Here is a 115,343-nt window from a genome sequence, read left to right as displayed (position 1 = left end):
AATCCAAATGATTCCCAATTGGTTGATAAAACAAAAATGTGTGTATCTTGAAGAATTTGTTCTACATCAGAACGAGCACCCAAAAACTTAACCTGTTTTTCCAAACCTAAGTTTTGGGCTAAAAATTCTACTTGCGATCGCGTAGAACCATCACCAACAAAAAGTAACTCAAAAGGTTTATCAATACCAGCTAGCGCCTTCAAAAGCAGGATTTGGTCTTTTTGCGGTGAAAAGCGAGCTACCATTACAATTTTCACTACATCTGTTTTGCCAGGCTGGGCACGATAAACAGTATCAGGAAGACCATAGTAAATTTTAACGAGTTTTTCTTGTGCAGTGATACTGTAGCGAATAGCTAAGGAAATGTCATACTCAGATACAGTGATAATCTTCTGACACCAATAAGAAGCTATTTTTTCACTGGGAACTCCTAAAAGCTTCCAGTACCAGGGAAGTTCAGCAGCAAAAGACCAACCATGATCTGTGAAAATTGCAGGAATACCAGCCCAGTATGCAGCAAGTCGTCCTAATATACCAGCTTTTGACGAGTGGACATGAACTAAGTTCGGTTGATACTGATTGATTAGACTCAGAATATCTCTTAATGCTTGGATATCTTGGAATAAGTTAACGGCTCGTACCAAATTTGGTAAAACTTTTACTGTGACTCCTAAGTTCCGTACTGATTCTGTGAGAAAGTCTTCTTCACCTGTAGCTAATATAATCTCAAATTTGTCTCGGAAACCTCGAACTAATTCTAAAACATACGTTTGAGCGCCACCATGAACGGCACGAGTTATTATATACAAAATTTTCATTCTGCTTAATTCCCCCAAGTTTTTATTAATGTTTATTTACAACCAAATCAAAATTGGTAATCATTTTGAGTATTGTGGGTTTTAAAATGACTCAGTGAAATCCTTATTAATTAACTATTGTTCTGTTGTTAATTTTACATATTGATAAAATTCCAATCTACGTTTTTGAAGCAAATCCTCTTTATATTCTTTTGACGTTTTCAAATTCCGAATTGACATTTGCTGCCGACGATTTGGGCTTTTTACTACTTCCTGAATTTTGTTTGCTAATTCAATTATATTACCTGGTTGTACTAAATCTTCAGGTGAGAGTAATTCAGGGATACCACCGACATCAGAACCAATGCAAGGTAACGCCCGTGCCATAGCTTCAATTACCGCTCTAGGTAAACTTTCTTGACGAGAAGGAAGGACAAATATATCAGCTTTATCTAACTGTTCTAAGACTGCCTTACCTCCTGGTAATTGACCACGGAAAAATATTCTATCTGGGATACCAAGTTTTAAAGCTTGGGCTTCTAATTCTGGTCTGTATTTGCCATCTCCAACAATTATTAATTCAAGATTTAATCCTTTTTGGAGGCATAAAGCAACTGCATCAATTAGAACGTCAACGGCCTTACAAGGATGATCCATCGATGCTACAGTAATTATGATGAATTTATCTAAATTTAAATTAGATATACGAGGAGAAGAAACAAAAGCTGTATCAGATAATTCAACATCAGAATAATAAGTAGCAAAAGTTTTTTCACCAACAGGATATCGATGTTGCAAAGCTTCTTTAGTAACATATGAAACTCCAGAAGCTTGAAGACATTGATTTTTTAATCGATGTGTAAACAACCAGCGAAAGAAAGGACGTAAAGGATGATTAACAGAACCAGGAGCAAAAAAATTGTAGGGGTCTGATATAACTTCTAAACTATAAGGATGATTAGTATTACGTAACCAATAGTAAACACAATTAGCAACATTTGATGGAACTCTTAAGATAACAGCATCTGTCAAATTAATAGCACTTCTAATAGTTTGTTGAATCTGTAATGCTTTTAATAAGTACTGCACTGGTCCAACATAATATGGCACAGCTATCACAGAAATATTTTCACCATCTACACGTTGCCACTTTGATGGTACTGAGGAAACTGGGTACACCCGCGCCACAATACGCACACTATCAAAAACTTCTAAGTAACGCGCAAAAAAGCCGTATCCAGAATTTGTTGGTGTCCAAACAGCACCATCAGGTGTACCAACAAAGCGATAGTCACTTGAGACAACAACGTTCATTAATAGCCTCCTAACTCAAACTGTAAACATGAACATCTAGAGGTTTAATTAAGCCGGTAAGCTCGTTACCTTTAATAACCAAACCTGAAGCACGATTTGCAAATATAGATTTTGCTTGACTTAGATTTGCAGGAACTTTAATTGCAACCTCTGTCGTCTCAGTATGGGAAGTGTTAATAATAATAGCTAAAACTTGGTTTTGATTTATCCAAATTCCAGCCAATATATTTTTAAATTCCTCATCAATCTGATTTAAATTTCCATTCAGTAATATTGGGCTAATAATCTTAATTTCAGGAACCAAAGATTTCAAACCGTTCCATAATTCTTGGTGCTCTGGCAAATACCAATTTTCATAACGGTAGCTAAAGTAAATAATCCCTTTAACACCACCTAGCAAAGCTTGATAGGTCATATTGCGAACTTCCCTAAATGTTGGTTCTCGCTGGGGATTGCCAATACTATCAGGCTCATTCCATTTAAAAGTTTGTAGATTAGCTATAGTTGGAGCAGCATTATATATTTTTGATGTATTAACAATATTTTTCATGTCATAAAAAGTGGAATCCAAATATCTATCAGAAATAGGATAACTTTGAAATCCTATTAAATCAGAAGTATGTAAATAACGCTTAATTACTTCTGGCTTCAAAGAAAACATACTAATGTATGTTAAGTAATTTGAATTTATTTTTTTTACTTTATTACGCCTGTTTGATATGACATCGGGAGTGTATCTTGAATTAGCATCATCAGCAATATTCCAACCAAGTAGAGCAGATTTAGTTTTGAATGCATCCATCACCTCAGGATCAGCAGGTCCCTCTAAAATGACATAAATTCCTAACTTTTGAGCTTTATCTAGCATGATTCTATCATTATCTGGCTGCTCACTATTAGATGTATGAATTATATTAAACCCTGCATTAGCCATATCAGTTAAAGCATTTATTTTAAACTGACTTTGAAGATTTTTGGGAATATTATAATCAACATAATAAAAACCAAATGGGAAAAAGGGTTTGCTGTTTGCTAAAATATTATTACCACTAGGTATGTATGCGGTTTTTCCCATATAAGTATTGCTTTGAACAAAGTAAAAACATAAAACCAGAATAAATATATTATTGACAATAATTAATAAAAATTTTTTATTTTTGATACTTCTCATAAATTTACCTAATAAAAAGAATTTAATACTCATCTCTTTTTAAATAATTGTTTTGATGTCTTTACGAAGTGCTATGGCAACAGAACACAAATAAAAACCAACAAAACTTCCCATTGCCGGAACTGGATAAAATATTTCTTGTGTAAATGAGGTAACAAGTAAGGCTATTGTTACCCAAAAAATAGGTTTTATATGTAATTCATTTTTGTACAAGAAATAAATTATTTTATAAAATAAAATACTAAAAATTAACAAACCTATAATACCATTTTCTAAAATTATATGAAGAAAAAGTAGATGAGCACTGCCACCATCTACACCGTTATCCCATGCTGAACCAAAACCTGTACCAACTATCCATCGCAAAGGCTCTTGATTTAAAAATTTGATTTTTTCTTCCCAAATACTATCCCTACCGCTCAAGTTTTCGGCGTTACTTGCATCTAATAAAGTTGTTTGTCGATCTAATACTGACCCTTCAACTGATACCAAATTCACGGAATCTAAATTTGATAAACCTACTAAAGTAAAAATACCAAATAATAACCCAATTAAGCTAATAGCTATTATTGTATAATTTGTATTTTTTAGCATATATATTAATAAAAAAATTAGCATTCCTAAAAACCCAGTACGTGACTCAGTAATAAAACAAGCAATTAGAGAGACAAATAACAACGAAAAGTCAAATATCACCTGTTTACCAAGTCCTAAATGTATTCTTAAAGCCGCAATCATTGTTACATGAGCTGCTACACAACCGTGGTTATAACTAATAGTTCCCCAACCTATGCCGCCGATTTTTCCTAGCCGTGCATACTCGCTCCATGCACCAGCTATATCCTTACCTTGAGGTAAATGTGCTGTCAGCGCTCCTAAAGGGAGGATAGCAGTGAAGGTCAATATAATTGACAAGCAAACAAATATTAAGACAAAATTAGCAATTTGCCGCAAAATATTGATTCTCTTAGGGGTTAAAGGAACTTGTGCTGTTACTCCAAAGACACATAGGAATTCAACTAAGCGATAAATTTGATAAATACCAAGTCTGATACCATTAGCATCTGGATCTATCAAATTGCTAAAATATATCAGATATGACATGATGCAGCATAGTAGTACAAATATCAGCGTTACACAAATTTTTTTATTTGCACTGGATGCTACTAAGAATTTTTTATGTCGATAGCTTAGTAAAAATGTTAAAACAAGCAGAACTGTTGCAAAATCGGAAAGAGTGAGCCATGCTGCCCAAGAACCAATAGCTAAAATGGGAATTGTAAAACTTTGAGATAGCAAGTATAAGCATAAGGCGATAAATTGCCATTGAGTATTTTTTACCAATGAGGTTGATATAACTGCAACATTGTTCGATGGTTGAATACTCTTTTTATTGAGATTTGAATATTTATTTAAGTGTTGCACAATAAACTATTGATAATGCTGATTTTGACTAGCCGATTATATACTGTTACTATTTAATGATTAGACAAACTTTTAGTATAAAGATTTTGTAATTTTTGAACACTTGTGTAAATATTAAAGGGACTTTGCTTGACCAAATCCAAAGATTCTTTTGAAGTAATTTGTGCCTTTGCATGGCTAGTGCTGAGGATTATCTCAGCCCACCAATCCGCAGACTGGGACAAAGAGACTTTCTGCATTAAAATCTTGACTATGTTTGCCTCCTCAGTAATTGTGTCAGAAAAAACACAAGTAAGTCCTGCTGCTTGTGCTTCCAGTAATACTAAAGGTAAGCCTTCATGTAGTGATGGTAGAAGAAACACATCCATTACATTTTTCATGAGCCGCGGCACATCTGAACGTAACCCTGCAAAAATAATTTGCTGACTTAATCCTAATTGCTGTACTTTTTTCTCCATAGTAGAACGTAGAAAGCCATCTCCAATTAGCAAAAAGTATGCTTTGGGTTGGCGTTTGATAACCTCAACTGCAATGTCAATGAGAAAATCGTGGTTTTTTTGCGGATCGAATCTACCAACATGACCAATTACCAAAGTATCTGTTGGGATACCAAACTGTGATCGTATTGTAGTAGGAGTGCTTTCAAAGTTAAAGACGCAAAGATCGATTCCGTAATAGAGCAACTGCCAGCGAGAATCTTTTTTCCAGTCTGAGCCATAAAGTGCAGCAGCAGCAGCACTCGAACAGGCTAATCCCGCAGTTGCATATTTTTTTATCGAATATTTTGTTAAACCCAAGTATAAACGCCGAATTAATCCTGCTTTTGCGTCGATTGCTGAAGTATCGTTGTGACTGTGGGCAATGCGGATTGGAACGCCAACTTGTTCGGCTAATCGTAAAACATAGCCACTATAATTGTGAATATGACTGTGAACAATATCGTAAGGTCCATATTGACGGTAAAGTTGCTTAAAGTTACTAGCGTACAGCAATGGTTTAGATGGATGCAGGCAGGGAATAATTTTGCTGCCAAAAGCTAGTATCTCATCATCATATGCACTTTGTTTTGTTGTTTCAACTAAAAAATCCATTTGGAAACGTTGGCGATCACTGTTTCGCAAAATGTGCATTAACCACGTTTCAATTCCCCCTCGATCCATGCAACCAACAACATGGAGGATTTTCTTAACAATCATTTAATTTTCACCTAATTATCTTTTTATTACAAGCACTCAAGCTTTAACAACCACTTTTTTGATTGCCAGATTAACGCTGGGTAATAAAGTTGCTCCAAAAACTAATTTAACACTCTTAAATATGAATTTTGCCATTGTTTTTACTATTCGCCATTTCTCAGATGATGAAGCATACCACAAATCAATTCTGTCATTCATTTCTGATTTTTGAGGTTGTAATATCACTGGAATATCCTGATTATTTTGAGGTATGTTATTAATAATTTCCTTTTCTGTAGTACCTCGAATACCTTGACGTAAAAGTAATTCCCAAGAATCTCCTTTTCCTACACGCTTGGAAAAAATACGTGCAAAAATTAGTGTCATTTTGTCTGAAAAGTAATTTATAAACGGTAAGCCAGTTGTATGTAACTCAATGGGAAAGTATCGATAAGGAGTTTCATTGATAAACAAAATTCCACCAGGTTTCAGTAATGACCAAAGTTGTGGAATGATAGTTTTTCGCTCATTAGGAAGTAGATGTTCGTAGACAGCATTTAAAATCACAAAATTAAAGTTTCCCAATTTTTGAGGGAGTTCTGAAGCATTAGGAGATAATAAAAAAGTGACATTGTTAAAACCATAGTGCATTCGTCTGGCTTCAGCAATTTTCAGAAATTCTTGACAGAGTTCTATCCCTATTATTTGAGTTTGCGGGAAAAATTTTGCCAAGTTCATTGTTGAAGATCCACAACCACAGCCAAAATCTAAAATTGTATGATTTACTATACTCTGTTGATCAACGTATCCTAAAACCAGTTTTTTCAATGGTTCACCTACATATTCTAAGTCTTCGTCACGAGCAATTTCATCACATAAATAACTCGCTCCTTTGACACTCAATATCAATTTGATTAAATCTAATGAATAAGATGTTTCAATGCATTGGCGCGAGATAAAAACAGCAGGAGATAAAGGATTGATGGATACACGATTTTTACCATTGGGTAGTACATCAACTTTAATCTCAGTATTAGTATCATTCCAAATCATTGTCATTATCTCCACTCCCAGAATTTAATTTTTTTGGACATAACCGAGTATATTGAGACTGCCGCTATTTTTTAAAACCAACGGCACAAATGTTATAAGTGAAAGTTTTTTCTGCGGAGTTTTGACCGCAAATCCGAAAAACAATTTTGTGAAGAAATCCCTCTAATGCGAGTCGAATACGGCCACTTAAATGACCAGCGCGGATGGGTATGGTTTGACAATTCTGCAATTCTGCAATTTCCAGCAGTTGGAGAAGTGACAAACTTGTGAAAGCACGTTCATGTGTAAGATCTATATACCGTGAATATCCACCAGTCAAGTTAGCTGCATTAGGTACTCGGCAAACAAAAAAACCGCCAGGTAGTAAAGCTTGCTGAATTGCTTCTAGCAATTCCAGACAGGCATCCAAAGTAGGGAGATGTTCCAACACATCCATACAGAAAATTCCAGAGAAAGAATTGGAATTTGTTCTTAAGAATTGTAACCCATCTTCACAAGTAATATCAGTATCAGGAAGGTAATTTTGGGCGAGCTTAACCTGTGAGATAGAGCTATCAACACCTACTGGGATTACGTTTCCATACTTAGATAACCAATACAGTAAGTATCCAGTGCCACAGCCCAAATCTAAAATTTTACTTCCTTGAGGGAGTATAGCAATCAAACTACCATACTGTAAATCCATACGCTTTAACTCTTTAATTCCAGCAAGAATATGTGGATCAAGACTGACGTTGAGACGAGCATAATGTTCTGCATATTGTTCGATTGCCAATTCACGAAGTTGACTCATAATGTATCCTTTGATTTATTGTGTTTTTATTAAGATAAAAATTGGTGTTAAACAGCCTGCGGTACTAGTAATACACAAAGTCCAGACAGCACCAACTAAACCAAAATTTGGAATGAGCAGCCATGATATTCCAGTGGTAAGTAGTGTCAGCAGCAAGTAAGGGATAGTAAAACGCTTAAATGCTCTAGTTGCAGTAATTCCACAATTTAAGCAGCTTCCTATATATCCAATCCCGGCTGCAACCATAACCCCAACAAACAGGTTGGAGTACTGAGCATATTCGGGTCTATATAAAATAGTAAGAATCTCTCGACCAGCAACCAAAGCCAACAGCACACCTACAGCACCAAGTATCACTCCCACACCAATAAGTTTGAGCAGCAAACTTTGAAATAGAGAGCGATTTCCTGATCCGTAATATTTTGCCAGTCGAGGAGTTGCTGATTGTCCCAATGCCATTACAACGGTCATTCCTACTACTTGCAAATAAGCGATCGCTGCAAAAATCCCCAACTCCCTTTCTCCCAAGTATCGTTCAATAAAATAACGGGGAATATTAGTATTCAACGAAATTAGCATCATCACAAAACCCAGTGGTAACGTCAGCCAGAGCAATTCTTTGAGAATTTTGATGTCAAACCTTTGCCAGGGCGATCGCATTTTCCAGGATTCACCAACTAGAGTCAGACAAGCTTGTAAGTTATTGATGCCAAGCAATTGGCTGCTGATGGGAAGGTCATAAATTATCAAGATCAATAGCCAAACGAGTGCCAAACTGACTGCTCCCCAAATAACACTTTTTGTCAGAAAAACTCCACTTCCTAAAGCAATCAGCGACAGCAAACCTTTAAAGATCATGGACTTAGCAATCCTATCCATGCGCTCACGCTGCTGCAATAAGCCATAAAAAACATCACTAATAGATTCAATACCCTTCGCTAGTCCGATCACCAAAATTACTAGCGCTGTTTCACCACTATAACCCCCGGCAAAAGTTAGCCCAACAATGACTGCAACAGCTAGTACAATTGTTATCAGTCTTAACGCTAGGTAGTCTCCAAAAGAGTATTGCTGTTTAGCATCCGTGGCTTGAACTGCACGTAAATTGAGATTTGAAAATAAGATTATTGGTGCGGTAACTGCTAACCCTAATGTAAACCGTCCTACCATCTCTGGGGTTCCTAGTTTGGCAAGCACTACTAACATTCCCCACTGACAACCTGCATAAACTATATTTCCCACAAATGTCCAAGAAAAGTTGCGGCGTAGACTGAGTGGTTGAGAATTTTGTAGAGACTTGAGTTTCATAATTCAGCGCTTATATTGCTGTCTGAAGAAGATTTGAAAATAGAAATTTTGTGGAGTTTATGCTCTTTATCTAGCCTCTTTCCTCCGTAATATTTATCAGCATAACAGTTACTATAGTAAGTACCAGATGTAGCTCCATTGATTACCATTCCCACTACATGTTGAGTAGACTGCTCTAGCAATGTTTTTGTAGCATTAGCTACAGTCCTTTGAAAACCATTAACCCGTACAACTAGTAATATCCCATCAACTAGCTTACTCAGGATCAATGCATCAGCAAATAAATTTAAGCATGGAGTATCAATAATTACAAAATCATAGCTTTTAGCAGCCTCTCTAATTAATAAAGCCATAGGTTGCGAGTCAAGCAATGGTGCTGGGTTAGGCGAAGTTGTTCCACTAGTTAAGACATGCAAGTTAAATAGTACTTCTTGGACAGTGTGGGAAAACTCTGCTTGACCCATCAAAACGTTACTCAGTCCGATGGAGTTGGTTAATTTCCAGATTTCTTGTTGGCACGAGTGACGCATATCTGCATCCACTAACAGCACTCGCCGTCCCATGCGTGCCTTAGCGATCGCCAGGTTAGCTGCAACAAACGATCTCCCCTCGCCTGGAGTTGAACTGACGACGGTAATCACTTTCAGCGGTTGATTGAAGGCGGTAAAATCCAAAGTTGTTTGCAGCATTTCAAAGGCTGAACTTGCTGCTGAGTGGGGGTTATCTCTGACAGGTAATGGCGCGAAATACTCCTCACTATCTCTCCTCGTTTTTTGACCCAAGTCAGGAATTGTACTTAGCAAAGGATAGCCAAACAAGTCCTTAGCTTGCTCAACAGTCTTTAGGGATTTATCCAAAGCTTCCAATAACAAAGCTGTTCCCACTCCCAGCATTATTCCTAACAATCCACCAACTGCTAACTTTAGGTAAATGCGCGGAGAAATATCTTTGTTGGGAAGTAAAGCAACAGATACCACTCTTGCATTACCAACATTTTGATTTACCACCTCAACTTCTTGCAGTCGCTTTAAGAGTTCTTCATAGGTTAATCGCGCCACTTGCAACTGTCGCTCTAGCTGTTGTTGTTTTTCTTGCAGTTGGGGTAACACACTCAACCGTTTTTGAGAGATTGCATATGCATTCTTCAAGACTATGACTCGATTAGCTAATGCTAAACGTTCTACATTCGACTGCACTAACTGGGCAGTTAGGTTCTGTTTGAGTTCTCCCACCTGTAAATTCTGCTCTGATACAGATTGCTTTGTATCTAGATTTTGAGAAATTCGCATCCCTAACTGCTTTTTTAGAGCTGCTCGTTTGGCCGTCAAATTAGCAATTATTGGATGTTGATTGGTATAACGAGTCTGTGCCACTGCTAACTCGTCCTGCACCTGCTGGTATTCTGTTAGCACCTGTTGTACACCTTTTGATTGACTTAAGTTGCCTATATCTACAGCTTGCTGCGAATTTAATTTCAATTCACGTTGCAGCAGTTCTAAACGAGTTTCAACATCTACTAAATTTGCCTGGGTTTGGGTAATCTGGTCTGCTAACTTACTGAGTTTTTCTACTCCTGTTGCTGCTTCTTGCTCCAAGGCAACTACCTTGTTGTCTTCTTTAAATCGGCGTATAGCTGCCTCTGCTCTTACTACCCTGCCCTCAACTTCTGGCAACTGCTTTCTCAAAAATTTCTTTGCTGCCGTCGCCTCCGCTTGGTTAGTGCGAATATTGTTCTCTAGGTATAATCGCATCAGCGAATTCACAACGGCTGCGGCTTCTTTTGGATCACTACTGTTGTAATAAATGGCCAAAATATCTGTACCCCGAACACTCTTAACTTTGAGTTTTTTGAGAAACTCATCTATTTCCAGAGGTTTACCTCGTTGATCTGTCAGATTTAAGTTGGCAATAGTTTTTTCAACTATGGGGTTAGAGCGAATTATCTCTGCTTCTGTATCCAGTGGGTTGCTCAGTTGAGTTACGCCGTTTAACTCTCCAACTTGTTCTACAAGACTTGTCAGCGAAGAAACGCGATCAGTTTTATTGAAAAGTAACTTGCCTTCTGCTTCATAAATTGGTTTTTGTTTGAAGGTAATTAATGTTGACAGTCCGAATACACAACTAGTTACACCCATTATTACTAGCCAACGCCTTTTCAGAATTAGCAAGTACTGTTGCAAATCAAAGGAGTTTTGGTCTTCTTGGTTAGATGGCCCTGACATATGTCACAAAATTGGTCTCAAATATTTAAAGAATGTCCTAAATAAGTCTACTTTATAACCGTACACATTCCACGCCAGTTGCTTCTCCTGTGGTCGCCGCTGCGCGAACAAATCGGCAGAGCCGCCCAACGCACTGGCTCCCTTTTTTCATGCTAACGCAGTGGGTTGACTTCCCCATTTTTTGACGAACTTGATCAGGTAAAGTATGATTCATTTGCTCCCATATACCTCGTTTTTGCCATTTGCGATAGTAGCTGTAAACAGTTGAATTAGGAGGAAAGTCTTGCTCGTTGCATATCCCACTGACAACCTGTTTTCAAGTGGTAGTAACCCAAGTTGCGGGTTATCAAGTACAAACTTACTGTTGAATGCGATCGTGCACTTCAAAGTGGTGGTGGCACGACACGCCACCACCACTTTGACTGGAGCAAAATATAAGCGAATTTTCTCACCGGAGGGGATTTTATTGTTTAAGTGGTCGCGAGCGATCACACGAGCATGTTCCATCGAAAGTTGGTTTTCTTGTTCTGTCATGACGACTCGAATTAAAATGATCGCGAGGATTATTTCTTTTACTTTCTCATGCTTTATTTATCTTCTTTGGAATAATAAAAACTGGGATGTTTCCCGTATCTCACTAGGTAGGGAACCGCTATACATACTTCTCATATATCAGTTGTTCGTGGATGTCCACCGTATTTAACGGGTGGAATCAAAGGAGCTGAAATTGCCCATTCTGAGTCACTAAGTCTGTAGAATAAGGCTTTTCTCTCATTGCTTTCTGTGTAAATATACTGAAAAAATAGTATTTTATCGTTGCCTTTTTATCTGATGACTCTTCTTGAGATTTACTTTATAAATAGCCTCATATAACTTACAACTTCACGAAACTTTATAAATAAAGTTTTGACAATCATTTATTATGTGTGTGTTCTAAAAAAATTGTTTTAACGACATACAGTTCATGTAACAATGATTTGAAAATTAAGAAATATAGGAATCCTATAGGACTTACGCACTGTACAAACGAATCATCCTGTGTATTCACGAAAATAGGTCGTTTTAGCCTTTTACAAACCATCCTTTGTTAATTGCGATCGCAAAAAGGCAGTTGAAAAATCTAGCTAAAAACCTTGAAAAGCATACCTGCCATTTAGGCTTTTCTGTCAATGCGTAAGTCCTATAGGACTCAGATTTTATTTCTGAACAAAATTTCAGATAAAACTCTGATAAAACGGACTTTTCAGTCTCAGTATATTTTCAGAAATCAAATCGGATTCCTATATCCTATTGGATTTTTGAAAAAATCAGAAAACCTCTGCGTCCCTTCTTTATTGTTCCCTATTTCCTGTTACCTCCTAACATAAATAGTGTTAATCAAATCCTCTCTATTCGTTGTGCTTATCTCAAGGTTTAGTTGCTATTTGAGATTGGCTGCTACATCATTTAGTCGGGGATTCTTATTGGGAAACTCGTAGAAATTAAAGTATCTGAATAGTAAGAAAACATGAGCCTCACGAGTTATATCAGTTCCTCGGCAAATACCAAGTTGCCGGGTACAATGCATAAAAATCCCCATCTAACCATATTACTTTTTTTAGGGGATATACTTGGCTTATTCATTTGTCTAGAAATTGCCCTTTGGTTGCGTTTAGGTCAACCACTAAATAAGTTTGATCCCCTTATCTATAGTTTTGTCCTATTGGTTCTACTAGGACTTTACTTGGCAGACGCTTATCATCTAGACACGCAACTTGCAGGCTTGCGGACACCATCTCGGATTTTGATTAGCAATATAGGCGTTAGTATCCTGACTTCAACACTGATTTACCTATCTGGTGCTTGGAGGAATCATATTCTTGTGGGGCGGGGTATTCTACTACCAAGCATAGCAATGTTCACAATCTGGGCAATAATTTCACGGCTATTGGCGGTAACATGGGTGCGATCGCGTACCCAGCAAAGTCGTCTGTTGATGCTGGGTACAGGGGAAAGTGCAATTAAATTTGCAAAACATCTGCTAGAACAAAATTTATTAGGGAAGCTGGTTGTACTAGCTGAAACAAGTCAAGATACTACTGATTTAATAGATGCAAATATCAATCTAAATTGTGTAGGCTGCCTAAACAGCTTGCATACTTGGAGTTTAGAATCTTGGTCAGCGGTAATAGTCGCAACCCAAATTGAGTTTTCTAAACCACAGATGCAGGGGTTGATGCAAATGCGGCTGCGAGGTATACCAATTTATTCGCTGCCAGATTTTTATGAAACCTTGTGGTACAAACTCCCCTCATCTTTGCTACAGGATAAGTGGTTGGCTTTTAGCGCTGGTTTCCACTTAATGCCTGGCTACTTGAATATGAAGCTGAAGCGCTTTGCAGACTTGATTTTTGCTGGAATATTACTTGTGCCTCTGTCTCCACTTATGCTACTCGTAGCTTTTGTAATTAAGTTAGATAGTCCGGGTCCAGTGTTCTACAGTCAGTTACGAAGTGGATTGTACGGCAAGGAATTTAGAGTTTACAAATTCCGTTCCATGTATCAAGATGCAGAAAAGCGGGGTGCACAGTGGGCAAACAAACATGACCCCCGTGTCACCAGAGTAGGACGCTGGCTACGCCTGTTGCGAATTGACGAACTACCACAGATTTGGAATGTGCTATGTGGCGAGATGAGTTTGATAGGTCCACGTCCGGAACGACCGGAATTTGATGTCAAGCTCAAAGAAGTGATCCCTTATTATGAAGTGCGTTATCTGGTCAAACCGGGAATTACTGGTTGGGCGCAAGTAATGTATCCCTACGGAGCATCTGTTGAAGATGCTTACGAAAAGCTAGCTTACGACCTTTACTACATCAAGAATTATTCCTTGTGGTTAGATTTAGCGATCGCCTTCAAAACCATTCGAGTTGTTTTGTTGGGTAAAGGTAGATGAAAAACACAGTTTTAGTGACTGGCGGTGCAGGCTATATTGGCTCTCATGTAGTACGTCAGTTGGGGTTAGCTGGCTACGATGTCGTAGTGTATGATAATTGTTCTACAGGTTCACCAACCTCTGTACTACATGGCAAACTGATTGTCGGTGATTTAGCAGATAGCGAGCATCTTTATCAAGTTTTTAGTAAGCATGAATTTATTGCAGTACTGCACTTTGCGGCCAGTCTAATTGTCCCGGAATCAGTTGCCTATCCCCTTGACTACTACGCTAATAATACCCGCAATACTCTGAATCTACTGCGTTGCTGTAGTGTTATGGGTGTCAATCAACTCATTTTTTCCAGTACAGCAGCAGTCTACGGAGAAACAGACGAAAACCCAGTTACGGAGTCTACCCCAACAAACCCTATTAACCCTTACGGGCGCTCAAAGTTAATGAGCGAATGGTTAATTCGAGATTATGGTGTCTCGTCTTCCTTACGCTATGTAATTCTACGTTATTTTAATGTGGGAGGTGCCGACTCTAGTGGATGCTTAGGGCAAATATCACCAAATGCAACTCATCTCATCAAGACTGCCTGTGATACAGCACTCAAGCGCAAGCCAGAAGTGCGAATTTATGGCACTGATTTTCCCACACCAGATGGAACTGGAATTCGTGACTATATTCATGTTGAGGATCTGGCAACTGCTCACTTAGATGCTTTATCTTATCTGGAGAAAGGAGGAGAAAGCCTAGTTTTAAACTGCGGTTATGGGCAAGGGTACAGCGTGCGGCAAGTTATTGAAAGAGTCAAGGCTATTTCTGGGGTAGATTTTCCTGTTATTTCTGCACCACGACGTGTAGGTGACCCTGCTTGTGTTGTGGCTTGTGCAAATAAAATCTGCAAGGTGCTGGGCTGGCAAGCAAAACACGATAAATTAGACGAGATTATCTACACAACGCTTGCCTGGGAAATGCAACGGGATGGTTTGATGTCAGGGCTATTTCATTCTCAGAAGTACCGATAGATGATAAAGTAGGACTTACGCATCAAGTACAAAATGTAGGGGTAATTCATGAATTACCCCTACGCTAAATCAAGGCTTTCACTGCATTTTTGCATAAGTCCTGTAAAGTTTGGGATTGACCATTTTGATAGACTTTTTTCATGCCTGAAGTTGCCATCCTTGAAGCTTTTGCATAGTTACCCGACCGTCGTTCTAGTAGTGGTGAATGGTAATAAATGAGTGGCGACGCTGCGAAAAGCCGCAATTCGCACATGACCACCGTGTAAACCTTTATGCAGATTTGCTTCATGTTCCATCATCTCTAGATGCTGCATAGCCTGACGAGCATGATACAAGATGCGCTCTCCAGCGGGTATCAGCACAGCACCGTGACGACCTCTGGCAAATAAAGGCACACCTAATTCTTCTTCTAAGATAGCGATCGCATGACTAATCGCAGGCTGGGAAAGCTGCAATTCTAAGGCTGCCTCACTAAAGTTACCACGATCTGCTACTGCAACTATGGCTCGGAGTTAGGAGAATTTCATAGTCAATTGACAAGAACAAAGTTATACATATCCTGACTTTATTGTGCTAAAAAGCTTGTATTAAAGATTTTTCATATCTATAAATCATATTTATGGAACCTATGCAAGCCATGATTTGATTCCTAACTGAGATGTTGCTACTGTTTTATTTACTGAGCAACTTTCAGAAATAATTTTATGAACAATGACATTAGGTGTCTACCAACAGAAGATACAAGAATAAATTCTAGTCCGTTATTCCAGAAAAAATTCAACTTAAACTTATCTAAATCTCTACGTAGGATCTGGGAAAGTTTTGTCAAAAAACTTTTAGCAGATCCTAACGAATTACAAGTTTGGCAAAAGATTGACCGCTACGGTAATATCTATTGGCAAGCTTACGATCCTGCAACTGGAAAATCTTTTTCTTCAGGTACCCAAACTGATATGTGTATGTGGATTGAACAGCTTTATAGGTATTAAAAATATGACGCAACTCACTTTAGTAATTGGAAATAAGAATTATTCATCTTGGTCACTCCGTCCTTGGCTAGTGATGAAACAATTTGGTTTGGAATTCAATGAAATTCGGATTCCTCTCTACAACAATCTAGATTATTCCTCCAAAATTCGGCAATACTCTCCATCAGGAAAAGTACCTGTGTTATTGCACGATACACAAACGGTGTGGGATTCTCTAGCTATTTGTGAATATCTAGCTGAAACGTTTCTAACTCTGCAATGGTGGCCAGAGGATGAGGCTGCAAGGGCATTCGCTCGTTCCATCAGTGCGGAAATGCACTCAGGTTTTCAAAATCTGCGTCAGAATATGCCGATGAACTGCCGTACTAAATATCCTGGTAAAGGTTTAACATCGGTTGTACAACAAGACATAGACCGCATCACCAGTATCTGGCAAGAATCACGCCAAAAATTTGGGGCTGGAGGCAATTTTTTGTTTGGTAATTTTACAATTGCCGATGGATTCTTCGCTCCAGTTGTCTTGCGGTTTGTAGCCTATGATGTGCAGTTAGATCCTGTTTATAGAGATTATGTAGAGGCAATTTTGGCGCTTCCAGCAATGCAAGAGTGGATAAAGTCAGCACAGAGTGAGACCGAAATTATCTCTCAATACGAGTTTTAGGGAAAGGGCAAATAAGAACATGAACGGCAGGAATATTTCAATTCGAGATGCAAACCAAAGGGATATTCCTACCATTATGGAATTGATTCATTTGAAAGCTGAATTTGATGGTTGTCCTGAATCTGTAGAAGCAACTCCTCAAAAGCTAGAAATTGATTTATTTGGAGAAAAGCCCCTTGCCTTTGTTCTTCTGGCTGAAGTTGATGGGGATATTATTGGGTTAGTAACCTATCACTTTATCTATTCAACTTTTTTAGCAAAACCTGTAATTTGGCTTGATGATTTATATGTCAAAGCTGAATATCGAAGCCACAAAGTTGGTCAGGCGCTGATGCTACGTTTGGGTAAGATTAGGCAGGAAAAAGGTTGTAGTAGAATCGATTGGACTGTAGCTGTATCTAACGAGCGTGGAATCAAGTTCTATGAAAGAATAGGTGCGAAGATCATCAACAAAGTAAAATTATGCCGCTTAGATAGTCAGGCATTAAGTAAGTAAAATTTAAGTAGGGGAAACAGAAGTAGCTGAGGCTTCCTTAGCTCATAATTGCCGTTGTGTTACAGCTTTGTTCCTTGGGTTAATGCAAAGATTAGTATAAATAGTGCCTTCAGAGTCGTAAATAATTTATAATCTGCCACACAGAAGTTGATATATATAAATGTCTTCTTAGGCAAAAGTTAAACAATTATAACTATTAATAGTATTTAGACAAAATTAGTTTATAAATATGTATCTTTCCCAACAAAAAATATTACTTTATCTAGCATTTTTTCTGATTATCATATATAATATTAGCATAATAATATAAATAAAAATACTTAAAAAATTTATTTAATGAGTAATAATTATATCTATTTATTAGTAAGACACTGAAGACTAATAGAGATAAACTAGATAAAATAGAAATTAAAAACTTAGTAACCACAAAATAATAAACATTGACGAAATGAATTGCTGATAATTGTCATAACAACTTAAACACTTTTTTATAGTCAACTTAAAGCAGAATACATAGATGCGGATAATTGGACATATCAACTACAAAAGGTACTACCCATGAGTTCCCGCGCACTGCTGTTAGTAAATCGTCATGCCCGCCAAGGACAAAAGGGTCTGTCGCAAGCGATTCAATATCTGAAGACACTCGGCTTTGATTTAATTGAGGAGTCTACAGAAGACCCCAAACATCTTGCTGAAGTCATATTTCGCTATCAGGATCAAGTTGACTTGGTAATCATTGGTGGAGGAGATGGGACTCTCAATGCCGCAGTCGATGCTTTAGTTGATACTCAGTTGCCTTTGGGAATCTTGCCTCTGGGAACTGCTAACGACCTAGCGAGAACTTTGGAAATCCCAAATTCCCTCAGCGAAGCTTGCAAAATTATTGCCTATGGAAATTTACACCGCATCGACTTGGGTTGGGTGAACGGTAAGCACTTTTTTAACGTTGCCAGTCTGGGATTGAGTGTAAAAATTACCCAGCGACTTACCAAACAAGTCAAACGTCGTTGGGGAATATTTGCTTATGCCGCCACTGCATTGCAAGTGATTTGGGAAGCTAGACCTTTTACTGCGGAGATTGTGATTAAGGATGAATCAATTCGCGTGAAAACAGTGCAAATTGCTGTGGGTAACGGCCGCTATTATGGGGGTGGTATGGCAGTGGCTCACGATGCCACAATAGATGACCAAAGGCTAGATCTCTATAGTTTGGAGATTAGACATTGGTTACACATTATACCAATATTTCCGGCAATGCGAGAAGGGCGACATATACATTGGCCGAGTGTACGCTCTCTTCAAGGTCAAGAAATAGAGGTGTATACTCGCAAACCGCGCCCTATCAATACAGATGGTGAAATCACTACCTACACACCTGCTCATTTCCGCGTTATACCTAAAGCTATAGCTGTTTTAGTACCCCAGTAAATTAAGAGTTAGGAGTTAGGAGTTATTCTCTTCCATCTCCCTCATTTCTGACATCTCCCCTACTAAAAATGTGGGAACTCGCATCAACTCACGCCAAATGCATCTGAGATTTTCTCAAGATATAAAGTCCCTGTTGCAACGCCTAGCTGAACAACCGCTGACTCTAGGTGATATTTTGGCAGAAACCTCAGAACGAGGATTCTGCTTGGTAATTACATTATTAATTTTGCCCTTTTTATTTCCTATGCCACCAGGATTAACTGGCCCTTTTGGTGGTGCTTGTTTACTTTTGTCAGTGCAAATGGTTTTAGGGAGGCGATCGCCTTGGCTGCCGAAAAGAATCGCTAACTACAAATTTCCTCGTCCCTTCGCCCAGTTACTTTTGCAAAATTTGGGACGTCTTACCAAAGTTTTACAGAAAATCGCCCGTCCACGATTGGCAAAAATAGCCCATAATCCTTTGATTTGGCGAATTAATGGGCTTTGTATCTCTTTATTAACAGTATTACTAATATTACCAATTCCGTTTACAAATCCCATCCCCACTATAGGTATTTTACTTTTGACTGTTGCCACTATTGAATCTGACGGTTTATTAATTTGCATCAGCTACGCCATTACTGTTCTGATTACCTTATTGTTTGGATTTCTTGGTTATGCAGTATGGTTAGCTCCTAGTTTGCTGCCATCTATATTTAAATAATAAAAGCCCTCAGCCTAAAGCTGAGGGCTGTAATTTATTAAGGTGCATCTACCATTTCTTAATCCGCTTTATTGATTGCCATATCCGGGCATATTTAACTTGTGTACAAAGTTATTTTTTTCACGCGTTAAAAATATTACCAATAAAAAAGCCTTCAACTAAAAGCTGAGGACTATGGTTTAATTAAGGTGCATCTACCATTTATCAATCCGCTTTATTGATTGCCATATCTGGGAAAATTAGACTTCTAAGCAAATTTATTTTATTTCTAAATTAAAAAATGTCAGTAATAAAAAAAGTCCTCAACTAAAAGTTGAGGGCTGTGATTTAATTAAGGTGCATCTACTATTTATATATCCGCCTTAGTTATTGCTGCATCAGGAAGAATTCAAAAAAAAACGGATGGCTGTGGAATTGATTTCGTTTAGCTACAAAAGTAGTACTAGTCTCAACGAGGATAACCTGGGGTTTTTGACTAGGTAATCATTGATCAACTTCACAATAATTTTACAAATATCCGGAATTTCCCCTAGATACACAAAGTTTCTGTTAATATCTCTGATAGGATATCCGCAATAGTACGAATTTAGTTTATTAGTTGGGTATATGACTATGAAAGTTAGATGCACCCAACTTGATGAAGCGATCGCAATTTCTATTAGCCCTTGGTAGTCTTAGTATTGTCGGAGGAGGCTTTTTTCTGAGAACAACTTTTAGTAGTACTAGCGAACCTAAAATAATAACTGATACATCACGTTACAAAGAAATTCGTAATCAACTATGGTCTAATAATGACCAAGTAAAACATTTTCCTAATGAGATTCCCATTGATGCCAAAGACGTTCGCATTGCTTACTCTTCCGAATTTTTGCAAGGAAATAGTTTTTTTCAAATTAGGCTGAAACAGCCACCAAAAGAGATAGAAAAATTACTTTCACAATACAGAAGTAGTGCAAAACACAAATATATGGGTGGTAACACAAACGACCACATAAACCAGCCTAACGGTGTGCCGACAACTTTTTTCTACACCAGTGACTTTCCTACGGAATCTTTTCCAGCTACTTATGAAATATTAGTATTAAATACAGATGACAAAGGTAGACCTGGCTTCAAATGGAATCATGGAGATAGCTACGGCGTCGCAATTAATAGTTCAGCTTCAGAAATTATCTATTGGTCTGAAAAATGGTAATTAGCAATTCAAATTCATTTTGAATTGTCATGAGAAAAATTATTATTTAGGACATTCTACTTTAGAAAAAAGAGGCGAAGGAGTGATAATTATGCTTTAAGAAAACTCCATAACAAGAATGATCCAATGCAATACTGCTCGGTTAAGCTTCTTTTGGGCATTATAGACAACGATATTTCAAGGGTTTCAGCCTACTTTCTTTGCTTTCTGGGAAAGTTACGTATCTTTTTCGGATTAAGACGTATAATAAGCAACAAAAGGTAGATACTTTTGTTATACAGGAACTCATCTCACTGGTACAGTTAATAGTGTTGTGTTCAATTCACGATAATTTAAGCAACAGAGGTGTGCAAAATGAAAAATTTAGTAAAGAGTCTCTTTGATGAACGAACCAAATCGACTATTAGATCATCTGAACTATATCAAACTTTCCACAATAAAATGCATTCAAGTAAGCTAGCTGTTGCAGGCAAAAGGCTTGATATTTGTGCCAATGAAATTGCTATCTATCTGCTTCAGTCTGGTAAAGAAAAATATGTGTTGCGTGATAAAGTTTGTCTTGAAATTGGAAGTGGATGGTTATTGACTCATTCCTTAGTATTTTACCTTCTCGGAGCAAAAAAGGTTTATGCAACCGATGTTTACCCGTTATTACAACCCGAAAATATTTTGAAAGCCGTCTGTAAGTCTGTAGATTGGAGTATTTTAGATAGTCTATCTACATTTGAAGATCGTGAGATTATCAGCTTACGTTTAAAGAAACTGCTTTCATTAAGAAATTTCTCCGTAGAAGTCTTAAAAGACTTGGGTATAGAATACGTTGCTCCTATTGATTTATCTCAAAAATTACCTACTAAAGAAAAAATAGATTTCATTTTCTCTAAATCTGTGTTAGAGCATGTGCCAGTTGATGATGTTGTGCCACTTTTAGAAAATCTTGTAAGTGGCCTCTCTGAAGATGGGTTTATGTTCCATCTCATTCATTTAGTGGATCACAAAAATTTAAATGAAAGACCATTTGATTTCTTTGTTTATCCACAGGAAGCCTACTCGAAAGACTTACAATCAAGGTGGGGAAATCGAATTCGACGAAGCCAATGGAAGCAGATATTTTCTAACCTCAAGCATTTAGACTCTAAATTTGTATTTGAGTGGTCATGCAAAGACGGAGAATTACCAGGAAAAATCGATTCGTCTATTCAATATACAGATGAAGAAGATTTAAGAATCTCCCATATCGGCGTAGTTGGAGAATTCACTTCGCTTCCGAAAGTCAAGTCTTAGCGAAGCAGAAGTTTTGAGTGGAGAAAGCCTCCACTCAGACTTCAGTACTAAATGCTGCTTTTACCCTTTTGGGCATATCACTTTGGGTAGTTAAAACTTATAGCCAGCATAGCTAATATTTTAATGGTGCTTACAAACTATCTTAATATGTAGAATGCCAACTGCTTTAATTACTGGTGCGTCTAGTGGTATTGGTAAAGCTTTTGCCCACGAACTAGCTGCACGCAAGACAAATCTTGTACTCGTTGCTCGTTCTGAAGAGAAACTAGGTCAATTAGCTAAACAACTACAAGAACAACACAAAATTCAAGTAGACGTTATAGTCAAAGACCTGACAGAACCTAATGCAGCTGCTGCTGTATTTGATACCACTAAAGTAAAGGGATTAACCATAGACATATTAATTAATAATGCTGGTTTTGGTTATTATGGGGACTTTGCTGAAGGAGATGGAGAAAGACAAGTCAAAATCGTACAATTAAACATTTTGGCATTGGTGGATTTAACCCATAAATTTCTACCCTTGATGCGGCAACGTCGTTCTGGAAGTATTATTAACGTATCTTCTATTACCGCATTTCAACCAATACCATACCTTTCTGTTTATGCTGCCAGTAAAGCTTTTATTCTCAGCTTTAGTGAAGCACTATGGGCAGAAAATCGTCAATATGGTGTCCGTATTTTAGTCACTTGTCCAGGGCCAATAGAAACAAACTTTTTTGCAGAAGCTAATTTTCCTCCAGCGCTGGCAAGTACTACAGATAAAGTGTATTCTTCCGAAAAAGTTGTCTGGGAATGTTTAGACGCTTTGGAAAAAGGCTATCCAACTGTTATTAGTTCTGATACTACTACTCAAATTAGAAGCAAATTATCTCGACTTGTACCGCGCAAACTTCTGTTGAATATGTTAGCAAAACACTTTAAATCCTAAGTATATAGTTGGCAGTTAGGAGTAGAGACGCGATCAATCGCGTCTGTACAGGAGTTTGGAGTTAAAAAAACTGGTGTATTTAAAACTCCAAACTTTTCACTCCTCACTTATTACATATATCTTGTTAATTGAACTCGGTAACGGTCTTTTTTTGTAACGGCGATTTCCCCAATTTCTAAACGTCCTTTAGAGCGAATAGCGATTAAGTCGCCTGATTTGACTTGAGAACTAGCTTGGGTAACTTCCTTCCAATTGACGCGGACATCACCAGCATCAATGAAATCAACCATTTTGCTGCGGGACATGCCAAAACCAGCAGATGCGATCGCATCTAATCGCAAAGAAGCCTCCACAGTAGTTAATTCTTTTTTCTTGGGTTCCCGAACCTTTAATTCAGTTACCTCAATCCGCTGAGTTTTCACAGGAACTGATCGCACCTGTTTAAGATTCATTTCCAAAAATTCCACCAACTCTGGTGCAACAATCGCCTGCGCCCCTCGTTCTCCCAAGACAATTATGTCTCCCGTCTTTTCACGGACAATTCCCGTTCCCAACATTGCGCCTAAAAAGTCGCGGTGAGAGGCGGTATCAAACAGGAAATTACCAGCAATTTCAACGGCGACAAGGCTGACTTGAGATTGATCTAAGGGAAGTTCTGAACGAGCGATCGCTATTCTTTGGCGTTCAGCTTGCGGATATCCACCCCACGCCGCCAATTGCACTTCTGTTAATCGGTTAAACACCCGTTGAATTTCCGCCAACTCTGGGGGGGATAGAAAATCTGTCAAAACCACTTCCCAAGTTTTGATGGCTTGCTCTGCTTGGTCAATTACACGAGCTACACTATCTCGATTTTCTACACCTTTTAAAAGTTCTTCTCGTGGCAACATTCTTAAAAATTATCAGTTATAAGCTAGGAGCTAGGAGGTATGAGTTAGGAGTTTGGAGTTAGGAGTTGAAAATTAAGCTGCTAGTAGGTAAGGGTAAATGAGGCAAACCATATTAATTAATATAAATCTTTTTGATCACAACGGCTTGCGCCACCTCCAAAGAACAGGGAAGCAACTCAAGTCGCTGTGTCGTGATGTGTAAACTATGATTCATTACGCGCTATTTGTGTCAGCATAACCTTGGATATTTTCTGGATCAAACTGACGTAATATTCGAGTTGCTTGCCGAGTGAGAGTTTCAGAACCTTGAACAGCAACTAAGTATTTACCCGCATCTAAGCGGTTACGATAAGGTAATGCATCACCACTACCTACGAGTAAACCGACTCCGCCACCCACTAAAACACCACCCATAGCACCACTAGCAGCACCCAGCAGTCCACCAATGATGTGATTGCCAACTTCACCTGCCCAGGCAAAAGTATCTAAACCAGTGATTAGGCTGAATGTAAAACCTGCAAAAAAGCCAAATGGTATCAGCCAGGTTGCCATCAGTTGCGCTTGCTTTTTGGCTTGGTCTTTGGGGTCAATTAAGCCAAACTCGTCAGCCGTTTTATACCCCCTCCCCAAAATAGTACTGTTTATGCCTTCTTTTTCTAAAGCTAAGTAAGCAGCTTCGGCTTGAATGCGGTCTGGTAATACGGCAACAAGGTAATTCATTGATTTTACAATTTGTTTAATAGAGTTTTGCCTTAATTAACAGCGTATCAGTCCTGGTCGAATCAATCTTGCATTGGGTAGGAGTACAGACGCGATTAATCGCGTCTGTACAGGAGTTAGGAGTCTTACTCCCCAACGCTAGTAGGGGAGCCAGTGCGTTGCGGGGGTTTCCGACGCTCGGTCGCCCTACAGCCCTACGGGCATCCTACGGCGGGCGTCTCCCCTTGGGAGAAGAACTCGCTCTAAGCGTTCGTGTAGCGTCTTGTAGAGAAGCCATGCCGTTGGCGCAGCCCAAGGTAGAGAAGGCTTTACGCTGCGCTATCCGTTATAGCAACTGGCGTAAGGGGTTGGGGGTTAGGTCTGTATTGAACTCAACTGCAAACCGTGATTGCACAAGTTAAATATACATGGGCTGATCACTTTAGCGAATCTAGTGGTTCACAAAAATTGTTCACGCCTTGCTTGAGGACATATATCAAAACTGGTGTTGCCAAAATCTTAGGAAACGTCGGCGTTGCTTTTAGATTTTCCATCATCTTCTGAAGTGAAGTATTAAGCAAATCTTCCCGATATTCTTGTTCGCAAATGACCACACGCCATTTTCTAGCCAAGGCATCTAACCACTCGGAATTTGCTCTTTCTGGTTGTTGTCCGGCTCGGATAGCTAGCGTCATCGCCGCATCTTCTAAATCTCCATCACAGTCTTCAATCAAATCCAGCGCTTCCATATCGCTCTTATCATCTGCCAATTGAGAGCGAAACTGTGCAATTTCTTGAGATGTTACTTTAGTCATGAGTCTTTGACAAGGCGAGCGATGCCTACGGCGGTAAACTACGAACACTCAGTTATGTTATATCATTTCACAAAATTCCTGTTATAAATACGTTTTTGGGAGCGCTTTCAGAATTCAAAATCCGTCTTGAACAGTTCACTTAAGGATTAAGCTGTGCCATATTTAATTTGTATATAGAGGGCGCTCATGTTGTCCATCACACAAGACTGATATTTAATTAGGTTTGCAATTTAGATGACTTTCAGCTTATCAGTGGAAATTTTAGGCGTGTAGAGATGCGTTAGCACAGCGGGACGTTAGCACAGGGGGCGTACTCCTACGGAGAAGCAAGCTAGCAAGAGCGTCTCGTAGAGAAGCCCAGTCCAATTTCGCGTCTTTTTTAACTAAAAGCCTCATTTTTCAATGAGGCTTTTAGAATTTTTAATTGGGAGAGAAGTCAACAGTACTAGCGTAATGCTCTGAGGGTAACAGACCGTTGTAACTGAGCTAAAGCGCGGTTGTAATCCAAAATTGCTGTGACTCGATTACCTTCAGCTCTAGTGAGGTCGTTTTCAGAGTTAATGACATCAGTTTGAGTACCTACACCAGCTTGGAATCGCAAACGCGCTAAACGTAGAGCTTCCCTAGCTTGTTCTAAAGCGGTATTAGAGGTTTGAACATTTTCTAAATTAGCTTGCTGGGTAGAATAGGCTTGTTCTACTTGAAGGCGAATTTGGTTGCGCTGTTCAGCAAATTGAGTTTCTGCGATCGCAATATCAGCTTTTGACTGATCTGCCCTTGCTCTTGCTGCTCCTCCATCATACAAATTTAGGGTTGCCTGAACTCCCAATGAATAACCATCAGTAACGCTGACATTATCATTGAACTGATCTAGCAGGTTGTAGCCGGCGACCAAACTAACTTGAGGACCCAGCTCCGCAAGGGACTGCCTACGCTGTTGCTCATAAATATTGCGTTGTGCCAAATTCTGTTGCAGTTCCGGACGATTTTGATAAGCCAGCACAATACTTTGTTCTAGCGTTGGGTTCCAAAGACCAGCTAACTGTACAGGATCAGCGGCACTGATATTTATCGCCTGCGGTAAACTTATCCGAGTTGCTAATTGACGACGGGAAATTGTCTGCTGGGATCTAGCATTAGTCAAATCTTGTTGGGAATTTGCTAAATTCACCTGCGATCGCAACACATCGAACCGCGTACCAACCCCAGCTCGCTCTAAAGCTTCTGCATCACGCAAACTAGCCTCAGAGTTCTGCACAGCCGACTGGGCAATGCGTACTTGTTCATCAGCTTGTTGCAGATTATAGTAGTCTGTGGCAACATTCAGACGGATTGTCTCAAACTGAGTTTCTACAGCCAACTCATAGTAACGTACTTGTTCTTCAGCCGCTCTGATGTTAGCTTGCACTCTCCCAGAGGTGTAGAGGTTATATGAAAGTTGTGCTTGACCAGTAAAAGATGTACTGGGTCGATCTACCTTAGCGACGAACGGATCTTGAGCGCTTAATTTGTCCTGAAGCTGACCATTAGGAGACTGACTACGAGTAATATCCGTGCTAATTCCCAGAGTGGGCAATAAACCAGCTTGCGCCTCGCGTAGAACCGCTCGATAGCGTTCTAACTGCAATAAGGACACCTGTAGATCGCGATTGTTACGCCGTGCTAACTCCAGAGCCTGTGCTAAAGTAATCGGCTGATTTCCCTGAAATCTCACTTCCTCTGGTTTGGTGGGAAATTGCAAGGGATTTGAGTTAGGAATCAGGTTATCGGGAATTTGCACCGCCCCTGACGGCGCAGGAGTTACGGTTCCTGGTACAGTGGGAGGTGGTACTGAACCCCCTGGTGCAGGAATTACGGTTGTCGGCACAATCGGAGTTAGCGTCGAATCTGTGGGAATTGGAGTATTACTCTGAGCCACGCGGCCAATAGTACTTTTTTCTAGGCAGGCGCTTGAGGCCAGTAGCAAATTAGTCAAGGAGTCAGTCTTACTTTTTCTCAACTCCTGTGGACACCTCTGCGCTGACAGCAATTTTGCTGCTCCTACACCTGTGGCTGAAGTTTGTAAAAATGTTTGCAACTTAGTAACAGTATTTATCTTTTGAACCACTGGCTGCTGTGCAGAAGACAGGGACAAAATTTCTTTTTGAACAGAAGAGGATTTTGAAGTGTAGTTGGGAACTACTATCCTCTTTAATTTTTGCCCATAGGCGCTTGTATTACTCTGTTTTTGATTATTTTGAGTAGAACGGCTGACATCAAGCTGTTGGGAAGGATTAGAGCTAGATATCAAACTGAAAAATCTACCTTCATCTTTCTTAAGTACTTGTTTTATTGGCACAACAGTATTTCCAGCCGTAAACACTGGAATACTGTTATTACTTAAAGGCTTCACACTAAGTTTAGTAAAACCAAAAGCAGGTACTAAGGTTGGAACACTAACATCTGCACTATTAGGCAGTTGCGTATTCATGGTGTCCACAATCAAGTCTTGACCAGAAGTAGAAGTCAAAACACTAGGAGAAGAGGTCACCTGTACCCCAGTTTCTTTCACAGTACCAGCCAAAATAGGCTGAGTTGTTAAGACCGCTGCCGTCACACCAGGTAAGAAGCTATAAAATAATTGCTGTCCTTTCACCGCATCCCCTCACACGAAAATCAATCTAGCGGCAGAAAACCTTTCTTCACCACAGAATATAGCACGATACTAAACTTAGGAAAGAATATACTACGATACTAAATTTAGGGTTCGGAACTCTGTTTGTCTTCAAAACGTCTAACAATGCGAGAAAGTTCCGCCTTTTCATCGATACTAACGCGAGTAGGTGCACCGCTGACAATTCGTTCGTAGTTCCGGAAAGAATCTTTAATATCGGGACCGTCAGCAGTGATATTATACTCGCGAATGCCCTTATCATGCCAAGACCCGCGCATTTTGAATACGTTAATTGCTCGTGACATTTCTCCACGAATTTCTACGTACTGCAACATCAAAATTGTATCGGTAATCGTGGAAATATGGGAGTCAGTAATCGAATGTGATCCCATAAATTGGTCGGTTGTGTTGGTAAAAAAACCAGTAATTTCTTCTTGTTTAGCATAACCCGTCACACCAATTACAAACTGCCGAAATGCATTATTGGTTACTCCTCTAGCTAATGCTGATAGGGAGTCAATGGCGATGCGGGCTGGTTTGAAGACAGCAATTTCTGATTTAATAATTTGTAAGTGGTCTTCTAAACCAGTTGATTCCGGATAGGTACAGATTATTTTGAGTAAACCTTGATCCTCTAATTCTTCAAAATCAATTCCCCAAGAGGAAGCATTGCGAGATAGTTGGGCGCGTGATTCTTCATAAGCAAATAATATTGCCTGTTCTCCATTCAGGCAGCCATCTTGAATAAACTTACTGACTAACAAGGTTTTGCCAGTACCTGTGGCTCCTGTTGCCAAAATAATTGAATCTTTAAAGAAACCACCACCGCACATTTCATCTAAGGTTTTGACACCAGAAGATACCCTGATATTAGAAGACCGTTGAGTCAAGCGCATTGCTCCCAGTGGGAAGATGTTAACACCTTCATTAGTAATCGTGAAGGGATATTCGCCTTTCATATGAGTTGTGCCGCGCAACTTGAGAATTTCAATTGTGCGACGGCGGCGTTCTCCTTCTAAAGCGTTGCGAACAATTACTACATTATCGGAAACAAATTCTTCCACTCCGAAAGAGGCAACAGGACCATATTCTTCACTACGTTCAGTAGTAATTATAGTGGTAACATTCAGGAGTTTGAGACGTGCTACTAGGCGAAAAATCTCGCGCCGCACTACTCCCATTGCTTCATACTGTTGAAATACCGCTGTTATTGAGTCGATAGAAACTCGTCTAGCTTTGTATTTGCGAATGGCATATTGCAGGCGCTCAATGAGTGCAGAAAGGTCAAAATTACCAACGATATCTTGACCTTCAGGATCAGGAGATGCATCGAGAATAAATAACTTGCCTTCCTCGATTAGGCGTGGTAAATTCCACCCAAAAATATCGGCATTTTTAATAATATCACTGGGTGATTCTTCAAAGGTAACAAATACTCCTGCTTCATCAAAGTAGGTAATACCGTTATAGAGAAACTGAAGAGATAATAAAGTTTTGCCTGTGCCGGATGTGCCGCTGATTAAGGTAGTTCTACCAACAGGTAAACCACCATGACTAATATCGTCAAACCCTTCGATCATCGTGCGAATTTTTTCTATACCCCTATTTATTGGTGGTTTCTTTGGTTTTACTTGCTCGTTTTCACTCATTGCTAGATAACAAATTAGTATAAAACCCAGTTTTTTTATTACTAAATGGACTTATTTATTTGATTAGAATTTTATTCTTCAAAATCCTGTTCACTCAGTTCTTCATAAAGCAAATCTAATCCAATTAATACTCTTTCTCTATCTGAAAGATCCCCGATAATTTTGCGAACGGGTGGAGGCAAAATTTTAGATAATGTCGGCGTCGCCAATATTTTATCTTCTTCTGCCAGTTGTGGGCTTTTCATTACATCGATCACTTTTAAAGCATAAACACCTTCAAACTCCTGTTCTAAAATATTTTTGAGTGTTTTTAATGCCCGGACTGAATTAGGCGTATTCCCTGCTACGTAAAGCTTGAGAACGTAGGTTTTTCTGGCTCTGTTCATATACTTAAAAGCTAGTCATGATCATAGAAAGATAATATTTGTTTGCACATTGGGAGTCACTAAAACCAGTAGCTTCTACCAAGTCGAACATCGATACATCTAATTTATTTAGAAATCGAACTCCTATAGATTTCGCACAGGTGAGCCAGGATATCTATTAACGTCAGGCGGTAATCAAGTAACGTTTCATTGCTCCTTCCTTCTAATTTTAGCTGGTTAGAAAATTCTTCAATTACATCCATGTGAATTTCGATGATTTGGGGCACAGGAATATTAGCATAAAATATAGTATTGATAAATTTATCAATTTTGTCTTTGAGTGTTTTGTCTGTGGTAAAATAATTTATAAGAATTCGGCTGTAATCTGATTTAAGCTGTCTTAATAATCCTTGCTTTTCTGCAGGAGTCATCTCATGGAAATCCTGTTGGCTTTTTTGCCTGTGACTGGCAAATACATAGATGTATTTGCCAGTGTATGCCTTAATTGGATTTTGTTGTGGCCAAGGTAAGTAGTTGATTTCTCCAAAGGTAGTTGCAGCAACAGGTAGGTAGCAAAATTGGACCATAATCGCGTCAATCAATTTCCACACCCACGTGCTTAAATCTTTTTGCTTGGCTAAGTCAATTGGATTATTTAAACTTTTGTTAACATCAGATTGCAGAATCAATATCGGTAATAACATCTATTCTTGAATATCTCTCCTTGATCGCCCTGACCAAAAAATGTGGGCTGATAAGTTTGGCAAACGCTTCTAGGATAATACTGGGTGAGCAGTAACCTGGTGATTCCACCCCAAAATAACGCTCTGTGTTCGTAGATAGTGCTAGCCACTCAACAACCCAGTGCAGCAAGTGAGTGGTAGGACTTAGTCGGTCTTTGATGATCAGGTATCTGTCGGCATGGCAAGACACAGTAGCTAATTTATTATTTGCATATCTATGTACATAAATAGATAGATTTTTTTATTTTGCTTCTTGATAAGATACTTAAACGAACTTAAAGGATTGTCGCATTCTAAATCATTATAATTCCTCAAGGTTCTAAAGCGAATCTTTGGGGCCATAATTGTTTTAGCTGTTGTTATCGATGAGGAGTTTAAATACCAGTAAGACATTACGGAGGCTAGTTGCTAAAAATGAGAAACGTCGCCTCTTGGAAAAATGCACTCGTCCGCAATTCCCGTGTCCGTGAGGGGAAATCCCATTGTTTTATTTAATGGCGTTGAAATAACCAGAGTTGCTTATATGAGTCTTCTTAGAGGATATGGCTTCAGGCAAAAAGACCATCAAAAGTTGGCAGATGGAAATGCCGGAGGTTTCCCCAGGAAGAATGACCCCCGAAGCCCTATGTTAATGCTAGATTACCCGCTTTATGACTTTCAGGCAACCGTACCTAGCTGCCCCCAAACAAGTTCTTTGGCAGTGGTGTTGGAGATTTTTGAGCAAGAGCAGTGCGATCGCCTGGTAGTAGTAAATCAACAGCGATGCCCCATAGGATTGCTGTATTCTGCCCGTTTAATCCAAAAATTATTAGCACATAGTGACGATAAAAATCTAAATTTACACCAATCACTTTCTTCCTGGGGTCAAGATCTAATTGAGCCAATACAGACAATATCAGCTTATGAGCATGTAGAGCAATTAAGCTTGCGCTTGTGTTATCCACAAGCCGAAAAACACCAGAACTTAGATTGGGCACTGATTGACTCTGATGGTCAATATTTGGGGCTGTTGGATAGTTCACGCCTGTTGCGACTGTTGGCTAAGGAACGCATGGCTGGGTCATTAAGTTCAGCCACCCAGAGGTCGTCTGGTGAGCATCGCCATGAGTATGATACTGGTGTGCAGACGCCAAATGAACCCAAGTCATTGGCACACCAGCCACTGGTACACTTGCTGGAAAGACTGCCTTGGCCTTTGATGTTGCAAACGGGTACTGGCGAGGTGGTAGCACGAAATCCCGCCTGGTGGCAGCAATTAGGAGTCTTGAAAGATCCAGAAGGAGTTAGGCAACAGGTGGAGGCAATACTTGTCCCTAACCGCTCTGAAAAACCAGAATATGCCACCCAACGAGCAATTAAGCTTCATCCCAATGGTAGGGAAAATGAACATGGTGATCAAGAAGAACAGACTCAGCAAGAAACATCTGGTGATGCTGTATACAGTCGATGCTATTTGGATAGTCAGGTGGGTACTTGTACCTGCGTTGTCGAAGTGCAAAATGGTCAGGAGCGAATCTGGCAGTTTGCCAAAATTCCATTAGATAGTCCTGAGTTTAAAGTCATGAGTGCTGAATCTGAAGTTGTACTCAGCAATGATTTGTGGTTAGTTTTAGCTACTGACGTGACTGAGCAGCAACAGCTTTGCAAAGAATTGGCAGCAAAGAATGCCGATTTAATTCAACTAAATCGATTGAAAGACGAATTTTTAGCTTGTATTAGTCATGAACTCAAAACTCCCTTAACTGCTGTTTTAGGATTATCGCGCTTGCTCGTGGATCAGCAGTTGGGAGAACTTAACGAGCGTCAAGCCCGTTATGCAGGACTGATTCATCAAAGCGGACGCCACCTGATGAGTGTGGTTAATGACATTTTAGATTTGACCCGGATGGAAACGGGACAAATGGATTTAACGCTGACGCCAGTAAAAATTAGTGCTGTGTGCGATCGCGCCCTATCGGAAGCCAAAGCTATTCACACTCAAACTACCAAAGCGACAGCGACTTCTTCAACAGAAAATGCCCGTTCATCTGCTCCCCAATTCTGCCTTTCCATTGAACTAGGCTTAGACCAGATAGTGGCAGATGAATTGCGCTTGCGCCAGATGCTAGTACACCTACTTTCCAACGCTTTTAAATTCACCGAAATATCTGGCGAAATTGGGCTGCGGGTGAGTCGTTGGGAAGGATGGATTGCCTTTACAGTTTGGGATACAGGCATTGGCATTCCTGAGCACCAGCAACACTTAATCTTTCAAAAATTTCAACAACTAGAAAATCCGCTCACCCGCCAATTTGAAGGCACTGGTCTGGGGCTAGTATTAACTCGCGCCTTGGCTCGCCTCCACGGAGGAGATGTCAGCTTCTTATCTCGTGAAGGAAAAGGTAGCCAGTTTACACTACTTCTGCCACCCAGTCCCCCGAAAACAGGCTTTTCTGAACCAGATATGGGAATCAGAGAAGACGAAGAAACACGATACCAACAGACACGGGAAATCCCCGCAGTAGCTCGTCAGCATGTTATTATCCCCACACAGCATCATCTTGCGAGTTCGCAACGGTTGGTCTTGATAGTCGAGGCAGTAGCCCGATATATTGAAGACTTGACCGAACAACTCAAAGGTTTAGGATATCGGGTAGTGATTGCGCGCTCGGGGACAGAAGCAGTCGAAAAAGCTCGGCGCTTGCAACCAATAGCGATATTTTTGAATCCATTGCTACCTTTGCTATCAGGCTGGGATGTGCTGACTTTACTGAAATCTGACACCGCAACCCGTCATATATCTGTAATTGTGACCGCAACGGCAGCGGAAAAGGAACAAGCATTTGCTAACCGAGCCGATGGTTTCTTAAGCTTGCCAGTAGAACATCAGGTATTAGCACCAGTTCTAGAAAAATTATCTACTGCACAAGCAGTTTTGCAGCTAGGGTTAGACAACAGCGCGATTATCCCAACTAAGACTCCACTGCGAATTCTCAGATTGGTGAATCCCAAGTTGGAATCGGTCAATCCCCACCCCTCACTTCGAGAACACCGAGTGATTGAAGTAGATGACCTAGATCAGGCAGAACTTTTGGCGCGGGTATGGCAGTTTGATGTAATTTTGCTAGATGTCGAAAGTACCACTGCCCAAATTTATCTACAACAACTAATTGAGCACCCACGTTTGGCAGCTATACCACTAGTTACTTGCGATGTGGCAACCACCCTAATAGCTTCTAAAATACCAGGGTTATCTGTATTTCCTTACTTAACACCATTTGCTAAAGACAAGAGCAGTCGCACCGAGAAAAAAGATGCCTTACTATCAGTACTGCAAATTGCTTCTGGTATTTGCTGCCCTGCCAACATTTTGGTAGTGGATTTGACAATGCTGCGTGATTTTCCACAGGGAAGACGCAAGCAAGTTAAGAGTTATCAGACTGAAAAAAATTGCTCAATTAGTAGTGAAACTGCTAAACGGGGGTCTGAGTGGTTCCAAGCTTTAATTCAGTACCTACAAACAGCAGGCTTCAAAGCGGCGATCAGTCCCTGTTGGGCAGAAGTGTTACAACAAATTCGTCACCAAAGCGTTGACTTACTGCTAATTTGTCTAGGAGAATCCGCTATTCACAAAGACGTGCTAAAAGCACTGAAAACATTGGGAGATTCACCTGACAAGTTACCACCAATTTTGGTACTGAATCAGCGATTAAATCGCCCTGAAACGAGTTTCCAGTCTGGGGTAGCTTATAAGGAAATTGACAAGCAAAAAAAGAATGGTTTGGAATCTATAGAAACTGTTGTTGGTGCGATCGCTACCCAAATATTACCGCGATCAATATCAATGGAAGACCTCTTAAACCAGATCAATCAAGCTTTAGCTGTCAACGGTTACAATGACAAATGTTAATGGGGAATGAAGAAGAGGCAGGGGAGCAGGGGAGCAGAATTAATAACCAATGACGCCAGTCGCCTCAAGTTGGGAAACCCGCCCACAGCGCTGGCTCCCCAATGCCTCATACCCCATGCCCAATTATGATATATCTATTTTTTCATTTTTCTTTTTCTTAAAAGGAACTCGAACCAAGTTATAAGCACCCTTGGCTGATAAACTCTTGTAATCATCTGGCTGTAAGTCCATTTGTAAAAACTTTTTCTGTTCAGCCAACAGCAGCACTGAGGGAGGTTTTAGTCCTTTGGCAGCCTGGTTTTTAATGTGCTCTACAGCCTCTTGAGGGAATTTTAAATAATTTACGTGAATGTGGCTGTAAAAGACTACACTAGGCTTTTTAAAGCCAAGCATGATCAATTCTTCATCTGGTTGTTTTGCTTCTAGGATGACCGCAGATAACTCCCTTAAGGGTAATTGACGTTCTCGATCAATAAAGAACGAAACAGGCGTTAAGACAAAAATTAAAAACGCCACAAACCCTAGTAAATTAATACTGATAATGTAGTTCCAACGGCGACTTAGTAAGAAACCCGCAACCAAAACAGCACAACCCAGCCAAATTATGCCGGCTATTACTGGTAAACCAGATTTTTGAATTAGTTCGTGGAAGTTACTTATAGCTGGATCAGTACCTAATATGTGGGTTATGTTAAACAGTGCTGTTGCCAAAAATGATAAAAACACTACATTTACCCAACCACTCCAGACGAGTGAGGGGGGGAGATGCGGTGAACTAGTGTTGCCGTGTACGCATATCCCCATGTCCTCTTGATTTTCCCTGTCCTTGCGTTCCCCTATCTCCATGTTTGGTAAAAGGTCGCTCCACAACAAGGCTACCAGGATTGCCGCTGCTGGCATTAAAGGCAAGACGTAACTAGGGAGTTTGGTAACAGCAATGGTGAAAAAGCCAAAGATGCTAGCAAACCAGAACCAGGCGAATAAACCAAACTGCTGAAAACGTTCAAGGGATCGCCAGTGCGATCGCTGCCAAAACTTTAGTCTGACTATAGAGACTGGTAAATACACTGAGTATGGCGCAAAACCCACCAGCACCACTAAAAAGTAAAAATACCAAGGTGCTGAGTGACCATTAACTACTTCTGTAAAGCGTTCCAGGTTGTGATAACCAAAAAAGGAGTTAATGTAATTCCAGCCATTGCGCCAAATTACTAAAGCATACCAGGGCACTGATAAACCGATAATTATCAGTATACCCACGAGAAGGCGCATTTCCCGCAAAACCTCTCGAAGGTTTCCCACATAAAGCAAAAAGGCGGCAACAATTAGCCCTGGCAAGACAATTCCCACTGGGCCTTTAGTCAAAATTGCACCAGCAATCAGCACATAAAAACCTAAGTACCACTTATTTAAGAATAGGGCATGGGGCATAGAAGATTGGGCATTGGTTATTAATTCTGCTCCCCTGCTCCCCTGCTCCCTTACTCCTCCTGCTCCCCCTGCTAAGAGCTCCCTGCTCCCTTCCTTGCCTGCGTACCCTAGAAAGAAACATAACAAAGCTGATGCCATACATGCGGTGAGCAACATATCAGAGACACCCGTTCTTGCCCAAATAATAGTTTCGGGATTGAGTGCCATGAGCGCTGCTGCTATAAAAGATGTTAAGTAGCGGCGAGTAGGACGTGAAACTTGCTCTAATTCGTCTTGTTTAGCCAAATACCAGTGTACGGTGTAAAAAGCTAAACAAATTAAGCCTAACGCTGCGATCGCTGAAGGAAGGCGTACTGCCCACTCATTCACCCCAATAATTGCATAAGCGATCGCCTGACACCAGTAAGTTAAAGCAGGTTTATCGAAACGAGTGTCACCATTGAAAAATGGGGTTATCCAATCACCTGTGACTAACATCTGGCGGGAAGCTTCTGCAAACAGCGGCTCTGTCTCATCAACCAAGCCAGTGTTGCCCAAATTCCACCCAAAAGCTACCCAGCCAATCACCATTAACCACAAAATCGACACACTTACACCAAGGGCTGGATTCTTTCCTATTTTGTTGAACCACTGATCAACAGTGTGTTTAACACTCAATTTCATTCTCATTAGTCAATAGTCAACAATCACTAATCAATAGTCGTTAGTTATCTATCTTTTGTTCTTCAGAGTTTTAAATTCAACAATTTTCCTCTACTGAGTACTCTACACTTTTTCCTATTCAGTAATGCCTGTTGCTCCAAGTCGCCAGAGAAACTTCTCCAACACACTAGTACACTGTGGCAAAAGTTTGCCTAGCTTTAACAATTGTAGGACTTACGCAAAAACCCTCTCAAACTCTCGTTTCTCCGTGACCTCTGTGTTCTCTGTGGTTCGTTTTCCGTTAACTGTGCGTAAGTCCTAAATTGATTAAATCCTTTGTCTAGCTGATGGTAGTTGAATTTACGCGCCCGACGGGCTAGTTCTTCAGTACTACTAAATATTCACTATGGACTCAGCACTAATTGCCATTCTCTGTTTTGGGAATTCCATTTAGGTAATTGAGTTTCGCCGACAACATAGGGGCCCCAATAACGACGAGAACCATCTTCTGCAAAAGCAACTAAAATATCTCCCTTCTCCAGCTTTAAATTATTTTGAGGTAGGGAGAGAATTAGTCCCTTATCACTACCTTCTTGGGGAGCAAAATCCCAATGTGCCGGGAGATCATAGTTAGTCTGTTTAGTTCCAGAGCCTTTTGCTACCGACTGTCGCGCCAGCAGAGCCAACCGCACAGGCTGATTTGTTTGATTGCTCATCCGCAAAGTCCCTTGATAGTTGGCTTTGCCAACTGATTTATCACGATCTGCCAAGACAGGATGAGTATTCTCTTTACTGCTATGTTCTACTTGATTGGTTGGAGTTGTTCCTGGAGTAGATAGGCTAGCGGAAATACCTTTTTCAGGTGAAACGGGTGTAGACGAAGTTGTCTCCAACTGGGTAGTTTCAGTTGGCAGTTGTGAAGATGTATCTGGGTTTGTGGACTCAAAAGATACGCTAACTCCAAAGCATCCCACTAGAGCAACAAGGAGTCCCAAGCAACAAGCTGTAACACCGACGTTACGATACACTGAAGATTTCATATTGATAGTTATTAGAAATAAATATTTTGTCTAGGCTTGACCAAATAGTAGCCTATTATCAATAAAGGCAATTATAGAAAGTAGCCTTATATATACTTTCCTAAAATTAGGGGTACAAATGTATTATAAATATCATTTTGATTAAAAAATATTTGGAGGAAATTATTTACTTTATGCTTGATAAACAAGGCGTACAGACACCCATTGCTTCAGATTTTGACCGTAGGCTTAGATAAAAACAAGAAAATTAGATACCAAGCCAACCAATTCATGTCTATAAACAAATAAAAATTTTGTGAAACCGCTAACGGTCTCAACAAGGCGTCCTTTGCCAAACCCTTAGATAAATCTAAGATGTATATTTCATCTGGCGTTAGAATAAGCACCCTTTTAAGGGCTTGTACTTACCTAGAGATGATCGGATGTGCAAATTTGAATCAACACTGGAAGCCCAGTATATATCTACAATATTAACAAACAAGCTTAGGTTAAAACCAATATCCTCTTCAAATATAAAGATATTTCAAGGTATCTTGACTTTTTAAGAGAAGTCTATCTAATGCAAAACACTCGTCTCAATAACTTGTTCGATGCCATTGCTACACGCTTAGGGCAATTGTTTTTTAATCCTTGGCGGCGACTATCGTTGCTAATAATTAGTTTTTTGTTCGGTTTTTTTATGGGAAACGCAGTTTCCACTACAGCCGGTCAACAGGGTATATTGGACATTGTGGTAGCCGGTTTTTTAGTACTGCTGACGGAAATTACTAGCAGGATATTTTATAATCGCAGCTTTTTGTCAAGGCGATCGCTCTTGATAGACTCACTAAATCTTCTCAAAGTTGGTTTCACCTACAGCCTGTTTCTCGAAGCCTTTAAGCTGGGATCGTAGGGAGACGAGGGGGATGAGGAGAATAAGGAGGATAGGGGAGAGTTGGAATTTATAAATTTGTGGCTGGGTAAAATTTTAGTTTCAGAAACTGTAGCCGAAACTTGGCAGCAAGAAGCAAGAGAAGCCGCGCTGGCAGATAAGTTAAGGGCAAAAGCTTTTGGGATCACGCCGGAAAATGCCGATGAAGTGATAGAGAGGCGATCGCATTTACTAAAATCTGTCTTCCCAGCTTTTAGTCAATTCTGCCTAACTACTCTCCAAATCGAACCCAAGGAAATGTTACAAGTATTGTGGGACTTGTGGCTTCCTTTGGGGATGAAACTCGCATCGCACCGCCAACAATTGGGCCGCCCTCTGATTCAAGGCATTTTGGGAGGACAAGGGACTGGGAAAACCACAATGTGCAAAATTCTCAGCTTGATTCTCCAACAGTTAGGGTATCACACTCTGAGTTTGTCTTTAGATGACTTATACAAAACTTACAGTGATCGCTTGGTTTTAACACAGCAAGATCCCCGCTTGATTTGGCGAGGCCCACCAGGAACCCACGATGTAGATTTAGGCTTAAATGTACTAGATCAAATCCGCCAGTTACAAAATCCGGTTATGGTTCCCCGCTTTGATAAATCTGCCTATGGAGGTGCAGGCGATCGCACTACTTCAGAAATCGTCACAGATGTAGATATTGTACTATTTGAAGGTTGGTTTGTGGGTGTGCGGCCAATTGAGCCAGATGTATTTGATACTGCACCGCCACCAATTATCACAGATGAAGATAGAGCATTTGCCCGTGATATTATTCATCGCCTCCACGATTATTTACCACTGTGGGAGCGATTAGATAGCTTAATTTTGTTATATCCAATCGATTATCGCTGTTCTTTAGAGTGGCGTAAACAGGCGGAACAGCAGATGATTGCTGCGGGTAAATCGGGGATGAACAATGCAGAGATAGAGGAATTTGTCAATTATTTTTGGCGATCGCTTCACCCGGAATTATTCATCAAGCCATTGGTAAAAGATGCAACAGCGGTTGATCTAGTTATTGAGATTCATGCTGATCATAGCTTTGGTGAAGTATATTGCGATCGGGCTAATTCGTAATTTCAACTTGTAGGTTGGTTGAGGAACGAAATCCAACATTTTTCATCCTTTGTTGGGTTTCACTTCCCTACGGGACGCTGTTCGCGTTCGTTCAACCCAACAGACAACAAGAAGAACAAGAACAAGCAGATAGGCTACAAAGACAACGAGAACAAGAAAAAGCTGATAAGCTGCGACTACACGGGGCAGAAAAAAGTCTTCTTGTTGTGCTTGTAGTATAATGCTAGCTTTTTGGCTGTCATAGCAATTAGCAAAGATAAATCTGCTCGCTACTTTTTCTATTTCTTGGTTAGTTGCTTCCCATTCATCCCAAGGTAGTCTCATTTGTCCTGGAGACGATTTTTTCACCTTTGCTTTAGCCTTAGCCTTCAACCCTAGCAATCACTTGCCTCCCCAGTAGTTGCGCGTTTCTTTTTTTGCTTGACGGCGGTATTTTTTGCAGAATCCTCAATACTTTGCAGCGCATTCATCCAGAGTTTTACCCAACTTCAAAAACGCTGGATGCCACTCTTTGTCGGGAAGTCAAAAGTCAAAAGTCAAAAGTCAAAAGTCAAAAGTCAAAAGTCACAAGATTATTAGAGGTTTTGTTTACTCATTACTATTGATTATTGTTAAATGTATCTTTAAATTCCCTTTTAAAGCTGACAAATTGCTTTTAAAACTTGTAGCAACTGACTTGAACGCTCTCTTTCCATTAAATTTAGTTCTGGTAATAGATAATAAATTGGGGGATTTCCTTGTTCAATATAGACAAGCTGATAACTTCTACCATTAGTTGTTAATCCCCAAACTGATTTTTGATTATCTAAATTTTTAAAAGCATACGTGAGTAGCTGAGGGAAACCTGTTGATATATCAATTTGACTATTTTTAGATTCAATTAACAGTACCCAGAAATATGTTTGAGGTTTTATATGTTTAGCTTTACTAATAGCTAAAATATCAAATTTTCCTTTAATTTTGATATCTTCATCTTCTACTTCAATATCAGTAATATTCTCTTCCAAAACAATCTCGATAGGATAGCGATAAAAACCAGCTAATCTTAGTAAAGGGGCAACTGCAAGAAACTTTACCTGACCTTCAGAAACTTTGCCTGCTGTGAGGTATCTATCAAAGTCATGCTGAATTTGTTTGAGTTCCTGCTGTTCTGCTTCCGTAAGAGGTTCCAAAGATAAGTAGTTAGAAAATGAATCATTGTACTGTTTTTGAAAGCCAAACAAACGCTGAACTTCTTCTAAAGATAAATTACGAGCGTTGAGAATTTTCATATATTTTTGCTTGATTAAAGTGCAACCCAATCCAAATTACCTATATAAAACCTATGTTAACCCTTACTTGACTGACCAACTTCGTTAAGCTACAACAAAAAAGATTTGTCAGTTAATCAAATATTAACCCTCAACAAACTCCTTCTTGACTCTGTGTTCTCTGTGCCTCTGCGGTTAAATAAAAAGCTTTTGAACCGCTCCAGACGGGGAGGGTGCAGAGAGAAAAAGAGATTTTAGAAGTCATCTTGAAAGTTTATTAGCCAAGCCTTCTTTTAACTTCCTCAGCCAAATCTACCAGTAGGACTTCTACTTGCTCACCCGTTTTCAAATCTTTCAACGAGGACTTTTGGGTTGCGGCTTCCTCAGAACCGATAATTACGCAAAATTGAATTCCTTGCTTATCAGCTAGCTGAAATTGTTTACCCAAGGGACGCTTATCAAAGTTAGTTATAACATTAATTCCAGCCTGACGCAGATGTTGAGAAACTTTTAAATAAGTTGGCATTAAATCTTCTTGTATATTCACTACCATCACCTGGGCTGGTGTAGCAGCTAAAGTACTAAGAATGCCAGCTTTTAACAAGCGACTAATTAAGCGAGTTAAGCCGATAGAAATGCCGACACCAGGCATTTTTTCACCCAAAAATACACCGACTAATTCTTCATATCTCCCGCCAGAACAAATACTACCTAAAGCTTCATGTCCTAATAAGGTTGTTTCGTAAACTGTACCAGTATAGTAATCAAGACCACGGGCAATGGATAAATCAATACAGAAACGATTTTCGGCAACTCCGAGATTACGCACACCTGCAACTACTGTTTCTAATTCGCTAACTCCCAGGCTCAATTGCTTGGTTTCTGACAGATTTTCTGCGAGGTGTTTGAGCTTATCTAATATTTCATCAACCGAACCATCAATTTTAATAAACTCAATTATTTTTTGAGCCTGTTCTGCTAAAATACCTTCTTTCTCTAAATCTTGTTTTACTTTATTTTCACCAATTTTTTCTAGAGTATCAACGATGCCAATACAGGATTTAATTTGGTTTTCAGCAATTCCTACTGACTTAAAAAAACCAGTAAGAACTTTGCGATTATTGATGCGAATCAGAAAATCACCAATATTAATTGCTTCAAATATCTCAGTGATAATTGCAGGCATTTGAGCATCATAGAGCAAGCTGAGTTCACGACGAGCAACTACATCAATATCGCACTGACGAAACTGACGAAAACGCCCATCTTTCGCTCGTTCTCCCCGAAAAACCACATCCATTTGGTAGCGGGCAAAGGGAAAGGTTAACTCATTCAGGTGACGGGCAATATAAGCCGCTAAAGGAACTGTTTGATCAAACTTTAAAGCTCTTGCTTCCGAACCAGTTTCACCAGATTTATCTCTCTCGGCTTGTCGATTTGGTGGCAGAATGGGATCAATGCCATAGATGATATTGTCGCCTTGATTTCCTTTAGCTTGCAGCACTTCTAAACGTTCTACAGCAGGTGTTTCTATGGGCGTAAATCCATAGCTTTCAAAAACTCTACGGATGATATCTAGTAAATATAATTCTAGACGCTTTTCATTAGGCAGGAATTCTGGAAAACCGCTAGGAGTAGAAAAGTTTATTTTGTCACCTTTTGCCATGCATGTACCTTACTAATCTGGTGGGGTGCATTAGGACTAATGTTCATAATGCACCGAAAATCTAGGATGGTGCGTAAGAGAGCGGCATAACACACCCGACAAAACTACTGGAGAATAAAGAAATGAGTGCTTATCTCTGAGGGGATAAATTACTATCTTAGCCGTTCTTCTTGAATTAGGGTGCGTTGAAAGATTTGATTATTCTTAAACCAATGCCAAGTGCGGGCACGATTGTTATTGTCAGGACTAATGTAGATCATTTCATATAAGCTCATTTCTGGGTTTGTCTTATAACTAAACCACAAAATAACAATTGAATCATCTACTTCCCAAGCTTTTCCTTGAATGCGATCAGTGTCAAACCAAAGCTTATTATCTTTATAGCTTCCGGGAAATTCATACTCTTCTCGTTTACCATCAGGCCAATTGTAGCGATTGATTTGGTAGTAGGGATGAGGGCCATTTTCGGGAAATTGACAAGTTAAGTGAGACTCATACTTGTCGAGGATTTTTCCGGTTGTATCAATTACTGTATAAGTTCCTACCCAATCTCCTTCATGACGGACAAGTACGGGCATTCCTTCGCGAATATTTGACATTGCAATTCACCTCTCAATAAACATAGGTAAGGTCTACAACACAAGGTAAAAATAATAGTTTGAGCGGGTAAGCAGTGCATTGGTGTCAACTTAACGTAAAAACCAGTCTAGACTGAGCTTTGAGAGATTACCTCGTTCATAGTCTCTGACTGGGAATGCCTATGGGAGGCTCCGCCTCAAGACTAGCGGCAGAGCCGTCAGGAGTAGCATTTCCAGCCTCTGGCTGGAAACGAGGTTTATGAGGTTTTAAACAAGTTTTAGCTTAAGTTGACACTAATGGTAAGCAGTGCTCACCCTACAAAAACTGCTAAATGTTAGCATTAACATTGTAAGTCGATACAATCGCATTGTAAGTCGATGCAATCGCGTTGTGAGTTGATGCAATCGCATTGTAAGTCGATGCATTAAGTAAGTCGGCGAGAAAATTCAATGTATACGAACCCACATAAATTTGTAGTAGGGTGTGTTATGTCGTAGGCTAACGCACCTTAAATTGTTGACCGAGACTGCGTCTTGAAGTCACTGATTCACTCATTCAAAAGTCATTTAGTGGGACTTAGACAAAAAACACCCATAAAAGAGCCTCAAATCTATATACAGAAAGACTTTGACATCATTAGGCTTAGTTTGTTGATATATCTGGGTTTGAGGCATTTTTGAGTATTTGGTGTATTCCCCTTACTCTGTATGGGTTTGAGGCTTGTTTGTCCCAAAAAAATGTTTAAGTCCCGTTAGCAGAAAATCGAGATGGTTACTGAGCGTAGCCGACTTGTGCCGAGTTTAGCCTGAGCGGCGTCGTAAAGCCTGCGCCTTAAGCGTAGCTATGCTTAGAACAAGCTCAGTACAAGTGACTTTTGACTTTTTGTGAGGGTGCTGTACTCTCGGAGCTAACGCACCCTACATTTAAATTTATTAGTTGAGAGTGTCAAGCTTCATTATCAAACCACCAAGGGTCACTAGTAGAGTTGGTTTTGATCAAAATAGCTTTTTTTCGCATGAACCGTTTTAGTGCTGCTGCACCCATGCGTGACCCTCCCAAACCAGAGAATTTAAAGGCGTTTTTCTCTCCCTCATGCATAAGGGCGGTGAGTGCAGCATCGTTGATACTGATGGCACCTGCATCTATTTGGTGGGCAATTTCTAAGGCTTCGGCTTCTGACTCAGCAAATACAGCAGCACTTAATCCATAAATTGAGTCGTTCGCTAAAGAGACTGCTTTCTCTGCTGTGGAAAAAGGCATCACTGGCATAATGGGGCCAAAAGTCTCTTCAGTCATGACTTTCATGGAATGATTAACCTGGGTAAGCACTGTCGGACGACACCACCAACCTCCACCTAAGTCTTCAATTACACCACCACAGTGAATTACTGCTCCCTTTTCAACTGCATCTAGAAGATGGTCGCTAATAATGGCTGCTTGTCTTTCGGCGATGATGGGGCCAATTTCTCCACTTTCGACTGTCGGATAGGCTAGCCCAAGGCGATGTGCTTTGGTTACTAGTTGATGGTAAAACTTTTCAAATATCGATTCAGCAACATAAATTCGCTCAATTGATAGGCATGACTGTCCGCTGTTGACAACGGAACCCCACAATATTGCTGAGGTTGCTAATTCTAAATTGGCTGATTCTAAAACGATCGCAGGGTCTTTTCCTCCTAATTCTAAAAAAGCTGGAATAAACCGTTTAGCAGCGGCTTCTGCTACTTTTCGCCCTGTGGCTACACTGCCTGTAAAACATACCAAATCTACATTCTCAATCAAAACAGATCCGGTTTCTCCCGCACCTTCAACAAAAGTTAATACATCGTGCAGTTTGGGAACGGCGTTGAGTGCTGTGATTAGTGGTGCTACGAAGCGGGGAGCAATTTCACTGGGTTTGACAATCACGGCACAACCCGCCAACAATGCCGGAATAGTATCAATGGTAGACAGCAACAGTGGAAAATTCCACGGGCTAATTATCCCAACTAGGGGATAAGGAACGGATGTTTGTTGCAAGGCGATAAACGGAATGGCTGTATTTTTTGCCGATTCTTGCAGCAGTTCTGGCGCTATCCGACACCAGCGATCAATGCTAGAAAGGAAGGAATCTATTTCTAATACTGAGGTTGACAATCTTCCCGTATCATTTACCAAAGCTTCCGTTAAGCGATCGCGCCCGGATAATATGGCTTTTTTCCACTGCTGTAAGGCTTCAATTCTCCCTTCTAAACCCAAGTGCTGCCAGCGAACTTGCGCCCTGCGGCTGCGGTTACATTGTTGTGCCAGCAGCCTTGGAGGCGGCGGGATAATTACGTAGTCAAATTTACCAGTTCGGGGATTGCGGACTTCTATTGGTTTTGTCATTAGTCATTAGTCATTAGTCATTAGTCAAGAGTTATTTATTCTTTATTTCTCTATGCCCAACGCCCCATTAGCCGATTCAAATTATCCCCAGTTTGACTAACCGCTCAATGGTAGCTTGCTGCGTTTGGAGGAAGTGTTTGCGGTCTACTTCTCCTTCCAGCATAGTATTAGCGGGGTAAAAGTGTGACTGTCGGTAACTTTCGGCGTATAGCTCAAACCGTTGACGTGCAAGTAAATTATTTAACCCCGGTCGGCGGCGATCACGGCGTAATGCTGCTAGGTCAATCTCTGCGAAAGCTGCCATGCTCTCACCTGTAGCTGTCTCTGCTACTATAATTCCGCGATGGTCGATGATTTTAGAGCCACCATCAGCCGAAGCAATGGGGATAGCAATATTAGCGATACCTGCGGTATTGCTTGAAACTACATATGCAGTATTTTCGACGGCGCGAGTGATTTTTGCCGCGTCTTTGGGCGTGAGGTTTTTGTTGTATACTTCCGATGTGGAATGGACAAAAATCTCTGCTCCTCGCATCGCCAGACACCGCGCCACTTCTGGATACAAAATTTCTTCTGATGCCAAAGCTGCCAAATTACCGATCACAGTTTTGGCAACGGGGAAAACTCCCTCCAAACCATAGCAATCGAGATACTTATCCCAAACATCATGGGGGGTAGGAGCAAACAAGGAATTTAGCCGCCGATACCGCAAGACAATTGAGCCAGAGGGATCAAGAATAAAGCAGGTTTGGAAGTACAATCCGGGAAAGTTGGGGTCAACTTCGTAGGCGTTACCAGCCAAAAAGATTTTATGCTTTTGAGCAATTTTACCAAGTGCTTCATACTCAGCACCAGCCATTTCTATACAGGCTTTTTCTGCCCATCCTGAGAGAGAATCTCCCATCGGGAAACCAGTCAGGAAATATTCTGGCAGTACAATTAAACGACAATCAAAGCCAATGAAAGCGATACTGGCAGCAATTTGTTGCGCTAGGCGGTTGATGGAGCTTTGCATGAGCGATCGCGCTTGGTGGGGATCGTTTGTTTGGTTGACTGCATAACAGGTAACTTGGAGTGCCAAGGCCCGGAATGAGTTGAGATTATCGGTGTTTTTGTCCACAATTCCCTCACCAAATTCTATAAAATGCGATGCCTACGGTTCTTGCTAGCCTACACCACCCCAGAGCGATCATACTAATTTATCTGTCATTTCTGCTCCAAATAGCCGCACAGCAATTTGGTTGTCTGGATCGCGTTCTGCGATCGCCCGACGCACAATTAAATCACAGTTAGACAAAGCAGCACGCTGATCATCTGGTACGGATCATCGGTGAGAGTCTAAGATGATATTATTTTTGTCAATTAGAAATTATGCTGAAAATTTGGAAAAGCAGAGGTATTAAGTTAACTCTTGTACTGAACTTATAGGTAAAAAATGAATGAAACGCCCTAGATTATGCGTAGGCGTAGGCATCGCCTGCTCAAAAATAGTGTTTCCAACCCCATTTTTCAGCCATATTTTGAGTACTCTTGCTTATTGACAAATGGTATCCGACCTTAATTTCTCACGAATGGGTACGGATTCAGCTTCATCTACCCACTTCAACCAGCGATCCATCAACTCCTCAACTGCTCAAATACATTTGTATTGTTTAAAGTAGGTTGCTACTTAATTATTGTTTGCTTCTTTTGTCTTTGGATAAACTTAATTTAAATAAAGAACTCCTCTTAGAAGAGAGAATGTCAAATTTACCCGATCGCACGGAGTCAAACATCGATAAAGTCTTACTCATTGGAGTGACTGGCGGCACAGGTGGAAATGTCGTTAAGGGATTTCTCGAACAGGGAATTACTAACCTGCGAGTCATCACTAGAGAAATTGACCTTAATCGTCCAACTCTTGCAAAGCTTAACGATGCCAAAGTTGAACTGGTAAAAGCCAATCTCGACGATGAAGCCTCCCTCATAGCAGCCTTTGCAGGGATTTCGGCTGTTTACTGCCACGCCACTTCTGCGGACTCTCCTAAAATTGACCCGCTAGAGGTGGAGAGGGCAAGGCGAGTTGCACAAGTTGCCAAACAAGCTGACATCAAACACTTTGTCTACAATTCCGCAGGTGGGGCGGATCGGAATTCAGGAATCCCCCGCATTCAGCAAAAGTACCAAGTGGAGCAAATTCTTAAAGAAGCTGGCTTACCGACTACTATGTTGCGAGCCTGCTTATTTATGGAAGAGTTTTGGAAGAAGTACACGCGACCTTCCATCCTCAAAGGTAGTTTTCCATTTTCCATTCAGCCAGACAAACCCCTTCATCTAATTACAACAAAGGACATGGGCCGCGTTGCTGCTTACATAATTAAATATCCCACCAAGTACATCGACCAAGAAATTGAGTTAGCTGGCGATGTGTTGACTCCAAAGCAGATGGCAGAGGCATTCTCCCAAGCGCAGGGGATAAAAGTTATTCATAAAGAGACACCCGCTTGGATTTTCTTACTCCTACTGCAAAAGGAACTGTTCGATTTGATTCAGTGGTATCGTAAACAAGGTTATCAAGCCGATGTCCAGCGTTTACGAGAAGAGGAGTTTCCTGGACTTCTAACCACATTTAGAGAATTTCTGGCAGAAACCAACTGGGCAAATACGGAACTCACCTACGAGAGTCTGTGAGCGGATTAGTAGACTGTGGCAAAAGTTTGCCTACCTTTAACCAGTTGCTCAGAGCAACTTATTAAGCCTCTTATCTGGTTAATTGAGATGGTAGCTTTATTTTTGCCGCTGCTCCGGCGCAGCGACAAATTACAAGTAGCCAAAGCATCCCGTGCATCTTCTGGCACAGGTTCAGCTGTATCTACCCAAGTTAACCAGCGATAGAGTGTTTTATGTGCAACTGTGCGAGTTAGTTCGAGAGTCTCAAAAGTAGGTGCGCCTGTGTAGGACAACCTAACAGGCGATTGAAATAGGCTACATTATTCGTAATGAATCATCATTAGACTTCTTGCATAAATCAAAAATAAGAACCAATACGCTTGGGTTAAGAATTTCTTCCTTCCCTTTGCGTCCTTTGCGTCCTTGGCGGTTCGTTAAAAAAATTGACTTGAAGAAAGAGTTTTAGCCTTAACCCAAGCGTATTGAAATAAGAACCCCAAAGAGCCAAAGCTACGCTTTGTCTCCCCTAAGAGCAAGCTCTTAGGGGTTGGGGTGTTAGGGATTTTTGCAAGAGGTCTATTGCAAAAAATTCCTCAGGATGTGCAAATTTGACTTTTCATAGGATGTGAAAAAGTCAGATGTCACTGACACTTTTCAACTACAATACCTGAAATCTGGAAATCATTTTCATCTTGGGAGTGGTTCACGAACATCATTAGCGAACATTCCCCCTTTACCACATCCCATGACCAGTCAGCGTGGTTGCGTGTAGGAGAGCTTGTAGATGGTGCCGCTGTAGTCATCCGAGATTAACAAATTACCCTGCTGATCGACTACCATATCCACCGGTCGCCCCCAAAATTGTTGCGTTCCTGGAACTACCCAACCGCTGACTAAATCTATCTGGTACCCTGGGAGCTTTTGGCTACTGTTCCAGGCAAAGTAAGCTACTTTATAGCCAATTCTCTGCTGGCGATTCCATGAACCGTGCAGTCCCACAACTACCCCATTTGAGTACAGGCTGGGAAAGTTTGTATTTTGTAAGAAGGTTAGTCCCAACGGAGCCGAATGCGCTTCGATACCTCTGATAGTCTTATCGATCAGATTGCAATCAAGATGTCCATCACGATTGAACTGATAGTCGCGATCCAAAGGCATATAGTATAAGTGATTTGGGGTGTCAGGATTGGGGTTGCAGAATGGCCAACCGTAGTTGCCGCCATCTCGGACTCGCGTGAACTCATCTGGTGGATGGTTGTCTACGTAGGACGGGATAACCTTACCGTAGTTACCACTGGCATCGTTGAAGGGATAGGCGATGTTGTCTCGATTATTAACGACTACCCAGAGGTCATTTGTGCCAGGGAAGAATGCCAGTCCTTCTGCATTGCGTAAACCTTGGGCAAAAAGCCGCGGATTACTTCCATCAGCGTTGTACTGGTAAATCGCACCGCGCCGTGGGTTACTGACAGTGTCTGCTACGCAGGCGTTGCATGTCGAGGCGATCGACACGTATAGTTTGTCGTTGGCATCGAGGGCGATATTTTTCAGTTCGTGACCGTAAGCACCTCTGAGTTCCGGGGTGCTGCTGTCTGGTAAGCCGCTTACAACAACTTGGCGATTCTGCGCGGTTATGTCTCCAGATTTGTAGATGAAGCGGTCAATTTGATTACTCTCAGAGATATAGATGTATGTGGTGTTGTTAATCGTGTGAAACACAATGTCATGCGGTTTGCGTAAACCTGTCACGAAATCAGAAATAATTGGGTCATTAGCGCCATTTGACCTGACAATTAGCACTTTACCCGTATCAGGCTGCGATACTAAAAGATTGCCATTGGGAGCAATTGCCATAAAGCGGGCTTTCGGAATGCGAGCATAAACGGAGATGGAGAAGTTGGGCGGCACTTTCAAGTAACGGCTAATATTGAAGGGCGCATAGCTCATTGTATTAGGCACGTTAATCTTGGTTTCAACAGACGTAGTTGGTGGGATGGCTAACGTTGGGGTGGAAAGAACCTCGAAGTTGATCACAGTAGTAAGCAGGGCGAGCAAACTAACTAGCCGCGCCGATACTATCTGTCCGAGCCACTGTCTTGGCTGTAGAGTAAATAGAATTGACATTTTCAACTTCCTTTTGATGTGAGCAGTAAAATACATAACTACACTTAAGACTGTGTTTAGAGCCTTAGTTGTAGCAGCCAGAAACGCTTTAACCTGCAAATAGGATGGTTTCGAGCTAGGACTAATTGCAATCACGCGTAAGTAAAACAAGTATTTTATTTACTACTTACACTAGTGCTTTGTCAAGCTAGTTTGAGGTTTGGAGTAAGGGCTTTAGTCTTTATTTTCTAAGCCCTAAAGTCCTTAAGTCGGCGGTAAAAAATCGACCTATTAACGAGATATCAAGCTAAAGAATACTTAAAAAACAGGTCATTCCACTGTTTTTACAAAACTAAACATACCTCAGTTTTATCATGCCGACTGACTTACTACCAACTTGATTACCTATCAATTTAAACTTGACAGACTACTAGTTAGACTTCCCAAAAGTTTTTATTCTTCAACAAAAAAATCAATAAAGATTTTTTTATTGATTTGGGTAATTTAGAGAGAGCTTTTGAAAATTCTGCTAGTTGTGAGATTATGGCGTTGGTAAAAAGTTGAGTCTATTTGCCAATAATCTTAGTTAAAATTGATGACTAAAGGTGATTACAGTTAATAGACTCGTCCGAAAACTAAATTGGCATAATAATTGTTGTCTAAAACCATTACAAAAACTGGGCTCAAAATTTCCTGAGAAGTCTAATTGTGACTCTAATATTTCTGAATTGCAGGTTTGATTGATTAATATTGCTCTTGCTAGATTTAACTAGCATATATAGAACTCAGGTTTGATTAATGAAAATCCTTTAAGATAAAAGCTTTGCTGGACAAAAGTTTTAATCTCAAGATGCTGATCATTATTGAACTCGGATTTCTATATTTGGTTACATCCTATTGAGATAAAAGTGAAACGTAACTCGTATATTCACTAGTATTTAAATTTTATTGAAAAATTATTTTGGGTAAATTTACGTTAGTAAATTTACGTAAGCTGAAATTTAATATGATATTTTAGCAAAAAGTGGCGATACTCAAATACAAGTTATTGTTAGCTTACTGACATCAGTTCTCTATCTTCATCCTTCTTTTTAGCTAAAAGTATTGAATGTAGAACTTTATTTATTCACGCCCACTTACTATTTAATTATGGGCGATTCCTCTTTACCTGAGAATTACTAATAGAAAATCCCCGACGCGTGGGTTTAAGACTAGCTAATTCCACCTGAAAACTTACTTTGTCGCTCATTTCCCTGCTTCTCGCTTCCAAAGTCCAATTACCAGGACGCAACTCCCAAAATAAAGAATTAGCTAACTGTGTATCTAGCTTTTCATCATTTAGCCACCACTCTACAGGCAGAGATTTATTTCCCACTAGCTTAAATTCGAGTTTTTGCTTTGTTTCTTCACCTGGATATAGTAAGAATAAATCGCCATGATGCGGAGATAAAATTCTCAAATTGGTAGAAGTAAAATTTGATTGCTGTTGTTTTGCCAACCACTCATCATACTCTGGTGGCAAATTGAATTGATTTTCACCTTCGTAGTTACTTTTATCTTCAGGATAAAAATATTCCTGTACAACTGAGGTACAATCTGGTGTTGGTCGTAACCCAGAAATTGCACAAATAGGTAGTTGCACTAAACCTTCTGGAGATGAAAAACCTGCTGGTTCTTGATGTTCGTGTAGGTGTAACATAATCCGATTCCACAAGGGTGCAGCCCCTGTAACGCCTGAAACTTGTCGCATCGGTTCGCCGTTGAAATTACCTACCCAAGTAGCGACGGTGTAATCGGTAGTGAAGCCAACTGTCCAAGTATCGCGAAAATTGGAAGAAGTGCCAGTTTTAACCGCACTGGGAAAGGGTAAATTTAATACAGAGTCTACACCAAACGCTGTTGCACGAGCATGGCTGTCACTGAGTATGTTGATGATTAATTGCCATATCGTCGTCGAATTTTGGATTTTAGGTTGCACTAAAGGTGCGCTTTCAACGCAACTTAGATTTTGGATTGGGGAATTGGAAAATGTGCTTACTAAAGGGATAGCATCTCCTTGTCGTGCTATGGTTAGGTAGGCACGGGCTAATTCCCAGAGACTGACTTCGCCACTACCTAAAGTCAAACCCAAACCATAGTGTTCTGGGGTTTGATTGAGGTGTTCAAATCCTACTTGATGCAGTCGTTCAAGGAAAGTTTCCACACCTACTTTTTCTAACACGCGCACTGCGGGGACATTTAAGGAATTTGCTAAAGCGATTCGTACCCGCACTGGGCCAAGAAAACGTTCGGTGTAATCTGTGGGGCTGTAAAGTTTCGCGCCGGGAATGGCGTAATGGGCAGGTACATCTGCCAAAATGGTATTTGGGCGAATTAAACCTTTTTCTAAAGCTAATTCATACACAAAAGGCTTGAGAGTAGATCCTGGTTGACGTAGCGCTTGCACTCCATCATTTCGTCCCAATTTGGCTTCATTAAAGTAGTCAGGCGAACCGACATAAGCCAAAATTTCACCAGTGCGGTTGTCAATCACCAATGCAGCTGCATCATGGACATTGTTCGCGGCTAGGGAAGAAATTACCTGCTGCACCTGTGCTTCAATAAACTGCTGTAAAGGACGATTTATAGTCGTGCGAATAACAGATTCATCTCCCCAATCCACGCCAGTTGCAACAAGAGTGGCTCGCCGCCCAACGCACAGGCTCCCCTTTTTAAGGGGGGCTTGATTCCCCGCTTTGTAAGGGGGACTAGGGGGAATATGATTGGCTAACCAAAATAAAAAGTGTGGTGCGGCGATAATCCCCCGTTGGCGAGATTGAAAGACAACTTTTTCGGTGTGTGTTCGCTCTGCGATCGCCCCACTGATATACTCATCACGTACCATACGATTGAGGACGTATTTTTGTCGCTGCTTCAGCCGTTCCCAATGCTCATAAGGATTAAAGTATGTGGGATTATTGGGAATAGCAGCCAACAAACTAGCTTGAGCAAGATTCAATTCACTAGCTGGGATGGAAAAATAAGTCCGCGCAGCTGCTTCCACACCATATATATTGCCTCCCATTGGCAGCCGATTGATATATGCAGAAAGAATTTCATCTTTATTCATCCCTGCTGTTAACCGCCAAGATAGCCAAACCTCACTCAGTTTACCAGAGAAGTTACGGGGGACGGGATCTAACATCCGCGCCAACTGCATGGTAATAGTGGAAGCGCCGGAAACAATTCCTTTGGCGTGGATGGCTTCTTTGCTGGCGCGGACAACAGCTTTCATGTCCAACGCCCCGTGATGGTAAAAGCTACCATCTTCGGCGGCTAAAATGGCATGGATAAACTGAGGCGAAACCTGATTTAGTGATACTACTGATGTATGCTCTTGGTCACGGGTGAGCAATGTTCCTAATGGTAAACCATTGCGATCGCTAAATTGCATTGCCAACTGATTTTGGGCAATATCTGCGGCACGAATGGGCGCAAAATAAGGCAGTAGGCGTACAACCAGGCAGATTACCAGCACAGCCAGGGTAACTTTACTAGTTTGACGCAGTTTGTGCTTAATTTTAGTTAGCGATCGTGAAATTAGTTTCATCAGGGAATCCCCTGTCTAAGAAAACTTACCTTAATCTTGACGCAGCGATTACATCTACATCAGTAAATATATCAAATCCTTAATAATTCATTTATCATCACTTAGCAGATGTAAATTAATCTTTGCGAAATTTAAATACTTCTTTATAGTTAAGAATTGAGTCATTTTTGGAACAATTATACTGGATTAGTTATCTATGTAAATAAACATACGTTAGATCCACAGTTTGAGTACAAATAACTAGTTATCTTGCGTCCTTTATTAGTCTTGGTGTTGCCCACTGATGAGAGAATGCAAATTTTTCTTTGCTATTATTTAGAAATTTTTTATTTTGAATTACGAGAAAGATGATGATCAGAGTTTTACTGCGTTTCTACCATCAAATAACCTATCACGTTTTTGGCGGTAGCTTGCGGCAAGCCGAAGCGTCTACGTTAAAAAAAAATGGACATTCTTCAAGCCGTAACCGAACAATACAGTTTCTTTTTATTTTTACATTTATACTAGCGATCGCAGGGTGTAATTTCTTTGGTATCAACTCAAGTAAAGAACAACTTCCGACAGTTTCCCCACTCACGCCGCCGAAATTACCAGACTGGATTGAACAAATTAGTCCCATTGGGGATGCAAAATCTCTTAACCAAATCCGCATCCGTTTTAAAGAAGCTTTAATACCAGTTGAAAGTCTTGACAGTCCAGAACAACAGAAATTATTACAAAAATTTGCCCTTTCGCCGCCTTTACCCGGTCAATTTCGCTTTTTAACACCACGGATGGTAGGTTTTCAAGCTGATAAAGCATTGCCAATAGCAACAAGATTTCAAGTCACTCTCAAGGCAGGTTTAGCCGATTTAAAAAATCATCGCCTAGACAAAGATTTACCTTGGACTTTCAATACTGAATCTATCAAACTGACTAATCTACCTGGTGTCAATCCCATTGAAAAAGCTGATGTTGAACCAATTGATTTACAACAAAAGTTACAGTTCACTTCCAATGTAGAATTGGATTTAGCTTCTGTACAAGAGCATTTACAGTTAATTCCTGAAGGAAAAAATAAAGGTATAGGTTTTAAAGTTGAATTAAACAAAGAAGAAAAACCATTAGAAGATGAAGAACCTTTAGAAAAATTTGACCATTCAGCACACAATTGGATTTATAATCTCATCCCCCAGCAAAATCTTGAAAAAGCAACTCGTTATCGGCTAGTATTTGCGCCAGGAATACGTCCTGCTTATGGCAATTTACCTACAGAGAAAGAATTTGCCAGTAAGTTAGTAACTTATTCGCCTTTAGCATTTCAGAAAATTAATTTTTACGGACAGCCCGATGCAGGTGGAACTTTTGGAAGATTTCTTAAAGGCAGTCCACAGCTAGAATTTAATAATGTCTTATTAGCAGATTCAGCTAAAGAAAATATTACTATTAATCCAGCACCAAAAGTAATTTCGAGAATTATACAAATAAATGATGAAGATAAAATTGTCGGCATCAATCCTTATGCGCTAGAACCTGCCAAGACTTATACAATTACTATCGGTGCTAATCTCAAAGATAAGTTTGGGCAAACTTTGGATAAACCGATCACAGTTAAATATGATACTGGAGATTTAGCTGGAGATATCTGGGTACCATCAGATTTAAATATTTTCCCTACAGGTGAAGATTTACAATTAAATATTAGTACGGGAAATTTGCCAGAATCTAAGTACAAAGCAGCTTATCGAGCAGTTAAACCGACAGATTTAGTTTATTTTAATAATAGTAATGATTTATTACCAAAACCTTCTGATTGGCAAAACTTTAAGGTATCAGGTAAAAAAAATCAATCAGTTGATATTGCTGTTCCTCTTCGGGAAAAAATAAGCTCTACTACGGGAATGTTAGCTTATGGAGTGCAAGCCCGCACTAATAAATATCAGGAGAATGGTAAGGAACTTTGGCGTGAACCTACAACTTATGGCTTAGTTGAATTGACGAATTTGGGCGTATTTACTCAATGGTTTCCTGAGTCAGGCTTAATTCGCGTCAATCATCTTATAGATGGTTCACCAGTTAAAGCGGCTGCTATTGAAATTTATCAATCAAAATTACAGGCAAAATCTCGCCCAGAACCTGTACCTTGTGCAACGGGTAAAACTGATGAAAATGGAATCTTTAGAATTTCTCGTGAAGGATTACAGCAATGTTATTCTGGGAATGAAACCTCTAGTAAATCACCACAATTATTAGTAATAGCCCGTGAAAATCAAGATTGGGCATTTGCTAGAACAGAAGAATATAGCGGCGTTTATGGATATGGTATTGATGCAGGTTGGCAAAATGGTAAACCAGAATCACGCGGAGTAATTTTCTCAGACAGACAGTTGTATCAACCAGGTGAAAAAGCTTGGTTAACTGGTTTTTCTGAATATTTCCAAAATGGCACAATCCAGCAAGATAAAAATGCTGTTTACCAATTAACTTTGGTAAATCCTGATGGACAAAAGATTAATTTAGGTACGCAAACTACAAATGAATTTGGCACATTTTCTCTGGAACTGCCAATCAAGACTACTCAGCGCTTAGGCTACCATACAATCCAGGCTAAGGGTAAGAACGGGCAAGAAATTTCTGGCGAATTTCGGGTAGCTGAGTTTAAGCCACCCAACTTTAAAGTCGAACTTAACTTAGAAAAAGAATTTGCTCTCATTGACGAGAAAGTTGATATTAATGCTAAAAGTAATTATTTATTTGGTGCGCCTGTAGAAGGTGGAGAAGCAAAATACTTTATTACTCGCCAGCAGGCTAACTTTGTTCCTAAAGGTTGGGAGGAATTTACTTTTGGTAGGCAATGGTTGTGGCCGGAGGAAACTCCTACTATATCTAGTGATGTGTTGCAGACTAATGCCCAATTAGATGCTAACGGGACAACTAGGCAAACGGTAACAGTGGCTAAGGATTTACCATATCCAATGACTTACCGAGTCGATGTGCAAGTTGCAGATGTTTCTAATCTGTCTGTAGCGAATTCCAAAACTTTTACAGCCCTACCAAGTAATCGCCTTATCGGATTAAAAAGCAATTTTATCGCTGATGCTGGTAAGGCTTTTCCGATTGAAGTGATTGTTACTGATCCAACAGGAAAACCAATAACAGGTCAACGGGTGCGCCTGGAATTACAACAGATTAAATATAGCAGCGTCACGCAGTTGGTGGAAGGTAGCCAAACACCAAAAAATCAAGTTGAATATAAAACAGTAGGACAAGCAGAAATTACATCTGCTAGTAATCCGCAATTGGTAAATTTAACAGCGCCGGAATCTGCTTCATATCGGATTAGAGTTAATTTTAGCGATGCCAAAAGCGAATTAAGTGCCACAGATTTACAAATTTGGGCAACTGGAGGAAATCCTGTATTTTGGGGTTCGAGAGAAAAAGATGTCTTAGAAGTTAAATTAGATAAAAAAGAGTTTAAACCAGGCGAAATTGCTACTGCACTAATTCAATCTCCCTATTCAGATGCAGAATTGTACTTTGCTGTGATTAAAGACAAACCCCTTTATCAGCAAATTACCAAAGTTAAGGGAGGCGCACCACAAATTCAGTTTCAAGTCACGCCAGAAATGTTACCTAATGCAGCTATTGAAGCTGTATTAGTCAGGCAAGGTAAACCGATAAATCAAGTGGAACCAGGTAGTTTAGATAACTTGGTCAAAATTGGTTTTACACCTTTTAAAGTTAACTTAGAAGATAAGTATTTAAAACTGCAAGTTAAGCCAGTGCAAGCATCATTAGAACCTGGTGCAGAGGAAACGGTACAGCTAGAACTAAAGGACAATCAAGGAAACCCCACCAAAGGACAGTTTACAGTCATGGTGGTAAATGAAGCGGTACTACAACTTTCTGGTTATCGTCCGCCAGATTTGGTGGATACAGTTTATGCAGAACAGCCCATATCTACCCGCTTTAGCGATAATCGACCGGATGTAATATTACAACCACAAGATGTAGCTAAACCCAAAGGTTGGGGTTATGGCGGTGGTTTCTCAACTGGTGCAGCAAATACTCGTACCCGCACCGATTTTAAAGCCTTAGCTTACTACAACGGTTCTGTCCTCACCGATGCAAATGGTAATGCACAGATAACCTTTAAACTCCCGGATGACTTAACTATATGGCGAGTGATGGCTGTCGCCACCGATGGAAATCTGCGCTTCGGTAATGGGGACGCGACTTTTATCACCACCAAGCCACTGCTAACTAATGCTATCTTGCCACAATTTGCCCGTCCAGGCGATCGCATCCTTGCTGGTTTATCCGTAACTAACAACACTGGGAATACAGGAAATCTCTCAATTAATGGTGAACTTAGCGGTACGGTGAAGTTTGCTGAGAAAAACCCCATAGCTACTGCTTTGCAAACCAAAGCTGAATCTGCAACTCATGCTTATCGCTTTCCAATGGTGGCCGATAGAGTGGGAGTTGGTAAAGTTCGCTTTACCACTCAGCTAAATGGTACAGCCGCAGATGCTTTTGAAGTACCTTTGGAAATTAAGCCAATTGAAATTACAGAACAAGTCGTTGAAACTGGTGTAATCCCTCCAACCCCCCTTAACAAAGGAGGGGATAAGGTGAAGATTCCCCTGAATGTTGATAAAAATACCTTTCCTGATGCGGGAGGTTTAGATATTCAATTGGGGAGTACTTTGATACCGGAGATTCAAGCACCAGCAAAGCAGGTTTTAGAAGATGATGATTTGCCGTTTACAGAACCTGCTGCAAGTCAGTTAATGATTGCAGCTAATCTGCAAAATCTTACACAAAAATATGGTCAGACATTTGCAGAATTTAATCCTACCCAACAGGCAAATCAAGCAATTGAAAAATTAAAAAAACTTCAACTGGCAGATGGTGGTTTTGCAGCTTTCCCCGGACAAGAAAAATCCGACCCTTGGGTTTCTTCTTATGGGGGTGAATCTTTGGCTAAAGCCAGTCAGGTGTTTCCTAATTTAGTCGATTCTGCAATGCTGTCTCGCCTGAAAGCTTATTTGCCAAAACTTCTGGCGAATCCTGGAGAATATGAGTTTTGCAAACAACTACTCTGTAAAAGACAACTGCAACTTAATGCTTTAATCGCATTAGCAGAATTGGGAGATCAACGTAATACTTTTCTCGCAGATATTTATGAACAGCGCAATAATTTTGATGTAGTAACTCAAATTAAACTAGCGCGATACTTATCTCAATTCCCAGAATGGCAAGACGAATCTCAACAACTGGTAAGCAATCTACAACAAAATATATATGAAACTGGTCGCACAGCAGTTGTAAGTTTACCACCTAGTTGGGGATGGATGAGTTCATCTACCACGACGCAAGCGCAAGCTTTACGCTTATTTATTGCCAAGCAGAGTAAACCCGAAGTTATAGATAAGTTATTCCAAAGTCTTCTCGCACTGCGAAGGAATGGCACATGGCAAACTAACTATAATAATGCCCAAGCATTAACAGCTTTGGTAGATTATAGTCAACTGCAACCCACGCCGCCTAATTTTGTTTCCACAGTACAATTAGCTGGTAAGAAGTTAGGAGAAAATCGCTTTGATGGCTACAAAAATCCTCGCTTACAAATGAATATGCCGATGAATCAATTACCTCGTGGTCGTAATGATTTAATACTGCAAAAGTCAGGCAATGGGACTTTACACTATCTGGTTGCTTATAATTATCGCTTGCAAGGAAATCAACCAGGTAGGTTTAACGGTTTACGCATAACACGAGGAATTAGTCAAGTAAATGAAGAGAAAGTTTTACAAAAAACAGGTCTTTACGCTTTCGATAAACCCTTGACTTTAGCCTCTGGACAGGTGTTTGATATTGGTTTAGAAATTATTGCCGATCATCCTGTAGATCATGTGGTGATTAAAGATCCGCTACCAGCAGGTTTTGAGGCGGTGGATGCGAGTTTTCAAACTACGACAGCTGCATTACAAGCAAAAGCTGATAGCTGGGAACTTAGCTTTAGAAATATCTACCGCGATCGCATTATCGCCTACGCCGACCACCTGGAACCAGGAGTTTATAGCCTGCATTACTTAGTCCGTTCTGTTACTCCTGGGACATTTTCTTGGCCTAGTGCAGAAGTTCACTTGCAATATGCAACAGAAGAATTTGGGCGTACTGCTGAGTCTACATTGATGGTTGAGGATAAGTCGTGACAATTTAAGATGTAAGAAAGGGAATTTACAAATGTTCAAAGCCTATGGGAGAACAAGGCAGTGACACATATTCTCAAAGTCAACGAACATGGCGATTTGTATTTACCATCAGAGGTGCTGGGAAAACTACAACCTGGCACAGTCTACAGCTTAGAAGTTCAGGGAGATGTACTGATTTTGCGTCCTGAACGTTCAGGCGTATTCTCTCCAGAAAAGAAAGCGGCAAAGTGGAGGAGGTGGGCTGCAAGTCATTCAGCTAACAGTCCAAGCTTGCCTAATGAGGCTTTGCGCCGGGAGCATATCTACGATTGACTATTCGTTACTTACTGGATACCAATATTTTATTGCGTGCTTGTGATCCTGCTTCATCAAGTTATGCACTGGCGCTAGAAGCAATTGCTAGACTTTTAGCACAAGGCGAGGAGTGTGTCATTACTCCTCAGGTGCTGATAGAGTTTTGGGTAGTTGCTACTCGCCCAATTGCTGTCAATGGTTTGGGGTGGAATGCCGACCAGACACACACAGAGGTGGAACAAATTCTTGATCAATTTACGTTACTTGAAGACAATCCACAGATATTTAGACAGATATTTAGCCATTGGTTGAATTACGTTACCACTTATAAAGTCATGGGTAAGCGCGTCCACGATGCGCGATTGATTGCTGTGATGTTAACACATGGAGTAACGCATTTGCTGACTTTCAATATAGACGATTTTACCAGCACAGCAGGTATTATCGTTGTGCATCCACAGACAGTTATTGATAGTTAATAATGCCAAGTGGTCAAAGCCAAGACAACCAGGAGGTAATATTAAGGCAAAACAGGCTTTAACGCTAATTCAATATCTTGGAATGCGGGTTTTTATTCACCAAAAGACTGGTTGGAAGTCTAATTCTGGCTCTCCCATCCCTAATGATTTTGAACAGGAATTTGTTGTACATAAAGAGCGATTTACTGTTAGACAGATACTGAAAATTGAAAATCACCCAGAGCTGATGTCTGCTGTACAACTGTGGCAGGAAAAACATAGTGCTTCTAAAATGATTTTTGCTGAAACCAATGATGCGTTAAACAAATGTCTCCAAGGACTAAAATCTAGAGAAATTAAAAAACAGAATAATCTTTATCAAAATTCTGCTATCAGACACTATTATGATACATGTCCTCTAATGGATTACTCAGCTATGAGTAAATTAGCAGATAACCAAATTCGTTATCACGATATCCATCCTGTGGAAGCTGTTTGTAAAGCGTTGGATTTATATATGCCTAAGCATAAGGCTGAACTTATACCAGTTATAGAGAATGTTTACAAAGCAGACAAAAGATTAAAAGCTGAATCCAAGCAAAAAATACTTGCTGTTGGAATTCAGTTGTCATTATTCTAAATATTATTAGGGTAGCCACCCCACACTCCTTTGAAACTCGGCTATCTATTGCGATCGCATTATCGCCTACCTCAACCACCTCGAACCAGCAGTTTATAGCTTGTACTACTTTTTCAGTTTTTCAGATTTTACAACTACCCATTGCGTAACACCCGCCATTGCTCGCCAGCCCAAAAATTTCCCAATAGGTTCCGCTCGTTGGATGGCAATACGAGTCAAATCACCACTGACTCGTTCATGCCATTGAAATAAAGTTTGCTCACCCTCTACTGTCACCACATTTGCCACCAAACGCCCACCAGGCCGCAGTGCTTCCCAGCAAACATCAAAAAGTCCCGTTGCTGTCACTCCACCACCAATAAAAATCGCATCTGGTGTAGGCAAGTCTTTCAGGGCATCTGGCACTTTCCCTTCAATGATTTGCAGATTTGGAGTACCGAGAGTAGCGGCATTATCAGCAATATATAGTAGTCTAGACGAGTTTTGTTCGATCGCGATCGCCCGACACCGAGCATGGCTTCGCATCCATTCGATAGAAATGGAACCGCAACCCGCGCCAACATCCCACAATAATTCTCCTGGTGTGGGAGCCAAAGTTGCTAGGGTGATTGCCCTAACTTCACGTTTGGTTAACTGTCCATCGTGCTGGTAGGCGTTATCTGGTAATCCTGGTAATCTTGGTAATGGCACAACCCCAGTATCAGCAATGCAATCAACTGCGATCGCATTCAAAGCAGCAACTTCTGTTTCACTCCAAGATGCAGCCGTACCTTCCACAATTCTTTCATGAGTGCCGCCCATGCGCTCCAATACGGTGATTTTACTGCTACCGTAGCCGCGATTTGTCAAAATTTTGGCAACAATGGCGGGTGTGTCCTTCCCTTCACTCAAAATCAATAGCCTAGCTTTTGGATAGATGTAAGACTGGAGTAGGGAGGATGGACGACCATTCAAACTCAAGGTTTCTACCTCAGTTAAAGACCATCCCACCCTGGCACAGGCGAGACTGAAGGCTGAAGGTGCGGGTATAATCGTCATTTGGGAGATGGGAATTCGCCGCATCAAGGTAACACCAATGCCGTAACACATCGGATCGCCGCTTGCGAGTACGCAGATTGACTGACCTCGACGTTTGATGATTTCCTCAACTGAAGTGCTAATGGGGGATGTCCAGACTAGTTTCTCACGTTGGTCATCTGTAGGGAGCATTGCTAAATGGCGATCGCCTCCCACAATTACTTTAGCTTGATCGATTAGGGAAAGAGCGATCGCGCTTAACCCCTGTAATCCATCTTCTCCAATCCCGACGATAGAAAGCCATTTCTGTGTCATGCTAATTCATGATTAATACTTTATCGGCAATTATAAACAAGTAATCTCCTTGATTATTTTCATACTTATTGACAATCTCGGTGATGCGTCCTGTATTAATATCTGCTGCTAGCCTTTGACACCCGGCAGCGATTTCATCGGCAGAAGCTAGCAAAGCAAACGTAGAAATTCCAGAGCGGACATTTTCATCTAAATATATTTCCGGACGATGTTTTCCACTATATAAAAATAGGTCTTGCAAATTTTCGGAAATAGAATAATATTCAATATCTCCTGAGTGAAAACCTGCCTCATTGAGAGCATATCTGACATTTTTTAAACTTGGCATCTGTTCAGCAGATTTATGTATAGCCTCTGGAAAATATTCGACTAACCAATATTTGCTTATTTGCTCCGGCGTGGCAGTAAACAATACAAAACGACCAGCCGCCAAGACACGGTAAATCTCCCGAAAAGCAGGAATTAGTGCAGCAAAATGATGTATTGCTAGCGTGCATAACACACCTGAAAAAGTCCCATCAGCATAAGGTAAAGCCTCAGCTTCTGCAACTTTCCAAGCTACAGCATTACTCTTATTCGTAGCAGTATCAATCATCTGTTTTGATTGGTCTACTCCATGCCAAACACCACCATGTTTTGCCAAAGCTAGCGTGTAATTTCCGGTGCCACATCCCACATCTAGATACGAGGAATCTGATTTGATTTGAAAGTGTTTAGCTAATTGGGCAGCAATGTCAGGGTCAGCGCGACGAGTCAAATCATAGCCTTTGCCAATTTGCTCATAAATAGTCATTTGTTTGAGTCTGTTCCGAATTTTAGACTCACATTATTCTATGGCTTTTGCTACATGAATGTAAACTATAGCTATCATCAAAATTGGCTATATCAAATACGAAAAAGGAGATGTAGAAGGAGCAATACAGCAGTGGGAAAAAGCAGTTCAAATTAATGGTAGTGTAGCAGAACCACAAATGGCGATCGCAGTTGCTTTATATGCCAAAGGTGAGCACGAAAAAGCTAGTAAATTTGTAGTTGCGATCGCCACTGATTTTGGACATGGTAGTGGTTTTATTGTCAGTCCAGATGGTCTACTTGTTATTCTTGCCCCGATGCTCACTTACTTTGGCTCGGAAGTCCCCCGTCTGAGCTTTACGTCGCAACCAGAAATTAATGGTGTTGCGGAAGACAGTTAAAATCTTCGCAGGCTTCACAGCGCTTCATGCCATTGAGTTTGATCGCCTCAATAACTTTTTGGCGCAGGTCGTAGCTGTAGGGTTTGGGCATGACAGAAATAGGACGCAAAAGTGGAAGGGCTTTTCTATTCTATGTCCTAACCGTGATGGCGGCTGCTATAACTATTGAGATGGATAGTCAGCAAATAGACTCTCACTTATACTTACTGCTTCCTGCTAAAGAACGACTCATAGCACAGAATGACGACATTTTCCCAAAGGATTTTAATGCTCGATTGACTGTTACCTTACCAGAAAATGGTATCTACTATTTGTTGGCTAACACTTTTGAAGCAGAAGAATCTGGTAGTTACAGTTTACGCGCAGCGATATCTCAGCAGTAATTTATTTTTAGTTGGTGAACTATTGGGTATAAATAAACATACTTAGATCCCGGACTTATTTGAGAAGTCGGGGATCTATCTCCTGAGTATTTTATGTTTAATTAGGTTGCTATACACCCCCTAAAATTTAAACTATTGCTGCTGTTGCCTTGACTGCAAAAATTTTCTTAATCACATCTTCTACCACCTTATCTGGCGTGGAAGCACCAGAAGTAATTCCGACAACAATTTCTCCATCTGGCAACCAGTTTTTTGTAGTTATTAACTGCCCATTTAATTGCCGATGTTCAATGGAATATCCTGATTTCAGGCGTTCAACAGTATCAATATGATAAGAAGGAATTCCCCGCTCAAAAGCAATTTGTTGTAATTGAGTAGTATTCGAGGAATTAAACCCACCAATTACTACCATCAAATCTAAATTATGTTCTACTAGCTCTAACATTGCATCTTGCCGTTCTTGGGTAGCGTCACAGATGGTATTGAAGCTTTGGAAATGCTGATTTAACTCAGTGGGGCCATATTTTTGCAACATAGTCCGCTCAAAAAGCTTGCCAATTTGCTCAGTTTCGCCTTTAAGCATCGTAGTTTGGTTGGCAATGCCAACTCTTTCTAAATCCTGATCGGGATCAAATCCTGCTGAACAAGCTTTAGCAAATTTTGTTAGAAATTCTTCCTGGTTCCCACCATTGATAATATAATCAGCAACATATTGTGCTTCTGACAAATTCAACACAATTAAATACTTACCAGCAAAAGAACTAGTAGCAACTGTTTCTTCGTGCTTATATTTACCGTGAATAATGGAAGTATAATCGACTTTTTTGTGCTTTTCTACTGTATTCCAAACTTTAGATACCCAAGGACAAGTTGTATCAACAATTTTGCAGCCTTTATCGTGAAGTATCTGCATTTCTTGAATGCTAGCGCCAAAAGCGGGTAATATGACTACATCACCAGTGCCAACAACAGAAAAGTCTTTATTTTTTCCTTCAATAGGGATGAATTCTACTTCCATCTCCTGCATCCGCTGATTTACAGAAGGGTTGTGAATAATCTCGTTAGTAATCCAAATGTGTTCTGTGGGGAAGTGCTGACGAGTTTCGTAGGCCATTGCCACAGCCCGTTCTACACCCCAGCAAAAGCCAAAGGCTTGTGCTAGTCGGATCGTCACATCACCTCGTTGTAGGGTGTAATTGCGATCGCGAATTTCCTGAATCAAGTTACTCTGATACTCAGACTGTAATTGGGTAGCAACTTCTGCTTGATGACCAAAGCCCTTGCGATTGTAATTTTCGGAATGTTGGAGCGTGCGCTTAAAAGCTTTTGTATCCATTAGATTTGTCTACTTAAACCACTATTTTTTATTTTCTCGCGCCAAGACGCGATTTATACAAAGTTGTCTTCAAAGATATTACTTCTTTTTGTCCTTTACCCTTTTTCCTCAAAAGACGTTAACGCTGGGGTTTTAATTCGATTTCGCTATAAATCTGCAATGCAGAACGCCAAACTATATAGCCTTCAGGACTTAAGTGTAAGCCATCAGTAGTAAATTCGCGGCGGAGATTACCTTGCTTGTTGGTAAACAGGGGATATAAATCGAGATATTTGACACCTTTTTTAATAGATATGCTTTGCAGTTGCTGATTAAACTCGCGAATGCGACTATTGCCAACAGCCAGAAGTTTATCTCGTCCTTTCCAGGTTGCTTGCTCTGCCCCATGTGGCAAAATCGATTGGACAACAATTTGTGCTTTGGGATGCGCCTTTCGTAGGTAACTGATAATTTGCCGCTGATTATCTAAAATTACCCCGTCGCTCATCCCCTCAATTAGGTCATTAATACCAATCATGACAAAAATCACCTCTGGCTGGGTGCGGTCAAATATCTTCAATCTTTTCAAGAGTCCATTACTGGTTTCGCCAGAAATTCCTTGATTGAGCCAATTTTTATCTTCAGGTAATAACTCAGGGGGAAACCACAAACTCAGAGAATCTCCCGCCAGGATGCTTAAATGCCGAGTCCGTTGGTCAGCGGCTACCTTGGCTTCTTGCTTGAGGATGTCTACCCACTGTTGGTAAGTGAGTTGGTGACGGCGACCTAAATCAGGTGTAACAATTTGGCGATCGCTGTTCAGATTGATTGGCTCTGGGGATGTTATTATCCCAAAAAAAGCGGCCAATCTCTGCTGTTGCCAAATTAGCAGAATGACCGCCAACATTAGGATGCCGTTGGTTAACAGCGAGAAAAATGCCCAGATAGGAAAGGTTTTAAAAGAAGTAGACACGACTAGCGAAATTTACCCGTTATTTGAATCAAATTTTAACGCTAGCGATCGCAAATTACCCAATCTTAAACTGGGGAGTAGGGGAAAGCAGGGGAAGTACGGGAAGCAAACAGAAAGTTCTTCCCTCTTAACTCCTAACTCAGCACTCAGCACTCAATGCTCAGTACTACTGAATGGGTTTCTCGTCTGAATGGGACTATCGCCAAACTCGGAGTTGTAACCTTCTTCACCGTGTTCGTTGATATCCAAACCTTGCAATTCAGCTTCCTCTTTGACTCGCAGCCCGACTGTGACATCGATAATCTTGAGAATAATCCACGTACCAACACCTGCGATCACATAGGCAACGGCAATTGCTGCTAGTTCAACTCCCAATTCACCTAAATTACCACGCAGCACTCCGTCTTTACCTCCTCCGTTGACTTGAGTAGTAGCAAAGATGGCGGTTAAAATTGCCCCCACTGTACCACCAACACCATGCACAGGATAGGTATCTAAGGCATCGTCAATTTGTAGCTTGTGCTTGAAACTCACAGCATAGAAGCAAACAAAGGCGGTGACGAAACCAACTAAAATCGCTGATAGCGGTGTAACAAATCCAGCGGCAGGAGTGATGCCCACCAAACCAGCAACGGCTCCTGTAGCTGCTCCCACTGCGGTTGGTTTACTCCGTAAAACCGCTTCCAAAATTAGCCACATTAAAGCTGCCGCTGCCGCCGCTGTATTGGTGGCAACAAAGGCTGTTGTTGCTAAATTTGTGACTACATTACCAGAAGTTCCACTAGCAGCAGATAAGGCACTCCCAGCGTTGAAACCGAACCAGCCGAACCACAGCAAGGCAGCACCCAGCAAAATGAAAGGAACATTGTGCGGCGGGCTGAGACGATCAGGATGGGTTTTCCGAGGCCCAAGGACGATCGCAGCTACCAGGGCTGAAACGCCAGAACTAATATGAACTACTGTGCCGCCTGCAAAGTCGAGAGCACCCAAACCACCGTACAAACCTAAAAATCCACCTTTCGCCCATACCATGTGGGCGAGGGGAGCGTAAACAAAGGTTGACCATAGTAGGACAAACAGCGAATAGGCACGGAAACTCATCCGCTCAACGATCGCTCCAGAAATTAAGGCTGGGGTAATAATCGCAAACATTGCTTGGTAGATCATGAATGCCTGGTGGGGTATTGTTCCGGCATAGGAGACGACTTCCGCCGGGTTTGACCCTTCGAGATAATTGGTTATCTCTAACCCGACACCATTCAACCCCAACCATTGCAATCCACCAATGAACGGTAAACCTGGCGCAAAGGCAAGACTATAGCCCCACAGAATCCAGGTAACTCCCACGATCGCCATCAACACAAAGCTCATCATCAATGTGTTTAGGATGTTGCGCGATCGCACAAATCCACCATAGAAAAACGCCAATCCTGGTGTCATTAATAGCACCAGTGCTGCTGAAACCAGCATAAATGCCGTATCTCCAGTATCAGCAGTAGGCACAGTAGCGGCTGGTGTTTGGGCAAAAGCATTGCCCATCAGCGGTACTCCCAAAATCAGTAGGGTGATAACCCCAATCATTACAACTTTCTTCAACACTTGTTTTTCTTCCTAAGCACCAATTATTTGTATACTTAACTACATTTGATTACTTTTAGTTAGACATTTTTGTCTTGAAAGATACTTAACCTTAATTTTCATGAAATGTTAACAAAAAAAATATAATCCTGATTGTAGTTGCCAAGATTTAAATAAGGGTGTATTCATGCAATCATTGCATCTTTTTTTTGAAGAATAACATTTTATTCAACCGCTACAAAATTCTAAATTTTTAGTTACCTACTGTTACAAACCAAGATACTTGCGAAAATTGACAACTATTTTAAATACTTACCAGTATTATCAAAGAATTTGTATAAATATATTATGAGTTTTCTTTATATCTCACGCATAAACACGCAGATATCAGTATGGCTGCTTTTCACCCATGTAGTTGCTAAAAAACCTTTGTGATTTTGCCTTGAGGTTATTATCTCTTTAAAAGTAGAGATTATAAAACTTATTTGTCAAAAATAATATAGAGATTTTACTTAAGTTCTGGGTGCAAACATGATAATTAAAACACTGACTAAAGCTAAAAATACTCCCATTAGGTCGTAGCGGTCTGGAGTTACCCCGTCTACCTTCCAACCCCAAAGCATTGCCATTGTGATAAACACGCCACCGTAAGCCGCATATACTCTGCCAAAATTTGCCGATTGGAGAGTTGCAATAACTCCATAGAAAGCTAAAGCAATTCCACCCAATATACCCCACCAGAACGGCTTACCTTCGCGTAACCACAACCAGACTAAGTAGCCGCCCCCAATTTCAAATAAACCAGCCCAGAAAAAATACAGCAGGGATTTAATCATTTGACGATTCTTTAATAAGGTCGAACTCAGTGAAATTACGCTAACGCTTTTAACCAAACTATTGTCATTAATTGAAGTAAGTTTATTGAACTAGGCATTGGAGATTGGGCATTGGGCATGGGGCATTGGGGATTGGGGATTGGGGATTGGGGATTAGGGATTGGGGATTGGGGATGGAGCATTGGGCATGGAGCATTGGTTATTTCCTTCCCCCCTGCTCTCCTCTGCCTCTCCTGCCTCCCTTGCCTCCCCTGCCCCCCTCCCCCCTGCTCCCCTACTTCTTCCCCAGTTCCCAGAATGTAGATAAGGCTCAAGGATGAAAGCACCATTACCTGATAACGAAGCAAAGAGAATCGAGACGCTTTTGGAGTATAAGATTCTCGACACGCCATCTGAAGCCGCTTTTGACGACCTCACCCGTTTAGCCTCGTATATTTGTCAGGCTCCTATTGCCTTAATTAGTTTAATTGATACAAACCGTCAGTGGTTCAAGTCAAAAGTCGGTGTGGATGCCCTAGAAACACATCGAGATTTGGCATTCTGTGCCCATGCTATTCTACAGCCTGATGTTTTGGTTGTGCCTGATGCAACAGATGACGAAAGGTTCGCCGTAAACCCACTGGTCACTTCTGACCCAAATATTCGGTTTTATGCTGGTGTACCTCTGATTAATCCTGAGGGATATGCGCTAGGAACTCTATGTGTGATTGACTACGTACCACGAGAACTTACTCCAGATCAGATAGAGGCATTACGAACCTTAGGTCGTCAAGTGATCAAGCAACTGGAATTGCGTCGAAATTTAGCAAGTTTGGTACTTGTGACCAACAAAGACAAACAGGCACAGAGGGTACGCAAGCAATTTTTCAAAAAGATTGTGGCAGGTTTTGGTTTAGCGTCGGCAATTTTAGTTTTGATTGGTGTGGTTTCCGATCAAAATACAAGAGTATCTATTAATAATTCGATTTTAGTAAAAAATACTTATAAAAAAATCAACAGTCTAGAAGAACTACAGTCTCAGATAAAGGATGCGGAGACTGGACAACGTAGTTACATCCTCACTGGAAAACAAATTTATCTCAAACCTTATCAAGCAGCACTTGCTAACGTCGATCAAGAAATTGCCAATCTGAAGAATTTAACAGCAGATCAACCGAACCAACAAAAGCAGATTGCAACCCTTGAATCTCTGATAACGGCTAAACTTACTGAACTAAAACTGACTATCGACTTGCGCCAGAACAAGGGATTAGAGGCGGCGTTGCAAGTACTACTGAAAAATCACGAACAAAATCTCATAGATGATATCCGCAAAATGATCAATGAGATGGAGAACGAGCAAAGGGGGCGACTCCAGCAGCAATCACAAGTAAAAAAAGCCAGGAGTCGCAACACAATTTTGACACTTGCGATCGCCATCAGCCTAAGTTTTATCGTTCTTGCCGTAGTTTACTACTTCATCTATCGTGAGGTCAGTGAGCGCAAAAGGACAGAAGAAGCCTTAAATCAAGAACGTAACTTTATCTCAACAGTCCTTGATACCGTCGGTGCGTTGGTAATAGTTGTTGACACACAAGGGCAAATCGTTCGTTTCAATCAAGCTTGTGAGCAAACAACAGGTTACTCTTTCGATGAGGTGAGGGGTAGGTATTTCTGGAACTTGTTCCTACTTCCTGAAGAGGTGGAGTCAGTCAAAGCAGTTTTTGAGCAATTGCTAACTGGTAAAGGCTTCCTGGAGTACGAAAACTATTGGGTAATGAAGGATGGCAGTCGGCGACTTATTGCCTGGTCGAATACCTTCTTAAAAGACTACGAAGGTTCAGTGAAATACATTGTTAGCACTGGCATTGACATCACCGATGGCAAACGAACACAACAGCATTTAACTGCACAATATGCTGCAACCCTCGTTTTAGCAGAGTCCGCCACGACACACGAAGCTACTCGCCAAATCCTGCAAGGGATCTGTGAGAGTTTGGGATGGGATTTGGGTGAAATTTGGATGGTAGATCAGCAAGCAAATGTGCTGCGTTTTCTCGATATGTGGCATAAAGCATCCCTTGAGGTGCAAGAGTTTGAGGCACTGAATCGGCAAACCACGTTTACACCAGGAATTGGGCTACCTGGTCGGGTTTGGGCTAGTTCTGAACCTGTTTGGATCGCTGATGTCGTTAAAGAACTCAGTTTCTCCCGCTTCAAGATTAACGCTCAAGTAGAATTACACGCAGCTTTTGGTTTTCCGATCCGCAGTGGTCACAAAATCCTCGGTGTCATTACCTGCTTCAACCGTGAAATCCAGCCGCCTGACCAAGATTTGGCAAAAACGATGAATTCAATTGGCGAGCAAGTGGGGCAGTTTATTGAGCGTAAACAGGCTGAAGAAGAAATACAACGCCAAAACTTGCGATCGCAACTATTTACCGAAATCACTCTGAAGATTCGCCAGTCTTTGCAAATCGAAGAAATTCTCCAAATCACTGTCGAGGAGGTGCAAAAGATTCTCCAGACTGACCGAGTTTTGATCTATCAGCTTTTGCCAGATGAGTCTGCACCCACTGTTATTGAAGCAGTAGTTTCTGGCTTACCACCAATCAAAGAGCAAAATATCGCCGTCCCCTACTTTCAAACCGAATATCTACAACAGTACTATCTACAGCAGTACCGTCAAGGACATATTTTCGGGCTGGCTAACTTCGAGCTACCGGAAGTTGAACAAAGCCATCTGGAATTAATGCAACAGTTTGGGGTCAAAGTCAATTTGGTTGTGCCCATTCTTGTCAAAGAAGAACTTCGCGGTTTGCTCATAGTTCATCAGTGTGACGATTCCCACCACTGGTCTAGCTTTGAAACTGATCTTTTGCGGCAAATAGCCGACCAAGTAGGTATTGCCTTAGCCCAAGCCCAACTATTAGCAGCAGAAACTCGTCAGCGACAAGAACTTGAAATTGCCCGTCGCCAAGCCGAATTAGCTTCTCAGACTAAAAGTGCCTTTTTGGCAAGTATAAGTCATGAAATTCGTACTCCGATGAACGCTGTATTGGGAATGACCAGTTTGGTGTTAGATACTCCCTTAGACCCAGAACAGCGAGATTTTATTGAAATAATTCGTAGTAGTGGAGACGCCCTTTTAAGTTTAATCAACGAGATTTTGGATCTTTCCAAACTTGAAGCTGGAGAGATGGCTCTCGAAACTCTAGATTTTGACCTATCCACTTGTATTGAAGAAGTGGTGGAATTATTGGCTCCCTCAGCCCATAACAAGGGATTAGAAATTGCCGCACTGATTGACCACAACCTCCCCACCCACCTCAAAGGAGATGCTGGTAGGCTGCGGCAAATTCTCATGAACCTAATCAGCAACGCTATCAAGTTCACCAGCACTGGCGAAGTATTAGTGCAAGCCCAATTGCGTTCGCCCTCGGCGTTGGCAGAGCCATCGCTTTCCTCCACTACAGCCACCATCCATTTTGCGATCACCGATACGGGTCTTGGCATTAGCCCTGAAGACCAACGCAAACTCTTTACGCCATTTACCCAAGTGGATGCTTCTACCACTCGCAAGTATGGTGGTACCGGTTTGGGATTAGCCATCTGTAAACAACTGGTCACCTTGATGGGAGGAGTGATTGGAGTAGAAAGTCAGATGGAGAAAGGATCTGAGTTTTGGTTTGAGGTGCTTTTTCTCAAGCAAGTTGAGCCTGTTTTGCCAAAATGCGAACACGGACTTTTGAACAATCGCCGCTTGTTAATCGTGGATAACAACGCTACTAATTGCAAAATTATCTACCATCAAGCTACTAATTGGGGAATGCAGGTAGATCAAGCTGACAGTGTTGCTGCTGCACTCATTGCTATTAAGTCAGCTTGTGAGCAGGGGAAATCCTATGATGTCGCCTTAGTTGATATGCAAATACTTCAAACAAATGGCATGACAATAAAAGAACAAATTAAAGCCAATTCTGCAATTGCTGAGATACCTTTGATTATGCTCACCTCTACTAATCAACTGGATGAAGTGCAGCAAGCGCTCAAAATCGGATTTGCTGCTTATTTGGTCAAACCCGTTAAGTCATCACGACTCCTCGATACCATCATGACTATTTTAAAAACTCAGCCTGAATCAGAACAAGGAGCTAGAGGCTGGAGGCCAGAGGCTACTGAAGAAATTCAAAGTACAAAAACTTCAGGCATTCTTACTTCCTCTTCCCCTAACCCCTCTACTAAATCCAAGTTAAGAATTCTGCTAGCTGAAGATAATTTGGTGAATCAGAAAGTAGCCTTGAAGCAACTCCAGAGTTTGGGTTACAAAGCCGATGTCGTTGCTAATGGAAAGGAAGTTTTGCAGTTATTAGAAAAAATTCCTTACGATTTGATTCTAATGGATTGCCAAATGCCAATTCTCGACGGTTTGGAAACTACAAAAGAAATTCATCGTTGGCAAGAAGACGCCTTTGCCCTGCGTCGTCCTGTGGTGATTGCGATGACGGCTAATGCGATGAAAGAAGATGAACAAATGTGTATAAATGCAGGAATGGACGACTATCTAAGTAAGCCAGTGTTTAAAGAAAAATTGGCTATGACTCTAGAGCATTGGACAGGCGTGATCCTCTCAAAACAACAGGCAGTTGTGTATGAGCAGACAGTTTCCATCGACCGAGCAATTGATTGGGAACACTTGCATGAGATATCCGGAAATGACGCAGAATTTGAATTAAATCTATTGCAAATATGCGTTGAAGATATTAAACCCCGTTTAGAGATAATTAAAGCAGCGATCGCATCTCATGACTTTGGACAAATAGCACAAGAAGCTCATCACCTTAAAGATGTTAGTGCCAATATTGGAGCCACAGCTATCTACCTAGCAGCTGACAAACTGGAAAAATTGGCTTACCATCAAGACCTTAGAGATACTACTAGCTTAATTTTAGAGTTAAAAGAATTTGTTAATTGCATTCAAGACTTTTTAATCAGAAATACAGTAACGAATTACACCTAATTATCAATCAAAAATGAGCGTACATAAACCCGCAATGTAAGATGCAAAGACAGCCTTGATCAGGCGTATTCATATAAATACGTATAGAATATCACAGCATTTGCCTGAACGAAAACCTGCATAAAAAGCAACTTTAGACGACAGGTTTGCTGATATAGTAGCTGATACCGTCGGTACTTGGCAATTTATGATTATTCAAGAGGTATTATGAAACGCTTAATCTACATCATCCCCGTTACTGCAATTGGCTTACTGACATTGGTAGGATGCAACAGCGCTCAACAATCTACTACCCAGACTCCTGCTACCACTGAAACTACTGGGGCTACAGCAGTATCCAAAACAACTGGTGCTACACAGGGAGGTTTTAATACTTTGATCAGTGTAGTTTCAAATACAAAAACTGCGGTGTCAGCCGGAAACTTTGACAAAGCTCAACAGGAATTTGATAAGTTTGAAAACTCTTGGTCTAAGGTTGAGGATGGTGTCAAAACTAAATCTTCAAAAGCCTATAATGTAATTGAAGATGCTGCGACCCAGGTGAAGGGGGCGCTGAAAGCAAAAGATAAAGCGAAAGCTCTTAAGGGGTTACAAACACTTGACACAAATATCGCCACTGTTTCTAAAGGGTAGGGAAAACTAGCATCCAGCAGTAGTCAAAAGACAGTAAAAAAAACAAGCTTTATATCTGGCTTTGAGACAAATACTTCTGTACCTCATCAAGTTGCAAACTGTGATAGTTTACACTGGAGATTTTGGCTAATGCGTTCATTTCGCAAGTACCACCGGACTCTGGCGATTATTTTGGCTTTACCACTTGCTGTAACATTGTTAACTGGTATGGCAGCTACATTCGTAGGTGAGTGGTCAGCTAACCTCGGAGTTGGGCGTAGTTTACTGCTTTCGATTCATCGTGGTGAAATCTTTGGTTTACAGGGAATCTACCCGATTTTGAACGGACTAGGACTATTGGGGTTGTTGGTTACTGGATTAAGTATGACTAGTTTGTTTGCTAGGAAAAGGTCAAAATCCGAGAAGGATTAGAAAAGGTATAACTTTATTCAAGAGCGATCGCAGTCTTTTAAGATATAAAGACAAGTAGGTTCCGGTGTGATCGTGAAAGTGTAATCAAGGCATAACCCATTGTCTCCAGTGCTGCAAAACCCATTGCAGAAGCAGTTTCCAGAAGTATTCTTACTCCTTACAAACGGAGACGACTTTTTAAATAGAATCCCAAGGGAAAATCAACATCTCCATGCCAAAATATACAGAGAGTGATTTTCTTTGCTTAGATTCCTATAACACGACTTGACTTAGGATAAAACTGTAAAGAGACAGAAGAAAGGAAAAAGTACTTTCATGCGTCATAGTCTATATCACGTCTGGCTACTTACAGCAGAATTATCAAGTAAAACAGGCTTTATGCCTGATTCTGAGACTTAGGTTGTGTACTTCACCAAATTGAAATCCGCTGGAATTTGGACAGACATAACTTTTTCAATTCTTTGACAAGCTCCTGTAACATCAAGCTCTTAACTTAAAAATATTAGTTTTGGCGAAACAACTATCTGTGACAACAACCATAAAAATCTTGACAAATTCTTGACTTTATCTTTTAAAATCAAGCTATAAACTGATTCCAGTCACGATTAACGTCAGCACCTTAATCATCAAAATTAAGAATCGCATTCTAATTTAGTTTTTGAATTTCACACTAATTTTCTTGGAGTGAAATCTATTTCCCTCTAAACCAACAAGTATCTCTGAAGGTTTAAATAACTATGAATAATCTATCTAACCAGTTTCTAGAAGTAAGTAATAAGAATGAAAAACCTTCATATACTGCTGATACAGTGCGTGTTTATCTTTGCGAAATTGGACGTATACCTTTATTAACTCATGAGCAAGAGATTAATTTCGCCAAGCAAGTTCAACAAATGATGGCTTTACTGGCTGCGAAAGAAAAATTAGCTATTCAATTAAAACGTCAACCGACACAACAAGAGTGGATTGAAAATATAAATATCGGTGAAAAATCACTGCTGCAACAGCTACATCAGGGACATCAAGCCAAGCAGAAAATGATTCAGTCTAACCTGCGACTTGTAGTGTCTATTGCGAAAAAATATCAAAGACATAACCTAGATTTTCTCGACTTAATTCAAGAAGGAAGTTTAGGTTTAGAGCGAGGAGTTGAGAAATTTGACCCTACTAAAGGGTATAAGTTTTCAACTTATGGCTATTGGTGGATTCGTCAAGCAATTACACGAGCGATCGCTGAAAAAGGACATACTATCCGCTTGCCTATTCATATTACAGAAAAACTGAACAAAATCAAGCGTACTCAACGTGAACTAACTCAAAAATTAGGTCGTACTCCTACCGCAGTTGATATTGGCGAACAACTATCTTTAGATCCTAAACAAATTCGAGATTATTTACTCTTAGCACGTAAAACTGTCTCTCTAGAATTGCGAGTTGGCTTAGAAAAAGATACAGAATTACAAGATATGTTGGAGGATGATGGACTCTCTCCAGAATTATATGCTGATCAAAAGTTTCTCCAACAAAATATTCAAATTTTATTATCAAATTTAACTCCCCAGCAACGAGAAATATTAACTTTACGTTTTGGTTTAACAGATGGAAATGAACTTTCTTTAGTGGAGATTGGTCAACGTATGGGTATTAGTCGAGAACGAGTACGACAGATAGAGCAACAAGCTTTGGGTACTCTACGAAGATATAAGGATAAGATATAGGAATCCGATTTGATTTCTGAAAATATACTGAGACTGAAAAGTCTGTTTTATCAGGGTTTTATCTGAAATCTTGTTCAAAAATCAGATATGAGTCCTATAGACAACTATCTAGCTAGTTAATTCATAATACTCGACAAAGGCGAGAAGCAAGCTACGTAATGACGCTCTCTACCAGACGCACAAGGGACGCGGACTCGCTAACGTAATTAAGTTTTGTAACGGGAATTTACACCCCGCCACAAAATTTGCCGCTTGTTAGTTGCTCTTTACTAAAACCATCAGAATTTACCAAATTCTGATCGGCGATGTCTACGACAAGCCGCTAAGAGCGTCTACACAACCTACAAAAACAAAGATTGAACAGTCAGATCCTTTAGGGTAATGGTGAAGTTACGCTGTTCTGCTGTGGCAATGAATGAAATGATCGCTTCACACGCCACAGCCACGGTTAACATCACTAGGTTTCGTGCTAGGGGATAATCACAGACATCATCATTAACCTCGGAAGGAACGCGATAAACGTCATTCCAAATCACTTCTGCATAATCTGCTGATAGTCCAGCATGAAGACAAGGGATGCTTAATTGTTCAGCATAATCTTTCACTGCTTGACGTGCCACACTATTGTCAAAGACATCGATAATTAGCTGGCTATCTTTGAGTAATTGAGTTGTATTTGCTGGTGTCAACTCCTTTGTTTTGGCATCAACTTTAGTACCAATTGCTCGGTATAAATTGTTTGCCAAAATTTTCGCCTTGAACGCTCCAACATCGGAACGGTAGTAAGGCTGAGTCGAAAGATTACGCTCTTCAATGCGATGGCTACGCCCGCCGCAGGCATCGCGATCAATCACTGTAAGTTTATCAAAACCAGACCGAGCTAAGTTTTCCGTAATGTTAGCTCCTAATGCTCCAGCGCCACAAATTGTTACCGGATAATCCTTAAGCTTTGCCATCACAGCATTGGTGCGGTAAAGTTGTTCGTGAAAAAAGATGCTCATTGTCCTCACCACTCTTGTTGTTCCATCACACCCACTAAGGATTGCAAATCAAAATCGCGATCGCGTCCACTCAGGCAAATACCAGAACTAACAACAGTCAAATCAGTTTTAGCGATCGCACTACTATGGCGAACACCATCAGCAGTTGTCCAATCGACTGTCCAGTAATCGCTGCGATCATGGAATTGAGTTAAGGTACCGCCGCCCATTTGCAAAGCCTTTCTCAGTCGCTTTTCATCCTGTTGGGGTTGAGTAAATCCCTCAATCCGCCGAGTTGTTAATTCATACACTGTGCGAATTTCTGGAGTAATGCCCTTAAACTGTAATTCTTCAGCTGGAATGAGTTGCTTGAGGGCAGATTGCAGAGTTTCAGCAATTACCGGATCGGTACGGCGATCTACTTCCTCGAACCAGCATGACTGTCCATTCCATCGGGCAATGATTTGCTCAAAGGCGATACCTTCGGTAACTAAGTGGACTGCGATCGGTTTCACCATCTTCAACCGTTGACGTACATCTGCTTCATTCACGGGGTACGCTAACCAAGTTTGTCCTCGCAGTTGGTGTGCTAACCGCAGCCGTATTTGAGGAAAGTTTTGCAGGTATTCCGCAATTTGGGGCAAGTCTGCTTCTTCTACAACCGTTGCTGTCTTCTCATCCACAGCCTCAAAGATGCCCCAACCTTCAAATTTACTAGGCTTTGGCGTGAAGGTGTAGACCATCCCGGCTACCCGTGTGCGAACTCGTCCACCTTTAACACAAGGCGCAAGGAATAGGGTAGCAGACAACTGTGCTTCTGCGATCGCAATTTGGTTGATTAGCTTAAATATATTAGTCATAGCTAATACTCATTTTCAATAGAATGCTATAGATGCAATTCCAGAAACGGAAATGAAATCTAATTTTCTTAATTACTAATTACGTAGCTTGCTTCTCGGCGGAGGCGAGTATTAGGAATTAATATAATTCTGCGTGCAAGTTGGTGGAGCATTGCGTGTTCTCAGTTACTAGAGGGACTCCATTGGTGAGTTTTTACACACTCTTTCAAGGATGGCTACTTTTAAGCCCACCTCCCAAGTTCTTCGCACTCCCCGTTCACACACGCCCACTGCATTTGGCAGTGTTACCGTTCCTCTCGTACTAGTATGTAGGCTCCACGAGTTGGGACACGCAGGATATTCTTATAATACAATATACTACAAGAAATTGCTACTTTCCGGATTATTAAGACAAGAAGTAAAGCTAGATGAAGATGATTGAATTATCTACAGCGTCAGCGATCGCTGATTTGCATCTGCTATATGTAAGGGCGATGGTACGGAAGCATCCTTCATCTGGGCGATCGCACTCGGTATGCATGACTAAATATAACTATTGCACTGTAACTAATCGCCACAAAATAGTTTGGTCGGGTAAGAGTGGATTACATTGCTGTACCACTCTCCCCTAAGAACCCTGCATGACTATTACTAATCACGAGGCTCAAGCCATACTTCCAGCCTTGAGCTTAGGTTTAGAGTGTACCTGTTTATGACACGCTGAGTGTAAGTGGATTAAATTTTCGATGTCGTCCGAGCCACCATGTTTCACAGGCACTATATGGTGAGTCTCAATTTCTTCCCCGTTTAAAAGGTGTTCTCCGCATACAGGACATTTCCAGTTTTGTTGTATGGCTAGGTTGTAGTGTTTGAAACCTTTTGCCCATCTCGTTCTGCCCTGTTTAGTCTGTCGGATTGACCAGTATTCTCTTAATTCTGCGTCAAAGGGACTCGCGTCACTTTTAACCTTTGTATGGCGAATGATTGGCGTGGTAGCCACGTTATACAGTTCGAGACACTTTTTATTTCCCTTCCTGTCTTTTGTCTACAGCAGAATGTCCAATCTACTCCTTTTATGCTTCGGAAGTATTTGTTTTTGACCCAGCTCTCAGCAGCGGATGGAACTAAGTACAGTTTTGCATAAAAGCGTAGCGTTTTTAATACAGGGGAACGCATTGGCATTGTGAGCCGACGCATTGGGATTGTAAGCCGACGTATTGGCATTATGAGCCGACGCATTGGGATTGTAAGCCGACGTATTGGCATTGTAAGCCGACGCATTGGGATTGTAAGCCGACGCATTGGGATTGTAAGCCGACGTATTGGCATTGCTGGGTATTGCCAAAATTAATCGCTACGAATTAATGAAATGCTGTACTAAGTATGAACTCTACGAAGAGAATTTACTGTCTGAGTATCGTATTCGCTTCACCGTCATTGCCCCGAATCAATACGAAGCCTTCATAGCCTTTTGCCGCAACATCGTCGCATTTCTGCACGTATGGGGGGAAGCCGAGGTAGGGCATGAACACGCGCGACTTGCCAGGGATGTTCGCCCCCAAGTACCACGAGTTGCACGTAGGAAACAGCGTGGCACCCGCCACTTCGTTGACGTGCTCGACCCAGGCATCTTGCGCCGCGAGCGTCGGCTCGATACACGCAAAGCCGTGGTCGCGAACGTAGAGAACGCAGTCAGCGATCCATTCAACGTGCTGCTCGATGGACGGAATCATATTCGTCAGCACGGAAGGACTGCCGGGGCCAGTAATAGTGAACAGGTTTGGGAAGCCGACCGTCGCAACCCCGAGATAGGTGCGTGGACCCTCGGCCCACGCCTCCTTGAGCGATCGCCCGCCTTTGCCGCGAATATCAATTTTTAGCAATGAGCCCGTCATCGCGTCATACCCGGTGGCGAACACGATGGCATCGATCTCGTATTCTTTGCCCATTACTGTGAGGCCCTGCTCGGTGATCTCCTCGATGGGCGAGCTGCTCACGTCGACCAAGGTAACGTTTGACCGATTGAACGTCTGGTAGTACGATGTATCGACACACAAGCGCTTGCAGCCGACGACGGTGCGAGGCAACAGCTTCTCGGCAATGGCCGGATCGTGTACAGCCTCGCGGATTTTCTCATGAATAAACTCTGCTGCCGTATCATTGGCTTCCTTGCTGAACAACAAGTCGGCAAACGCCCCGAGGAATGACAACCCGCCATGCGCCCATCGCTCCTCGTATTCGCGCTGCCGCTCTTCCGGCGGCGTCGCTAACGCTGAGACCTCGTTGTGAGGAATGTTGATGCCGGAAGGCAGCTGCTTGTTATGTGTTCTGAAATTGGTGTAGTTGGCTTTGACTTCTCGCTGCACCTCTGGGTCCAGCGGGCCGTTGTGTGTGGGAATAGTATAGGTCGGGGTGCGCTGGAACACGAAGAGGTGGGATGCCTGCTGCGCGATCAGGGGAATACACTGAATGGCCGACGATCCCGTGCCGATCACCCCGACCCGCTTGCCGGTGAAGTCGACTCCCTCATGCGGCCAGTTGCCAGTGTGATATGACGACCCTGCGAAGTGCTCGCGCCCCTTGAAGTTCGGAGTATTCATGGACGAGAGGCATCCCGTCGCCATCACGCAGAATTGTGCCGACACCCGGTCCCCCGCGCTCGTCTCAATGATCCAGCGCCCTGCCGTCTCATTGAAGGTGGCGGCCAGCACGCGCGTGTTAAGTTGGATATCACGCCGGAGATCGAAGCGATCCGCAACGTGATTGAGATATCGCAGAATCTCTGGTTGCGAGGCGTACCGCTGCGTCCACACCCACTCTTGTTGCAGCTCATCGGAGAACTGGTAGGAATACTCCATGCTCTCAATGTCGCACTGTGCCCCCGGATAGCAATTCCAAAACCACGTACCGCCGACGCCGCTGCCCGCCTCGAACACGCAAGCAGAGAACCCAAGCCCGTGCATACGGTGAAGCATGTAGAGTCCGGCGAACCCGGCACCGACAATTACTGCATCGAAATCAACGCCCGGCTCCTGGTTGGTTTCCATAGAGTTCAGTTTTACCTCAGCCATATCTCAGCCTCCTCGAGGTCGTAATTTAAACTGATAGGGGCTTCGCTCATCTGTTTTTGACCGTACGCCAAATCATTGGACTGATGTCCAGGATAAAAATATGAAGCTGATAGATTAGAAGTTGATCAGAATCTGACATTGGGTCATTTTACCGTATTCCCAGTCCCATCTCCTCCGAAAAAAATTGCTCTCCTGAATTTTCTTACTTTTGGAAGTATTGCCTCTTCTAGGTGCGATCGCGCAAGAAGGGTGAACAGCAATGGTTCCTATAGTGTATATAGCTTTGAAGCCAGTAAGAACTACCATTAGAATTATCCAAAAAATAAAACGGTAGAAATAATATCTCTTTAAAGGAAAATTTATCAAATCTTAATCTTTCAGATAAAAGCTCAAATAAATTACGTTTAGGGTGATGAAAAAAATTAAACGGATAGTTAATACAACGACTTAATCCACTCCCATTCCTGTGTCAAACCCTCTTTCAGGGAGACTTGGGGCTGATATCCCAGAATTTTCTGCGCTTTAGATACATCAGCAGCAGTGTGGCGGGCGTCTCCCATCGCTTTTTCTATGTGGTTTCTTTTGATTGATTTTCCAACAATTTCTTCAATCGTATCTAAGACTTCTGCTAAAACCACCCTGCTACCGCCACCGATATTAAAAATTTCTCCCACTGCTTGGGGTGCGGAGGCGGCGGCTAAATTGGCGGCAATGATATCACTAACAAACGTAAACTCCCGTGTTTGCTGGCCATCCCCGTAAATAGGAATCGCCTCATTTTGCAAAATGGATTTAAAAAACTTATTAAATGCCATATCTGGGCGCTGTTTGGGGCCATAAACTGTGAAATAGCGCAATGTCACACAGGGCACGCCAAAGTTTTTGTGATACAGTTCACACAAAAACTCCGCTGCTAGCTTCGTAATGCCGTAAGGAGAAACTGGTTGAGGACAAATTCTTTCATGGGTAGGTAATGTTTCCGCATCACCATATACACTCGATGAAGAGGCAAACACTAACCTTTTCAGGTGTTTAGCATCCTTCGCTGCTTCTAGCAAAACTTGTGTTGCGTTAATATTTCGTTCTGTATAACCTCGAAAACCTTTACCCCAACTTGCTCTAACACCTGCTTGTGCTGCTTGATGGTAAACTACATCAACATCTTTTAGGAGTTTGTGCCAATCTAAAAACTGAATATCACCTTCAATTAATGTAAAGCCAGGTGACTGATGTAAGTGTGCAATATTCTTATGCTTTAACATCGGATCGTAGTAATCATTGAATTCATCAATCCCGATCACTTCTTTTCCTTGTTGCAGCAATGTTTCTGCTAGATGAGAACCAATAAAGCCGGCGGCTCCAGTAACGATAATTTTAGCCATGTTGCCTATTTGTTGATATTTTGATTAATCTTCATATTCACAGGTTAATACTTGTAATCAATAATCGTCATTACCTGAAGACAATTTATTTTTACTTAATTATTTCAAGGGTTAAAAAATCATCATAAATACTTAAACATTATACTTATAGTGAAAAAACTTCAGTAAATTTATTGAATTATTGCTATTAATAACATTTATTATAATTCTACTAATTCGCAAAATTAGATTTTCAGAATAAATACAGTAGAAATTCAATAGCTATATTTCTTCTTGCCCCCTGCTCCTTAGGCTTTTTAGTCATGAGGGGGCTTGCACAAGTGTGAGAATTGATGAAAAAATTGATCCGCGAGAGCCGATAAGGCATTCTCGTTTTGCAAGGAACGCACGAGGAAATCAGTGAAAGTTTTAGTTGTAGGTAATGGGGGGCGCGAACACGCTCTGGCATGGAAACTGTTGCAATCTAAGCAAATTGAGCAAGTTCTCTGTGTACCAGGGAATGGGGGTACAGCAAGTATGGAACATTGCCAGAACTTGCCCTTGGCAGGAGATGATTTTGAGGGCATTAGCCGATATGCTCTAGAACATGGGATAACTCTGGTGATAGTTGGACCAGAAATCCCCTTGGCGAAGGGAATCACAGATTATCTCCAAGACAAAGGATTGATGGTATTTGGTCCAATTAGAGCAGGAGCGCAAATTGAAGCGAGTAAAGCTTGGGCAAAAGCCCTGATGCAAGAAGCAGGAATTCCGACAGCACGGGCTGCGGTATTTACGCAGGCAGCAGCAGCAAAATCCTATGTGAAAGCTACAGGAGCGCCAATTGTCGTCAAAGCTGATGGCTTGGCGGCTGGTAAGGGTGTAACGGTGGCACAAACAGTTGAACAGGCAGAAAGTGCCGTTGATGCGATTTTTCAAGGACAGTTCGGCAGTGCAGGTAAATTTGTGATCATTGAAGAATGTTTGATTGGGCAAGAGGTGTCAGTTTTAGCCTTAACGGATGGGTTAACAATTCGACCCTTACTGCCAGCTCAAGACCATAAGCGGATTGGTGAGGGTGATACGGGGGAAAATACTGGTGGCATGGGAGCCTATGCCCCAGCACCCATTGCTACACCTTCTTTGATGGCACGCATTCAAACAGAAGTATTAGAAAAGGCGATCGCAACTTTACGAGCTAAAGGCATTGACTACCGAGGTGTACTGTATGCTGGGTTAATGATTGCACCCGATGGCAACTTGAAGGTTTTGGAATTTAACTGTCGTTTTGGCGATCCAGAAACCCAGGTGATTTTGCCATTGTTAGCAACACCCCTAGAAGAGTTGCTTCTAGCCTGTGTACAACAGCGATTAAGTGAATTGCCGCCTATTGCTTGGAAAGGGGGAGCATCTGCCACTGTCGTTGCAGCCTCAGGGGGTTATCCAGGAGAATATGAGAAAGACCAAGTGATTACTGGTATTAGCGAGGTAGAGGCAACAGGAGCAACTGTATTTCATGCAGGTACGAAGTTGAACCAGCAACAAGAAGTAGTGACAGATGGGGGCCGAGTATTAAATGTGACTGGAATCGGAGAAAATTTTGAGCAAGCGATCGCCCAAGCATATGCAGGGATCAAATATATTCAGTTTGAGGGGATATATTACCGAAGAGATATAGGTTATAGAGTTAGGAGTTAGGAGTTGGGAATTATTCCCCATGCCCAATGCCCCATGACGCCACTTGCTTTAAGTCGGCACGCAAGGGCGCAGTGGCTCCCCCATGCCCCATTCCCCATTCCTTTAACATGTTTGTCAAATTAACTGTTAATTTTTTAGTTGTTGGGCTTTATAACAAAGACTACTAACAACTTTATTTAAGATGCTAAGTCTGTTAAAAACAATTCGAGATGCGATCGCTAGTTGGTGGTCGGAGTTCACCCTCCAGACCAAACTGCTGGCTGTGGCCACAATGGTAGTTTCGTTGGTAATGAGTGGTTTGACCTTCTGGGCTGTGAATACAATTCAGCAGGATGCGCGGATGAATGACACCCGCTTCGGGCGTGACTTGGGGCTGCTGCTTGCTGCCAACGTTGCTCCCCTAATTGCTGACAATAATCTGACTGAGGTTGCCCAATTTTCTCAACGCTTCTACAGCAGCACCTCTAGTGTGCGTTATATGCTCTACGCCGATGAAACCGGGGAAATCTTTTTTGGCATTCCTTTTTGGGAAGCGGAGGTAGAAAACTCCCTCACTATTAAACGGCGGATACAACTGCCAGAAGATTACCCTGGTGATGGGGAAAAGCCGATGGTACGGCAACACACGACCCCAGATGGGACAGTCACCGATGTATTTATTCCCCTGCTCGTCAATAAAAAATACTTAGGTGTATTAGCGATCGGTATCAACCCCAATCAGACCGCTGTCATTTCCACCAATTTTACCCGCGATGTCACCATTGCCGTTTTTATCACGATTTGGGTAATGGTGATTTTGGCAGGAGTGATTAACGCCTTGACTATCACTAAGCCGATTAAAGAACTGCTGGTCGGAGTGAAGCAAATTGCTACCGGGAATTTTAAGCAGCGGATTAATTTACCTTTAGGGGGCGAACTGGGGGAGTTAATTTTAAGCTTTAATGAAATGGGAGAGCGATTAGAGCGCTATGAAGAACAAAATATTGAGGAACTGACCGCAGAAAAAGCCAAGCTAGAAACCTTAGTTTCGACGATCGCAGATGGTGCTGTGTTGATTGATAACAACATGCAGGTGATTTTAGCTAACCCCACAGCAGAGCGAATTTTTGGCTGGGAAGCAACTGATGTGGTAGGCCGCAATGTGTTACATCACTTGCCCCCAGCAGTACAAATGGAAATCACCCGTCCCTTGTACGAAATGGCAGCAGGCGAATGCGAAAGCGCCGAATTCCGGATTTTTATTAACCAACCTACCCCGCGGACAATCCGCATTCTCTTGACTACAGTACTCAACCTGCAAAGGGAAAGTATCAAAGGCATTGCGATTACTATCCAAGATATTACCCGCGAGGTCGAGCTAAACGAGGCAAAAAGTCAATTTATCAGCAACGTTTCTCACGAACTGCGAACGCCTTTATTCAACATCAAAACCTATATTGAAACCCTGCACGACTACGGCGAAGACTTAGCTTTACAAGAACGGCAAGAGTTTCTGCAAACTGTCAACCATGAAACCGATCGCCTAACTCGCCTAGTTAACGATGTTTTGGATTTATCAAAACTCGAATCTGGCCGCCACTACAACTTCAATGGGGTGGATTTAGCCCAAGCGATCGAGCAAACCCTGCGTACTTACCAACTCAATGCTAAAGATAAAGGTGTTGAACTTGTTCAGGAAGTTGCTCCTAATTTGCCCCTGGTAATGGGTAATTATGATCTGTTAGTACAAGTGTTTGGCAATCTGATTGGTAATGCCCTCAAATTCACAAAAGCCGGTGGTAAAGTAGCAATCCGCGCCTACCAACTAGATCTCAAACCCAATCACACCCAATCTTCTCCAGTGCGGATTGAAATCTCCGATACTGGAATTGGCATCGCCACAGAAGACCAACACTCAATTTTTGAACGCTTCTTCCGTGTCGAAAACCGAGTTCACACCCTAGAAGGCACGGGTTTAGGTTTATCGATTGTCAGAAATATCATCGACAGGCATCGTAGTAAAGTCCATCTTGTGAGTGAAGTCGGCATTGGCACCACTTTTTGGTTCGACTTAGCCGTTTTTGAGGAAAAAGCGCCACCGATACTGATTGAGCCTGTTGCTGAAGCATCCAAAATTAACACAGCCTGAATACAAGGGACTGGGTATGTCTGGTTGTGATGCTTTTTTTAAGCAAGTTACGATAAAAAGTATGAGAATTGTCACAAGATAGAGGAATTATATGATAAAAAACTGTTAAAGGTAATGCAGGTGAATCAGCCCTTTTCTAAAAAAGTGACTGCAAGATTAAGTTTTATTTTTCGTCGCACAATTTTTTTACTGATGACTAATCCCCCAGATAACGGGGGATTGTTTTAAACTCATCTAAGTTACTAGACTGAAGAACAAACAGACCAATAATAAACCTAATAGCAACAGCAAAGCTTGATTGCGTTTTACCCAACTTTTCACAGTTATTGCAAAACTGTGAGTGTAACGCTGCTGTTGCAAATCTAATTTTGTCTCTTCAATATTTTGGTAGAGGGTACAGTCTTTGGCGTAAGGACGCTGGGGAAAATTGCAAGTATCATCAGCGTGATAAGTGCAGGTGTCGCACAGATACCCGTCCCCAGTGGCGCGGTGCAATGGAATACCGGGATGACCGTAAGCTTTGAGTGTTGTCCGGCAAAAGGGACAATTAATAGCTTGATTATCAACGAGTTGATGGCAGTGGGGACAAGATACAGTAGCCAAAACCTTTAGCACAAATAGGTAAACACTTTGATTCTAGCCATTTACAAAGGTAATGGGGAAATAGATATGTAGCCTATCAATTTTGAATATGGCTAACTCTCATAAGTGGTTATTTTAACAGTAAAAACACTAGTTTTATAATGATTATTTAAATTTTTCTAGGTGATTTATATCACTCAAAATAATTAAGGCTATGACATAATTTAGGAAATATGAGCTTTTATGCCAAGTGCAATAATTATTTAGAGGTAGAAAAAGATTGTCTTTTAATCCCGAGCTGTGCCGTAACGAAAGCGAAGTTGAAAGCAAACTCATAGTGCAATATTTGTTACCGCAGCTAGGTTATACTCCTGACACCTGGCATCAAGAAGTTGCCATTGGTAGCATCCGCTTAGATTTCTTAGCATTTGCCGCGCAAGTGATTCCCTTTGTCTTAGATGCCAACTCACCGCTGAGTGTCGTCATGGAGGCAAAGCATCCCAAACAAAACTTAAATAATCATGTCCTCCGACTCAGGCATTATTTAACCAGCTTAAATGTCAGATATGGATTGCTGACTAATGGCAAAGAAATTAGAATTTATCAAAAATTCCAGACTGATATTCAATTAGTATTTCAATGCTCTGGGAAAGAAGTTGATATCAAGTTAGATAAAATTAAAAGTTTAATTGGTAGAGAGAGTCTTAAAGAAGGACAGCTAGTAGATAAACCAGAAGTTCAAATATCTGAAAAAATTTCAATTTTTGAAACAACAAGGCAACATTCAATGAAGACAATTGCAATCTACCATCATAAGGGCGGTGTAGGTAAAACCACAGTTGCTATAAATTTAGCGGCTGCATTAAGTAAAAAAGGAAAAAAAGTTCTTCTAGTTGATATAGATGCTCAAGCAAATACAACTTTTGCGACAGGATTGATTAAATTCCAATTTGAGGAAGATGATGATTTAAAAAACTGTAATGTTTATCATTTATTAGAAAAAAATGACATTAAATTTATTCCAGATATTGTTTGCAAATCTAAGTTTTTTAACAATCCAGAAATTGATGTTATCCCTTCACATATCACCTTGATTGCATTGCAGCAAAATCTTGTCCAATCTGGGCCAAGTCGTTTTAGACTGGCTAAAAAACTAGAAAAAGTAAAAAATGAATATGATATTGTAATTATTGACACGCCTCCATCTTTAGATGTGTATGCACAAGCTGCCTTAACTGCTGCTGATTACCTAATAATTCCTTCAGACTTAAAGCCATTTTCCAACCAAGGATTACCTAGTGTAAAAAACTTTATTCAACAAGAAATTAATGAGAATAAAGAAGGTCTAGGAAAGCCACCTCTTACTATTATGGGTGTTCTTCCATCTAAAATTTCTACTAATGCTCAGTATCTCAAATACACATTTGCAAAACATAAAAATGTAATTATTAATCGTTATAATATGCCAATAATGGATAGTTTTATTTCAGAAAGAACAGCTTTATCTGCTTGTATTAATAAAACTATATTAATGGGAAATATGGAAATACCTGATCCTAAATCTATTCTTGATTTTGCCCTTAATGAACCTTCTGCAAATCAAGCCGCCGCTGAGTTTGAATTTCTAGCTATAGAAGTTTTAAGTAAAATTGGGATGCAATAATGATTAAGTTTTTTATGGTAGATGTTGAAAGTGTTACTTCTAATGTTCCTCGTTCAAACTTTCAAGAGACTGATTTAGAAATTCTTGCTGACCTGATACTAGAATCTGGAGGCATTTTAAAACCATTAGTCTTAAAAAAGACTGGCTTTGAACAATATGAGGTAGTTGATGGGCATTTCGAGTACTATTCTGCTGTAAGAGCTAAAGAAAAAAACCCTAGTGAAGGTGACATGGTTAGTGCTTTAATTATATCTTCTGAAAACGAGGATGTAGCCTTAAAACAAGTTGCATCTCTCAAAGGAATTAATTCTTCTATTAAATCAGTAACACCACAGCCTGAAACAACAAAGTTAGAACCACGTCTGGCAAATTTAGAATTACGGCTTGAGAAGCACTTTAATGAGTTTAAGTCAGAATTTATACAAGAAAAACAGAGAATAGATAATCAGTTCAAGCAACTTGAAAACCTTATCCCTCAAAAGGGTGAACAGAATAATCCACTTAATTTATTGAACTCTTTGGACAAAGACGAGTTATCTATAAAGTTACAACGCTCTAGAATTCGTGGGGCTGAAAAACTTGCAAAAGACATATTTGATGCTCGACGCAAGAAATCAAAGCAACAATTTGAAGATTACCGTGATGTAGTAAAATCTGTTAAAAACTTGGGTGATAAAACAATTTTGACTATTATTGATGAGTGGTCAAGAAGTTAGTAGTTAGTTAAATAAGTTCTTCGCAGTGTAAAACTCTGTATACCTTTCTCTGCGCCTTTGGGTAAGCCATTAGCCACAAGGTACTTGATATAAAAAGGGGTACGCGGGCTGTGCCAACGCATTCCCATAACTTAACCCCGCACCTGTCGCAGTGCATTAAACGCCTTACCTCGCAATCCGACTGGTAACAACGATAAACCTAAACCAGTCCAAGCTTTAGGAGTTGAAAAAGACTTTCCTGCCAAAACTAGCTCTCTACCTTTTTGCGTTTCACCCTTTTCAATTAAACGCAAACCTAATAATAATTGCGTTTCAGTTAAACGATTTTTCCTGATTGTCTCTATTTTTTCAGACTCAAATTTATAACTTTCTAAATACCGCATTTTATCAAATAAATAAGGAATGGCTCGATTGATACCTTGCTGCTCTGCATGGGAGCGATATTCCATCAATAACTCAGGTAAATAATAACCTTTTTTACCAGCCAAAGCCAGACGCACAAATAAATCATTATCCTCACAATTTTGCAGATTTGGCTGCATATATCCTAATTCTTGCAAGGTTTTACGGCGAAATAATGTTGCCCCAATTTGAAAGCTTTGGTGAATAAATGCAACTTCCAACAAATTATCGACAACACCTGCTGGTAAATTTTTCCTACCCCAACGATGAGAATTTTCTTGAGTTTTTGCTTCATCCCGCACATTATCAATATCAATTATCCAATGGTCTGTACCAACAAAATCAATGCTAAAGTCTTGAGCAAGAATAGCTGCTGTACTTGCAAGAAAATCGGGTGTTAGTCGGTCATCATCATCAAATTTAATAAAATATTCACCACTGGCAGCATTAAAGCCCGATCGCATATTATTACTTTTACCAATATTTTGCGGATGACGGATATATTTAATCCGGTGGTCTGTGTACTGTGACATCAACTCAGGTGTGCGATCGCTAGAACCGTCATCACAAACAATTAGTTCAAAGTCTTGCTCAGACTGATTGAGTACGCTGTCAATGGCATAAGGAAGGAGATGGACACGATTAAAAGTAGGAATACAAACAGTAATTTTAGGCATATTATATACTAATAAGTGGATAATCTAGAAAATAGAAAGCTTCTATCAATTGCTAATTTAATGCATCGCCAATCAAGCTAAATATAGCAAATAGTTATTTTAATTTTATTCATTGCTTTCTGGGATAAATTACTAGTTTTTACAATTATCCTAAGTTATTTTAGCTGTTTTGGTCTTTGTTCTGGTTGTTTGAGAAAGCAATAGTATAGGAATATCTGCGCTAACATTCACCTAAATGCTATTTGGCAAAGCTACTACTTGGTCAAACACCACATTATTAACAAGGGTATAAATACTGAAATTCATTTTGATAAATCATTTTGATTTTTAAGTTTCTGAGTAACGCAAATATTATTATCGTTATTCTCTCTCATTATTGCGAAATAATTAATAATATACACATTTTTACACTTTATGCTGAGGGCAAGAAGGAAGCGATTTTGGTTAGTTTGGATGATACTAACATTACCCGCTGTTTGTCTGCATTGGCAAAACCCGTGCTGTGGTATCGCTTTTCTCAAAAATGACCTGTGCGCTTGGGCATTCGATTAAAGTACATGGCAGTGTACCAGTAATGAAAATGTCTTGGATGCTGTCTATAATGCGATAATATTTGGGGTTGCCTAAAGCAGTAGTGGTTGTCTTTCAACAAATTGGCAACAATGCATGGAGCAAAAATTATTTGGGGAACTTCCATCAGCCCCCAGTTAATCAATGATAAATAAGCATTATTTTTAATTTAAGTATAAAAGGAGTAGCAATGTCTGACATTGAAGACAACAAAGTAATTGCTCGACGGTGGATTGAACTTATTAGCGAGCATCGAATTGAAGATATCTGCGAGATGACCGCCCCAACTTGGACGATCCACGGTAGTTTACCTGGGCTTCCCCCAGGCCCAGATGGGGTACGTAAACTCTTTGGTTCATTTGGGGCTATCGAGCAAAAATGGACAATTGAAGACGTAATTGCTGAAGGTGACAAAGTTGTGGTACGTGCGACAAACACCTGCGTTCAAGAAAGTTTCTTTGGAATACCTAGTCATGGTCAAGAGCAGACGTTCACGGCTATTTTCATTCATTGGATTGTTGACGCAAAGATAATTGAAACCTGGCGAAACGCTGATGATCTTGGACGAGTTCTTCAGCTTGGGGCGCGGATTGAGCTAGGAACGTCTGGGCAATAACTTTACCTGGTTCCAAAAGAAGGGCAGCCTAAGCAATTCCAAATAAATCCCACTATACAGGCATCCTGACTATTGACTCGATAGTTTCATAAAGCTTGGGCAGCTGATCTTTAGTTTCCTGAACTTGGTAGTGAGGATAACACCCTACAATGAATATACGTATGCAAACTATTCACAACCGTAAAGTCAAAAGTGGAGGCTAAACGTTGGCACAATTGCAAACACAACCTCTGGCTTTGTCAGGCTCTCAAAAAAATTGGGTCTTACTCGGTGTCGGACTTGGGGTATTCATGTCTACCCTAGATGTGGGCATCATCAATGTTGCTTTGCCGACATTGGTGCAAGCTTTTGACACCAGTTTCCCTACGACCCAATGGGCTGTATTGAGTTACCAGTTGGTCAGTTCTGGTTTAGTTTTGGGGGCAACGCGTCTGGGGGATATGTGGGGCAAGAAGTCCTTATATCAGGGGGGACTTGTTCTGTTCACTTTCAGTTCACTATTGTGTGCTTTTGCACCTAGTATTGAGTGGTTGATCGGCTTTCGGGCCCTTCAAGGACTAGGGGCTGTGTTCATTTCTGGGCTTGGTTTGGCAATCATCACAGAAGTTTTTCCCTCTTCCGAACGAGGTCGAGCCGTTGGCATCATCGGTAGTGTAGTGTCATTAGGAATTGCTTTTGGCCCTTCCGCTGGCGGACTGCTCCTCAGCTTGTCAGGTTGGCATAGTATATTCTTCATCAATGTACCGCTGGGGATCATAGCTAGTTTCTTAATAGCTAGGGTGGTGCCACCTTCTGTACGCATTCAGGGCAAAGAAAAATTTGACTTTTTTGGAGCCATATTGGCTTTATTGACTCTGGGTAGTTTTGGGCTGGGTATGACGCTAGAGCAAAGCCAGGGCTTTAGCAGTATTAATGCATTGGTATTATTAGCGATCGCAGCCGCGAGTTTTATGACTTTTTTGGTAGTTGAAGCGATCGTAGAGCAGCCACTATTAGAGCTACACCTGTTTCGTAATCTTCAGTTAAGTATGGGTTTGCTAAGTGGCTGGCTAGCATTCACTGTTATTGGCGGTTCGCTACTCATTGTCCCTTTCTTTCTAGAGGGCGTCAAGCATTATTCGACGGTAAAAGTGGGGCTGCTATTAGCCGTGTCGCCTGTACTTAGTGGCTTAATTGCCCCTCTGGCTGGAATACTTTCAGACCGCTTTGGCGGTCGAGTGATCAGCTCCATTGGACTGGGGTTGATGATTGGCGGCTGTTTAGGGATTAGCACCTTTGATGCTCAAATTACTGAGCTAGGCTATGTGTCGCGCTATTTTATTTACGGCATTGGATTGGGTTTATTCCAATCGCCAAACAACAGCACTGTCATGGGAGCAGTACCAAGGGAGCGGCTAGGGATTGCTTCTGGGTTGCTGTCTTTGTCACGTACTTTAGGGAATACGGTAGGAGTTTCTCTAATCGGGGCAGTATTTGGAGCATTAATCGCTAGCATGTCTGCGGGTGCAGATGTCTCTGTTGCCCCTCCTGAGGCGATCGTTGCGGGGTTCCAAGGAACTTTTCGCTTTGCAGCCCTAATACTGTGTGGGGCAGCAGTTGCATCCGTTTTGAGCATCAGGAAGAGGCAGGGGGGTAGGAAGGCAGGGGAGGCAGGGGGAGCAGGGGAGGAATAATTAATGCTCAATGCCCAATACCCGATGCCCGATGTCAACGAAATCCTCATCCGACCAACGGGACAAGAACACTAAAGCTAAAGGGCAGGCTTAACAGGCGTGCCCTTTTTTAGATAAGTAGTGTCAAGAAAAACATTGAGAGAGGGTAAAATTTTTAACTCAATTCCAAATAAGTGATGAATCTTCAAAACTATGGACGCTGTATTATTTGATATGGATGGTATTTTGCTAGATAGCGAACAGTTAGCTCCTACTTGAATCCTGCTAAGTACAGCATTTCATTAATTCGTAGCAAATTAAATTTTGCAATCCCCTACAATACCATTGTGTTGGCTAACAATGCCATTGTGTCACCTGACAATGCCATTGTGTCGGCTAACAATGCCATTGTGTTACCTGACAATGCCATTGTGTTCCCCTACAATTAAAACGCTACACTTTTATGCAAAACTGTATTAAGTATACTAAGAAAAAAACTTTTGTATAGAAAGCTTTTAGTCACTTTTGCTTTTCAAAAATCAAATAGGAATCCTATATTCTGACTCCTAGCTCTTTAAGGCAATAATTCTTAGCTGCGTTGGCGTACTCTCAAAATGGCACTTGAAACACCGAAAGCTAATATAGCCACGGTATAATTTGGTTCAGGAACTGCAATAATGCTCACCCTGTTGATTGCCAAAGCCCTATTTGACTCAGAAGTGCTGAAAACGAGTCGCGAGATGTTAGCAGTTTCACTGCGAATCCCAAGGAACAATGCCGAATTATCCAATGTTACTGAGGAAGTCCCCGGTACTGAGAAAGTACCCAATAGGTTATTGGCACTATCAAAAGCTGAGACAAACGCGTTGAATTTTAAAATATCGTCTACAGCTATTTGAGTACCAGCACCGAAAACAGGCTGATCAAAGCTAATGGTCAAAGGGCCTGGGTTGCCAATGGCAGGAAAACCACTTCTTGGGTTCAAGCCTGTCAACAAAAGAAAATCGCCATCAGCGAAGTTAGTCGGAATACCTTTGGGTATAAAAGAGGTTTGAAAAACAAAAGGTGGGGTAATACCAGAATCATTAACTTGAGGTACAGTTACACCTAGAGCTAAACCGCCTTCGGATACTGCTGAAAAAGAGTTAGGCAAAAAAGCCGAAGGATCGGGAGCAAAGGGATTGAACACTTTACCCAAACTTGACCAATCAATTCCGTCATTGCTTCCGAAAGCAGCACGACTAGTTACTAATGTAACTGCTTTAACTGGTAACGGGAGAACTGCTATTAGAGTTGTAATTGCTAGTTTGGTGGCAATTGCTGGTAAATATTTGATTGAGAACTTTAATAATTGATTTGTTGCAAATGCCACAAAGCTTACTCCTTATTCCGTGGATTGGCATCATCAAGATACTGCTGCCTGTAGTTAGGCTTATTCTTAATCCTACGAAAAAGGAAGTTTTATGATAATTAATTTATCTTAAACTTATAGTGAAATTACTGAAGATTTCCAGAAAAGGAAATAATCTACATTATGTCACTCAGTCGTAGCGACCTCGAAACCGGAAATGAACAGACAAGACTATTAGAAGCATCACACTCTGGAATAAAGCTAACTACCCTGAGCGAAGATGAGTTACAGCGATCGCTCGATGAAACACTACAACAGCAACCACCAAATTCTGATATCTGGATATTTGCCTACGGTTCGCTGATATGGAATCCGCTAATCACATACGTCGAGCGCCGTGCTGGCATCATTTATGGTTGGCATCGGCGCTTCTGTACATGGATGATCCTCGGTCAGGGTACTCCAGAGAATCCCGGATTACTCTTAGGACTTGATCGGGGCGGTAGTTGTCGTGGTGTTGTTTATCGCATTGCTGCTGCCAATGTACCATCCGAATTATTGCTGATTTGGCGACGGGAGATGATAGCTGGTGTCTACGTTGCTCGTTGGGTAAGAGTGTTTGATGGTACGCAGGAATTCCAAGCGATCGCCTTCGTTGCCAATCGCCAACATCCCAGGTACGCTCATCAGATCCCATTAACAACCACTGTTAATAGTATTGCCACCGCATCTGGAAAATTGGGTTCCTGCGCTGATTATCTCATGAGAACTGTCGATGGATTAATCGCAGAAGGCATTAAAGATAGAAAATTACTCTTGTTACGTAAACAAGTGCTGGCAAAACAACAAGCGCTTTTAGTTAATAGCGATCACTCTACTTTACCGACTATTTACGAGCAACAGCCATGATGTGAGCGCTCATCCCCAATATAGAGGGTTCGGTTTCTAACCAACGAATCGCTTCTAAAAGGCGATCGCGGCCAACATCGAAAATCACTGCGGGTGGAGGCGGTAGGTAGCGGCTAATAAGTTCTTGGCTTCGGGCTAATTCCAGCAAACCTGCACCTTTTGATAACCGCTTTTGCTCCCGACCACTCGCGTAATGGATTAACGCTTCATCTCCAAGCAGATTGTTTAATTCAGATAAATCTGACATCGTGAATCTCAACTTCAATCAAATCATTATCTTTAAGGTTATATAACTCCCGAAGTTTAACATCGCAAGCTATCTCAATAATTGTTTTCGGATGATCTCCACTATCAGTATTGTTTTTGTCTGTTCTTAAGATAAAAGCATCTCTTCCAAATATCTGACAGGGAACGATACTAACAGAAACAGTCCCTCCATATTCTTCCTTTTCCAGACGGATTACATTTTTTGGGAGATGGTAAGGTTGATCCAGCTGAATATTTAAAGTTCCAGGGAAGAATTTCATTCCCGTTTTTCTCAAGTAATATTCCTGGAGTTTGTCAATCCAGTAAGAAAAGTTTCCTAAACCACTGACAACTTTACCTTTCAAGATTTTCATATATCTTTGTTTTTGTAAATAGGCTGGTAAATTTTAATTATTTATATAAATTGAACATAAATTTTATTCAGTAGTGATCGCCAAAGTTCAGCACCTGACATAATCAGCATGCGGAAACTTTGCCAGTAACTTCTCGATCACAATCTGCAAGGCAGGGTCATCATTCCAGCACGAGAGCAAGTACTCGAATCCTGGGTTTTCTCTTAAAATCCCTGCCATTTTGAGCCGAATGGCACTAAGAAAAGCTCTAAGCGATGCAGGATAAGCGGTACAGATTTTAAAGCTATTGAACAGTGAAGGTCTTGGTAGGAGCAACGCGAAAAAGTAAGATCATCGTCCAATGAGCAGGGGGAGTAAATAGAAAAAATAGTAATTTTTGCTACTAAAATATTCCAAAATACACTTAATTTATTTTTCCCCCTGCCTCCCCTACCTCCCCTGCTTACACACCTTACAAAATCGCATTGCTCCCTCAGCATCTTAGTTAAGCCCAAGTGAGCGATCGCTTCTTGACCTAACATAGCCATATCAGTGTCTCAAACCGATCTAGTGTCTTGCTTTGTGCTAGTAGGTACCGCCAAGAAGTTGTCACACAGTCTCAACTACTGGCTCGTCTGGGACTGATCAAACAACAGCCGAACTGGGACAAGGCAATTGATACAGCGATCGCCAAAGCTGTTACCTCTTGAGTAGCTTTGGTAGCGAGTCTTGCAGAAATAACTTACTTTCATAGATCATAGCTGTACAGGCGTATTGACAACTGAGAGGGGAGTGGCACTGATACCGCGCACAAAAATATCTACACAGGTTTCGATATAGTCCTCACAGCTATAGCTGCCTTGATTGTATTTTACACTGCGGCATAGCATTCCAGCTAACAGCATTCCTGTAAACATATCGACTGCTGGAAATGGATCAAGGTCTGCTCTGACGATGCTTCGTCTCTGACTCGATTGCAGGTAAGCTACCAGTTTTTCTTTTAAGGGCTTGGCAGCTTCTTGAATCACTTGTTTGGCTGCCTCAGGATGACGTTTGGCTTCTCCAATGAAGGTACGAATTAAGTCTTCCTGTGCCTCTAGCATAGTATTGTAAAGATGGGCATAATGTCTTAAATCAATTTTTAGATCCTGCGTCCACGCTTCGGGGTGTGCAAGGGCTTCTGTCTGGAGTGCAAAGGCATTTTTGATTACTGCTCCCAGAAGTTGTTCTTTGCTAGCAAAGTGGCGATATAAAGTCACCTCATTCACACCAGCAACACGAGCTATTTCCCGGGTAGTTGCTCCTTGAACACCTAAACTGGCAAATATCTGTGAGGCGGCTTCTATCAAACGTGTACGGGTGAGAGTTGATGAACGGATGGTTTTATTCATTTATGCTGGCAAGTACTTACTTAGATCATAGGTTATGTGGAAAAAGTGGTTACAACTTGGGGAAAAATAATCTTCATAGCAGCTTTTTTCAAGTTATTTAAAATCTTTACACTCTCAAATTTATTTCTGTACAGTAACTAATGTTTTACTCATTTTAGTAACTGGGACAACTACTCCACTTCTTAAATAATGAGGTGCTTTTTGGATAGCAGTAAATCCCAGTCGTAAATAAAACCCTTCAGCATAAAGACTAGCAGTTGTAATTACCTTATCTATACCTTGCTCAGTTGCTTTATCGCAAAAATGTTGAACTAAAGCACGTCCAATCCCTTTACCTTGATATTTAGGATGAACATACAGCCCGATGAGTTCATCAACAATAAAACTAGCAAAACCGATAACAACATCTCCCTCGAGCGCAACCCAGAAAGTTTCCACTTTCATCCTCTTCAAGATATTTAAACCATCAGGTTTTTCACGGTTATTACGCCAAGCTAAAAGTTCTTTTTGGGTGTAGAAAGTTGCAGGCAGAGCTTTGATAGCAGCAATATGAATTGCACTCAGCATCCACGCATCTGTTTCCTGGGCAGGTCGAAGAGATATTTCCTTAGCGCTCATAGGTTCAGGGCTAGCATTTAGATTACACACCTGTTTGACTTTTTGGTATGTTATAAGAAATTTTAATTACCGCAGCTACGCCCGTCGTAGACATCGCAAGACATCAACTAGACAAATTCTCAACTGCTTTACTGGTATTAACAGTTTGCAATTGAGTCACAACTCGCTGGACAATCTGCCGTCTGATTTCCTGAACATTTTGACTCGCCGCTGTAACGTGAGCAAGTACAGCCGCAGGGGCAGTTTGGGGAGAACCACTGTTAAAGGGTGGTTGGGGATTGTATTCGATCCCTAGTTGAATTGCTTGAGCTATCGCTTCCCCAAATAACTCAGCAGCTAAAGTCAGCCCAAAATCAATGCCAGCTGTCACACCGCCGCCTGTAATTCGATTGCGATCAATCACAACTCTTTGGGCAACTGTCTTAACTCCCAACATCTCAAGCAAATCCAATAATAGCCAGTGAGTAGTGGCGCGATACCCCTGAAGTAAACCGGCCGCCGCCAGCAGCAGAGAACCAGTGCAGACAGCCGTAACGTAGCGGGCTTGTTTCCCTTGGGTTTTGAGAAATTCCAGAAACTTTTGATCTTCCATTTTAGCATTGATACCTGGGCCTCCTGGCACAAATAACACATCTAAGGCTGGGGCTTGAGCAAAGGTTGTGTCCGGTAGAAAAATAAGACCGCAATCGCTCCGAATTGGTTCGAGTGTTTCTGCCAGCAGATATAATTGCACGTTTGGCAATTTGGCAAAAACTTCGTAGGGTCCCGTGAAATCTAACTGCGTCACATTTGGGAACAATATTATCCCAATGGATAGAGAAGAAACAAGTTCTTTTACAGTCACTATTTATGTCCTCATTCAAAATACTCAAGATGCCGATGCTTAAGATAGCTTAGACCAAATTCTAATGTATCTAGTTATACTATTTCACAAAAATCTTGATCTAATTGCTCACCCAAGCTTAATAATATAACTTTTGAAACATAAACACCCATAAACCTATCGACAAAACGTATAATAGTTTTTAAACTACGGTAAGTTTATCGGTAAAGTGTATGTTATAGATAAAGCAATAAAATAACCAACTTCAAAAGACAAATTTTGAAGTAATCAAGCAATATCGTTTGATATTTAGCTAATTTTGCTGTGTTTACTTGAATATATTCTCAAAGCTTGCTTATCAGAGTATTTACCAAGCTGGAAGACATTAGAAAGTCAAAAGGAGTGAATGTGATCAACGCCATACAGATTAACGAAAACCTGACAACCACAGGACAAGTCATACCAAAACAGCTTGAGCAAGCTATCCAAGAAGGTTTTAAGTCCGTTCTAAATCTGCGATCGCCTGATGAACTAGGATTTTCCCAGGATGAGCAAAAAGTAGCGGAAGCATTGGGGCTGCATTATACGAATGTTCCACTCAAGGTGGATTTAAAAAATTTGAATGAAGAGGCGATTACCAAAATCCTTACGACACTCCAAGAAATTCCTAAACCAGCAGTTGTGCATTGTGCAGCCGGAATGCGATCAACTGGAATTGCGCTCTTAAGTATCGCTATCCAGGAGGGATTAACACCAGAAGAAACCTTAGCAAGAGCTAAGAATCTGGGTTTTGGATTCTTTGAACACGCTGGCGTTAGTCCCCGGCTGAAGCAATTATTTGTAGACTACGTTAACAAACACGCGAAAGTAGCTGTGCCTACTTGCTGAAAAATCTGTACTCAACTAACAATAACGTGAGTTTGACAAACCTCTCCCTGCCTTGAACGAAAGTTCAAGTCTGTCCCTCTCCGAGTCGGAGAGGGACGGTTTTGTGTAGTAAGACTTTTTTACTCAGGTACAATTCGCGCAACTCAGCAGTGGATGAGGCAACGTACAAAGTCAGGGCGATCGCTCCATAATACCTGGTAGTTAAAAGCTTTTGGTTGAAGGGCGTGAGGGTGTGATCATGAGTAGCTTTAATAGCAGGCTATGGCAAAACTCAGTAGTAAGAAAACCATCTCATTTCATCTACCGTACAAGACACAGTGTAACTACAGTCTTGGCATGAGCAATTCAACAACCGCATCAATTCTTGCGTGTCCAATATTTGGTTCTGCATTAGGTTCCAACAGTGACTGATCGTCAAGTTCAGCATCATATGAACCTTGATTTTTTACTAACCATTCCATGAATGGATGACAGGTATTTTGCTTTTGAAGGCACTTGTCATAGATACCACCTGAGTTGAGCTTTTCTGAACATGGGGTATTTGATGCCATTCGATTATAACTTGCTGGTAATGGTGCTAGATTCTGAAGTCTTAAGCCTTGCTGGTAGCCAGACTGATTTTTTGTCAACAACTTCTGCGGTATTAAGTGATCAATTTGCCAATCCTTACTTTTGCGACCAAACTTATTTGGATGAAAGCTCCCTCCCCTGTTTATGCGTTCAGGTAATATACACGCATTAAACACCCGCCTAGCTTTCTTAGCATCAGCCGAAGCTAAATTGGCTTTCAACCAGTCTCTTTGCGGAAGATTATCCAAAGAACCTGAGCCAGTCATCTTGGCTACATCATCCGCTACAGCATCTAGCGTTGCATAATCAGTTTTCAAAACATTTTCTGCAATGTCTCCAAGCCTGCCAACAGTACCTTCAATTAGTGCACGGTAAACAGCACACAAAAATCTATGAAGTTCAGAATTGTTTGTTGTCGTATTGGTTGATGTTAAAAAATCTGGTTTTTTATCAGTTTTAAGAAATTGCCTGTAGTAAAAAAGAATAACTATTGCTAATGGTAAACTACCTGATTCTTTAATTTCTCCAATGTATGTATTTTGTGCAGCAACGAACTGATCGAGAAAATCAAGCAGTTTATTAACTTCATCTTTTCTAAGACTATCCCAATTTGGAAATACATCAATGCGACGTAGCCCATCTTTTTCCTGTAAACACTTAAGTATTACAGTCGCAGTAGGAAGTAGTTCTCGCTTTAAAGATACTGAAGCTGTAGTGTTTTCCGTGAAAGTTTCGGTAATTTCGTTTTCAGCCTGTTCAATATCAGCAGTTGCCCAAGGTTGACTACATGATGATGCTCTTTCAACAATATAAGACCGTATTAGGTCAACAGAACTGAGTTCTACTCTCACAGTATTCAATCCTATAAAAGTGTTGACTAACTCAATAGAATTGTTGAAACCAAAATACTGATCAATAGCAACTTGCTTTCTCAGAAATGCAGTGTTAACTTGCTCTGCAAAATTTTGAACTTTTTGAGGAAGAAGTAAGTCATCAATTACTCGTCTTAACTCATTAAAAAGCAAAGCATACTGACTTTGAATTGCCCCGCGTGGGTGATTAAGTAGTTGATTATGATTATTTGAAAACACTGGCTGTAAACCGCCAACAATAGTTCTTAACGGCAGAAAGTGAGAGCTTACATCAAGTTTAGATGGAGTAAAACTTAGCACTTTATCATACAACAATTGAAGAATTACAGTTCCAACAGCAAAACGTTGCAACCCATCAACAAGTTCTCCCGGCTTGCCGTCAAACATACCGATAATTACATTACCAAATAGCACTGAATCTGATGACAGAAGTGTAAGTACTTCGTCCTTTCCCCAGGAAATTCCCCTCTGAAAAGTAGGAATTTTAAGCTTGTTGACCATCCCTAGAAGGTGTGTTAACTGTTCAGGTACTTGTCCATTGGGATCTACAAGTACCCATTTACAGATGTACTCATGGAATTGTGGTGTTGGCCCGGTTCTTGAAATAGGCATTTTTATTAGTGCTTTAAATGTATAAATTTTGTATATTGTTTAATTTATGCTCCTTTCCAGTAAGCATTAGAATTTACCTATAACACTGATCCTACTTACATTATCGGTGTCGTCGCTCTGTACCACTTCCCCACCTCATAAATTATTAACATCCTTGTTCGCAACCATAACCAAGGTGGTACACTACATCCATGCTAGGGGTGCCTACATAACCAGGCTGAGATCACACCCTTAACACCTGAGTCTGGGTAATACCAGCGGAGGGAAGCTGTTTATCGAGGAATTACAATATGCGGACAGAATGGGTTGCTAAACGTCGTGGGCAGGGTAATGTATCTCAAATGCACTACGCCCGCCAAGGTGTTATCACCGAAGAAATGCACTACGTCGCCCAACGGGAAAATCTCCCTGCTGATCTCATTCGTGAGGAAGTGGCGCGGGGGCGAATGATTATCCCAGCTAATATTAATCACACTAATTTAGAGCCGATGGCTATTGGCATCGCCTCCAAATGCAAGGTAAATGCTAATATCGGCGCTTCCCCCAACTCTTCTAATCTTCAGGAAGAAGTAGATAAGCTGAACTTGTCGGTGAAGTATGGCGCTGATACGGTGATGGATTTGTCCACAGGCGGCGGTAACTTGGATGAAATTCGCACCGCCATCATCAAGGCTTCGCCTGTTCCTATTGGTACGGTACCGGTATACCAAGCTTTAGAAAGTGTCCACGGCACAATCGAGAACCTGACTGCTGATGACTTTCTCCATATCATTGAAAAGCACGCCCAGCAAGGGGTAGACTATCAAACTATCCACGCTGGGATTTTGATTGAGCATTTGCCTTTGGTGAGAAGCCGCATCACTGGTATTGTCTCTCGCGGTGGCGGTATTTTGGCGCGGTGGATGCTACATCACCACAAACAAAACCCGCTTTATACCCACTTCCAAGACATTATTGAGATTTTCAAAAAGTATGATGTCTCCTTCAGTTTAGGAGATTCCCTGCGTCCCGGTTGCACCCATGATGCCTCAGATGAAGCACAATTAGCTGAATTGAAAACCCTTGGAAAGCTAACTCGCAAAGCCTGGGAAGATAATGTACAGGTGATGGTGGAAGGGCCGGGACATGTGCCAATGGATCAAATTGAGTTCAACGTCCGTAAGCAGATGGAAGAGTGTTCTGAAGCACCTTTCTATGTTTTGGGGCCATTGGTGACAGACATTGCTCCTGGCTATGACCACATCACTTCAGCCATTGGAGCAGCGATGGCTGGATGGTACGGAACTGCAATGCTGTGTTATGTGACACCTAAAGAACATTTGGGTCTACCAAATGCCGAAGATGTTAGGAATGGGTTGATTGCCTATAAAATAGCAGCTCATGCGGCTGATATTGCTAGACATCGCACTGGTGCAAGGGATAGAGACGATGAACTTTCCAAGGCGCGTTACAACTTCGATTGGAACCGTCAGTTTGAATTATCACTTGACCCAGAAAGAGCTAAGGAATATCACGATGAAACTCTGCCAGCAGACATCTATAAAACTGCTGAGTTTTGTTCGATGTGTGGGCCTAAGTTCTGCCCAATGCAAACTAAGGTTGATGCTGATGCGCTGACAGAATTAGAGAAGTTCTTGGCGAAAGAGGCTGTGACTCAAAGCTAACAGATTGTTATGCTGAGTCTGGTTGAATACTTGTAGCGGTTTTCAGAATTGCGGTTTAAATAGTTTTGTTGGGTGCGTTAGGACGAATGTCCTAACGCACGTAAAATTCCAGATGATTTACTGGTGATTTGGTTTTTTGGAAGCCCTACTATAATTAGTAATTAGCTGTATATTCAATCCAAATATTGTGATATTTCTTTTTCCTAGTGATTACTTCAATCCTAAGAAAGCGGATGCAGCATACTTGGAGCAAGTTGCTTGTATGCAAAATGCTGGGTTTGCAACTTCCGTTATTTCTTTGGAGTCGCTAGGATCTGGTTCATCAAGAATTATTCCAGTCCCCACTTCTGATTCAAAACTGGTCTACCGGGGTTGGATGCTTTCGCCCTCCGATTATGAGTTATTAGTTAGTGTTGTAGAGAGTACAGGAGCAAGTGTCTTAACTTCTAAGGCTGAGTATTTAGCTACACACTATCTGATAAATTGGTATCCCCTGATTACTGATTTAACTCCAGAGACTAAATTTTATTCCGTCGATGATGATTTAGAGAGTGAGTTGAATCGACTTGGCTGGAATAGATTTTTTATCAAAGATTATGTTAAATCTCTCAAAACCTCAGTTGGATCGATGATTGATAAAGCTTTGGAAATCGAAACAGTGGTTGCCGAAATGCAGAGGTTTCGAGGCAGTATTGAGGGAGGTATTTGTGTGCGGCAAATTGAAGATTTTGTGCCTAAAACCGAAAGGCGTTACTTTGTCGTATATGGTAAACCTTTTGCCGCTTTACCAGATGAGGAAATTCCAGAGATTGTTTCTGAGTGTGCCAAGCGGATTAAAAGTCAGTTTTTTTCAGTGGATGTAATAGAGCGTAGAGATGGTACTAAGCGGATCGTAGAAATTGGTGACGGGCAAGTATCAGATATTGTTGGGTGGACGGCTGAACGTTTTACTCAACTGTGGGTGGTGTGAGAACTAACAAGTTAATCAAGCTGACTGTTGAGAGAAGAGATATTGGTTGGGTTACAAAGCCTAAGTAAGAAACAAAAGTAAGCAAGGGAATTTTTAAAGTTTTGTTTCTCTCACAATACAAGGTTGGGTAACGCTTACGCTCTACCCAGCCTACAATTATCCTTAACCCAATACGCTTGGCTTAAAATCCAATTTCAATGGTCAAGCTGCGAATCTTTCCTGTATCTGTCTCAGCTTTATCTGCAACTTGAAGAGTCCAGGTTCCTTGAGGACTTTTACCCTTAAAGGCAGCAAGCTTAAGGGTGTTTACCTCGTCATAGGTTGTTTTGATATTATCTGTAACTCCACCCTGGCGATCGTGCAGAATTATCGGAAGTACGCCTATTTGCACTGGGGGAAGAAGAGTAACTACAAGATCCCCAATATAGGTATGCTCAATGTCTACATGAACTTTGATGGATTTCATCAGGCTGCTATTAGCGATCGCCACCGACAATGTTGATATTTGCAAGTCGTTAATTGGGATATCTTGCACTGCCTGGAAAATGCTGATGGGCGATGTTTGAGCTGGCTTGGCTAATTCTACAGCTTTGAGAGTATTGATTCGACCGTAACCGTAGAAGCTGCTGTGACCATTGGGATCATATTTACCTCCAGCTTGATCAATGCGATCGCACGAGCGTTTAATAATATCTCGCACCTCGTCCCAACGCAGATTTGGGTTTCTGGCAATAATCAGGGCTGCAACACCAGCTGCACCTGGACAAGAACTGGAAGTGCCGCCGAATTCGTTCGTGTAGTTGCCTGCGGCCTCACCCAGATTCCGATTACCGGAATTATAACCAAGTACACCAGAGCGATCGGTTGTCCAAATTCCAGGAGTTTGAGAATTGTCGCCATTGTTGCTGGGAAAGGCGCACCAGACCGCTTGACCAAAGTCACTGTAAGTACTTCTAAGGCCGTAGTCGTTACAAGCTGCCACAGCAATCACCTTTTGGTAGCTGGCATAGCCGTCGTTATCCACACTTTCGTTACCATTGCCAGCCGCGAATAAAATTACACAACCCTTGCCGTTGCGTCCCTTATTAATTGCAAAGTCCATAGCAAGCCGTGTGGAGTCAGGCAGAGGTACTTTCTGGTTGTGTGCAGGATCATTTGGCTCATACCAAACACCATCTGCTGGCCCCCAGCTACAAGAAATAACATCAGCACCATTTTGAGCCGCCCAAATAAAAGCATCTGCTTCATCCTGTGACCCCAGTGCTGAAGCTAAACGAATCGGCATCAGCTTTGCACCCGGTGCCACACCAGATGCACCAAAGTTGCCGTTTGCACAAGCGACTCCAGCACAGCCTGTCCCGTGGTTATTGTCGTTTCCCGGTCTGGGATTGTTAGTTTTACGTGTAACATCACGCGGGGCAACAATTTTTCCAGAGGAACGGAACTCTTCATGATCGAGATCTACACCGTCGTCGATAATTGCAATAATCGTCCCTGTGCCATCGCTTAACTTCCAAGCTGCCTCAACGTTGGCATGAGCGTTAATTACCTTACCATTAATTGTTGTTTGCTTTAAGTGCCACTGCTGCGGGAAAACCTGACGTTGGCGTGATTCACGCGCTAGTTCAGGATGGCACAGTTCTACTGATTTCTCATTCAGAAGTCTCTCGGCAATGTCAAAGACGGCTATACCAGTATTTGTCGGTGCACTGACAAAGTAAGCATTTCGTGCATATTCAAGTTGGCGTTTAATTGTTAAACCGTAACGTCCTAATACCTCTTGGCATACCCTTGACTCTTCTTCGTTGTCGAATTTAACAAAGAGGTTTTCGGTGTAGACTACAGGTTGTTTGGATACTGGATCGATAAGAACACGTCCGGCAAATTGGACTTGAGACTCGTTGTTGAGAATTTCACGGGCGTGATCGCGCAAAGCCACACCCTGAGTCGGAACTTTCGTTCGCAGAATTTCTACACCCGCTTGCCGAAACCGCGTTACTAACTCGAATTGATTGAGGATGCTACGAGCTGTAGGTGACATAGGTGCGACTTCAAACGGTCTTGCACCGACAAGAGTACTGCGGCTTTCGGTACGCACTACAACGTGTTCGTTACTGATAGCAAGTTCATACTGTTGTCCATTCTGTCCACCATAGCGAACCTGAACCATAGTTTAATCTCCTAAGATATTAAATGTCTTGAAAATTGGGCATTGGGGAGCCACTGCGCCCTTGCGTGCCGACTTAAAGCAAGTGGCGTCATTGGGCATTGGGATGAGAAAAACCACATCATATATTGTGTTGCCGCAGCGTGCGCTTTGTGCTTACGTTTAGTTTATAGATGCTTCTTATTTCATGTGTTATATGTGTATTACGGCACTAAAAAGATATAGCTTAAATAGAATGTAATCTCTCTAAGTACAGTTTTGCGTAAAAGCGTAACGTTTTTAATGCAAGCCGACACATTCACAATGCAGCCCACGCATTAAGAATGTAAGCCGACACATTCACAATGTAGCCACGCATTAAAAATGTCAGCCGACACATTCACAATGTAAGCTGACGCATTCACAATGCAGCCGATGCATTGGCATTGTAGGGTATTGCCAAATTTAATTTGCTACAAATTAATGAAATGCTGTATTAAGTTTATACAAGCCTTCGATTCGTCTTGCTAGAAAAAAGGGATTCAAAGTCAGGTTACTTTAAAAATCTTCACTATCAATAGGGGCGTATAGCTTGCATCCCGATGAAAAATTTGTATTGCATACCACTGAAAAACGCTATAACATCATTAGAATTTGAGAAAGATGTTTTACTTTCTGGCTGAGTATTTTCTACAGGTGTACTCTTTACCCCTGATTGTTGAAGTGAGATTTCAAAAAGACTACTTTTGTGAGTATCCTGAAAAAATTCGCATTGGCAGCGAGCGCACTGCTGTATTCTACACTCGTAAGCCTGGATACTATGCAGTCCACTACAATCAACCCAACACCGTGGCATCAGGAGCAATTTTACAATTTAACGACGGTGCAATCGCAGTTTTTCCAGGCGAACCCAATCTATTAGAACAGGGAACACTAAGTCCAATTTACACACTAGAACCCAATGATTCGGTAGCAGTACCAACTGGACTGGTTTTCATCCGCTTTGCTGAAGGCGTTGATGTGGAGTCCCAGCGCCAGGTAATTAATCAAGCGGGTTACGAAGTAGCCCAAAGTCTTGACTATGCACCTCATACCGCTTGGTTGCGTGCCCAATCAGGTAATATTGCTGATGCGATCGCCGGAATTCCTCAGTTAGAAGCGATACCTAAAGTTGAGAATATCGAACCTCAGATGCTTATGGAAAGAGGTGTGAGACTAGGGCGTTGATTTAGTTGCATATTTACTATGTTGAGTGTTAGATATGGCTCAAAAGCCCAGAAGTTGTATAGTACATATGTATGCATAATACGTAAATCCTAGTTAAGATCAAAAGATGTTTAACCACAGCAATAACTCCCAAGCTAACCAAGCTAGTGTTCTCTACAGACATGGCGACGTTCTGATCAGACGTATTGCTAGCTTACCTGTAGGTGTTCACAGGCGTGTAGGTGCAACTCTGGCTGATGGTGAAATCACAGGACACAGCCATCGCATTCAGCAATCCAATGCTGTTCAGTTGTGGGTACATGGTAGTGACCTTTTTCTTGAGGTGAAAGAACCAAGTGCCACTTTAGTTCATGAAGAACATCGGGCGATTGAATTACCCCAAGGGCTTTACCGCGTCTGGAGACAACGTGAATATCGCCCTGATGCTTACGTAGAGGTGATGGACTAATGCTGAAGATGATGTCGAAGGGACGTGTGCCAAATAAACCTGTTAAGCAGCGCCCAAATGAAAGCCACGAGCCTGTATCGGCTGAACATGCTCGAAAACTCATCCTTGAGCATCGCGCCTGGGATGGTATGCGCGTTTTGGGTCATCTAGATTTAAGCGGTGCGTTGAATCTTTACAATCTACCTGAAAATCTAACCTGTGAAAGTATTGATATCAGCGACTGTGTAAGCCTCACTACTCTTCCCCAAGGACTCCATGTCACTTATTGGATCGAGTTGGCCGGAAGTGGGATCACCAGTCTATCTGCGGGGCATGGTTTTGTCTTGCGCTGGCGAGGCGTGGAGGTAAACGAGCGGATTGCCTTTGAATCCCAGTCGATAACGGGGCAGGATATTCTCAATATGGAGAATGTTGAATTGCGCCGTGTGCTGATTGAACGTCTGGGATACGAGACATTTTTGCAGCAAGTGGGAGGGTTGATCCGCGATCGCGATCAAGACGCTGGTGGAGAACGTCAACTAGTCTACATTCCTTTTGAGGATGACGAGCCGCTGATGGTTTTGAAAGTTACTTGTCCATCCACAGGACATATTCATGTCTTGCGCGTTCCTCCGAACATGAAAAGTTGCCATCAAGCAGCTGCCTGGATTGCAGGCTTTAATAACCCAGATGATTATAACCCTGTGATCGAGGCGTAATGTCAATTTGGGATTTTGCGTTCACGTAGCGTGTCGGAGACAAAAGTTGAGCCATTCACTTGCGCGGATAGGTAGGTGTTGGCGAGAGGATGGCTACAAAAATAGCTATATTGCCTTATATGTAAGCACTTGACGATTCGAGCATCTTTCAACGAACCGCGCACCTGATGTAGACTGGCTTTCAGGGATTTACATCTAGCCAAATTACAAACTGTCGTGTTATGATTTTTGCATTCGCGCCACCGAACCTTGAAAACCAAATAATACAAAGCTTTCAGACGCCAGCGATTGCAATTAACCAAAATCCCTATTAGGGATTGAAACGAGACAAAATCTCTACCCAGGACACCAACTGCGAATTGCAATTAACCAAAATCCCTATTAGGGATTGAAACTAAACTAATGGATTTGGAATATGCATACTGTACAGAATTGCAATTAACCAAAATCCCTATTAGGGATTGAAACGTCTGCGCTGTTCTCCTTTGGCCCCGATTAGACCTATTGCAATTAACCAAAATCCCTATTAGGGATTGAAACTGCTTAATTGGACAAAATTGTTACACCTTCTGGGAAAAGGATTGCAATTAACCAAAATCCCTATTAGGGATTGAAACAAAAGCTTTTGCTGATTTACCTGCTGATACGACAAAATTGCAATTAACCAAAATCCCTATTAGGGATTGAAACCGACCAATTCACCATTTGCATTGCAATCGCTATAAATTGCAATTAACCAAAATCCCTATTAGGGATTGAAACGGCTTCAACTGCTAACCCCGCGACGCTACGACTTAATTGCAATTAACCAAAATCCCTATTAGGGATTGAAACGCCACTAAATTCATTCAAGCTGACACATATACTAGAATTGCAATTAACCAAAATCCCTATTAGGGATTGAAACCATCATCTGTAAGCGATCGCCAATACTCGGATTTATTGCAATTAACCAAAATCCCTATTAGGGATTGAAACCTACGACATCTTGAACCCAGATGAGCAAGAGGTTATTGCAATTAACCAAAATCCCTATTAGGGATTGAAACCAGTTAGTGCAATTTCAGCAAGCTTATAAAACAATTGCAATTAACCAAAATCCCTATTAGGGATTGAAACACAGACGCCCAAGGTAACCTCATCATTACCTATTGCAATTAACCAAAATCCCTATTAGGGATTGAAACGGATTGTATGGGTGGCTATCTGCTATCTATTTGTTATTGCAATTAACCAAAATCCCTATTAGGGATTGAAACAATCCCAAAAGTTGGTTCAAAAATTAAACTTGAAATTGCAATTAACCAAAATCCCTATTAGGGATTGAAACAGGTAATGCCCCCGGATGCCTCTAGCGCCTGTTAATTGCAATTAACCAAAATCCCTATTAGGGATTGAAACAGGAAACTAGGGACAAAAGAAAGGCATACTGTTTTTCAAATTGCAATTAACCAAAATCCCTATTAGGGATTGAAACCCGTTACACTGGTGTAATTAGTGGTATTTGGTCTATTGCAATTAACCAAAATCCCTATTAGGGATTGAAACTTGGGATGAAATACGTATCCAGTGCTATGCAGATATTGCAATTAACCAAAATCCTTATTAGGGATTGAAACCGTGGAGGTGCATACCCATGCCGGATGCGATGGAATTGCAATTAACCAAAATCCCTATTAGGGATTGAAACGTGATCCTGTCGCGCTGCCGTCTGTAGTGTTGGTGATTGCAATTAACCAAAATCTCTATTAGGGATTGAAACCCTCCAAGGATTAAGAAATTGTAATTAACCAACTCAATAGAAATAGAAGTGAAAATGAATTAGGACTTACGCACGAGTTAGGGAATAACGAACCGCAGAGTATACGGAGAAATTAGAGTTTGAGAGATATTTTGCGTAACTCCTATGAATGTAAAGACGTTAGATGTAACGTCTCTACAACGATTTCAAGTAACCCATCGTTAATTTCTGGAGATATCTAATTGGTAGTAGTGGGTTGCACAAATCGCTTAATTTCACCACATGCAATATAGGACTTGCCATCAGGTGCTGTTTTGACTTCATCAACCAGGTAAAGCATTCCTTCCTCGCGAACCGATCGCGGAAAACGCATGTTCCAATCCGGTTCATATCCGTCGGAAACCACCCTAGCACGTAGCTTGCTGCCATCTTTAACACACTGAACTAAAATGCTGTCTCCAACACTGTCAGTTGTGGGAAGATCAGTGGCACTGGCAGGGCCTTTGGAGGCTTTGCCTGTGTTAGTTAGATTCGATTGTCTAGGGGCAACGAAGATATCTGCTTCACCGGGTTGAGCAAAACGGGTGATATTACCATGTACACGGTAGAAAGTGCGATCGCTTGAGAGTTCTAGTCCTTCAACAACATAGCGTGCTCCCTCGGCACGAATGGCCCGAGGAAACTGGACGTTCTTGGTTGAATCGTAGCCTTCGGATATGACTTTGACCCGCAGTTTACCCCCTTCACGAACACAGCACAATTGAACACCTGAACCGACTTCATTGACAATCGGCATCGCATACACATCATCGCCAGCAGTGACACCACGACCCACTAGATCGCTGCGATTGCGCGTCATCGTCTGGTAAGTCTGATCCCGCATCTCTTTACGTCCGGCATTGCCCAGAGCTTTTTGGGCGATCCGACCCGCGAAATACTCAAGCTGATCAATCTCCTCAGCAATTTCAAAATTCTCATTCAACCCTTTATCCCGCAAATCTTTTACAAGCGCCCGGAGGGTTTCTTCAGCTTCCTGATGCCTGTTATGTTCAGCTAGATTGAGGGCAGTCTCTTTGACCTTAGCGATCGTCAGGCGACTCAGTTCAAGAATGATATGGCTCATAGAGGCAAAAGCTGCTTCCTCAACAGTGCCAACTTTGGCGACGATATCTACTGTACCTGACACACTTTGAATCAGGTCATCTTGCACAACATCGGCGCTGTAATGCAGTTTCATTACAGGTAACTCACCAACTTGAGCGCTTGATATCATTAGACTCAAGCCGAGAAGTTTGTCTTCGCCTTCGTAAAGCTCTCCCAAGGTGAGGACAGCTTGAGCAGCATCATTCTGGGTAACTTTAGCAAGACTTAAGGTATCAACAAGGCTAACACCATCAGCCAACTCAAGTGTCACCTTAAGATTCTGTCCTACTACTGCTCTGAGACTGTCTAGCTCAATACCAAACACTTCAGTTGCTTCGTCGATGCTCTGAATGAAGTAGAAGTTGCCCGTGGCGGCCCTTGCCATACCAATCAGCAGGTCTTCATTGAAACCTTGAGCAAAACCTAACGTAGTTGTGGTAATGCCTTCCTCAGCTTTTTGCCCCGATGTCGCTGTAAGTACCTTGGGGTCTTGAATGCCCATATTGGCGTGACCATCGGTAAGCAGGAGAACACGGTTGATTTTTTGCGGATCAAGTCGCGTCTTCACATGTTCACAACCTTTGAGCCATCCCCCCGATAAGTTGGTAATACCGCCTGCTCTAACCTTGTGGATAGAATTTTTCAGTGCGGACTTGTTAGTCACTGGCTGGGGTGGCACAACACTGTCCACTTCATCGTCGTAAACAACTACTGAGAGAATGTCATCTGGTTCAAGTTGATCTACCACAGACTCAGCGGCTTTGAGTGCATGATGCAAGGGAGCACCTGCCATAGAGCCTGAACGGTCAATTACAAGAGAAAGGTTAAGGTTACGTCGGGGAGATTCAGCTATTTCAGCCCGAAAACGTAGCAGAATATTAGTCTTTAATGAAGATCCTGCGGGGAGGATAGACTGGTCAAATTCGTAACTTGTCTTAATCATTTTTATATCCTTCAAAATTGTCTGTTATAAGCTACAAGCCCTATGAGTCCAAGATAGGAAGTGCTGTTTTTAGTTTACCCAGAAATCAGTTTATTCAGTAGCAAGATAGTATTTGATGTAAAATTTTATATTTTTGGCATTTCACAGCGTTGGCGTAGCCTCTCGTAGAAGAAGCAAAGGACGGGGGATTTAAACCTAATTTTCACCTAATTTTCAAATGAAGCATTAAATAAAGCGATTACAGGAGTTGGTTAATGCTGAAGGACAACTTGATGTCTGCGCCAGTTCAACTGACGAGGCGTTGCACATTGCTTATCAAAACTATCTTGCTGAAAATCTAGAGTAGTTTTGAGTTGACCTGTAGTAACCAGGTACAAATTGTGGAAGCTTTTGATCGCGTGACTTATAGTGATGTGATGTTTAATCAAAAAATAATAAAAATATAGAGATATAACAATGTTTAGTTATTCTAGCCCCGCAATAGCCACATATCTTAATATTGCTTCTCCAAGAGCGGCTTGTGTCAACGGCAGCAAAGTTGCGATCATTAATACTCAGGGTATATGGGAAGTAGAAGCTGATGGGAGGAAAAAACTAATTCCAAACTCTTATCAGGATGCTCGTGACATTGTAGCAATTGACGACAAGACTTATATTTTAGCTGTTCCAACAGGATTAGTAAAAATAAAAACTGATGGAACTACCCAAAAAATAGTTGACAGTGCTGCTAACTCAAAAACAAGAGTTAAATTTTTAGATGGTTTGATTATTCACCAGTCTGTAAATACTCTATCAATATATGATACCAGCCTCAACTTCAAAGCTAAACATAGCTATGCAGTAACTGAGGTAATGGATTTTGAGTACAAAAATAAGTATCTCTATATCAGTGGTTTTCAGCAACAAAAGCCGTCAGGCATCCCAGTACAAATTGCTTTTCTTTACCGAATGGGTTTTAATGGCACAAGTATATTTAATTTGCCAAATTTGCCAGGGGATAACCAAGGTAAGCTTTGGGGTTACAATCCGACCAGTCTTGTTGACAACATGGCAGATACCCGACTAAACAGATTATACATTTCTGGAAATAAACTCTACGTACTTGGTTCGGTCTATGGGGGTAATTCAATCTATAGATGGAATGGTAAAGACCTATTAACACAAACTTTGATCACTACAGATAAATATACTAATGCTGCCCAAACTCGTGATGAGATAAAAGTTTACACAGGAGTTATTAATTTAACGTCATTTACTGTTGAACGTGGGCAACTAAGTCTTACAAGACTTCCTTCAACAGGAGGATTGGGAAACGGCAATAGCAATTTTCCTAAAACTATTTACTCAGATGGCACTGATATTTTTGTTGGATCTAATGCCGCTTACGCAATTCCCAATAGAGATAGCCAAACATTCTTAGGTAAACCGATTGCAGCTTACCGTGGCGATGCAAGTTTTTTAATTTTTCCGAATAATCTGAAGACTCGCAAAGCTTGGGTAACACCTGGAAGTGGTGAAATATTGCTATTTAGTAAGAAGTTTGCAGTGATCAAAACAGGTAATGTTAATGATTTGTCTACAAATTCAGGAACCGCCCAAAGCCTACCAACAAATACTTATTTTATTAAGTTTTAACAGAGCGATCACTAAGCTCGACTTTATCTAAAATTAAGAACTCGGTTTCTTTATCTGGCAAAAACCCTGGCTTTTTCGCAAATACTTTTTCCACGTCACTCATTCTCGGTAAAATCAAAAAACTAAAACGGCAGTCCCACAAAGGTTTCCAATACAGTTCACTTAAGCCTTTACAATAGACCTCTTGCAAAAGTCCCAAATGCGTGGGACAAGTAAGTTAGAGTTGGGTAGCATTGATGACTTACGAACAAGTAAAAAGCTTAAAG

The 115,343-nt window shown here is 41.2% G+C and carries 91 protein-coding genes, 4 pseudogenes, 1 CRISPR repeat array and 1 riboswitch (1 of these 97 running past the window's edge); of the genes and pseudogenes, 41 read left to right on the top strand and 54 right to left on the bottom strand.

The genetic code is table 11. From position 1 onward, the window contains the following. From V7L29_RS05920 to V7L29_RS05875, 10 genes and pseudogenes are all read right to left on the bottom strand, one after another. Positions 1-818, bottom strand: the 5' portion of a protein-coding gene (locus V7L29_RS05920) for a glycosyltransferase family 4 protein (RefSeq protein WP_334692635.1). It extends 265 nt beyond the left edge of the window; only the first 818 of its 1,083 coding nucleotides appear in the window; it begins with the start codon at positions 816-818; the stop codon falls past the left edge of the window. Between the two features lie 114 nt (positions 819-932). Next, entirely contained in the window at positions 933-2,111 is a 1,179-nt protein-coding gene (locus V7L29_RS05915; protein WP_334734839.1) for a glycosyltransferase family 4 protein, read from the bottom strand. Positions 2,112-2,121: 10 nt separating this feature from the next. Then, positions 2,122-3,315 (bottom strand): hypothetical protein, encoded by a 1,194-nt coding sequence (locus V7L29_RS05910; RefSeq protein WP_334734838.1) that lies wholly within the window; start codon positions 3,313-3,315, stop codon positions 2,122-2,124. A gap of 6 nt (positions 3,316-3,321) precedes the next feature. Beyond that, complete coding sequence (locus tag V7L29_RS05905; protein WP_334692632.1) at positions 3,322-4,707, bottom strand: O-antigen ligase family protein; 1,386 nt, start codon at positions 4,705-4,707, stop codon at positions 3,322-3,324. 53 nt (positions 4,708-4,760) lie between these two features. Next, on the bottom strand, positions 4,761-5,903 hold the full coding sequence (locus V7L29_RS05900) for a glycosyltransferase (protein WP_334734837.1): 1,143 nt from the start codon (positions 5,901-5,903) through the stop codon (positions 4,761-4,763). A gap of 36 nt (positions 5,904-5,939) precedes the next feature. Further along, positions 5,940-6,941 (bottom strand): class I SAM-dependent methyltransferase, encoded by a 1,002-nt coding sequence (locus V7L29_RS05895; protein WP_334692630.1) that lies wholly within the window; start codon positions 6,939-6,941, stop codon positions 5,940-5,942. 58 nt (positions 6,942-6,999) lie between these two features. Beyond that, complete coding sequence (locus V7L29_RS05890) at positions 7,000-7,728, bottom strand: class I SAM-dependent methyltransferase (protein ID WP_334692629.1); 729 nt, start codon at positions 7,726-7,728, stop codon at positions 7,000-7,002. A 15-nt stretch (positions 7,729-7,743) separates the two neighbouring features. Continuing rightward, positions 7,744-9,036, bottom strand: coding sequence for a lipopolysaccharide biosynthesis protein (locus tag V7L29_RS05885; protein WP_334692628.1), 1,293 nt, complete (start codon positions 9,034-9,036; stop codon positions 7,744-7,746). Continuing rightward, a complete protein-coding gene (locus V7L29_RS05880) occupies positions 9,033-11,258 on the bottom strand; it encodes a GumC family protein (protein WP_334734836.1) in 2,226 nt (741 codons plus the stop codon). Before V7L29_RS05880 ends, V7L29_RS05885 begins: the two co-directional genes overlap by 4 nt. A gap of 127 nt (positions 11,259-11,385) precedes the next feature. After that, positions 11,386-11,596: pseudogene (locus V7L29_RS05875) on the bottom strand (transposase); the annotation flags it as partial. A gap of 1,169 nt (positions 11,597-12,765) precedes the next feature. Between V7L29_RS05875 and V7L29_RS05865 the strand changes: the two are divergent. Together V7L29_RS05865 and galE are read left to right on the top strand one after the other, a co-directional pair. Then, positions 12,766-14,193: a sugar transferase gene (locus V7L29_RS05865; RefSeq protein WP_334692626.1), complete on the top strand. Its 1,428-nt coding sequence runs from the start codon at positions 12,766-12,768 to the stop codon at positions 14,191-14,193. After that, positions 14,190-15,206, top strand: coding sequence for a UDP-glucose 4-epimerase GalE (galE, locus tag V7L29_RS05860; protein WP_334692625.1), 1,017 nt, complete (start codon positions 14,190-14,192; stop codon positions 15,204-15,206). The genes V7L29_RS05865 and galE overlap by 4 nt, the downstream gene beginning before the upstream one ends. Positions 15,207-15,382: 176 nt before the next feature. Here galE and V7L29_RS05855 read toward each other — a convergent pair whose 3' ends face one another. Further along, on the bottom strand, positions 15,383-15,709 hold the full coding sequence (locus tag V7L29_RS05855; RefSeq protein ID WP_334692642.1) for a LysR family transcriptional regulator: 327 nt from the start codon (positions 15,707-15,709) through the stop codon (positions 15,383-15,385). 201 nt (positions 15,710-15,910) lie between these two features. Here V7L29_RS05855 and V7L29_RS05850 point away from each other — a divergent pair, with 201 nt between their 5' ends. From V7L29_RS05850 to V7L29_RS05815, 8 genes are all read left to right on the top strand, one after another. Further along, positions 15,911-16,195: a hypothetical protein gene (locus V7L29_RS05850; protein ID WP_334734835.1), complete on the top strand. Its 285-nt coding sequence runs from the start codon at positions 15,911-15,913 to the stop codon at positions 16,193-16,195. A gap of 4 nt (positions 16,196-16,199) precedes the next feature. Continuing rightward, positions 16,200-16,856 carry a glutathione S-transferase family protein gene (locus tag V7L29_RS05845; RefSeq protein WP_334734834.1) on the top strand — a complete coding sequence of 219 codons (657 nt, stop codon included), beginning with the start codon at positions 16,200-16,202 and terminating at the stop codon, positions 16,854-16,856. Positions 16,857-16,875: 19 nt separating this feature from the next. Continuing rightward, positions 16,876-17,352, top strand: a complete 477-nt coding sequence (locus V7L29_RS05840) for a GNAT family N-acetyltransferase (protein WP_334734833.1) — start codon at positions 16,876-16,878, stop codon at positions 17,350-17,352. A gap of 558 nt (positions 17,353-17,910) precedes the next feature. Next, on the top strand, positions 17,911-18,783 hold the full coding sequence (locus tag V7L29_RS05835; RefSeq protein ID WP_334734832.1) for a lipid kinase: 873 nt from the start codon (positions 17,911-17,913) through the stop codon (positions 18,781-18,783). Positions 18,784-18,880: 97 nt separating this feature from the next. After that, positions 18,881-19,486: an exopolysaccharide biosynthesis protein gene (locus tag V7L29_RS05830; RefSeq protein ID WP_334692620.1), complete on the top strand. Its 606-nt coding sequence runs from the start codon at positions 18,881-18,883 to the stop codon at positions 19,484-19,486. A 637-nt stretch (positions 19,487-20,123) separates the two neighbouring features. Further along, positions 20,124-20,681, top strand: coding sequence for a hypothetical protein (locus V7L29_RS05825; protein ID WP_334734831.1), 558 nt, complete (start codon positions 20,124-20,126; stop codon positions 20,679-20,681). A gap of 354 nt (positions 20,682-21,035) precedes the next feature. Next, complete coding sequence (locus V7L29_RS05820; protein WP_334692618.1) at positions 21,036-21,965, top strand: hypothetical protein; 930 nt, start codon at positions 21,036-21,038, stop codon at positions 21,963-21,965. 154 nt (positions 21,966-22,119) lie between these two features. Continuing rightward, positions 22,120-22,896: an SDR family NAD(P)-dependent oxidoreductase gene (locus tag V7L29_RS05815; RefSeq protein ID WP_334734830.1), complete on the top strand. Its 777-nt coding sequence runs from the start codon at positions 22,120-22,122 to the stop codon at positions 22,894-22,896. A 110-nt stretch (positions 22,897-23,006) separates the two neighbouring features. Here V7L29_RS05815 and V7L29_RS05810 read toward each other — a convergent pair whose 3' ends face one another. Beyond that, the gene (locus tag V7L29_RS05810; RefSeq protein ID WP_334734829.1) at positions 23,007-23,786 is read right to left on the bottom strand and encodes a photosystem II S4 domain protein; all 780 of its coding nucleotides are present in this window, start codon (positions 23,784-23,786) and stop codon (positions 23,007-23,009) included. A 213-nt stretch (positions 23,787-23,999) separates the two neighbouring features. Beyond that, on the bottom strand, positions 24,000-24,506 hold the full coding sequence (locus V7L29_RS05805) for a hypothetical protein (protein ID WP_334692615.1): 507 nt from the start codon (positions 24,504-24,506) through the stop codon (positions 24,000-24,002). A 68-nt stretch (positions 24,507-24,574) separates the two neighbouring features. Here V7L29_RS05805 and V7L29_RS05800 point away from each other — a divergent pair, with 68 nt between their 5' ends. Further along, on the top strand, positions 24,575-24,907 hold the full coding sequence (locus V7L29_RS05800; protein ID WP_334734828.1) for a hypothetical protein: 333 nt from the start codon (positions 24,575-24,577) through the stop codon (positions 24,905-24,907). A 15-nt stretch (positions 24,908-24,922) separates the two neighbouring features. Here V7L29_RS05800 and V7L29_RS05795 read toward each other — a convergent pair whose 3' ends face one another. From V7L29_RS05795 to V7L29_RS05775, 5 genes are all read right to left on the bottom strand, one after another. Next, positions 24,923-25,300 carry a hypothetical protein gene (locus tag V7L29_RS05795; RefSeq protein ID WP_334692613.1) on the bottom strand — a complete coding sequence of 126 codons (378 nt, stop codon included), beginning with the start codon at positions 25,298-25,300 and terminating at the stop codon, positions 24,923-24,925. Between the two features lie 445 nt (positions 25,301-25,745). Then, positions 25,746-27,935, bottom strand: coding sequence for a TolC family protein (locus V7L29_RS05790; protein WP_334692612.1), 2,190 nt, complete (start codon positions 27,933-27,935; stop codon positions 25,746-25,748). A 104-nt stretch (positions 27,936-28,039) separates the two neighbouring features. Further along, positions 28,040-29,602 carry a circadian clock protein KaiC gene (gene kaiC / locus V7L29_RS05785; protein ID WP_334692611.1) on the bottom strand — a complete coding sequence of 521 codons (1,563 nt, stop codon included), beginning with the start codon at positions 29,600-29,602 and terminating at the stop codon, positions 28,040-28,042. Between the two features lie 71 nt (positions 29,603-29,673). After that, a complete protein-coding gene (kaiB, locus tag V7L29_RS05780) occupies positions 29,674-29,988 on the bottom strand; it encodes a circadian clock protein KaiB (RefSeq protein ID WP_334734827.1) in 315 nt (104 codons plus the stop codon). A 104-nt stretch (positions 29,989-30,092) separates the two neighbouring features. Further along, positions 30,093-30,671, bottom strand: coding sequence for a KaiA family protein (locus tag V7L29_RS05775; RefSeq protein ID WP_334734826.1), 579 nt, complete (start codon positions 30,669-30,671; stop codon positions 30,093-30,095). 664 nt (positions 30,672-31,335) lie between these two features. Here V7L29_RS05775 and V7L29_RS05770 point away from each other — a divergent pair. Further along, complete coding sequence (locus tag V7L29_RS05770) at positions 31,336-34,599, top strand: ATP-binding response regulator (RefSeq protein WP_334734867.1); 3,264 nt, start codon at positions 31,336-31,338, stop codon at positions 34,597-34,599. A 123-nt stretch (positions 34,600-34,722) separates the two neighbouring features. On the opposite strand, the gene V7L29_RS05765 is transcribed toward V7L29_RS05770, so the two are convergent. Next, positions 34,723-36,699, bottom strand: coding sequence for an ArnT family glycosyltransferase (locus V7L29_RS05765; protein ID WP_334692608.1), 1,977 nt, complete (start codon positions 36,697-36,699; stop codon positions 34,723-34,725). Positions 36,700-37,076: 377 nt separating this feature from the next. Continuing rightward, the gene (locus V7L29_RS05760) at positions 37,077-37,712 is read right to left on the bottom strand and encodes a hypothetical protein (RefSeq protein ID WP_334692606.1); all 636 of its coding nucleotides are present in this window, start codon (positions 37,710-37,712) and stop codon (positions 37,077-37,079) included. A 559-nt stretch (positions 37,713-38,271) separates the two neighbouring features. On the opposite strand from V7L29_RS05760, the gene V7L29_RS05755 reads away from it, so the two are divergent. Both V7L29_RS05755 and V7L29_RS05750 read left to right on the top strand, forming a co-directional pair. Next, on the top strand, positions 38,272-38,604 hold the full coding sequence (locus tag V7L29_RS05755) for a DUF565 domain-containing protein (protein WP_334692605.1): 333 nt from the start codon (positions 38,272-38,274) through the stop codon (positions 38,602-38,604). 51 nt (positions 38,605-38,655) lie between these two features. Then, positions 38,656-39,708 (top strand): glycerate kinase, encoded by a 1,053-nt coding sequence (locus tag V7L29_RS05750; RefSeq protein WP_334734866.1) that lies wholly within the window; start codon positions 38,656-38,658, stop codon positions 39,706-39,708. Between the two features lie 42 nt (positions 39,709-39,750). On the opposite strand, the gene V7L29_RS05745 is transcribed toward V7L29_RS05750, so the two are convergent. The 7 genes and pseudogenes from V7L29_RS05745 to V7L29_RS05715 all read right to left on the bottom strand — a co-directional run. Next, positions 39,751-40,056, bottom strand: coding sequence for a hypothetical protein (locus tag V7L29_RS05745; protein ID WP_334734825.1), 306 nt, complete (start codon positions 40,054-40,056; stop codon positions 39,751-39,753). 287 nt (positions 40,057-40,343) lie between these two features. Then, complete coding sequence (locus tag V7L29_RS05740) at positions 40,344-40,979, bottom strand: restriction endonuclease subunit R (protein ID WP_334734824.1); 636 nt, start codon at positions 40,977-40,979, stop codon at positions 40,344-40,346. A gap of 256 nt (positions 40,980-41,235) precedes the next feature. After that, entirely contained in the window at positions 41,236-42,624 is a 1,389-nt protein-coding gene (hisS, locus tag V7L29_RS05735) for a histidine--tRNA ligase (RefSeq protein ID WP_334734823.1), read from the bottom strand. Positions 42,625-42,776: 152 nt separating this feature from the next. After that, positions 42,777-43,223, bottom strand: coding sequence for a DUF3598 family protein (locus V7L29_RS05730; protein ID WP_334692601.1), 447 nt, complete (start codon positions 43,221-43,223; stop codon positions 42,777-42,779). Between the two features lie 925 nt (positions 43,224-44,148). Then, a complete protein-coding gene (locus tag V7L29_RS05725; RefSeq protein ID WP_334692600.1) occupies positions 44,149-45,570 on the bottom strand; it encodes an aldehyde dehydrogenase family protein in 1,422 nt (473 codons plus the stop codon). A gap of 76 nt (positions 45,571-45,646) precedes the next feature. Further along, positions 45,647-46,690, bottom strand: coding sequence for a nitrilase-related carbon-nitrogen hydrolase (locus V7L29_RS05720; RefSeq protein WP_334692599.1), 1,044 nt, complete (start codon positions 46,688-46,690; stop codon positions 45,647-45,649). 69 nt (positions 46,691-46,759) lie between these two features. Continuing rightward, a pseudogene (locus tag V7L29_RS05715) lies at positions 46,760-46,891 on the bottom strand (red chlorophyll catabolite reductase); the annotation flags it as partial. A gap of 419 nt (positions 46,892-47,310) precedes the next feature. Between V7L29_RS05715 and V7L29_RS05710 the strand changes: the two are divergent. Beyond that, positions 47,311-48,240, top strand: coding sequence for an NmrA family NAD(P)-binding protein (locus V7L29_RS05710; RefSeq protein ID WP_334734822.1), 930 nt, complete (start codon positions 47,311-47,313; stop codon positions 48,238-48,240). A 5-nt stretch (positions 48,241-48,245) separates the two neighbouring features. Here V7L29_RS05710 and V7L29_RS05705 read toward each other — a convergent pair whose 3' ends face one another. From V7L29_RS05705 to V7L29_RS05695, 3 genes are all read right to left on the bottom strand, one after another. Next, positions 48,246-48,512, bottom strand: a complete 267-nt coding sequence (locus V7L29_RS05705) for a hypothetical protein (protein ID WP_334734821.1) — start codon at positions 48,510-48,512, stop codon at positions 48,246-48,248. A gap of 460 nt (positions 48,513-48,972) precedes the next feature. Beyond that, complete coding sequence (locus tag V7L29_RS05700; RefSeq protein WP_334734820.1) at positions 48,973-50,343, bottom strand: PQQ-dependent sugar dehydrogenase; 1,371 nt, start codon at positions 50,341-50,343, stop codon at positions 48,973-48,975. Between the two features lie 1,126 nt (positions 50,344-51,469). Beyond that, positions 51,470-53,911, bottom strand: coding sequence for a penicillin-binding protein 1C (locus V7L29_RS05695; protein ID WP_334734819.1), 2,442 nt, complete (start codon positions 53,909-53,911; stop codon positions 51,470-51,472). 347 nt (positions 53,912-54,258) lie between these two features. Between V7L29_RS05695 and V7L29_RS05690 the strand changes: the two genes are divergently transcribed. From V7L29_RS05690 to V7L29_RS05675, 4 genes are read left to right on the top strand one after another with little or no spacing between them, the layout of a single operon-like run. Then, positions 54,259-60,111 (top strand): alpha-2-macroglobulin family protein, encoded by a 5,853-nt coding sequence (locus V7L29_RS05690; RefSeq protein ID WP_334734818.1) that lies wholly within the window; start codon positions 54,259-54,261, stop codon positions 60,109-60,111. Between the two features lie 60 nt (positions 60,112-60,171). Beyond that, positions 60,172-60,423, top strand: a complete 252-nt coding sequence (locus tag V7L29_RS05685; RefSeq protein ID WP_334734817.1) for a hypothetical protein — start codon at positions 60,172-60,174, stop codon at positions 60,421-60,423. Then, on the top strand, positions 60,420-60,884 hold the full coding sequence (locus V7L29_RS05680; protein ID WP_334734816.1) for a type II toxin-antitoxin system VapC family toxin: 465 nt from the start codon (positions 60,420-60,422) through the stop codon (positions 60,882-60,884). Before V7L29_RS05685 ends, V7L29_RS05680 begins: the two co-directional genes overlap by 4 nt. Next, complete coding sequence (locus V7L29_RS05675) at positions 60,874-61,503, top strand: hypothetical protein (protein WP_334734815.1); 630 nt, start codon at positions 60,874-60,876, stop codon at positions 61,501-61,503. Before V7L29_RS05680 ends, V7L29_RS05675 begins: the two co-directional genes overlap by 11 nt. Before the next feature lie 105 nt (positions 61,504-61,608). Here the strand turns inward: V7L29_RS05675 and cbiE are convergent, their stop codons facing one another. Continuing rightward, positions 61,609-62,835 (bottom strand): precorrin-6y C5,15-methyltransferase (decarboxylating) subunit CbiE, encoded by a 1,227-nt coding sequence (cbiE, locus tag V7L29_RS05670; RefSeq protein ID WP_334734814.1) that lies wholly within the window; start codon positions 62,833-62,835, stop codon positions 61,609-61,611. Between the two features lies 1 nt (position 62,836). Beyond that, on the bottom strand, positions 62,837-63,628 hold the full coding sequence (locus V7L29_RS05665; RefSeq protein ID WP_334734813.1) for a class I SAM-dependent methyltransferase: 792 nt from the start codon (positions 63,626-63,628) through the stop codon (positions 62,837-62,839). Between the two features lie 67 nt (positions 63,629-63,695). Here V7L29_RS05665 and V7L29_RS05660 point away from each other — a divergent pair. Beyond that, positions 63,696-63,827: pseudogene (locus V7L29_RS05660) on the top strand (tetratricopeptide repeat protein); the annotation flags it as partial. A gap of 99 nt (positions 63,828-63,926) precedes the next feature. Here V7L29_RS05660 and V7L29_RS05655 read toward each other — a convergent pair. Further along, a pseudogene (locus tag V7L29_RS05655) lies at positions 63,927-64,119 on the bottom strand (IS630 transposase-related protein); the annotation flags it as partial. Between V7L29_RS05655 and V7L29_RS05650 the strand changes: the two are divergent. Then, on the top strand, positions 64,118-64,411 hold the full coding sequence (locus V7L29_RS05650; RefSeq protein ID WP_334692587.1) for a hypothetical protein: 294 nt from the start codon (positions 64,118-64,120) through the stop codon (positions 64,409-64,411). The pseudogene V7L29_RS05655 and the gene V7L29_RS05650 sit on opposite strands and share 2 nt — an antisense overlap. A 127-nt stretch (positions 64,412-64,538) precedes the next feature. Here the strand turns inward: V7L29_RS05650 and V7L29_RS05645 are convergent, their stop codons facing one another. From V7L29_RS05645 to V7L29_RS05630, 4 genes are all read right to left on the bottom strand, one after another. Next, positions 64,539-65,747, bottom strand: a complete 1,209-nt coding sequence (locus V7L29_RS05645) for a 4-hydroxy-3-methylbut-2-enyl diphosphate reductase (RefSeq protein ID WP_334692586.1) — start codon at positions 65,745-65,747, stop codon at positions 64,539-64,541. Between the two features lie 118 nt (positions 65,748-65,865). After that, the gene (locus tag V7L29_RS05640) at positions 65,866-66,699 is read right to left on the bottom strand and encodes an SGNH/GDSL hydrolase family protein (protein ID WP_334734812.1); all 834 of its coding nucleotides are present in this window, start codon (positions 66,697-66,699) and stop codon (positions 65,866-65,868) included. A 153-nt stretch (positions 66,700-66,852) separates the two neighbouring features. Beyond that, on the bottom strand, positions 66,853-68,280 hold the full coding sequence (locus V7L29_RS05635; RefSeq protein WP_442944142.1) for an ammonium transporter: 1,428 nt from the start codon (positions 68,278-68,280) through the stop codon (positions 66,853-66,855). A 509-nt stretch (positions 68,281-68,789) separates the two neighbouring features. Next, positions 68,790-69,113: a YnfA family protein gene (locus tag V7L29_RS05630; RefSeq protein ID WP_334692583.1), complete on the bottom strand. Its 324-nt coding sequence runs from the start codon at positions 69,111-69,113 to the stop codon at positions 68,790-68,792. A gap of 316 nt (positions 69,114-69,429) precedes the next feature. Between V7L29_RS05630 and V7L29_RS05625 the strand changes: the two genes are divergently transcribed. The 4 genes from V7L29_RS05625 to V7L29_RS05610 all read left to right on the top strand — a co-directional run bounded on the left by V7L29_RS05625 (position 69,430) and on the right by V7L29_RS05610 (position 76,874). Then, complete coding sequence (locus V7L29_RS05625; RefSeq protein ID WP_334734810.1) at positions 69,430-74,112, top strand: GAF domain-containing protein; 4,683 nt, start codon at positions 69,430-69,432, stop codon at positions 74,110-74,112. Between the two features lie 207 nt (positions 74,113-74,319). Further along, positions 74,320-74,745, top strand: a complete 426-nt coding sequence (locus V7L29_RS05620) for a DUF4363 family protein (protein ID WP_334692581.1) — start codon at positions 74,320-74,322, stop codon at positions 74,743-74,745. A gap of 129 nt (positions 74,746-74,874) precedes the next feature. Next, entirely contained in the window at positions 74,875-75,156 is a 282-nt protein-coding gene (locus V7L29_RS05615) for a peptidase (RefSeq protein WP_334692580.1), read from the top strand. A 737-nt stretch (positions 75,157-75,893) separates the two neighbouring features. Continuing rightward, positions 75,894-76,874 carry an RNA polymerase sigma factor, RpoD/SigA family gene (locus V7L29_RS05610; RefSeq protein ID WP_334692579.1) on the top strand — a complete coding sequence of 327 codons (981 nt, stop codon included), beginning with the start codon at positions 75,894-75,896 and terminating at the stop codon, positions 76,872-76,874. Between the two features lie 341 nt (positions 76,875-77,215). Here the strand turns inward: V7L29_RS05610 and V7L29_RS05605 are convergent, their stop codons facing one another. Then, positions 77,216-77,875 carry a ThiF family adenylyltransferase gene (locus tag V7L29_RS05605; protein ID WP_334734809.1) on the bottom strand — a complete coding sequence of 220 codons (660 nt, stop codon included), beginning with the start codon at positions 77,873-77,875 and terminating at the stop codon, positions 77,216-77,218. Positions 77,876-77,880: 5 nt separating this feature from the next. Next, entirely contained in the window at positions 77,881-78,714 is an 834-nt protein-coding gene (locus tag V7L29_RS05600; RefSeq protein WP_334734808.1) for a hypothetical protein, read from the bottom strand. Positions 78,715-79,127: 413 nt separating this feature from the next. Between V7L29_RS05600 and V7L29_RS05595 the strand changes: the two genes are divergently transcribed. After that, the gene (locus tag V7L29_RS05595; RefSeq protein ID WP_334734807.1) at positions 79,128-79,325 is read left to right on the top strand and encodes a hypothetical protein; all 198 of its coding nucleotides are present in this window, start codon (positions 79,128-79,130) and stop codon (positions 79,323-79,325) included. Between the two features lie 32 nt (positions 79,326-79,357). On the opposite strand, the gene V7L29_RS35420 is transcribed toward V7L29_RS05595, so the two are convergent. The 4 genes from V7L29_RS35420 to V7L29_RS05580 form a co-directional block, all read right to left on the bottom strand. Next, entirely contained in the window at positions 79,358-79,693 is a 336-nt protein-coding gene (locus V7L29_RS35420) for an HNH endonuclease (RefSeq protein WP_442944138.1), read from the bottom strand. A 108-nt stretch (positions 79,694-79,801) separates the two neighbouring features. Beyond that, the gene (locus V7L29_RS05590) at positions 79,802-80,038 is read right to left on the bottom strand and encodes a hypothetical protein (RefSeq protein WP_334734806.1); all 237 of its coding nucleotides are present in this window, start codon (positions 80,036-80,038) and stop codon (positions 79,802-79,804) included. A 58-nt stretch (positions 80,039-80,096) separates the two neighbouring features. After that, complete coding sequence (locus V7L29_RS05585; protein WP_334734805.1) at positions 80,097-81,764, bottom strand: flavin-containing monooxygenase; 1,668 nt, start codon at positions 81,762-81,764, stop codon at positions 80,097-80,099. 434 nt (positions 81,765-82,198) lie between these two features. Then, entirely contained in the window at positions 82,199-83,146 is a 948-nt protein-coding gene (locus tag V7L29_RS05580) for an NAD-dependent epimerase/dehydratase family protein (RefSeq protein WP_334734804.1), read from the bottom strand. 399 nt (positions 83,147-83,545) lie between these two features. On the opposite strand from V7L29_RS05580, the gene purD reads away from it, so the two are divergent. Continuing rightward, positions 83,546-84,823, top strand: coding sequence for a phosphoribosylamine--glycine ligase (gene purD, locus V7L29_RS05575; protein ID WP_334734803.1), 1,278 nt, complete (start codon positions 83,546-83,548; stop codon positions 84,821-84,823). Positions 84,824-85,004: 181 nt separating this feature from the next. Continuing rightward, positions 85,005-86,951 carry a two-component system sensor histidine kinase NblS gene (gene nblS, locus V7L29_RS05570; protein WP_334692572.1) on the top strand — a complete coding sequence of 649 codons (1,947 nt, stop codon included), beginning with the start codon at positions 85,005-85,007 and terminating at the stop codon, positions 86,949-86,951. Between the two features lie 234 nt (positions 86,952-87,185). Here nblS and V7L29_RS05565 read toward each other — a convergent pair whose 3' ends face one another. Continuing rightward, complete coding sequence (locus V7L29_RS05565) at positions 87,186-87,554, bottom strand: zinc ribbon domain-containing protein (RefSeq protein WP_334692571.1); 369 nt, start codon at positions 87,552-87,554, stop codon at positions 87,186-87,188. A 259-nt stretch (positions 87,555-87,813) separates the two neighbouring features. Between V7L29_RS05565 and V7L29_RS05560 the strand changes: the two genes are divergently transcribed. Both V7L29_RS05560 and V7L29_RS05555 read left to right on the top strand, forming a co-directional pair. After that, positions 87,814-89,196 carry an AAA family ATPase gene (locus V7L29_RS05560; RefSeq protein ID WP_334734802.1) on the top strand — a complete coding sequence of 461 codons (1,383 nt, stop codon included), beginning with the start codon at positions 87,814-87,816 and terminating at the stop codon, positions 89,194-89,196. Beyond that, a complete protein-coding gene (locus tag V7L29_RS05555) occupies positions 89,196-89,912 on the top strand; it encodes a ParB N-terminal domain-containing protein (protein ID WP_334734801.1) in 717 nt (238 codons plus the stop codon). Before V7L29_RS05560 ends, V7L29_RS05555 begins: the two co-directional genes overlap by 1 nt. Positions 89,913-90,043: 131 nt before the next feature. On the opposite strand, the gene V7L29_RS05550 is transcribed toward V7L29_RS05555, so the two are convergent. Then, positions 90,044-90,991, bottom strand: coding sequence for a glycosyltransferase family 2 protein (locus V7L29_RS05550; protein ID WP_334734800.1), 948 nt, complete (start codon positions 90,989-90,991; stop codon positions 90,044-90,046). A 760-nt stretch (positions 90,992-91,751) separates the two neighbouring features. Here V7L29_RS05550 and V7L29_RS05545 point away from each other — a divergent pair. Continuing rightward, entirely contained in the window at positions 91,752-92,177 is a 426-nt protein-coding gene (locus V7L29_RS05545) for an ester cyclase (RefSeq protein WP_334692567.1), read from the top strand. 206 nt (positions 92,178-92,383) lie between these two features. Continuing rightward, positions 92,384-93,850: an MFS transporter gene (locus V7L29_RS05540; RefSeq protein ID WP_334692566.1), complete on the top strand. Its 1,467-nt coding sequence runs from the start codon at positions 92,384-92,386 to the stop codon at positions 93,848-93,850. Positions 93,851-94,418: 568 nt separating this feature from the next. Here V7L29_RS05540 and V7L29_RS05535 read toward each other — a convergent pair. After that, complete coding sequence (locus V7L29_RS05535; RefSeq protein WP_334734799.1) at positions 94,419-95,201, bottom strand: hypothetical protein; 783 nt, start codon at positions 95,199-95,201, stop codon at positions 94,419-94,421. A 162-nt stretch (positions 95,202-95,363) separates the two neighbouring features. Here V7L29_RS05535 and V7L29_RS05530 point away from each other — a divergent pair, with 162 nt between their 5' ends. Continuing rightward, on the top strand, positions 95,364-96,089 hold the full coding sequence (locus tag V7L29_RS05530) for a gamma-glutamylcyclotransferase (RefSeq protein WP_334734798.1): 726 nt from the start codon (positions 95,364-95,366) through the stop codon (positions 96,087-96,089). Here the strand turns inward: V7L29_RS05530 and V7L29_RS05525 are convergent. Continuing rightward, positions 96,067-96,336: a hypothetical protein gene (locus V7L29_RS05525; RefSeq protein ID WP_334692562.1), complete on the bottom strand. Its 270-nt coding sequence runs from the start codon at positions 96,334-96,336 to the stop codon at positions 96,067-96,069. The two genes, V7L29_RS05530 and V7L29_RS05525, sit on opposite strands and share 23 nt — an antisense overlap. Continuing rightward, positions 96,320-96,709 carry a DUF120 domain-containing protein gene (locus V7L29_RS05520; RefSeq protein WP_334692561.1) on the bottom strand — a complete coding sequence of 130 codons (390 nt, stop codon included), beginning with the start codon at positions 96,707-96,709 and terminating at the stop codon, positions 96,320-96,322. The genes V7L29_RS05525 and V7L29_RS05520 overlap by 17 nt, the downstream gene beginning before the upstream one ends. Before the next feature lie 554 nt (positions 96,710-97,263). Between V7L29_RS05520 and V7L29_RS05515 the strand changes: the two genes are divergently transcribed. Next, complete coding sequence (locus V7L29_RS05515) at positions 97,264-97,398, top strand: hypothetical protein (protein ID WP_334692560.1); 135 nt, start codon at positions 97,264-97,266, stop codon at positions 97,396-97,398. A gap of 45 nt (positions 97,399-97,443) precedes the next feature. On the opposite strand, the gene V7L29_RS05510 is transcribed toward V7L29_RS05515, so the two are convergent. From V7L29_RS05510 to V7L29_RS05500, 3 genes are all read right to left on the bottom strand, one after another. Further along, the gene (locus V7L29_RS05510) at positions 97,444-98,079 is read right to left on the bottom strand and encodes a TetR/AcrR family transcriptional regulator (protein WP_334692559.1); all 636 of its coding nucleotides are present in this window, start codon (positions 98,077-98,079) and stop codon (positions 97,444-97,446) included. A gap of 120 nt (positions 98,080-98,199) precedes the next feature. Next, complete coding sequence (locus tag V7L29_RS05505) at positions 98,200-98,646, bottom strand: GNAT family N-acetyltransferase (RefSeq protein ID WP_334692558.1); 447 nt, start codon at positions 98,644-98,646, stop codon at positions 98,200-98,202. A 154-nt stretch (positions 98,647-98,800) separates the two neighbouring features. Next, positions 98,801-99,541 carry a DJ-1/PfpI family protein gene (locus tag V7L29_RS05500; protein WP_334692557.1) on the bottom strand — a complete coding sequence of 247 codons (741 nt, stop codon included), beginning with the start codon at positions 99,539-99,541 and terminating at the stop codon, positions 98,801-98,803. Between the two features lie 387 nt (positions 99,542-99,928). On the opposite strand from V7L29_RS05500, the gene V7L29_RS05495 reads away from it, so the two are divergent. Continuing rightward, positions 99,929-100,408: a beta-lactamase hydrolase domain-containing protein gene (locus tag V7L29_RS05495; RefSeq protein ID WP_334734797.1), complete on the top strand. Its 480-nt coding sequence runs from the start codon at positions 99,929-99,931 to the stop codon at positions 100,406-100,408. 323 nt (positions 100,409-100,731) lie between these two features. On the opposite strand, the gene V7L29_RS05490 is transcribed toward V7L29_RS05495, so the two are convergent. After that, positions 100,732-102,351: a hypothetical protein gene (locus tag V7L29_RS05490; RefSeq protein WP_334734796.1), complete on the bottom strand. Its 1,620-nt coding sequence runs from the start codon at positions 102,349-102,351 to the stop codon at positions 100,732-100,734. Between the two features lie 297 nt (positions 102,352-102,648). Beyond that, positions 102,649-102,745: riboswitch (TPP riboswitch) on the top strand. Between the two features lie 7 nt (positions 102,746-102,752). On the opposite strand from V7L29_RS05490, the gene thiC reads away from it, so the two are divergent. Then, a complete protein-coding gene (thiC, locus tag V7L29_RS05485) occupies positions 102,753-104,126 on the top strand; it encodes a phosphomethylpyrimidine synthase (protein WP_334734795.1) in 1,374 nt (457 codons plus the stop codon). Positions 104,127-104,313: 187 nt separating this feature from the next. Continuing rightward, positions 104,314-105,096 carry an ATP-grasp domain-containing protein gene (locus V7L29_RS05480; protein ID WP_334734794.1) on the top strand — a complete coding sequence of 261 codons (783 nt, stop codon included), beginning with the start codon at positions 104,314-104,316 and terminating at the stop codon, positions 105,094-105,096. A 181-nt stretch (positions 105,097-105,277) separates the two neighbouring features. Here the strand turns inward: V7L29_RS05480 and V7L29_RS05475 are convergent, their stop codons facing one another. Next, entirely contained in the window at positions 105,278-107,266 is a 1,989-nt protein-coding gene (locus tag V7L29_RS05475; protein WP_334692553.1) for a S8 family serine peptidase, read from the bottom strand. 639 nt (positions 107,267-107,905) lie between these two features. On the opposite strand from V7L29_RS05475, the gene V7L29_RS05470 reads away from it, so the two are divergent. From V7L29_RS05470 to V7L29_RS05460, 3 genes are all read left to right on the top strand, one after another. Next, entirely contained in the window at positions 107,906-108,469 is a 564-nt protein-coding gene (locus V7L29_RS05470) for a hypothetical protein (RefSeq protein WP_334692552.1), read from the top strand. Positions 108,470-108,575: 106 nt separating this feature from the next. Continuing rightward, entirely contained in the window at positions 108,576-108,917 is a 342-nt protein-coding gene (locus V7L29_RS05465; protein ID WP_334692551.1) for a hypothetical protein, read from the top strand. An 8-nt stretch (positions 108,918-108,925) separates the two neighbouring features. Then, positions 108,926-109,615, top strand: a complete 690-nt coding sequence (locus V7L29_RS05460) for a DUF6745 domain-containing protein (RefSeq protein WP_334734793.1) — start codon at positions 108,926-108,928, stop codon at positions 109,613-109,615. 287 nt (positions 109,616-109,902) lie between these two features. Beyond that, positions 109,903-111,377: a CRISPR direct-repeat array (repeat unit 37 nt; unit sequence ATTGCAATTAACCAAAATCCCTATTAGGGATTGAAAC). A gap of 217 nt (positions 111,378-111,594) precedes the next feature. On the opposite strand, the gene V7L29_RS05455 is transcribed toward V7L29_RS05460, so the two are convergent. After that, positions 111,595-113,442, bottom strand: a complete 1,848-nt coding sequence (locus tag V7L29_RS05455) for a vWA domain-containing protein (RefSeq protein WP_334734792.1) — start codon at positions 113,440-113,442, stop codon at positions 111,595-111,597. Between the two features lie 456 nt (positions 113,443-113,898). Between V7L29_RS05455 and V7L29_RS05450 the strand changes: the two genes are divergently transcribed. Further along, positions 113,899-115,077, top strand: coding sequence for a hypothetical protein (locus tag V7L29_RS05450; RefSeq protein WP_334692547.1), 1,179 nt, complete (start codon positions 113,899-113,901; stop codon positions 115,075-115,077). The last annotated feature ends 266 nt before the right edge of the window (positions 115,078-115,343 follow it).

Origin of the sequence: Nostoc sp. (assembly GCF_036916575.1) — a bacterium.
Classification (GTDB): Bacteria; Cyanobacteriota; Cyanobacteriia; order Cyanobacteriales; family Nostocaceae; genus Nostoc.
This window is presented reverse-complemented; position numbering and strand designations above follow the sequence as displayed.

Bases quoted from the DNA above. Each gene is read 5' to 3' on its own strand.
- V7L29_RS05915 (WP_334734839.1), bottom strand. From the start codon at position 2,111: ATGAACGTTGTTGTCTCAAGTGACTATCGCTTTGTTGGTACACCTGAT.
- V7L29_RS05910 (WP_334734838.1), bottom strand. From the start codon at position 3,315: ATGAGTATTAAATTCTTTTTATTAGGTAAATTTATGAGAAGTATCAAA.
- V7L29_RS05900 (WP_334734837.1), bottom strand. From the start codon at position 5,903: ATGATTGTTAAGAAAATCCTCCATGTTGTTGGTTGCATGGATCGAGGG.
- V7L29_RS05895 (WP_334692630.1), bottom strand. From the start codon at position 6,941: ATGACAATGATTTGGAATGATACTAATACTGAGATTAAAGTTGATGTA.
- V7L29_RS05890 (WP_334692629.1), bottom strand. From the start codon at position 7,728: ATGAGTCAACTTCGTGAATTGGCAATCGAACAATATGCAGAACATTAT.
- V7L29_RS05885 (WP_334692628.1), bottom strand. From the start codon at position 9,036: ATGAAACTCAAGTCTCTACAAAATTCTCAACCACTCAGTCTACGCCGC.
- V7L29_RS05880 (WP_334734836.1), bottom strand. From the start codon at position 11,258: ATGTCAGGGCCATCTAACCAAGAAGACCAAAACTCCTTTGATTTGCAA.
- V7L29_RS05865 (WP_334692626.1), top strand. From the start codon at position 12,766: ATGAGCCTCACGAGTTATATCAGTTCCTCGGCAAATACCAAGTTGCCG.
- galE (WP_334692625.1), top strand. From the start codon at position 14,190: ATGAAAAACACAGTTTTAGTGACTGGCGGTGCAGGCTATATTGGCTCT.
- V7L29_RS05850 (WP_334734835.1), top strand. From the start codon at position 15,911: ATGAACAATGACATTAGGTGTCTACCAACAGAAGATACAAGAATAAAT.
- V7L29_RS05845 (WP_334734834.1), top strand. From the start codon at position 16,200: ATGACGCAACTCACTTTAGTAATTGGAAATAAGAATTATTCATCTTGG.
- V7L29_RS05840 (WP_334734833.1), top strand. From the start codon at position 16,876: ATGAACGGCAGGAATATTTCAATTCGAGATGCAAACCAAAGGGATATT.
- V7L29_RS05835 (WP_334734832.1), top strand. From the start codon at position 17,911: ATGAGTTCCCGCGCACTGCTGTTAGTAAATCGTCATGCCCGCCAAGGA.
- V7L29_RS05830 (WP_334692620.1), top strand. From the start codon at position 18,881: ATGCATCTGAGATTTTCTCAAGATATAAAGTCCCTGTTGCAACGCCTA.
- V7L29_RS05825 (WP_334734831.1), top strand. From the start codon at position 20,124: ATGAAGCGATCGCAATTTCTATTAGCCCTTGGTAGTCTTAGTATTGTC.
- V7L29_RS05820 (WP_334692618.1), top strand. From the start codon at position 21,036: ATGAAAAATTTAGTAAAGAGTCTCTTTGATGAACGAACCAAATCGACT.
- V7L29_RS05815 (WP_334734830.1), top strand. From the start codon at position 22,120: ATGCCAACTGCTTTAATTACTGGTGCGTCTAGTGGTATTGGTAAAGCT.
- V7L29_RS05810 (WP_334734829.1), bottom strand. From the start codon at position 23,786: ATGTTGCCACGAGAAGAACTTTTAAAAGGTGTAGAAAATCGAGATAGT.
- V7L29_RS05805 (WP_334692615.1), bottom strand. From the start codon at position 24,506: ATGAATTACCTTGTTGCCGTATTACCAGACCGCATTCAAGCCGAAGCT.
- V7L29_RS05795 (WP_334692613.1), bottom strand. From the start codon at position 25,300: ATGACTAAAGTAACATCTCAAGAAATTGCACAGTTTCGCTCTCAATTG.
- kaiC (WP_334692611.1), bottom strand. From the start codon at position 29,602: ATGAGTGAAAACGAGCAAGTAAAACCAAAGAAACCACCAATAAATAGG.
- kaiB (WP_334734827.1), bottom strand. From the start codon at position 29,988: ATGAACAGAGCCAGAAAAACCTACGTTCTCAAGCTTTACGTAGCAGGG.
- V7L29_RS05775 (WP_334734826.1), bottom strand. From the start codon at position 30,671: ATGTTATTACCGATATTGATTCTGCAATCTGATGTTAACAAAAGTTTA.
- V7L29_RS05770 (WP_334734867.1), top strand. From the start codon at position 31,336: ATGTTAATGCTAGATTACCCGCTTTATGACTTTCAGGCAACCGTACCT.
- V7L29_RS05765 (WP_334692608.1), bottom strand. From the start codon at position 36,699: ATGAGAATGAAATTGAGTGTTAAACACACTGTTGATCAGTGGTTCAAC.
- V7L29_RS05760 (WP_334692606.1), bottom strand. From the start codon at position 37,712: ATGAAATCTTCAGTGTATCGTAACGTCGGTGTTACAGCTTGTTGCTTG.
- V7L29_RS05755 (WP_334692605.1), top strand. From the start codon at position 38,272: ATGCAAAACACTCGTCTCAATAACTTGTTCGATGCCATTGCTACACGC.
- V7L29_RS05740 (WP_334734824.1), bottom strand. From the start codon at position 40,979: ATGAAAATTCTCAACGCTCGTAATTTATCTTTAGAAGAAGTTCAGCGT.
- hisS (WP_334734823.1), bottom strand. From the start codon at position 42,624: ATGGCAAAAGGTGACAAAATAAACTTTTCTACTCCTAGCGGTTTTCCA.
- V7L29_RS05730 (WP_334692601.1), bottom strand. From the start codon at position 43,223: ATGTCAAATATTCGCGAAGGAATGCCCGTACTTGTCCGTCATGAAGGA.
- V7L29_RS05725 (WP_334692600.1), bottom strand. From the start codon at position 45,570: ATGACAAAACCAATAGAAGTCCGCAATCCCCGAACTGGTAAATTTGAC.
- V7L29_RS05710 (WP_334734822.1), top strand. From the start codon at position 47,311: ATGTCAAATTTACCCGATCGCACGGAGTCAAACATCGATAAAGTCTTA.
- V7L29_RS05700 (WP_334734820.1), bottom strand. From the start codon at position 50,343: ATGTCAATTCTATTTACTCTACAGCCAAGACAGTGGCTCGGACAGATA.
- V7L29_RS05695 (WP_334734819.1), bottom strand. From the start codon at position 53,911: ATGAAACTAATTTCACGATCGCTAACTAAAATTAAGCACAAACTGCGT.
- V7L29_RS05690 (WP_334734818.1), top strand. From the start codon at position 54,259: ATGATGATCAGAGTTTTACTGCGTTTCTACCATCAAATAACCTATCAC.
- cbiE (WP_334734814.1), bottom strand. From the start codon at position 62,835: ATGACACAGAAATGGCTTTCTATCGTCGGGATTGGAGAAGATGGATTA.
- V7L29_RS05665 (WP_334734813.1), bottom strand. From the start codon at position 63,628: ATGACTATTTATGAGCAAATTGGCAAAGGCTATGATTTGACTCGTCGC.
- V7L29_RS05650 (WP_334692587.1), top strand. From the start codon at position 64,118: ATGACAGAAATAGGACGCAAAAGTGGAAGGGCTTTTCTATTCTATGTC.
- V7L29_RS05645 (WP_334692586.1), bottom strand. From the start codon at position 65,747: ATGGATACAAAAGCTTTTAAGCGCACGCTCCAACATTCCGAAAATTAC.
- V7L29_RS05635 (WP_442944142.1), bottom strand. From the start codon at position 68,280: ATGATTGGGGTTATCACCCTACTGATTTTGGGAGTACCGCTGATGGGC.
- V7L29_RS05630 (WP_334692583.1), bottom strand. From the start codon at position 69,113: ATGATTAAATCCCTGCTGTATTTTTTCTGGGCTGGTTTATTTGAAATT.
- V7L29_RS05625 (WP_334734810.1), top strand. From the start codon at position 69,430: ATGAAAGCACCATTACCTGATAACGAAGCAAAGAGAATCGAGACGCTT.
- V7L29_RS05620 (WP_334692581.1), top strand. From the start codon at position 74,320: ATGAAACGCTTAATCTACATCATCCCCGTTACTGCAATTGGCTTACTG.
- V7L29_RS05615 (WP_334692580.1), top strand. From the start codon at position 74,875: ATGCGTTCATTTCGCAAGTACCACCGGACTCTGGCGATTATTTTGGCT.
- V7L29_RS05610 (WP_334692579.1), top strand. From the start codon at position 75,894: ATGAATAATCTATCTAACCAGTTTCTAGAAGTAAGTAATAAGAATGAA.
- V7L29_RS05605 (WP_334734809.1), bottom strand. From the start codon at position 77,875: ATGAGCATCTTTTTTCACGAACAACTTTACCGCACCAATGCTGTGATG.
- V7L29_RS05600 (WP_334734808.1), bottom strand. From the start codon at position 78,714: ATGACTAATATATTTAAGCTAATCAACCAAATTGCGATCGCAGAAGCA.
- V7L29_RS05595 (WP_334734807.1), top strand. From the start codon at position 79,128: ATGATTGAATTATCTACAGCGTCAGCGATCGCTGATTTGCATCTGCTA.
- V7L29_RS05585 (WP_334734805.1), bottom strand. From the start codon at position 81,764: ATGGCTGAGGTAAAACTGAACTCTATGGAAACCAACCAGGAGCCGGGC.
- V7L29_RS05580 (WP_334734804.1), bottom strand. From the start codon at position 83,146: ATGGCTAAAATTATCGTTACTGGAGCCGCCGGCTTTATTGGTTCTCAT.
- nblS (WP_334692572.1), top strand. From the start codon at position 85,005: ATGCTAAGTCTGTTAAAAACAATTCGAGATGCGATCGCTAGTTGGTGG.
- V7L29_RS05555 (WP_334734801.1), top strand. From the start codon at position 89,196: ATGATTAAGTTTTTTATGGTAGATGTTGAAAGTGTTACTTCTAATGTT.
- V7L29_RS05550 (WP_334734800.1), bottom strand. From the start codon at position 90,991: ATGCCTAAAATTACTGTTTGTATTCCTACTTTTAATCGTGTCCATCTC.
- V7L29_RS05545 (WP_334692567.1), top strand. From the start codon at position 91,752: ATGTCTGACATTGAAGACAACAAAGTAATTGCTCGACGGTGGATTGAA.
- V7L29_RS05530 (WP_334734798.1), top strand. From the start codon at position 95,364: ATGTCACTCAGTCGTAGCGACCTCGAAACCGGAAATGAACAGACAAGA.
- V7L29_RS05525 (WP_334692562.1), bottom strand. From the start codon at position 96,336: ATGTCAGATTTATCTGAATTAAACAATCTGCTTGGAGATGAAGCGTTA.
- V7L29_RS05520 (WP_334692561.1), bottom strand. From the start codon at position 96,709: ATGAAAATCTTGAAAGGTAAAGTTGTCAGTGGTTTAGGAAACTTTTCT.
- V7L29_RS05510 (WP_334692559.1), bottom strand. From the start codon at position 98,079: ATGAATAAAACCATCCGTTCATCAACTCTCACCCGTACACGTTTGATA.
- V7L29_RS05505 (WP_334692558.1), bottom strand. From the start codon at position 98,646: ATGCTGAGTGCAATTCATATTGCTGCTATCAAAGCTCTGCCTGCAACT.
- V7L29_RS05490 (WP_334734796.1), bottom strand. From the start codon at position 102,351: ATGGTCAACAAGCTTAAAATTCCTACTTTTCAGAGGGGAATTTCCTGG.
- thiC (WP_334734795.1), top strand. From the start codon at position 102,753: ATGCGGACAGAATGGGTTGCTAAACGTCGTGGGCAGGGTAATGTATCT.
- V7L29_RS05475 (WP_334692553.1), bottom strand. From the start codon at position 107,266: ATGGTTCAGGTTCGCTATGGTGGACAGAATGGACAACAGTATGAACTT.
- V7L29_RS05470 (WP_334692552.1), top strand. From the start codon at position 107,906: ATGTTTTACTTTCTGGCTGAGTATTTTCTACAGGTGTACTCTTTACCC.
- V7L29_RS05465 (WP_334692551.1), top strand. From the start codon at position 108,576: ATGTTTAACCACAGCAATAACTCCCAAGCTAACCAAGCTAGTGTTCTC.
- V7L29_RS05460 (WP_334734793.1), top strand. From the start codon at position 108,926: ATGATGTCGAAGGGACGTGTGCCAAATAAACCTGTTAAGCAGCGCCCA.
- V7L29_RS05455 (WP_334734792.1), bottom strand. From the start codon at position 113,442: ATGATTAAGACAAGTTACGAATTTGACCAGTCTATCCTCCCCGCAGGA.
- V7L29_RS05450 (WP_334692547.1), top strand. From the start codon at position 113,899: ATGTTTAGTTATTCTAGCCCCGCAATAGCCACATATCTTAATATTGCT.